Origin of the sequence: Acinetobacter sp. P1332 (genome assembly GCF_044057475.1) — a bacterium.
Taxonomy (GTDB): Bacteria; Pseudomonadota; Gammaproteobacteria; order Pseudomonadales; family Moraxellaceae; genus Acinetobacter; species Acinetobacter johnsonii.
Genome location: NZ_CP171157.1, coordinates 2,132,197 through 2,246,205 on the forward strand (window position 1 = coordinate 2,132,197; position 114,009 = coordinate 2,246,205).

Annotated in this window: 119 protein-coding genes, 2 tRNA genes and 6 pseudogenes (2 of these 127 cut by a window edge); 66 read left to right on the forward strand and 61 right to left on the reverse strand. The window is 41.0% G+C overall.

The window, feature by feature from the left end; all coding sequences use genetic code 11:
* From ACFN7Z_RS10435 to ACFN7Z_RS10525, 19 genes are all read right to left on the reverse strand, one after another.
* Positions 1–1,124, reverse strand: the 5' portion of a protein-coding gene (locus ACFN7Z_RS10435; protein ID WP_159151743.1) for a terminase. It extends 556 nt beyond the left edge of the window; 1,124 of the gene's 1,680 nt are visible here — the first part of the coding sequence; it begins with the start codon at positions 1,122–1,124; its stop codon lies beyond the left edge, outside the window.
* On the reverse strand, positions 1,121–1,627 hold the full coding sequence (locus ACFN7Z_RS10440) for a DUF2280 domain-containing protein (protein ID WP_004693735.1): 507 nt from the start codon (positions 1,625–1,627) through the stop codon (positions 1,121–1,123). The genes ACFN7Z_RS10435 and ACFN7Z_RS10440 overlap by 4 nt, the downstream gene beginning before the upstream one ends.
* A 52-nt stretch (positions 1,628–1,679) precedes the next feature.
* Positions 1,680–2,321, reverse strand: a complete 642-nt coding sequence (locus ACFN7Z_RS10445; protein WP_159151744.1) for a putative metallopeptidase — start codon at positions 2,319–2,321, stop codon at positions 1,680–1,682.
* Positions 2,281–2,718, reverse strand: a complete 438-nt coding sequence (locus ACFN7Z_RS10450; protein ID WP_159151745.1) for a hypothetical protein — start codon at positions 2,716–2,718, stop codon at positions 2,281–2,283. The genes ACFN7Z_RS10445 and ACFN7Z_RS10450 overlap by 41 nt, the downstream gene beginning before the upstream one ends.
* 349 nt (positions 2,719–3,067) lie before the next feature.
* Positions 3,068–3,409 carry a hypothetical protein gene (locus tag ACFN7Z_RS10455; protein WP_159151746.1) on the reverse strand — a complete coding sequence of 114 codons (342 nt, stop codon included), beginning with the start codon at positions 3,407–3,409 and terminating at the stop codon, positions 3,068–3,070.
* Positions 3,410–4,142: 733 nt separating this feature from the next.
* The gene (locus ACFN7Z_RS10460; protein ID WP_159151747.1) at positions 4,143–4,292 is read right to left on the reverse strand and encodes a hypothetical protein; all 150 of its coding nucleotides are present in this window, start codon (positions 4,290–4,292) and stop codon (positions 4,143–4,145) included.
* 212 nt (positions 4,293–4,504) lie between these two features.
* A tRNA-Met gene (locus tag ACFN7Z_RS10465) sits at positions 4,505–4,581 on the reverse strand.
* A gap of 98 nt (positions 4,582–4,679) precedes the next feature.
* Positions 4,680–4,967: a hypothetical protein gene (locus tag ACFN7Z_RS10470; RefSeq protein ID WP_078425834.1), complete on the reverse strand. Its 288-nt coding sequence runs from the start codon at positions 4,965–4,967 to the stop codon at positions 4,680–4,682.
* 380 nt (positions 4,968–5,347) lie between these two features.
* Positions 5,348–5,587, reverse strand: coding sequence for a hypothetical protein (locus ACFN7Z_RS10475; protein ID WP_004693409.1), 240 nt, complete (start codon positions 5,585–5,587; stop codon positions 5,348–5,350).
* A 164-nt stretch (positions 5,588–5,751) separates the two neighbouring features.
* Entirely contained in the window at positions 5,752–6,306 is a 555-nt protein-coding gene (locus ACFN7Z_RS10480; protein ID WP_159151748.1) for a hypothetical protein, read from the reverse strand.
* Positions 6,303–6,680 carry a DUF559 domain-containing protein gene (locus ACFN7Z_RS10485; RefSeq protein ID WP_159151763.1) on the reverse strand — a complete coding sequence of 126 codons (378 nt, stop codon included), beginning with the start codon at positions 6,678–6,680 and terminating at the stop codon, positions 6,303–6,305. Before ACFN7Z_RS10485 ends, ACFN7Z_RS10480 begins: the two co-directional genes overlap by 4 nt.
* A gap of 32 nt (positions 6,681–6,712) precedes the next feature.
* The gene (locus tag ACFN7Z_RS10490) at positions 6,713–6,970 is read right to left on the reverse strand and encodes a hypothetical protein (protein ID WP_148826320.1); all 258 of its coding nucleotides are present in this window, start codon (positions 6,968–6,970) and stop codon (positions 6,713–6,715) included.
* Complete coding sequence (locus ACFN7Z_RS10495; RefSeq protein WP_159151749.1) at positions 6,967–7,713, reverse strand: ATP-binding protein; 747 nt, start codon at positions 7,711–7,713, stop codon at positions 6,967–6,969. The genes ACFN7Z_RS10490 and ACFN7Z_RS10495 overlap by 4 nt, the downstream gene beginning before the upstream one ends.
* Positions 7,710–8,633, reverse strand: coding sequence for a hypothetical protein (locus ACFN7Z_RS10500; protein ID WP_395441734.1), 924 nt, complete (start codon positions 8,631–8,633; stop codon positions 7,710–7,712). The genes ACFN7Z_RS10495 and ACFN7Z_RS10500 overlap by 4 nt, the downstream gene beginning before the upstream one ends.
* On the reverse strand, positions 8,630–8,986 hold the full coding sequence (locus tag ACFN7Z_RS10505) for a hypothetical protein (protein ID WP_395441736.1): 357 nt from the start codon (positions 8,984–8,986) through the stop codon (positions 8,630–8,632). Before ACFN7Z_RS10505 ends, ACFN7Z_RS10500 begins: the two co-directional genes overlap by 4 nt.
* Positions 8,983–9,291, reverse strand: coding sequence for a hypothetical protein (locus ACFN7Z_RS10510; RefSeq protein WP_159151752.1), 309 nt, complete (start codon positions 9,289–9,291; stop codon positions 8,983–8,985). The genes ACFN7Z_RS10505 and ACFN7Z_RS10510 overlap by 4 nt, the downstream gene beginning before the upstream one ends.
* A complete protein-coding gene (locus tag ACFN7Z_RS10515; protein WP_159151753.1) occupies positions 9,288–9,551 on the reverse strand; it encodes a hypothetical protein in 264 nt (87 codons plus the stop codon). The genes ACFN7Z_RS10510 and ACFN7Z_RS10515 overlap by 4 nt, the downstream gene beginning before the upstream one ends.
* A gap of 48 nt (positions 9,552–9,599) precedes the next feature.
* Positions 9,600–10,100 (reverse strand): phage regulatory CII family protein, encoded by a 501-nt coding sequence (locus ACFN7Z_RS10520; RefSeq protein WP_159151754.1) that lies wholly within the window; start codon positions 10,098–10,100, stop codon positions 9,600–9,602.
* A gap of 58 nt (positions 10,101–10,158) precedes the next feature.
* Positions 10,159–10,389 (reverse strand): Cro/CI family transcriptional regulator, encoded by a 231-nt coding sequence (locus ACFN7Z_RS10525; RefSeq protein ID WP_004980513.1) that lies wholly within the window; start codon positions 10,387–10,389, stop codon positions 10,159–10,161.
* 125 nt (positions 10,390–10,514) lie between these two features.
* On the opposite strand from ACFN7Z_RS10525, the gene ACFN7Z_RS10530 reads away from it, so the two are divergent.
* From ACFN7Z_RS10530 to ACFN7Z_RS10590, 13 genes are all read left to right on the forward strand, one after another.
* Positions 10,515–11,240 carry a S24 family peptidase gene (locus tag ACFN7Z_RS10530; protein ID WP_004980515.1) on the forward strand — a complete coding sequence of 242 codons (726 nt, stop codon included), beginning with the start codon at positions 10,515–10,517 and terminating at the stop codon, positions 11,238–11,240.
* Positions 11,241–11,300: 60 nt separating this feature from the next.
* Positions 11,301–11,603, forward strand: coding sequence for a hypothetical protein (locus ACFN7Z_RS10535; protein WP_159151755.1), 303 nt, complete (start codon positions 11,301–11,303; stop codon positions 11,601–11,603).
* 142 nt (positions 11,604–11,745) lie between these two features.
* Positions 11,746–12,699 carry an ABC-three component system protein gene (locus ACFN7Z_RS10540; protein ID WP_228275919.1) on the forward strand — a complete coding sequence of 318 codons (954 nt, stop codon included), beginning with the start codon at positions 11,746–11,748 and terminating at the stop codon, positions 12,697–12,699.
* Complete coding sequence (locus ACFN7Z_RS10545) at positions 12,668–12,931, forward strand: ABC-three component system middle component 6 (RefSeq protein ID WP_228275920.1); 264 nt, start codon at positions 12,668–12,670, stop codon at positions 12,929–12,931. Before ACFN7Z_RS10540 ends, ACFN7Z_RS10545 begins: the two co-directional genes overlap by 32 nt.
* Positions 12,904–14,655: a DUF2326 domain-containing protein gene (locus tag ACFN7Z_RS10550; protein ID WP_228275921.1), complete on the forward strand. Its 1,752-nt coding sequence runs from the start codon at positions 12,904–12,906 to the stop codon at positions 14,653–14,655. The genes ACFN7Z_RS10545 and ACFN7Z_RS10550 overlap by 28 nt, the downstream gene beginning before the upstream one ends.
* Positions 14,656–14,876: 221 nt before the next feature.
* Positions 14,877–15,305: a hypothetical protein gene (locus tag ACFN7Z_RS10555; protein ID WP_159151757.1), complete on the forward strand. Its 429-nt coding sequence runs from the start codon at positions 14,877–14,879 to the stop codon at positions 15,303–15,305.
* Complete coding sequence (locus ACFN7Z_RS10560) at positions 15,305–15,613, forward strand: hypothetical protein (protein WP_159151758.1); 309 nt, start codon at positions 15,305–15,307, stop codon at positions 15,611–15,613. The genes ACFN7Z_RS10555 and ACFN7Z_RS10560 overlap by 1 nt, the downstream gene beginning before the upstream one ends.
* 44 nt (positions 15,614–15,657) lie before the next feature.
* The gene (locus tag ACFN7Z_RS10565) at positions 15,658–16,332 is read left to right on the forward strand and encodes a hypothetical protein (protein WP_058869364.1); all 675 of its coding nucleotides are present in this window, start codon (positions 15,658–15,660) and stop codon (positions 16,330–16,332) included.
* A 30-nt stretch (positions 16,333–16,362) separates the two neighbouring features.
* On the forward strand, positions 16,363–17,100 hold the full coding sequence (locus ACFN7Z_RS10570) for a hypothetical protein (RefSeq protein WP_130234750.1): 738 nt from the start codon (positions 16,363–16,365) through the stop codon (positions 17,098–17,100).
* A gap of 12 nt (positions 17,101–17,112) precedes the next feature.
* A complete protein-coding gene (locus ACFN7Z_RS10575) occupies positions 17,113–17,790 on the forward strand; it encodes a 3'-5' exonuclease (RefSeq protein ID WP_159151759.1) in 678 nt (225 codons plus the stop codon).
* 109 nt (positions 17,791–17,899) lie between these two features.
* Complete coding sequence (locus ACFN7Z_RS10580; protein WP_159151760.1) at positions 17,900–18,292, forward strand: hypothetical protein; 393 nt, start codon at positions 17,900–17,902, stop codon at positions 18,290–18,292.
* Positions 18,285–18,494, forward strand: coding sequence for a hypothetical protein (locus ACFN7Z_RS10585; RefSeq protein WP_004693794.1), 210 nt, complete (start codon positions 18,285–18,287; stop codon positions 18,492–18,494). The genes ACFN7Z_RS10580 and ACFN7Z_RS10585 overlap by 8 nt, the downstream gene beginning before the upstream one ends.
* Positions 18,491–18,742: a hypothetical protein gene (locus ACFN7Z_RS10590; protein ID WP_004693796.1), complete on the forward strand. Its 252-nt coding sequence runs from the start codon at positions 18,491–18,493 to the stop codon at positions 18,740–18,742. Before ACFN7Z_RS10585 ends, ACFN7Z_RS10590 begins: the two co-directional genes overlap by 4 nt.
* Here ACFN7Z_RS10590 and ACFN7Z_RS10595 read toward each other — a convergent pair.
* The 4 genes and pseudogenes from ACFN7Z_RS10595 to ACFN7Z_RS10610 all read right to left on the reverse strand — a co-directional run bounded on the left by ACFN7Z_RS10595 (position 18,731) and on the right by ACFN7Z_RS10610 (position 22,346).
* Positions 18,731–19,954: a tyrosine-type recombinase/integrase gene (locus ACFN7Z_RS10595; RefSeq protein ID WP_395441742.1), complete on the reverse strand. Its 1,224-nt coding sequence runs from the start codon at positions 19,952–19,954 to the stop codon at positions 18,731–18,733. The two genes, ACFN7Z_RS10590 and ACFN7Z_RS10595, sit on opposite strands and share 12 nt — an antisense overlap.
* Before the next feature lie 212 nt (positions 19,955–20,166).
* Positions 20,167–20,232 (reverse strand): annotated as a pseudogene (locus ACFN7Z_RS10600) (hypothetical protein); the annotation flags it as partial.
* A gap of 145 nt (positions 20,233–20,377) precedes the next feature.
* On the reverse strand, positions 20,378–20,854 hold the full coding sequence (locus ACFN7Z_RS10605; protein WP_010326440.1) for a thioesterase family protein: 477 nt from the start codon (positions 20,852–20,854) through the stop codon (positions 20,378–20,380).
* A gap of 112 nt (positions 20,855–20,966) precedes the next feature.
* Positions 20,967–22,346, reverse strand: a complete 1,380-nt coding sequence (locus ACFN7Z_RS10610) for a Do family serine endopeptidase (RefSeq protein WP_010326439.1) — start codon at positions 22,344–22,346, stop codon at positions 20,967–20,969.
* A 230-nt stretch (positions 22,347–22,576) separates the two neighbouring features.
* Between ACFN7Z_RS10610 and nadB the strand changes: the two genes are divergently transcribed.
* Entirely contained in the window at positions 22,577–24,211 is a 1,635-nt protein-coding gene (gene nadB, locus ACFN7Z_RS10615) for an L-aspartate oxidase (RefSeq protein WP_035330439.1), read from the forward strand.
* A 45-nt stretch (positions 24,212–24,256) separates the two neighbouring features.
* Here the strand turns inward: nadB and ACFN7Z_RS10620 are convergent, their stop codons facing one another.
* The 4 genes from ACFN7Z_RS10620 to pabC all read right to left on the reverse strand — a co-directional run bounded on the left by ACFN7Z_RS10620 (position 24,257) and on the right by pabC (position 27,231).
* A complete protein-coding gene (locus ACFN7Z_RS10620) occupies positions 24,257–24,673 on the reverse strand; it encodes a PaaI family thioesterase (protein ID WP_010326437.1) in 417 nt (138 codons plus the stop codon).
* Positions 24,674–24,761: 88 nt separating this feature from the next.
* On the reverse strand, positions 24,762–25,361 hold the full coding sequence (tmk, locus tag ACFN7Z_RS10625) for a dTMP kinase (RefSeq protein ID WP_010326436.1): 600 nt from the start codon (positions 25,359–25,361) through the stop codon (positions 24,762–24,764).
* Positions 25,362–26,363 carry an endolytic transglycosylase MltG gene (mltG, locus tag ACFN7Z_RS10630; protein WP_371746436.1) on the reverse strand — a complete coding sequence of 334 codons (1,002 nt, stop codon included), beginning with the start codon at positions 26,361–26,363 and terminating at the stop codon, positions 25,362–25,364.
* A 55-nt stretch (positions 26,364–26,418) separates the two neighbouring features.
* Complete coding sequence (gene pabC, locus ACFN7Z_RS10635; RefSeq protein WP_010326434.1) at positions 26,419–27,231, reverse strand: aminodeoxychorismate lyase; 813 nt, start codon at positions 27,229–27,231, stop codon at positions 26,419–26,421.
* Between the two features lie 164 nt (positions 27,232–27,395).
* On the opposite strand from pabC, the gene ACFN7Z_RS10640 reads away from it, so the two are divergent.
* The 7 genes from ACFN7Z_RS10640 to ACFN7Z_RS10670 all read left to right on the forward strand — a co-directional run bounded on the left by ACFN7Z_RS10640 (position 27,396) and on the right by ACFN7Z_RS10670 (position 34,228).
* Entirely contained in the window at positions 27,396–28,406 is a 1,011-nt protein-coding gene (locus ACFN7Z_RS10640; RefSeq protein ID WP_010326433.1) for a sulfate ABC transporter substrate-binding protein, read from the forward strand.
* A gap of 37 nt (positions 28,407–28,443) precedes the next feature.
* Positions 28,444–29,049, forward strand: a complete 606-nt coding sequence (locus ACFN7Z_RS10645; RefSeq protein WP_010326432.1) for an alpha/beta hydrolase — start codon at positions 28,444–28,446, stop codon at positions 29,047–29,049.
* 84 nt (positions 29,050–29,133) lie between these two features.
* Entirely contained in the window at positions 29,134–29,967 is an 834-nt protein-coding gene (gene cysT / locus ACFN7Z_RS10650; RefSeq protein WP_395441746.1) for a sulfate ABC transporter permease subunit CysT, read from the forward strand.
* Positions 29,964–30,845, forward strand: a complete 882-nt coding sequence (cysW, locus tag ACFN7Z_RS10655) for a sulfate ABC transporter permease subunit CysW (RefSeq protein WP_004693818.1) — start codon at positions 29,964–29,966, stop codon at positions 30,843–30,845. Before cysT ends, cysW begins: the two co-directional genes overlap by 4 nt.
* Positions 30,846–30,857: 12 nt before the next feature.
* A complete protein-coding gene (locus tag ACFN7Z_RS10660) occupies positions 30,858–31,919 on the forward strand; it encodes a sulfate/molybdate ABC transporter ATP-binding protein (protein WP_010326431.1) in 1,062 nt (353 codons plus the stop codon).
* Between the two features lie 57 nt (positions 31,920–31,976).
* On the forward strand, positions 31,977–32,900 hold the full coding sequence (locus tag ACFN7Z_RS10665) for a CysB family HTH-type transcriptional regulator (RefSeq protein WP_010326430.1): 924 nt from the start codon (positions 31,977–31,979) through the stop codon (positions 32,898–32,900).
* A gap of 119 nt (positions 32,901–33,019) precedes the next feature.
* Positions 33,020–34,228 carry an OmpP1/FadL family transporter gene (locus tag ACFN7Z_RS10670; RefSeq protein WP_130234746.1) on the forward strand — a complete coding sequence of 403 codons (1,209 nt, stop codon included), beginning with the start codon at positions 33,020–33,022 and terminating at the stop codon, positions 34,226–34,228.
* A gap of 60 nt (positions 34,229–34,288) precedes the next feature.
* Here the strand turns inward: ACFN7Z_RS10670 and carO are convergent, their stop codons facing one another.
* Positions 34,289–35,035, reverse strand: coding sequence for an ornithine uptake porin CarO (carO, locus tag ACFN7Z_RS10675; RefSeq protein WP_130234745.1), 747 nt, complete (start codon positions 35,033–35,035; stop codon positions 34,289–34,291).
* 302 nt (positions 35,036–35,337) lie between these two features.
* On the opposite strand from carO, the gene dapD reads away from it, so the two are divergent.
* The 6 genes from dapD to ACFN7Z_RS10705 all read left to right on the forward strand — a co-directional run bounded on the left by dapD (position 35,338) and on the right by ACFN7Z_RS10705 (position 39,333).
* Entirely contained in the window at positions 35,338–36,159 is an 822-nt protein-coding gene (gene dapD / locus ACFN7Z_RS10680; RefSeq protein ID WP_004693827.1) for a 2,3,4,5-tetrahydropyridine-2,6-dicarboxylate N-succinyltransferase, read from the forward strand.
* Between the two features lie 95 nt (positions 36,160–36,254).
* The gene (gene queE, locus ACFN7Z_RS10685) at positions 36,255–36,965 is read left to right on the forward strand and encodes a 7-carboxy-7-deazaguanine synthase QueE (protein ID WP_005399705.1); all 711 of its coding nucleotides are present in this window, start codon (positions 36,255–36,257) and stop codon (positions 36,963–36,965) included.
* A 42-nt stretch (positions 36,966–37,007) separates the two neighbouring features.
* Complete coding sequence (gene queC, locus ACFN7Z_RS10690; protein WP_004693831.1) at positions 37,008–37,676, forward strand: 7-cyano-7-deazaguanine synthase QueC; 669 nt, start codon at positions 37,008–37,010, stop codon at positions 37,674–37,676.
* 16 nt (positions 37,677–37,692) lie between these two features.
* Positions 37,693–38,100, forward strand: a complete 408-nt coding sequence (locus ACFN7Z_RS10695; protein WP_004980581.1) for a hypothetical protein — start codon at positions 37,693–37,695, stop codon at positions 38,098–38,100.
* A gap of 72 nt (positions 38,101–38,172) precedes the next feature.
* On the forward strand, positions 38,173–38,865 hold the full coding sequence (locus ACFN7Z_RS10700; protein ID WP_130234744.1) for a diphthine--ammonia ligase: 693 nt from the start codon (positions 38,173–38,175) through the stop codon (positions 38,863–38,865).
* Between the two features lie 9 nt (positions 38,866–38,874).
* The gene (locus ACFN7Z_RS10705; protein WP_130234743.1) at positions 38,875–39,333 is read left to right on the forward strand and encodes a peroxiredoxin; all 459 of its coding nucleotides are present in this window, start codon (positions 38,875–38,877) and stop codon (positions 39,331–39,333) included.
* 74 nt (positions 39,334–39,407) lie between these two features.
* On the opposite strand, the gene ACFN7Z_RS10710 is transcribed toward ACFN7Z_RS10705, so the two are convergent.
* Positions 39,408–40,007, reverse strand: a complete 600-nt coding sequence (locus ACFN7Z_RS10710; protein ID WP_159151762.1) for a LysE/ArgO family amino acid transporter — start codon at positions 40,005–40,007, stop codon at positions 39,408–39,410.
* A 118-nt stretch (positions 40,008–40,125) separates the two neighbouring features.
* Between ACFN7Z_RS10710 and ACFN7Z_RS10715 the strand changes: the two genes are divergently transcribed.
* Entirely contained in the window at positions 40,126–41,016 is an 891-nt protein-coding gene (locus ACFN7Z_RS10715; protein ID WP_130234741.1) for a LysR family transcriptional regulator ArgP, read from the forward strand.
* Between the two features lie 37 nt (positions 41,017–41,053).
* Here ACFN7Z_RS10715 and ACFN7Z_RS10720 read toward each other — a convergent pair whose 3' ends face one another.
* Both ACFN7Z_RS10720 and ACFN7Z_RS10725 read right to left on the reverse strand, forming a co-directional pair.
* Entirely contained in the window at positions 41,054–41,650 is a 597-nt protein-coding gene (locus ACFN7Z_RS10720; protein ID WP_130234740.1) for a YceI family protein, read from the reverse strand.
* Positions 41,651–41,693: 43 nt separating this feature from the next.
* Complete coding sequence (locus ACFN7Z_RS10725; RefSeq protein ID WP_010326421.1) at positions 41,694–42,263, reverse strand: nicotinate-nicotinamide nucleotide adenylyltransferase; 570 nt, start codon at positions 42,261–42,263, stop codon at positions 41,694–41,696.
* Positions 42,264–42,367: 104 nt separating this feature from the next.
* Between ACFN7Z_RS10725 and ACFN7Z_RS10730 the strand changes: the two genes are divergently transcribed.
* Both ACFN7Z_RS10730 and ACFN7Z_RS10735 read left to right on the forward strand, forming a co-directional pair.
* The gene (locus ACFN7Z_RS10730) at positions 42,368–43,168 is read left to right on the forward strand and encodes an enoyl-CoA hydratase-related protein (protein WP_004693847.1); all 801 of its coding nucleotides are present in this window, start codon (positions 42,368–42,370) and stop codon (positions 43,166–43,168) included.
* 104 nt (positions 43,169–43,272) lie between these two features.
* Positions 43,273–44,028 (forward strand): nitroreductase family protein, encoded by a 756-nt coding sequence (locus ACFN7Z_RS10735; protein WP_062034674.1) that lies wholly within the window; start codon positions 43,273–43,275, stop codon positions 44,026–44,028.
* A gap of 247 nt (positions 44,029–44,275) precedes the next feature.
* Here ACFN7Z_RS10735 and ACFN7Z_RS10740 read toward each other — a convergent pair whose 3' ends face one another.
* On the reverse strand, positions 44,276–44,587 hold the full coding sequence (locus tag ACFN7Z_RS10740) for an NIF3 1 (protein WP_010326419.1): 312 nt from the start codon (positions 44,585–44,587) through the stop codon (positions 44,276–44,278).
* A 57-nt stretch (positions 44,588–44,644) separates the two neighbouring features.
* Between ACFN7Z_RS10740 and ACFN7Z_RS10745 the strand changes: the two genes are divergently transcribed.
* Positions 44,645–45,277: a hypothetical protein gene (locus ACFN7Z_RS10745; RefSeq protein ID WP_010326418.1), complete on the forward strand. Its 633-nt coding sequence runs from the start codon at positions 44,645–44,647 to the stop codon at positions 45,275–45,277.
* A gap of 224 nt (positions 45,278–45,501) precedes the next feature.
* Here ACFN7Z_RS10745 and ACFN7Z_RS10750 read toward each other — a convergent pair whose 3' ends face one another.
* From ACFN7Z_RS10750 to ACFN7Z_RS10760, 3 genes are all read right to left on the reverse strand, one after another.
* Positions 45,502–45,630 carry a KGW motif small protein gene (locus ACFN7Z_RS10750; RefSeq protein WP_252716368.1) on the reverse strand — a complete coding sequence of 43 codons (129 nt, stop codon included), beginning with the start codon at positions 45,628–45,630 and terminating at the stop codon, positions 45,502–45,504.
* A 224-nt stretch (positions 45,631–45,854) separates the two neighbouring features.
* A complete protein-coding gene (purL, locus tag ACFN7Z_RS10755; protein ID WP_010326417.1) occupies positions 45,855–49,691 on the reverse strand; it encodes a phosphoribosylformylglycinamidine synthase in 3,837 nt (1,278 codons plus the stop codon).
* A gap of 185 nt (positions 49,692–49,876) precedes the next feature.
* Entirely contained in the window at positions 49,877–50,602 is a 726-nt protein-coding gene (locus tag ACFN7Z_RS10760) for a hypothetical protein (RefSeq protein WP_010326416.1), read from the reverse strand.
* Positions 50,603–50,787: 185 nt separating this feature from the next.
* Between ACFN7Z_RS10760 and ACFN7Z_RS10765 the strand changes: the two genes are divergently transcribed.
* The 4 genes from ACFN7Z_RS10765 (at position 50,788) to ruvB (ending at position 55,296) form a co-directional block, all read left to right on the forward strand.
* A complete protein-coding gene (locus ACFN7Z_RS10765; protein ID WP_029574991.1) occupies positions 50,788–51,534 on the forward strand; it encodes an IS5-like element ISAba31 family transposase in 747 nt (248 codons plus the stop codon).
* Positions 51,535–51,995: 461 nt separating this feature from the next.
* A complete protein-coding gene (locus ACFN7Z_RS10770) occupies positions 51,996–53,336 on the forward strand; it encodes a deoxyguanosinetriphosphate triphosphohydrolase (RefSeq protein WP_029574990.1) in 1,341 nt (446 codons plus the stop codon).
* 126 nt (positions 53,337–53,462) lie between these two features.
* Positions 53,463–54,065 (forward strand): Holliday junction branch migration protein RuvA, encoded by a 603-nt coding sequence (gene ruvA, locus ACFN7Z_RS10775; RefSeq protein WP_010326413.1) that lies wholly within the window; start codon positions 53,463–53,465, stop codon positions 54,063–54,065.
* A 220-nt stretch (positions 54,066–54,285) separates the two neighbouring features.
* Positions 54,286–55,296 (forward strand): Holliday junction branch migration DNA helicase RuvB, encoded by a 1,011-nt coding sequence (ruvB, locus tag ACFN7Z_RS10780; protein ID WP_005399718.1) that lies wholly within the window; start codon positions 54,286–54,288, stop codon positions 55,294–55,296.
* 54 nt (positions 55,297–55,350) lie between these two features.
* Here ruvB and ACFN7Z_RS10785 read toward each other — a convergent pair.
* From ACFN7Z_RS10785 to ACFN7Z_RS10805, 5 genes and pseudogenes are all read right to left on the reverse strand, one after another.
* Positions 55,351–56,076, reverse strand: a pseudogene (locus tag ACFN7Z_RS10785) (acetamidase/formamidase family protein); the annotation flags it as partial.
* Positions 56,077–56,089: 13 nt separating this feature from the next.
* A pseudogene (locus ACFN7Z_RS10790) lies at positions 56,090–56,563 on the reverse strand (IS630 family transposase); the annotation flags it as partial.
* 17 nt (positions 56,564–56,580) lie between these two features.
* Complete coding sequence (locus ACFN7Z_RS10795) at positions 56,581–56,928, reverse strand: IS630 transposase-related protein (RefSeq protein ID WP_039890557.1); 348 nt, start codon at positions 56,926–56,928, stop codon at positions 56,581–56,583.
* Positions 56,929–56,964: 36 nt separating this feature from the next.
* Positions 56,965–57,471, reverse strand: a pseudogene (locus ACFN7Z_RS10800) (acetamidase); the annotation flags it as partial.
* Positions 57,472–57,688: 217 nt separating this feature from the next.
* Positions 57,689–58,270, reverse strand: a complete 582-nt coding sequence (locus tag ACFN7Z_RS10805; protein WP_010326411.1) for a hypothetical protein — start codon at positions 58,268–58,270, stop codon at positions 57,689–57,691.
* A 221-nt stretch (positions 58,271–58,491) separates the two neighbouring features.
* Between ACFN7Z_RS10805 and ybgC the strand changes: the two genes are divergently transcribed.
* From ybgC to pal, 6 genes are all read left to right on the forward strand, one after another.
* Entirely contained in the window at positions 58,492–58,899 is a 408-nt protein-coding gene (gene ybgC / locus ACFN7Z_RS10810) for a tol-pal system-associated acyl-CoA thioesterase (RefSeq protein ID WP_004693869.1), read from the forward strand.
* Positions 58,900–58,925: 26 nt separating this feature from the next.
* The gene (tolQ, locus tag ACFN7Z_RS10815; protein WP_004980607.1) at positions 58,926–59,624 is read left to right on the forward strand and encodes a protein TolQ; all 699 of its coding nucleotides are present in this window, start codon (positions 58,926–58,928) and stop codon (positions 59,622–59,624) included.
* Positions 59,624–60,076 (forward strand): protein TolR, encoded by a 453-nt coding sequence (gene tolR / locus ACFN7Z_RS10820; protein ID WP_004693872.1) that lies wholly within the window; start codon positions 59,624–59,626, stop codon positions 60,074–60,076. Before tolQ ends, tolR begins: the two co-directional genes overlap by 1 nt.
* Before the next feature lie 3 nt (positions 60,077–60,079).
* A complete protein-coding gene (tolA, locus tag ACFN7Z_RS10825) occupies positions 60,080–61,387 on the forward strand; it encodes a cell envelope integrity protein TolA (RefSeq protein WP_010326410.1) in 1,308 nt (435 codons plus the stop codon).
* Positions 61,388–61,744: 357 nt separating this feature from the next.
* Positions 61,745–63,028 (forward strand): Tol-Pal system beta propeller repeat protein TolB, encoded by a 1,284-nt coding sequence (gene tolB / locus ACFN7Z_RS10830; protein WP_010326409.1) that lies wholly within the window; start codon positions 61,745–61,747, stop codon positions 63,026–63,028.
* Between the two features lie 52 nt (positions 63,029–63,080).
* On the forward strand, positions 63,081–63,650 hold the full coding sequence (pal, locus tag ACFN7Z_RS10835; protein ID WP_004693879.1) for a peptidoglycan-associated lipoprotein Pal: 570 nt from the start codon (positions 63,081–63,083) through the stop codon (positions 63,648–63,650).
* A 60-nt stretch (positions 63,651–63,710) separates the two neighbouring features.
* Here pal and ACFN7Z_RS10840 read toward each other — a convergent pair whose 3' ends face one another.
* Positions 63,711–63,911: an NF038105 family protein gene (locus tag ACFN7Z_RS10840; protein WP_004980614.1), complete on the reverse strand. Its 201-nt coding sequence runs from the start codon at positions 63,909–63,911 to the stop codon at positions 63,711–63,713.
* 181 nt (positions 63,912–64,092) lie between these two features.
* On the opposite strand from ACFN7Z_RS10840, the gene ACFN7Z_RS10845 reads away from it, so the two are divergent.
* From ACFN7Z_RS10845 to ACFN7Z_RS10865, 5 genes are all read left to right on the forward strand, one after another.
* Positions 64,093–65,067: a class 1 fructose-bisphosphatase gene (locus ACFN7Z_RS10845; protein ID WP_058952079.1), complete on the forward strand. Its 975-nt coding sequence runs from the start codon at positions 64,093–64,095 to the stop codon at positions 65,065–65,067.
* 53 nt (positions 65,068–65,120) lie between these two features.
* Positions 65,121–65,897: an RNA methyltransferase gene (locus tag ACFN7Z_RS10850; RefSeq protein ID WP_159151782.1), complete on the forward strand. Its 777-nt coding sequence runs from the start codon at positions 65,121–65,123 to the stop codon at positions 65,895–65,897.
* Positions 65,898–66,058: 161 nt separating this feature from the next.
* The gene (locus ACFN7Z_RS10855) at positions 66,059–66,673 is read left to right on the forward strand and encodes an RNA polymerase sigma factor (RefSeq protein ID WP_010326406.1); all 615 of its coding nucleotides are present in this window, start codon (positions 66,059–66,061) and stop codon (positions 66,671–66,673) included.
* A complete protein-coding gene (locus tag ACFN7Z_RS10860) occupies positions 66,670–66,987 on the forward strand; it encodes a hypothetical protein (protein WP_010326405.1) in 318 nt (105 codons plus the stop codon). Before ACFN7Z_RS10855 ends, ACFN7Z_RS10860 begins: the two co-directional genes overlap by 4 nt.
* A complete protein-coding gene (locus ACFN7Z_RS10865; RefSeq protein ID WP_010326404.1) occupies positions 66,977–67,381 on the forward strand; it encodes a DUF3106 domain-containing protein in 405 nt (134 codons plus the stop codon). Before ACFN7Z_RS10860 ends, ACFN7Z_RS10865 begins: the two co-directional genes overlap by 11 nt.
* A gap of 76 nt (positions 67,382–67,457) precedes the next feature.
* Here ACFN7Z_RS10865 and ACFN7Z_RS10870 read toward each other — a convergent pair whose 3' ends face one another.
* From ACFN7Z_RS10870 to cxpE, 4 genes are all read right to left on the reverse strand, one after another.
* Complete coding sequence (locus tag ACFN7Z_RS10870) at positions 67,458–69,878, reverse strand: CSLREA domain-containing protein (protein ID WP_010326403.1); 2,421 nt, start codon at positions 69,876–69,878, stop codon at positions 67,458–67,460.
* Between the two features lie 16 nt (positions 69,879–69,894).
* Positions 69,895–71,700 (reverse strand): rhombotarget A, encoded by a 1,806-nt coding sequence (gene rbtA / locus ACFN7Z_RS10875; RefSeq protein ID WP_010326402.1) that lies wholly within the window; start codon positions 71,698–71,700, stop codon positions 69,895–69,897.
* A gap of 122 nt (positions 71,701–71,822) precedes the next feature.
* Positions 71,823–72,527, reverse strand: coding sequence for a DnaA regulatory inactivator Hda (hda, locus tag ACFN7Z_RS10880; RefSeq protein ID WP_010326401.1), 705 nt, complete (start codon positions 72,525–72,527; stop codon positions 71,823–71,825).
* 15 nt (positions 72,528–72,542) lie between these two features.
* A complete protein-coding gene (gene cxpE, locus ACFN7Z_RS10885) occupies positions 72,543–73,763 on the reverse strand; it encodes a chloramphenicol efflux transporter CxpE (protein ID WP_010326400.1) in 1,221 nt (406 codons plus the stop codon).
* 132 nt (positions 73,764–73,895) lie between these two features.
* Between cxpE and purM the strand changes: the two genes are divergently transcribed.
* Positions 73,896–74,966, forward strand: coding sequence for a phosphoribosylformylglycinamidine cyclo-ligase (gene purM / locus ACFN7Z_RS10890; RefSeq protein ID WP_010326399.1), 1,071 nt, complete (start codon positions 73,896–73,898; stop codon positions 74,964–74,966).
* 5 nt (positions 74,967–74,971) lie between these two features.
* A complete protein-coding gene (purN, locus tag ACFN7Z_RS10895; RefSeq protein WP_010326398.1) occupies positions 74,972–75,601 on the forward strand; it encodes a phosphoribosylglycinamide formyltransferase in 630 nt (209 codons plus the stop codon).
* A 53-nt stretch (positions 75,602–75,654) separates the two neighbouring features.
* On the opposite strand, the gene ACFN7Z_RS10900 is transcribed toward purN, so the two are convergent.
* Together ACFN7Z_RS10900 and sppA are read right to left on the reverse strand one after the other, a co-directional pair.
* Positions 75,655–76,455, reverse strand: coding sequence for an alpha/beta fold hydrolase (locus tag ACFN7Z_RS10900; RefSeq protein ID WP_010326397.1), 801 nt, complete (start codon positions 76,453–76,455; stop codon positions 75,655–75,657).
* Positions 76,452–77,471 carry a signal peptide peptidase SppA gene (sppA, locus tag ACFN7Z_RS10905; RefSeq protein ID WP_010326396.1) on the reverse strand — a complete coding sequence of 340 codons (1,020 nt, stop codon included), beginning with the start codon at positions 77,469–77,471 and terminating at the stop codon, positions 76,452–76,454. Before sppA ends, ACFN7Z_RS10900 begins: the two co-directional genes overlap by 4 nt.
* A 127-nt stretch (positions 77,472–77,598) precedes the next feature.
* Between sppA and ACFN7Z_RS10910 the strand changes: the two genes are divergently transcribed.
* Positions 77,599–78,588, forward strand: a complete 990-nt coding sequence (locus ACFN7Z_RS10910) for a lysophospholipid acyltransferase family protein (RefSeq protein WP_010326395.1) — start codon at positions 77,599–77,601, stop codon at positions 78,586–78,588.
* On the opposite strand, the gene ACFN7Z_RS10915 is transcribed toward ACFN7Z_RS10910, so the two are convergent.
* From ACFN7Z_RS10915 to ACFN7Z_RS10925, 3 genes are all read right to left on the reverse strand, one after another.
* Positions 78,488–80,959: a DNA internalization-related competence protein ComEC/Rec2 gene (locus ACFN7Z_RS10915; RefSeq protein ID WP_010326394.1), complete on the reverse strand. Its 2,472-nt coding sequence runs from the start codon at positions 80,957–80,959 to the stop codon at positions 78,488–78,490. The genes ACFN7Z_RS10910 and ACFN7Z_RS10915 overlap by 101 nt on opposite strands.
* A 100-nt stretch (positions 80,960–81,059) precedes the next feature.
* Positions 81,060–81,743: a lipoprotein-releasing ABC transporter ATP-binding protein LolD gene (gene lolD / locus ACFN7Z_RS10920; protein WP_004693913.1), complete on the reverse strand. Its 684-nt coding sequence runs from the start codon at positions 81,741–81,743 to the stop codon at positions 81,060–81,062.
* Positions 81,736–82,971: a lipoprotein-releasing ABC transporter permease subunit gene (locus tag ACFN7Z_RS10925; protein WP_004980646.1), complete on the reverse strand. Its 1,236-nt coding sequence runs from the start codon at positions 82,969–82,971 to the stop codon at positions 81,736–81,738. Before ACFN7Z_RS10925 ends, lolD begins: the two co-directional genes overlap by 8 nt.
* A 24-nt stretch (positions 82,972–82,995) precedes the next feature.
* Between ACFN7Z_RS10925 and ACFN7Z_RS10930 the strand changes: the two genes are divergently transcribed.
* The gene (locus ACFN7Z_RS10930) at positions 82,996–83,565 is read left to right on the forward strand and encodes a PilZ domain-containing protein (protein ID WP_004980648.1); all 570 of its coding nucleotides are present in this window, start codon (positions 82,996–82,998) and stop codon (positions 83,563–83,565) included.
* A gap of 15 nt (positions 83,566–83,580) precedes the next feature.
* Here ACFN7Z_RS10930 and ACFN7Z_RS10935 read toward each other — a convergent pair whose 3' ends face one another.
* Both ACFN7Z_RS10935 and ACFN7Z_RS10940 read right to left on the reverse strand, forming a co-directional pair.
* On the reverse strand, positions 83,581–84,492 hold the full coding sequence (locus tag ACFN7Z_RS10935; protein WP_159151781.1) for a DMT family transporter: 912 nt from the start codon (positions 84,490–84,492) through the stop codon (positions 83,581–83,583).
* 13 nt (positions 84,493–84,505) lie between these two features.
* The gene (locus tag ACFN7Z_RS10940; RefSeq protein ID WP_004693920.1) at positions 84,506–84,976 is read right to left on the reverse strand and encodes a YaiI/YqxD family protein; all 471 of its coding nucleotides are present in this window, start codon (positions 84,974–84,976) and stop codon (positions 84,506–84,508) included.
* 265 nt (positions 84,977–85,241) lie between these two features.
* Between ACFN7Z_RS10940 and ACFN7Z_RS10945 the strand changes: the two genes are divergently transcribed.
* Both ACFN7Z_RS10945 and ACFN7Z_RS10950 read left to right on the forward strand, forming a co-directional pair.
* Positions 85,242–86,174 carry a hypothetical protein gene (locus ACFN7Z_RS10945; RefSeq protein WP_010326391.1) on the forward strand — a complete coding sequence of 311 codons (933 nt, stop codon included), beginning with the start codon at positions 85,242–85,244 and terminating at the stop codon, positions 86,172–86,174.
* A 420-nt stretch (positions 86,175–86,594) separates the two neighbouring features.
* Positions 86,595–86,735, forward strand: a complete 141-nt coding sequence (locus tag ACFN7Z_RS10950; protein WP_004693924.1) for a hypothetical protein — start codon at positions 86,595–86,597, stop codon at positions 86,733–86,735.
* Between the two features lie 313 nt (positions 86,736–87,048).
* Here the strand turns inward: ACFN7Z_RS10950 and sthA are convergent, their stop codons facing one another.
* Entirely contained in the window at positions 87,049–88,464 is a 1,416-nt protein-coding gene (gene sthA, locus ACFN7Z_RS10955; RefSeq protein ID WP_004693926.1) for a Si-specific NAD(P)(+) transhydrogenase, read from the reverse strand.
* A 208-nt stretch (positions 88,465–88,672) separates the two neighbouring features.
* On the opposite strand from sthA, the gene lipA reads away from it, so the two are divergent.
* The 3 genes from lipA to ACFN7Z_RS10970 all read left to right on the forward strand — a co-directional run bounded on the left by lipA (position 88,673) and on the right by ACFN7Z_RS10970 (position 93,851).
* Entirely contained in the window at positions 88,673–89,686 is a 1,014-nt protein-coding gene (lipA, locus tag ACFN7Z_RS10960) for a lipoyl synthase (RefSeq protein WP_004693928.1), read from the forward strand.
* A 126-nt stretch (positions 89,687–89,812) separates the two neighbouring features.
* Positions 89,813–91,114 carry an IS4 family transposase gene (locus ACFN7Z_RS10965; protein ID WP_395442672.1) on the forward strand — a complete coding sequence of 434 codons (1,302 nt, stop codon included), beginning with the start codon at positions 89,813–89,815 and terminating at the stop codon, positions 91,112–91,114.
* A gap of 262 nt (positions 91,115–91,376) precedes the next feature.
* Positions 91,377–93,851, forward strand: coding sequence for an acyl-CoA dehydrogenase (locus ACFN7Z_RS10970; protein WP_010326390.1), 2,475 nt, complete (start codon positions 91,377–91,379; stop codon positions 93,849–93,851).
* Between the two features lie 94 nt (positions 93,852–93,945).
* Here ACFN7Z_RS10970 and ACFN7Z_RS10975 read toward each other — a convergent pair whose 3' ends face one another.
* Positions 93,946–94,206, reverse strand: coding sequence for a hypothetical protein (locus tag ACFN7Z_RS10975; RefSeq protein WP_010326389.1), 261 nt, complete (start codon positions 94,204–94,206; stop codon positions 93,946–93,948).
* Positions 94,207–94,479: 273 nt separating this feature from the next.
* Between ACFN7Z_RS10975 and ACFN7Z_RS10980 the strand changes: the two genes are divergently transcribed.
* The 4 genes from ACFN7Z_RS10980 (at position 94,480) to ACFN7Z_RS10995 (ending at position 97,480) form a co-directional block, all read left to right on the forward strand.
* Entirely contained in the window at positions 94,480–94,830 is a 351-nt protein-coding gene (locus ACFN7Z_RS10980; RefSeq protein WP_010326388.1) for a hypothetical protein, read from the forward strand.
* A gap of 7 nt (positions 94,831–94,837) precedes the next feature.
* Positions 94,838–96,547 carry a PepSY domain-containing protein gene (locus ACFN7Z_RS10985; RefSeq protein ID WP_010326387.1) on the forward strand — a complete coding sequence of 570 codons (1,710 nt, stop codon included), beginning with the start codon at positions 94,838–94,840 and terminating at the stop codon, positions 96,545–96,547.
* Positions 96,544–96,882 (forward strand): DUF3325 domain-containing protein, encoded by a 339-nt coding sequence (locus tag ACFN7Z_RS10990; protein ID WP_010326386.1) that lies wholly within the window; start codon positions 96,544–96,546, stop codon positions 96,880–96,882. The genes ACFN7Z_RS10985 and ACFN7Z_RS10990 overlap by 4 nt, the downstream gene beginning before the upstream one ends.
* Positions 96,883–96,961: 79 nt before the next feature.
* Positions 96,962–97,480 carry a tetratricopeptide repeat protein gene (locus tag ACFN7Z_RS10995; RefSeq protein ID WP_029574988.1) on the forward strand — a complete coding sequence of 173 codons (519 nt, stop codon included), beginning with the start codon at positions 96,962–96,964 and terminating at the stop codon, positions 97,478–97,480.
* Positions 97,481–97,514: 34 nt separating this feature from the next.
* Here the strand turns inward: ACFN7Z_RS10995 and ACFN7Z_RS11000 are convergent.
* Positions 97,515–98,465: pseudogene (locus ACFN7Z_RS11000) on the reverse strand (DUF4424 family protein).
* Positions 98,466–98,485: 20 nt separating this feature from the next.
* Positions 98,486–99,019: a cysteine peptidase family C39 domain-containing protein gene (locus ACFN7Z_RS11005; protein ID WP_395441768.1), complete on the reverse strand. Its 534-nt coding sequence runs from the start codon at positions 99,017–99,019 to the stop codon at positions 98,486–98,488.
* A 226-nt stretch (positions 99,020–99,245) separates the two neighbouring features.
* Between ACFN7Z_RS11005 and ahcY the strand changes: the two genes are divergently transcribed.
* The 6 genes from ahcY to ACFN7Z_RS11035 all read left to right on the forward strand — a co-directional run bounded on the left by ahcY (position 99,246) and on the right by ACFN7Z_RS11035 (position 109,202).
* The gene (gene ahcY / locus ACFN7Z_RS11010; protein WP_010326383.1) at positions 99,246–100,628 is read left to right on the forward strand and encodes an adenosylhomocysteinase; all 1,383 of its coding nucleotides are present in this window, start codon (positions 99,246–99,248) and stop codon (positions 100,626–100,628) included.
* Between the two features lie 195 nt (positions 100,629–100,823).
* Entirely contained in the window at positions 100,824–101,660 is an 837-nt protein-coding gene (gene metF, locus ACFN7Z_RS11015; protein ID WP_010326382.1) for a methylenetetrahydrofolate reductase [NAD(P)H], read from the forward strand.
* Between the two features lie 40 nt (positions 101,661–101,700).
* Positions 101,701–102,417 carry a 16S rRNA (uracil(1498)-N(3))-methyltransferase gene (locus ACFN7Z_RS11020; RefSeq protein ID WP_010326381.1) on the forward strand — a complete coding sequence of 239 codons (717 nt, stop codon included), beginning with the start codon at positions 101,701–101,703 and terminating at the stop codon, positions 102,415–102,417.
* Positions 102,418–102,598: 181 nt separating this feature from the next.
* Positions 102,599–105,475 carry an EAL domain-containing protein gene (locus ACFN7Z_RS11025; RefSeq protein ID WP_010326380.1) on the forward strand — a complete coding sequence of 959 codons (2,877 nt, stop codon included), beginning with the start codon at positions 102,599–102,601 and terminating at the stop codon, positions 105,473–105,475.
* Between the two features lie 140 nt (positions 105,476–105,615).
* The gene (locus tag ACFN7Z_RS11030; RefSeq protein WP_010326379.1) at positions 105,616–107,895 is read left to right on the forward strand and encodes an NADP-dependent malic enzyme; all 2,280 of its coding nucleotides are present in this window, start codon (positions 105,616–105,618) and stop codon (positions 107,893–107,895) included.
* Positions 107,896–107,978: 83 nt separating this feature from the next.
* A complete protein-coding gene (locus tag ACFN7Z_RS11035; RefSeq protein ID WP_010326378.1) occupies positions 107,979–109,202 on the forward strand; it encodes a multifunctional CCA addition/repair protein in 1,224 nt (407 codons plus the stop codon).
* A 52-nt stretch (positions 109,203–109,254) separates the two neighbouring features.
* Here the strand turns inward: ACFN7Z_RS11035 and epmA are convergent, their stop codons facing one another.
* The 3 genes from epmA to ACFN7Z_RS11050 all read right to left on the reverse strand — a co-directional run bounded on the left by epmA (position 109,255) and on the right by ACFN7Z_RS11050 (position 111,992).
* Complete coding sequence (gene epmA / locus ACFN7Z_RS11040) at positions 109,255–110,238, reverse strand: EF-P lysine aminoacylase EpmA (protein ID WP_010326377.1); 984 nt, start codon at positions 110,236–110,238, stop codon at positions 109,255–109,257.
* Positions 110,235–111,302 (reverse strand): 4-phosphoerythronate dehydrogenase, encoded by a 1,068-nt coding sequence (locus tag ACFN7Z_RS11045; RefSeq protein ID WP_010326376.1) that lies wholly within the window; start codon positions 111,300–111,302, stop codon positions 110,235–110,237. Before ACFN7Z_RS11045 ends, epmA begins: the two co-directional genes overlap by 4 nt.
* Positions 111,303–111,605: 303 nt before the next feature.
* The gene (locus tag ACFN7Z_RS11050) at positions 111,606–111,992 is read right to left on the reverse strand and encodes an aromatic hydrocarbon degradation membrane protein (protein WP_010326375.1); all 387 of its coding nucleotides are present in this window, start codon (positions 111,990–111,992) and stop codon (positions 111,606–111,608) included.
* Positions 111,993–112,033: 41 nt separating this feature from the next.
* On the opposite strand from ACFN7Z_RS11050, the pseudogene ACFN7Z_RS11055 reads away from it, so the two are divergent.
* Positions 112,034–112,966 (forward strand): annotated as a pseudogene (locus tag ACFN7Z_RS11055) (IS5-like element ISAha1 family transposase).
* Positions 112,967–113,467: 501 nt separating this feature from the next.
* On the opposite strand, the gene ACFN7Z_RS11060 reads toward ACFN7Z_RS11055, so the two are convergent.
* Positions 113,468–113,558: transfer RNA gene (locus ACFN7Z_RS11060), tRNA-Ser, on the reverse strand.
* Positions 113,559–113,645: 87 nt separating this feature from the next.
* Positions 113,646–114,009, reverse strand: the 3' portion of a protein-coding gene (locus ACFN7Z_RS11065; protein WP_010326374.1) for an NADPH-dependent 2,4-dienoyl-CoA reductase. The gene runs 1,673 nt beyond the window's last position; 364 of the gene's 2,037 nt are visible here — the last part of the coding sequence; its start codon lies off the right edge, out of view — the gene reads right to left on this strand; the stop codon is at positions 113,646–113,648.

Below are 114,009 nucleotides of genomic sequence, written 5' to 3' on the forward strand. Positions count from 1 at the left end.
ATGTCATCACCGATGCCTGACCACGTATCCAAATACTGCAGAACAATGCCATGACGTGAGGCAAAGGAGTTTTTATCCTTACCCTCATCTGCCACATCAAGTGCACCATTACGCTCACCCGATGGCTGTATATCGAGTTTTAGGTGTAAATCTACCGCAGCCTCAACCCATGCCGATGGAATCAATACACCCTCAACTGAAGCGGCATAATCAATATCAACCTCTTGGGCTAAGACAATGTCGTCAAGCGTCGCAATTTGCTTTTCATACCACGGATGAATCAACTTTCCATGGAGTGAGACAGTCCAGTTTTTATCTGGGTTGTCCCGCCACGCCATCGTAAACACGGCGTAACGTCCGCTGAATCGATCTTGATGAAACTTGTCCCCGATACCGTTTGGCGTTGATCCCTTGATATGAACGTTGGTGTTCTGCGATATAGCTGCATCTACAGCTTCTTGACGCTCTACGAATGCCCATTCATCAAGAAAGTACATTGTGGTACGCCCACCACGGCCAATGTTGTCTCCAGCCTCACCCGTAACCGTTGCGCCATTATCAGGATTGATAATACGCATGTAGTTATCGTGGACCTTTTCGACAAAACTTTTCGGCTTCATCCAATCAGGAAGTTTTGAGAACATATCTCGGAACTTATGCAACAGGGTTTTAGGATCGCCCTTCTTATCAACCAGATCCTCTTTACGACTACCCACGCCGCCAGCAAAGCCCTCTACAAATAACCATCTATGTAAGTAGAAGCCCAGCACAACATAGCTCATACCTTCATCACGACTCTTCTCAATGAGGCCATGAGTTTGAGTGCTTTCCCGCTCAAGTAACCAGTCGACCAATTCAACTTGACCAGGGCGAAGTACAAACGGAATATTTGCCGGCAATCCAAAAGGCATCCCCCTTGGATCGTAGGTCCACACCCAATGATTAAACCAATGTGCTGGATCATTCTTGCACTTGTATATCTCAGCCTGAATACTGAGTTCGCTTTGCTCTATTACAGTTCGGTAATAGTATCGTCTGGTCATCTCAGCAATGACTTCAGGCAAACGTGTGCTAATCGTCCACTCTTTGATGAGGGGCGCTATTTCTTCAATTGCGTAACTCATAATTTGCCATTAATTGCTAAGCGAGATAGCTCTTGTGCTGACATCCCTGCAAGCTGCTCAGGGGTATACATAGCGGGGCGCTGGCTGTGCTCTGTTTCAGTTTTAATCGCTCCACCATCTTTGCCCGTAATTTCCAACTTGCGCTCGTAGTGGCCTTTCACGATCTTCTGAATTTGATCAATCAGCTTAATCGACATCACCACATTGCCTTTCTTGGAAACCAAAAGGTCACTCAAGATTTGCAATTGAATAATGTCGTTTGCACCGATGATGTTGTAGATCGGCTGATCAATATATTTCTTCCGTGCTTCATGGAATAAATCCACTAACTCTTGCGATAGATCCGCACCTGCAGTCTTTGTTGGGTCATATGATTCCACCTGTTGCGGGGAAACATCTATCTTAAAGTTTTCCTTGATGGCCACTACCACCTCAGTAGGTGTCATAAACTGCGCAAGTGACCGAACAATAAAGACTTTTTCTGCTTTTTTAAGCCTTGCCATAACTCACCATCCATCAAGGTACATCAAGGTAAGTGGGCAAAAAAATTTGAAACTAACCTATTACACAGTTCCCACAACACGCAGACACATTAAAATCAGATACAAACGGCGCATTCTTTGTGATTTCGACCAATCGCTTGACACTCTCGTTTGCACCCCAACGTTTGACTACACCATAGAACTCTTCAACGTCATGACCAGCTAGGTAATGCTTTGGTAAGCCAGTATTGTCGCTGTAAATGATCTCGTCATCTTGATCACGTTCTACGCCAATATGGTAGAGTTCATGTTCTATCAGGGCACAAAAATCATGATCTGAAGCTTGTTCACAGAATGATGCGTCTATAGTGATGAGATAAACAGGTACACAACCAAACCAGTCCCGCATCTGCTGTTCCTGCCGAGCTTTCTTCCATCCACCTTGGTTGAACATCACCTTTTCACATTGGCCTAATACCATACGCTTTTTTGACTGGCATGCAGATGATGCCCAAGCAAATGCTAAAAAGGTTTCATCGTCGTGTAGAAGCTCGGCAATATGGTCATGATCTGGATTGTGGAGCTGGCCACCAATGGTTAGAAAGTTTTTAATCACCCATTCTTTTAATTCCACGGCGGGCGCAAGGCGAATTGCTTCTTCTTCCTCAGCCTGATCAATGAGATCCGTCGGTGGGAATGGTCTGATCTGTTCCATCTTCTAATCTCTCTAACTGCGACTTAATCCAACGAATCACACTACCCGACTCAATTGCATGTGGCTCAAAACGTTGAATCTTGTAACCCATATCTTCAGCCAAATCATATTTATTAAATGCATTCGCTATCTTTCTTCCACCACGCCCGACAGCCCAAGGACTACCCGCTATTTCAATCAGAAGTCGTAACTTCACAATATAAAAATCAAATCGCCAGTTTTTAGTGGATTCAAATTGAAATTTACGCTCATAGCCAATCAGGTGTTCTTCTAACTCTTGAAATAGGGTTTCTTCGGCTTCTAAGTATTTTTCTTTAGCCTTTGGTAACGGTTTAGAACGTGGTTTCGTTTTAGGTGGGCGCTTTTTGGTTTTCCAGAAGTAGTCGTTTGCATTCATATATTGCGCCCATTAAAAAACCACCCGAAGGTGGTTTGCTTAAAACAACATCGACATCTGCCCAAACTCATAAATCGTTAATGCAAGGACAAAGGCCGAAACCGAGATTACAAGCACATCTTGTGAAGTCATACTTATCTCCCTTTATTGTTCTTTTTTTATACTCTCACAACTAGAAATATTTTCAACACTAAAAGAATACATTTCTCACAATTTACAGTGATAGATATGTAAGGAATTATACAAAGATGGAGTATTAGTTAATTTTTGCATAGGGTTGTTCTTATATTCTTAACCCGATCTTTCAAGTTAATCATGATGCTATCAATCACCAGCAACTCATTACGAGTCAAGCTAGAACATCTAAAGATTCAAATTTCCTCTTATGCCCCAAGATATCTGATTTGCACCAATATTCATCTAACTGAGTGTTAATTAAATCTTCTTCCATAGATTCGAGAACATAAAAAAGCCTTAACTCTTCATTTCTTTCTAGAATCTTAAGTCTATATTTTTCTATTTCAGCCACTCCAGGCTTGGCAATAACTTTCTGAAACCCAGCGCTAAATATTATTGGTGCGGCTGGTTTTTCGTATTCACATTGCCACTCTATTTCGTCAGCAACTCCCCCTACAGCTAAAATTTCCCTAACCTTACCTGCAGCTACCCCACCAATGACCGCGATTTTCATAAAAATCTCGATATATAATGTAAAGGTTGATTGATAACACATTAAAATATTTAAACAAGCACAATATTTTAACAAATATTTTCTAAGCTTCAGTTTATATCTAATTACCTACATCCCATATAATGAAGCTATAGGTTATGTATATTTTAGAAATAAGAAAAAACCCCGCCAATAATGCATATTGAGCAGGGTTTTATGTGCCGTAATCCGTTCGGCAAAAAGGAAATGTAAATTACTCAATAAAAAACCCGCTTACCTCTCCCAAAGTAAGCGGGTTAAATTTGCGCTTTATTACTAATTCTTTAATTCATCTTTATTTTTCACAGAATATAATCCCATTGTTTCACTATGATGAATAAATCACTCAATTTCTTAAATATCACTTAACTTCTTTCAAACAATCCCGACACACTTTGATTTCTTCATCATCAACCGTGTAGTCGATCTCAGTCGCACCATGCAGGCCGAATAAGCACATCAGTAATCTAAGCATGATTTTACTCCTGGACAATCAAGCAATCATGTCGCAAGAAATGTCAGTTACTTTTACTTATAAAACATAAATTTATGATATTTATTTCCAAAATAATGTCAGTAATTTTGTCGAACGTCGAACTAAACAAGATCCCTTCCTAGCTAATCAAGCAATGATCAACCATTTTAACTTGGTGTGATTACACTAATATTTCTCAGGGCAATAAAAAAAGGATGTGGTGATCTGCCACACCCTTGCCTATAATTCGATATTAATCAGCTCGGCAACTGAACTACCGCTACTCACAATCACATCAACCTTACATGCACGGTCAATTTCACTTGCTTTCGTTCTCTTTAAGGTCGGGTTGCCAAGCCCTAGCTGGAATTGCCTAAATGATCTAGGCATTTACTCAAGGCATGTACTGCAAGCTGGCACACTCACAGGATATGATTGCCATATTTCAGGCAACAAAAAAGCCCGATTATTTGACAGGGCTTCGATGTATGTAAATATCTGGGTGGCGGCATTAAAATTTAACAACTACGAATAAAGTCAAGCCGCCATAAAAAAAGCCTAATCCACGGGGACTAGGCTATAAACTTTGAATCTTTTTTCGTTGGTAGCGGGAGCTGGATTTGAACCAACGACCTTCGGGTTATGAGCCCGACGAGCTACCAGACTGCTCCATCCCGCATCAACGAGTTAGCTTTATACGCCCTAAGCAACCACAAAGCAAACTTTATTTGAAATATAAGCACTTATAGTATTAACGAAATTCAAAATATCTTAAGCCTACCCTAAAATTGCTTCAGTTATAAATGCTGGATGAGATGCTCGATAGAGGCTCAATCTTCTCTTTTCACCCTCTAAAAACAACTTGGGTTCTTCTGACCATATTGATTTTCTCGAATCAAGCCCGGATAGACCTAATGCCCAATCAGAAACAGCCCCATAAACAAAAGTATTATCAGCGAAAATTAATTTGGTCTTGTTATGTGTAATATTTATAAGAACTTTATGTGTTGGTAATGAACCGAATACACTAAACTGAGTGTAAATGTATTTATAGATTTCAGGCATATAAAGGAGCACTTAAAAGAGAGCGTCACTATACCATCTTAGTTGTTTAAAAAGCCCATCAAAGCCCATGCAATTTGTATACAGCAATAAAAAAGCCCTACATCTCTGTAAGGCTTTTCCCCTTGGTCATTTGCGCTGATACAAGGAATCGTTGTTTTTATTTACAACAAAATAATTAAATCATTAATCGAATAAAAAATGAAGCAAAAAAAACCTGCAACTTGGGGAAGGTGCAGGTATAAACTGATATTAACTATCATGGAGAACTTAATACCACTAATATACTTGGTTTATATTGAGATCTCATTCACATTTTATTCCAAATTATTTAGGAATAAAAAAAAGCCCACCATTTGGCGAGCGTTCCTTGATGCTTAAACCTATTCTTTTGAACACTTCACTTCAAACTGGTATTCGTCTTGGGTAACCTTAATTTTAATATTTTTATATTTTCGTTTGTTTGGATCCATTGCCGACCCTGCTACTTCCTCAAAAAAGCTACGATCATTCATTAGCTCGCCATACGCTTTATAACCCAACAAAATCTTTTCAGGTTTTTTGCCGTTAACTACTAATTCACTAAGAGTATCATCTAATTTCTTGACAGTTAGAATTGCCATTTCAGTTAAAGCTCAAAACAAAAATTCATTATTGCTTATTTTCATGAACAAACTATGTCAAAAAAAGCCCATCGTTTGATGAGCTTTTAAAGCTTGGTCTCGGATAAACCGTAATACGACCAGTATAGTGAAACTATAGCTTAGTCTTCGCAAAAACGAAATACCTATGCCTTTAATTCTTTGTAAGTATTTTTCTTATACAACTCTATTGATTTTGATGCTTCATTAATTGCTGACTCGATCGCCATGACCATTAGCTTTTCGTATTGCTTCCATGTCATCCGATAATTATCAACATTCATTTGCATGGTATTAATCCCCGCATAGTACAAACGTCCTTGAGCAGTGAAGTTATTCTCAAGCTGGGGATCTAAAGAGAAATCTATAACCATGCGTGCAATTAAGTAAGCCAAGTGATTCATAGTAATTTGCTCAGGCTCTCGCTTCTTATCAGCCACGGCGTTTTGAAGCATGATATTTACTAGGTGCATACGCACATATTCATAATCACTTTCACACTTACCATCAAAGACAATTAATGAAGTAACCGACTTCGCCAACTGCGTATCCATTGTAGCAATGGCACCTAAACGATCTTCGTAGTTCAAAGGCTTCTCTCCAGTGCCATGAGCTTGTGGCTCAAAGTTTGGTGACTTCGCAGTAATGCCATGAGTCAACCATTCAAATTGTTCAAATTTATCTGCCGTAACTGCCGTCATCCCAAATCCCCCACCATCTTCTCTATTTGCTCAATCGCTTTGCCGCTTTTCACTTGCTCGGTGCTAAACCGTATTACCTGATAACCCATCATTGTTGCTGCGTTATATTTCTCTAAGTCTCCTAAATACCCTTTACCCCTTGTATGCCTGCCATTACTCCAGATCCCACCTTCAACTTCGACCAATATCTTTTTGCCTTTCAAATGGAAATCAGCTCTCCATTTACGTGTCGGGTGAAACTTAAACTCCTGCTCAAACTCAATCTTTAAAGCTCTCAGAGCATTCGCCAATATCACCTCACCCTCACTCTGTACCTTTTCACCTTTAACCTTTGGTCGCTTAGATCCTCTTTTGGGTTTCTTCGCACCGATCATCTTTTTGTATTCAGCAATGGAGTAGCTGCTTGTCACCCCTTTACCTCAAATAACTGTTTAGCCTTTTCTGTAGCCTTAAGGCTCATAGGGCTCTTGCTGTTTGTCTCCAAATACCCTTCTGCTAAAAGCTGATTTACAAAAACATTGGCATTACGTGGTGATATTTCCATCCATTCGGTAACTTCTTTCAAACTGGTTCGTCCAGACTTCTGAATGATTTTCTTTAAAACCAGCACCATGCGTTCGCCCTGTTTCACGGCTTGTTTTGTGCTGAAGTTCTGCTGCTTCACACTTCACCCCCAACACGTTCATCCGCCCAATTACACTCAACCACATCCAACCCATCATGCTGAAAACGAGACCAGAGACGATCTCCAAGGTCTTGTTCCAGTTCATGTGCTGTCATGTTTGAAATCAACATGGTTGGTTTGCCAGCGTCATATCGTGAGTAGAGAACTTTGTGCACCAGCTGGAGACGGTTTTCATGACGGTCATGCAATCCATATTCATCAAGAATTAATAAATCGTATTCAGTGAAGCGATGAACAGCGTTTACCTCACTGTCATCAGCTTTGGTCCATGCATTCGCAATTTCATTCGCCATGTCTTCAGAAGTCACATAGCGGGCATACTTTTGGGTCTCAAGAATGTTTCGAGCCACGGCGCAAGCTAAGTGTGTTTTCCCAGTACCGGTGCGACCAATCATGATCAAATTGCGCTTGATCCCCTTCGTGAAATCTTTCACAAACGTGACGCATTGAGTTTTTGCATTTTGCTGACCGCTATTCGCGACCAAGTATTCTCTGAACCCACTGTTCGCATGACGGGTTGGAAGTTTTGCGCCTTGAAAGTGTTTTTCACGAACCATCGCAATCACGGCGTTGTGATGTTCTGCTTGAGCTTTGTTAAGCGCTTCTGTTGAGCATTGCTTGCAGAACGATTTACCACGGAAAGAAACCATTTGTGCCTGGTGCAACTGGCAAAATTCTGTTGATTGCTGAATATCAAAACTAAGCGGTGCGATTGCGTTCATAGGAGCCCTCTTGTATCCACATCACCTGTTGCTGGTTCATAGTTCTGAACTTCACCCCAAGGATCGTTCACATTGCAGTTGTTTGGTTTTTCAGAAGATTGTTTGCGTGTTGGTTTTCTTCCTTCGCGTTCTGCCTTGGTCACTTGTTTCTCAAACTCCTGCACCAACCAAGCTGCGAACTTTCTCGTTTTTTGGTTTTCGGTGAGATGGATTTTGTTTTCCCAGTGCGCATTGAAACTACCCAAGTGAAACTGGAAATCAGGCATGGTTAAAATTTCATTTACGCGATGGCTGAATTTCGTTTGAAGCAAAATTGTGCTTAGGAAATTTTGATCAGGTTTCCATGAATCATCCTGAGCTGAATTTTCAGGCAATTCCTGTTGTGTGTTTATATCTGTAGTAATCTCTGTAGTAATCTCTGTATTTGTCCCCTTTTTGAAATGGGGAGGGTCTGCCTTTTCAAATGGGGAGCCTCCCCCTTTTGAAAGTGGGAGGGTGGTCATTTCAAAAAGCACAGGTGTAATGAGCTCAATAAACAAAACATTGTTGTATTTCTGATTGTTAGCTTCAATTGTTCGGAAGTGACGTTTTAGCACCCCATATTTCTCGAGACGATCAAATGCCTCTTTGACTTGCTGTTTTGAGAAGCCATATTGATCAGAAAAACTCTGGTAAGAACGCTGCAAAAGATCAGATTTAAACTTCTTTTTAACGCGCACAACTTGGCCAGAATATTCATCACGCACCACTGTAGGTCGATGCCAATAAACGATTTCTGAAAGCACAACGATAGCGTTTAAATCGGGTTTTCCACTCTCTAAAACGAAGGTACTAAACCAACTGGTTGGTAAGATGTTACCCTCAAGGTGAACACTACCAACCTGATCCACGACATCATGGCCAGTGCTGAATAAACTCATTTAGCACACTCCAATTTGACTAAGCCACGTTTTTCCAACTGACGAATAATTCGAGGTTCGACAAATTGATTGTTGATCTTGTACCTGGTGCGTGACTTTTCTTTCACCTGGATAAGTTGGGTACCTTCTTGCATTTGGCGACGTATCGCTATGGCTTGCCCCCCCATTTGGGTTGTACGCTCAAGAATGAAATAAGCTTCCTGCGCCTCAATAGCTTGGTTCATGACTGATAAAGGCATTGCGGCAAGTTCTTTAGGTGTGTATATCTTCACTGGATCAAGCAAAGGGATCATCACCTCGATAGGTGCAGGAGCTTGAACATCTTTCTGCCCACGTTTAGCTGAATATCTCACTGAGCACCCCCTTTTTCGATATTTTTAATAAAGCGGCCAAACATAAAAATATGACCTGCTCGATGTAGGCTTGAAATAATTTCACCTGCATACCAAACTGAAACATGATGTTCATTGATCAGCGTTTCCATAAACTCGTCACGGGTGACGGCAGCATTCTTTTCATCTCCCTTGATCTTGCGAAGATTTGCCATGCGGATCTCCAGCAATCCATCTAATGTACGAAGCGCTGGCTCGTACCATGATTGAAGCTGCATCATCTGCTTATGCTCAGGCTTCTTTTGAACGGCCTTATTGGTAATCATGGAACCTCCGCTAAGGCTTGTTCGGCCTTGGTGAGACGGCGTTTGGCATTGAGCTCAATAGTTGAAGCACTACGAACAAACTTTTTGTTTAGGGTTAAGATGCCAATACCGATATATACATCCACGGTGTTTTCATAGACTTCCACGACGTTATATATTTCATCGAAGTTGCCTATGACTTCATTAAGTACAACAGCATCGCCGATTAAGAAGTCCGCATTGTCTTCAATGACTTGTTGTGTTAAATTTGTGTTATTCATTAAGATTTACCCTCTGAATTGAATATTTGAAAAGCCTGATCCCCAAGATCAGGCTTTTTCTTTTTGTGCATTTGCTGTGTACTTCTGCATTTGCTTAAGTGCTGCCTGATCCACGGCGGTAATCAACTCGATCAAGCCCTGGGTAATCTGGTGGATCTCTTCGTATTCCGCTGGTGTAATCACCCCATCCTCGTAAGCCTCATACACAACGCGGTTTGCTTTTCCGCTCTTAATGTTGTGCTGCATCATTGCTTCAAAGATCGATAGCTCATGATGTTTGCTTGAGTCACAATCCACTGGCACAAGTGCATAGCCCATCTGATGCGCCCACACCTTTAAAATTTCAGGGTTCTGCGTATACATCATGATGGTTTCAAGCTTCTTTAAGCTCGGTAAATGGTTTGGCATCCCTACGTTGCCGTAGTTGCAAATCGTGTTATGCGAATCACCAGTGACCTGAGCAATTTCCTTTGGTGAAATTCCCTTTGTCTGGTTAATCATTTTAAAAATTGCCGTTTGAGCTTCACGGCTTAGTGTTATTTCTTGCATTTGTGAAATCCTTTATTTGTTTCACGTTTCTTTGAAGGTTTGACAAAGTGATAATTGGTTATATTGCCAATTGCTTGAAATCATTAAGAGATGGACATAACTCAACCGCTTTGAATTTTCCATCTGTCGCCGCCTGGGCTCTCATCGCAACGATCTCAGACATTCTTTTTGAGCCTCGCACCCAGCCAGACACTGCTGGTTGTTTGACCCCAAGGGCTTTTGCTGTATTTTCCTGCCCACCAAAATGGGTTACGAGCAACTGGAAAATATTATTTGTGTTGTTACTCATAGTTATATCCTCACTAGATATAACCAATATTATAACTATAGTTATTTTTAGTCAATAACTATAACTATTTGAACTCATATAACCAAGGTTATATATTTGTTATTAAGATTTTGAGGTTCTGAAAGATGGAATTAAAAGACAGGCTTAAGCAGTCAAGAAAGCGTGCGGGGAAAACCCAAGCAGAAGTAGCGGAAGCTGTGAAAATGTCTCAGCCTGCATATCAGGCCTTAGAATCTGGTCGAAATCTGAAATCATCTTTCCTTCCACTGATTGCTAATTTTTTAAATGTTGACCCTCTATGGTTAACAACTGGTAGTGAATCAACTCCAGAAAAAAGCAATGCCGATATATCTGCGATGGAGGTTAGTATCTATCAATCTGGCGATCCCGTTCCAGATGGATACGTAGCTATTGATTATTATGATGATGTATTTGTGAGTGCTGGCAATGGCTACTTAAATTTAGAAAAGCCAAGCAACAATAAGATGCTTTTCCCTGTTGATCTAATTAAAGAATGTAATGTTCAACCATCCGCAACCAAGGTAATCCATGTCCGCGGAGAGAGTATGTTTCCTAAATTAAAAGATGGACAGGCCATATCAATTGATATGTCTGCTAGAACCATTTACGACGGGGAAATTTATGCTTTTCAGGTTGGGGATGATACAAAAATTAAATACTTGTTTAATTGGAGTGATGAAGGTAAGGGTGGCTTTAAGGCTGTCTCAGCAAACCCTGATAAAAATCAATTTCCTGACGAATACTACTCCCCTAGCAAAATAGAATCAGAAGGTATAACTATATTAGGGCAGTACTGGTGGAAACAGGTTGTAAAGCGAGTTAGACGCTAGGGCTAGGCTAGTGTAAGACCGCTTTCCCAGGCAATGATAATTCTAAAAGAGGAAAGCATAATGATAGCAACACTTAATAAATCCAAAACTGCGCTAACAATTAATCGTCAAGAATTCAAATTGGCATTAGAAAAAATTGGTGCAGGAATTGATAAACAAATAGCCTCGCTTAAAAAAGCTAAACAAAGCTATGAGGCTGCTGAAATAGCACGTGAGGTCATTAGTGAAGCAAATATCTTTGAAGCTATTATTGAGGGCTTTAACGAAGCAGAAGAGACTAATCTAAAGTTGGCGGACATAACCAATCTTGAAGTGGCACAAGGATGGATAGATGAGTTTTTAGAAAAGTATTCTGCCCTCTAAACCCCCTATCATTTTTTGTTGGCTGGATGAATAAAAAAGCCGCTATATGCGGCTTAGTCTAAATTGTGCTGGCATATTTAAATTTACTCAATATAACCACCAATCCTTATAGAACTTTTAAAATGAATTTGGAATTAAACGTATGTCAAACTCTATCGCTATATTACGTCTTTTTTTTAAACTAAAAGTTTATCAAACATCGGGAATGGACTTCCAAGTCTTTTTCTCAACAATCATGAGTAACTTGGATCCTGATTTTGTGGGAATTAAACCTCATGGGAATTGGGGAGATGGAGGAAATGATGGGTGTAATCCAAGAACTAAGCATTATTATCAAATTTACGCTCCTTTAGCCTCAACAACTACAAACCCTATAGCTGAGTTCAACAAAGCAGTTACCGACTATGGAAAGTTAATTCAAAAATGGGGTGAAGTTAAGGGTTATAGTTTTGTTATCAATGATAAATTTACCCAGATACCAGCCCCACTACAAAGTAATTTTCAAAATTTCATTGAAGAGCAGGTTATACCCGACGGGAGGATTATTTGTTCTTTCCAACTACAAAAATTATTCATGAAATTAGAGGAGGATATGAAGTTAGATGTTTTAGGAATGTATTGCGTTGATGAAAGCTTGAGTTCTGACTTTGAACCCACCCTTGTAGGGGAATTGATTGATTATCTAATTGAGAATGCTGACAACTCTTTTAATTTTCTAACAGGTGAGGCGCCAAATTTTGATGAAAAAATCACTTTCAACAACTTATCAGATCTTTTGGCAGCCCGATTAATCTCTAACTACGCAGAAGTATATAAAATAAATGATTTTTTAGATGTACAGGGTGATGATTTATCTCAAAGTTTATCTTTAAGCATAAATAAAATTTACAAAGAAATAAGCTCTTCAATCCCCTTAGAGGACGAAGAAAGAAGCTCCTTGATCTACCTCGCTTTGAGAGAAGCATTAATTCCAAAATTTGCAAAGAAAGATAAACTTTCAAAAAGAAGCTATACTTCTATAGCTGAAATTATTATTGCTAAATTTTTTTCAACATGTGATGTCTATGAAGATCCAAACAGCCTTAATGCCACATAAGCATGTCAGATTTTCTGGTTCCTTAATTGGAATCGCGGGTTACGTTCGTCAGTTTTTGGATGTTCCGATTTCTATTGATGGTTTGTGGGCTAGAATTGAAGCAGAAAAAAATCCTTTATTTAAAATAGACTTCACTCAATTGATTTTTTCTTTAGATATTCTGATGTTTATTCAAGAGATTTACCTGAATGAGCATGGCATGCTATGCACCAAACACTTGGTAAAACAATGAAACTAATAAAGCTATCTTGTAATCAACCCGAGTTTCGAACGATTAATTTTAATCCAGAAGGCTTAACAATTATTTTGGGAACCAAGGGTGACGATAAAGAGTCTTCGGTTAATGGAGTGGGTAAAACTCAATCCCTACGTTTAATCAATTTTTGCTTAGGGGCAAAGAGCACGAATTCTTTAGCAAAAACTCTTGCACATGCAGTACCTACTTGGATCTTCAAATTAGAAATCGAAGTCAATAAGGTTGCCCATGTTATAGAGCGATCAGGTAACTCAAAATTAATACGACTCAACAACCAAGATATAAAGCTTACAAAGCTTCAAGAATGGCTTGATTTATCAGGTATTTTTCCAAAAACGAATGAGTATAAATATTTATCATTTAGGTCTCTTTTTAAGAGATTTACACGAACTGAAAAATCTGACTGCTTGAATCCTTTGTTTATAGAAAAAGAAAGTGATTACTCATCATTGATTAACAATGCTTATTTGTTAGGCTTAGATTTAAATTTAATTAATGAAAAATTTAATTTAAAAGAAAAGGTTAAGGCAAATACAGCTACTCAAAAGCTCTTAAAACAAGATTCTTATCTTAGTGAAGTTGTAAAAACCGGGGCAAATCCAACAGCTAGAAAGGAATTTCTAGAAAAAACAATACCTAATCTTGAAAAAAATTTACAAAACTACTCTATTGCTGAGGATTACCATCAAATTGAGAAAGATATTGAATCCCTTACTGAGCAATCACGAGGTATTCAAAGAAATATTTCCGCTTTAAATTTCAAAATTATTAGCATCAATAAAAGCATTGAACAAACACCAGATATTAGCAATCAAGATTTATTAGATCTATATACAGGGCTTCAACACTTATTTAAACCTGAAGCCCTTGCCCATTTTTCAACTGTACAAAAGTTTCATGATGATTTAACCATCAATAGAAAGACCAAACTTGAAAAGGAAAAACTGGGGATTATTGCCGAAATAGAAGAGCTAAAGAATACACATAATGTTATTTCCCATAAGAGGGATAAAAAGCTAGCCTTCCTAAAGGATAAGCACGCCCTTGATGAGTATATAGCGATTGCGAAAGAATTGTCTTCACTTCAGGAGGAGCTGGAGCATCTAAAAAAATACTTATCGATTAATGATGATATAAAACAGCAGAACTTATCAATTAAAGGACAAATTATTAAGTCGATTTCGCTCGCTTTAGAGTATCTGAAGTCAGATCCATTAGGGATCCTTAGCTTGAAATTCCAAGAAATAACTTCAAAGCTTTACCCTAAATATAGTTCTGGCGTTTATATCACTTTAAATGATAGTGAAAATAATATGCTTATGTATGATCTAGCTGTAGAGCTTCAAACTGATAGTTCTGATGGTGTAGCCAACGCAAAGATCATCTCATACGATTGGTTAATTTTCATGCATGGATTTCATAATATGAACTTACTTTGGCATGATAATCGTTTTTTTGCAGATATAGATTCGGGAGAATTAGCTAAATGGTTTGAATACACTGCTAGCGAACTTATAAATACTAAAAAGCAATATGTTACAACTATAAATATCAATAACTACGAAGATATGAAGCGCTATTTAAGTGATGAACAAAAGATAGAGTTTGATAACAAGGTGGTAATCAAGCTTTTAAGTGACGAATCTAAGAATAAACTTTTAGGAATAGATTTTGACAAGCAAAGAAAATTAAGCAGCTAAGATTAAAAACTCCAAACAACCCACCCCAGCGGTGGGTTTTCTTTTGTCTATTAAAACATAAAAATTCTTACAACTATAATTTTATATAACTTTAGATATATTTTACTTGCTTTTCTATTGACTATAAAAATAACTATAGTTATATTTATCTCACAGACATTAAAAAAGCACTCAAGACTTCGAACCCTTTGAGTGCTTTTACAGAAACTGCGAGATCAATTATGAACAAAACCTTATCCCCTTTCAATACCATCAAGATATCTCTTGGTGTAGCTGCTGTAACAATAGGCGTGCTTAGCTGTGGGTTTAAAACTGCACCACAGGCTGCTCAACCAATAGTTGCCAATGTAGCACCTTCTGAATATCAGCTTCTTGCATTACGTATGACTGGTGATAACCACGGCGAAGCGGTTATTCGCTTAGATGGTTTCCGCGTTACTGCACGTTTTGAAGTTGAAGCATTTGAAGACAGCTACGGCGTACCAGGTAGTGAATTCACCGCTGTAGACGTAACCAGCCTTGATGAAGTGACCGTTTCAGATGCCCTAGGCAATCCATACAACGACTTCACAAACCACATCGATCATCAGAACTTCAATGCCCTCATCAAAGGCTATATCGAAAAACATCGTTTAGTGGAGGCAGGCTAATGACTACTTCTACTCAAAAGTTTTCCGAGTTCATCAGCCAAGATGACGAAGGCAACATTCGTATGCGTCTAGGCCATTCAACCTACTTTGAAAAAGGTCGCCATATTTATGTAGTGAATAAGGATGGTACCGAACAGTTAATCACTCTTGAGGTCCATGTTTCCAAGCCTTGGATCCGTGAAAACTTTGAACGTGAACGCACATTCCAACGTAAGAAGAACTTAGCAATCGCCCTACAACGTACACATATTCCACTTCGTGAACGGCGTGAGTACAAGCGTCGCGCAGGTTGGGTTGGTGCTCGATAGCAACCAATCCTCCCCTTTAAATAATGAATAGTGAGTAATGAATAATGAGTATTGCAACTTTAATCCTTGGTCAGTCTGGTACTGGTAAATCTACAAGCTTAAGAAACTTGGACCCGCGAAATGTGCTGTTAATTCAAGTAATCAAAAAGCCGTTACCGTTTCGTTCACCTAATTGGAAATACATCACACCCGAAAATAAACAGGGTTCGATTTTGGTCTCTGATAACCCTCAATTCATCATTAATGTAATTAATGGATCTAAGCGCCCAATCATTATTATTGATGACTTTCAGTATGTTATGGCGAATGAGTTCATGCGTCGCAGTTCTGAAAAGAGCTTTGATAAGTTCACCGAGATCGGCCGCAATGCATGGGATGTGTTCAACGCAGCAATTAATGCCCATGACCATAAGCGCGTATACCTTTTAAGTCATACCGAAGAAGACGCTCAAGGTAAAACCAAGATCAAAACTATTGGGAAGATGCTAGACGAGAAAATCACTCTTGAGGGCATGGTAACCACTTGCCTTCAGACTGCGGTGATTAATGGTCAATACGTATTCCAGACTAAAAACAATGGCAATTCGACTGTTAAGTCCCCTGATGGCTTGTTTGAAACTGACCATATTGAAAACGATTTAAACCATGTGGATGTGGCGATTTGCGAATTCTATGGCATCCCGAACCCTCAAATTCAAACACAAGACCAATCTGCTTAATAACCTAAATTTAAACTTGGAGTAATTTTCATGAATCAGCAATACAAACAATTTGGCTTTAACCCTGACTCAGCAAAGCAAGCAGACAGCAGTCTACGTATTGAAGAAGCTGGTAAATATGTTGGTGTGATTAAGCATATGGAATTTATCACAGCGAAATCAGGTACAACTGGTTTTGAAATTGAATTTGAAACAGACAATAAAGAATCTGCTTCATTTTCTATTTGGACCGAGAAAAAAGACGGTACTCCATTGGGTGGAGTTCACAAAATTAATGCACTGCTTGCTTGTGTTGGTGCTCGTGGTCTAACACCAACAAATGCACCTTTAGAGAAATATGACTTTGACGCTAAAGAGCGTATTACTAAAAATTGTGTAGTAGCCCCTGAAGTGGCTAACCAGCGTATTGGTTTTCTTCTGCAGCGAGAAAATTACCAAAATGACAACGGTGAATGGAAACACCAGATGAATTTCTTCTCTTGTTTTCACGCTCAAAGTGAGCTGATGGCCAAGGAAATTATTGAACGTAAAACTACACCTGAGGCACTACCAAAATCACTTGCTTCGCTTATGTCTAACCCTATTACGACACGTAAGCCTAAAAACAACAATGGTGGTGGCTACCAACAAAATAATGGTGGTGGTTATGGTGGAAGTAACCAGGGTTTTAACCAGAACAATGGTTACAACCAAGGCGGGTTTGATGGTTATTACGATGATGTGCCACCAGTGTTAGGTGCCAACCAGCAAGATGATTTTCCGTACTGAGGTTAATTGGCTATGAATGCATTGATTTTAGACACTGAAACTCACGACCTGAATGGTTACCCGATTGAGATTGCTTACGCACCTTGCTCTTTTGAGCAAGGGGTGTTGGTAATCAACCAAGGGGACGTTTTTGATGAGTACTTCTCATGCCCTGAGCCTATCGCTCTGGGTGCTTTAGCAACGCACCACATTCTTGAAGCTGATATTGCTGAAAAGCCAAGCTTTGACACATTCAAGATGCCTCAAGATGTCCAATACCTAATTGGACACAATATTGATTATGACATTAAAGCTATTCAGAAATGCCAGCCAGACTTCACTGTCAAAGGTATTTGCACGTTGGCTTTATGTCGCATGGTATGGCCTGAATTGCCACACACATTAAGCGCAATGTACTACCACGTTATGGATGATTTGGAGCTTGCACGAAAACACCTTCGACATGCCCACAATGCTAAAGCTGACATCTATTTCACTGGTGTAATTCTAAAAACATTAGTAGAGCAGCTGGGCATTAAAGACATGAACTCTCTGTACATCATGTCAGAAACTGCCCGTATACCGAAGTACATAACTTTTGGAAAGCATAAAGGTGCTGCCATTAAAGACCTTGATCCAAGTTATGTGACTTGGTTGCTACGTCAAGATGATTTAGATCCTTACCTGCGTAAAGCAATTGAGGTGGCGTGATGGAAATTCGCAATACTTAAAACGCGATAAATAAATATTTCGAGCAATTATTTGCGCAATTTAAACAATAAATCAGGTTTTTGCGCAGATGTTTGCTCAGGAGAGTGTGATGGATATTAAAAAATTAAAAGCTGAATTTGAGAAGCTTAAATATGTTGAGGAGAAGCTCGAGTATCTTAGCTTTGACGAGCACTTAGGTTGTTATGTTGAGAAGAATAACGGCATGCCTGTTGGATTGGCGGCATGGGTAAATGGCGCGCTTTATGGGTTTAATCAAGCCAAAGCAGTGCCTGAAGGGTTTGTAGTTGTGGCTAAAGAATTACCTGAGAAAATTGCTGAAAAAATGGCTATTGATCGCATTGATAAGCCAATACATGAAAATAATCCTGTTTGGAGCGAAATTGCAGAAGAATCATATAAGAATCAGGTCAAATTAAAAAAGTGGGGATTTTGGCGTGATTACAAAGCTATGATCGAAGCACAGGAGCCAACCAATGACTAACCTCCAACACATCGCCCAAGACCTTGCCGAAGAATTCGCACCACTCGTTATAGGTCAATCAGGCACAACCAAAACATTCACGGCGGAGCAAGCCTCTGCCCTTTATCACATCCTTGTAAGTTTTGGATATAAGGATGAATGCAAGGGCTTGGATACCAAATTACCGTTTGAGTTAATTGATATTAAGAAGGAGGTATTATGAATAAGTTTGAAGGAATGACTATTAAAGAGGCGCTTTGTTCACGCCCAGTACTAAAAACCCCCGACTTAGAGGAAATTTTTGGTAGGTCGTCACGAACTCTAAACCGTTGGCAGAATGGTGAGCTTTATGAAAACCCAATGCCTAAACCCTTTTCTGAATGCAGAGGCGCAGGAAATAACTATGACTCTGGCAAACTTTTGGGTTGGTATGAGTCATGGCCACTACAAAAAAAAGCGCTAGTTATCTAGCGCTTCATTCTTCCAAATTGATTCCAGTCTCTCCATCCACTTCTCGTAGGCTTCTTTCTGCTCAGATAGATAATCATGCTTATCGTATGTACCCCATATCTTTGGAAGCGCATGCCCCAACATGATTTCACATACGTGAGGCTGTGCAATTGTTGACATATTGGTACGCATAGTTCTACGAAGATCGTGTACAGACCAGTGCTCCAGATCAACACCTTTATGCCTCTTAAGCCATTGCAAAATGTTGTTTGGCATTGTGAGATGGGATGTCTCACCTAGCGGCCTTGTAGTCCCATCAATTGTAAACAAGTACTCAGAACCTTGGCTGAATTCCATTGCTTCAAGCAAGTAAGGTTTAATGTTTTCCGTAATTGGCCTTAAGATCGGCTTTTTACTCTTCTTCCCTGTTTTGTGATTTTCAGGAGGAACAGTCCATATCATCTCTTTTAAATCAAAATGAGATTTTTTAGCAAGCTTAAGCTCACCCACACGGCAGCCGTAGATAATCAAGAGTGTTAGAAACAGCTTATTTTTATAAGTCATCTTGGTTCGCTTTAGGGCATACCAAGTTAAATAGATTTCCTTGTCACTCAGCGCTCGTTCTTTTACGCCTTTTTCAATACGCAGGTCATGTTTGGCTGAAACATTCATTAGGTGATTGACTGAGATTAAACCGCGCTTCTGCCCCCACTTGAGGCACTGGTTTGCATTAATCAAAAGACGGGCAGAAATAGAAGGTGATTTCTTTGCTACATCCTCCAGTAATGAAAGCCACTGATATGCGCTTATATCATCACTATTCTGCTTTCCAATAGCTGGAAGCACGTATATCTCAAAAGAGCGCTTTATCTCATTATGACTAGATTTATTGGGTACACAGAATTTCTCATACCATTCATAAAACAAAGTCTCTAGTGTGTATGCATCTCTAATGCTCACCTTCTCTTTCAATCTTACCTGTTTTGGATCAAGCCCTTTTTCAAGTTCTGCTCTAAGACGATCTGATTCTAAGCGTGCATTTTTCAATGTTAAATTTGGATATGAGCCAAGATCTAGTCGATGCTGCTTGCCGTTATACCTGTAGCGTAGCTGAAAAACGATTTTACCTTTCGGAGTAATACGAACGCTCATAGCATCGCGATCGGCGAACTCTTCTATTTTTTCTCTATCTTTACCAAGTTGAGCTTTTAGCCAAGCCTCTGAAATCGCCATATATCACCATGTACACACTAGATCCGCAAAACTTGTGCCATATTGCTAAATATGTACACGGTTGTGTACATATTTAGGTTGGCTCATAGTTTCCATTAGTGTTTCATTGTGTCTTATAGTGACGCATAAAAAAAGCCTAATTAAAGGCTTTTATTGAGTTTCATGGCTTAATGCGTCGAGTTGTGTCTTATAGCTTCTTAATGTCAGTCATAAATGTGAGCAATAATACTGAAATTACGGATATTTTTAATATCAACAGATTTTTTAGCTTGCGCCATGGGCTACCTTGAACAAAATGAAGCGTTATGCAGACAAATTTCGATGCACAACAAAAGCCGAATAGAAATTGCGAAGGATTATAACAGATGGTTTTTTTAAAGTATCCATATTAATACGCTTCCTTTTCACAACTCTGACGCTTTTTTACGTGTTTTCGCTTTTCACTGGGCTTTTTGAATAATCCATTGAAAAATCTAGGGCATTCACATCTTTTGCAAGCGGTTGGTAAGCTTGAGTAAAACTGGGTGACATACGTTTCGCACGTCCTGTTTCAATCTCTACGCAAGCCCACTTGGTTTGAGCAACAAATAAAATGCTATTGTCTTTGGGTCTATAAAACACATATTGGCGTGATGAATATAATGCGTTTATATCGTCAAACCATGTGCGTAAGATTATTTCATCCTCTTTAAATGCAGCTTTTCGGTACTGCACATGATGCTCAACCGCGACCATGGCATGTTTTAACTCGATATATTCTTTTAAGCCTAAACCCAATGCATCAATATGTGCTGTTGCGACATCCTGCATCCAATGCATATAAACCACATTATTCACATGGCCTAACTGGTCGATATGTTCTGCTTGTACCTGAAGTCTTAAGTCAAAAATACTACTCATAAACACTCTATTGAATCTAAATATCCTTATGAAGATGGAAGTGTACGCAAATAACAGACATCATCAAATTGCAAAAAATAAAAAACCACTCCAAAGAGTGGTTTTTTTTCGCTTATTGGATGCGCATCCCTAAAATGGCTGGTGTGCCTTGTCGGATGATTCCAACGCGGGCAACCTGACCTTTTTTCAATTCAGATGCCGCTTGGACAAAATCATTGGTGTCGTTTACGACTTTACTATTAATGTGAGTGACCACATCACCAGCCGCCATACCTGACTGTGCTGCTGCGCCGCCACGTTTCACTTCTTGAATTAACACACCACCTTTCACATTGAGTTGTGACAATTCAGCAGGTGCTAAATTTCGGATAGCAATACCTAAGACAGGTCCTTTACTTTGTGTGACTGTGTCTGATTTTGCAGGTGTATCATCTGGTGCAGTAGTTAATGTTGCCGATATATTCCGCTTTTTATCATCACGCAGTACTTCAAGCTGTACCGTTTGATTTGGCATGGTACGATTTAAATAGTTCAATAACTCAGAGGTACGTGAAATCGGCGTTCCATTGAATTTTAAAATAATATCGCCTGCTTTTAGTCCCGCTTTCTGCGCAGGTGAATTTGGCTGAACATTAGTAATCAGTGAACCTTCAGGTTTTGGCAAATTATAAGACTCTGCCAAATTTCGATCTAGATCTTGTAGATTGAAGCCTAAATAAGAGCGCGTAACTTTACCTGTTTTCTTAAGTTGGTCAGCAATATCCATTGCGACATCAATGGGAATCGAGAAAGACAGCCCCATATAACCGCCCGTACCACTGAAGATACGCGAGTTCACTCCAACCACTTCACCCTGCTGGTTAAATAACGGACCACCTGAGTTTCCTGGGTTGAGAGCCACATCGGTTTGAATGAAGGGTACCGATGTCTCCCCCATCATATTACGCATTTTCGCACTCACGATTCCCGCTGAAGCCGAGTAATCAAAACCAAACGGTGAACCGATCGCAAGCACAGGTTCGCCTACGCGCAGTTGATCAACATTGCCTGCGCGGAGTGATGGAAAATTCGTACCATTCACCTTAAGCAAGGCCACATCAGTTCGTTCATCACTACCTACCACAGTCGCATCCAGTTCACGACGGTCATTAAACATAATCGTGACTTTCGATGCATCTTCTACGACGTGGTGGTTTGTCAGTAAATACCCATCTTTACTAATAAAAAATGCGCTGCCATAAGCCGTTTTTTCTTGCGGCGCTTGCTGCTGCGGAATAATGACTTGATTACCAAAAAAACGCTTCAAAATCTCAGGTATTTGCTGCTGCAATAACTCTTCTTGAGTCATCTTTTTAACCACATTTACACTCACTACCGCAGGGCTGACTTGCTCAACCAAGTTTGAGAAATCAACAGGTGCTGCTTGTGTTTGCACCGTAGCCATTGTGCATGCAACAGCAAAAAAACCAGTTTGTATCGCGCGACTTTTCATATCAAGTATTGACCTATATGCTTGTTATCAGTTTATGTATTAGCGTTTTTAGCATAATCTTTGTCTATCTTGGGTAATAATATGTTCTATTATGTTTGTATAAACAAGAGCTTAAAATTTGCTTAAAAAATACGTTCTTTATTTATATTTCCCATCAATTGTAGAGATTTTACTCTTGCCTTTTCGTGAAAAAAGCGCTGTCATTAGCGAACTTTTTTCCAAATTAGCTGATGGACATGTCTAATTTAAACACAACACATCATTTTGATGTGATTATTGTGGGAAGTGGCGGTGCAGGCCTGAGCTTAGCCTTATCGTTGCCTCAACATTTCAATATTGCTGTTCTTGCAAAATCAAACCTGACCGATGCAAGTACCTTCTATGCGCAAGGTGGCGTTGCCGCTGTTTTAGATGAAACGGATTCCATCGAACAGCACATTGATGACACCATGATTGCGGGCGCTCACTTGTGCGAGACCGAAGCCGTAAAGCAAACCGTTGAAGGTGGTAAACCTTCTGTTGATTTTCTATTGAAACACGGCGTGCAGTTTACCCTTGATGATCAAGAACAGTTGCATCTAACACGTGAAGGTGGACACTCTCAACGCCGTATTATTCATGCCGCAGATGCTACAGGTCGAGCCATTTCAACTACCTTAGTGGAACGTGCGATTGAAAAAGATAACATCACCATTTTTGAGAATTACATTGCCATCGATTTAATTACCTCTCAAAAACTGGGCTTAGAAGAACAAAATCGTGCATTAGGCCTCTATGCACTCGATGAAAAGACTGAAAAAGTCCATACCTTTTTAGCACCCTTTACCGCGCTGGCGTGTGGCGGTGCCATGAAAGCCTATCTGTATACCTCGAACCCAGACATTGCAACGGGCGATGGTATTGCCATGGCGTTTCGTGCGGGTTGCCGCGTGGCCAATATGGAATTTAACCAATTCCACCCGACCTGTTTATACCACCCGCAAGCACGCTCTTTCCTCATTACCGAAGCAATGCGTGGTGAAGGTGCTTATTTACGTTTACCCGATGGCGAACGCTTTATGTTGCGCTTTGATGAACGTGCAGAACTTGCTCCACGTGACATTGTGGCGCGAGCGATTGACTATGAAATTAAACGTTTAGGTATTCGTCACGTTTGGCTCGACATTAGCCATAAGCCCGAAAGTTTCATTAAAGAACATTTCCCAACCCTGTACGCACGCTTACTTGAACTCAGCATCGACATTACCAAGGAAATGATTCCTGTTGTTCCTGCTGCGCACTATACCTGTGGCGGTGTGGTGGTTGATGAACATAGTCAAACTGACATTGCAGGCCTCTATGCGATTGGGGAAACCTCATATACTGGCTTGCATGGCGCCAACCGTATGGCCAGTAACTCACTATTAGAGTGTTTTGTGTATGGCATGAGTGCAGCAGAACACATCGAAAAAAGTTTTGATATAACTTACCAATCTCCTACTGCCCCATCTTGGGATGACTCACAAGTGATGAATCCTGATGAAGATGTGGTGATTTTGCAAAACTGGGATGAACTCCGTCAAACCATGTGGAACTACGTCGGCATTGTGCGTACTACGAAACGTCTTGAACGTGCGCTACACCGCATTGAAATGTTGAAGCGGGAAATTACCGAGTATTACCAAGATTACCAAGTCAGCAAAAATCTGATTGAACTGCGCAATTTAGTTTTAGTCTCTGAAATGATCGTGCGCTGTGCCATGGAGCGTAAAGAATCGCGTGGTCTACACTACACTTTAGATTACCCTGAACTGTCGAATGAACTGCGTAAAACCGTACTCACCCCTTTCAATTTTAAAGTTGAAACCCCTTTAGTGAATAACTAATTTAAAAAAAGCCTGATTCGTCAGGCTTTTTTATTCAGACATTTTTTAGGATTTGGGTGGAATAGAATAAGTTCCTACCACATGTGCAATGGGTTCATCCTTACCCACTGAATACAACCACACATCCCCAACCACCAATGCTTTGCCAACTTTCATTAACTTACATTCACCGCGGATATTTGTTGAAGCTGCGGGTTTACTTAGAAAGTTGACCGATAAATTGGTGGTCACGGTTAAACCGACCAGCCCAATTTCCCCTAAAATGGCGATATACAATGCATAGTCTGCAAGAGTCATCATGGTTGGGCCTGAAACCGTCCCACCCGGTCTCAAATCGCGCTCATCTACCTGATACACGACTGTTGCTGCGCGCTCAGTGACAGATTCGATACGACATTTTTCTAAACTTTGCGGGAATTCCTTTTCTAAAAAAGCCACAATCTCAGTTAAGTTACTTTTCATTTTTCCTTCAACATTCAGTCCTTTGTCACTGACTATAAAAGAAAAATGCATTTCACTACAGCATGAAATAACATTTCTGGCTTATTTTTTAGTTTAAATATTGCAACGCTTGTGCAAAAACCTGCTCTGGTGACTGGGTCGCATCCAAACGTTTAACCCGCTCAGGATATTGTTCCCATAACTGCTGATAACCTGCTCTAACTTTTTCAAAGAAAGTGGCTTTTTCTTGTTCAAAACGGTCCAAAGCCCCCCTTTCCCGCGCACGAGACATGCCTGTCTCAATCGGGGCATCGAGCCAAAATGTAATATTTGGCATATGGCTGACAAAGTTTTCATTCAGAAGTTGCAGCTTCGACTGGCTTAAACCACGTCCTGCACATTGGTAAGCAAAGCTGGCATCGGTAAAACGGTCACACAATACGGTTTTATGTTTCGTTAAAGCAGGCACGATCAGTTGTTGTAAGTGCTGTGCACGAGCCGCGTACATCAGCAGCAGTTCGGTATCATTCGACATCGACTCTTCATGATTGACTGACAATAATAGCGAGCGAATTTGCTCAGCCATTGGTGTACCACCTGGCTCACGCGTTAAAACAACCTGCTGACCTTGTTGTTCTAGATGCTCATAAATTTTGCGAATCAGTGTGGTTTTACCGACACCTTCTGTGCCCTCAAAACTAATAAACATCTATTCATCCTTCTTGGTTTTTAAAACGCTGAGATATTCTTTTACAGCTTGATTGTGCTGCTCTAAAGTCTCACTAAATGTGTGTCCACCATTGCCCGTTGCAACAAAGTAGATGTTTTTACTGTTATCTGGGTGCATGGTAGCTTCAATGGCTTTTTTACTTGGTAAAGCAATTGGCGTAGGAGGTAAACCATTGATGGTATAAGTATTATAGGCTGTTGGAGTACGCAAGTCTTGGCGGGTAATATTGCCTGTATATTTATCGCCCATGCCATAAATCACGGTCGGATCCGTTTGCAAACGCATGCCGAGTTGAAGACGACGCGCAAACACACCTGAAACTTGCTCCAGTTCGCGGTCAACATTGGTTTCTTTTTCAATGATAGAGGCCATGATCAGGGCTTCGTATTTGTCTTTATACGGCAAATTTGCCGCACGGTTTGCCCACGCTTCATCTAAAGCTTTCATTTGGCGTTTGTATAAATCCGTTAAGATTTTTTTGTCTGACTCACCTTTGGCGAAGAAGTAAGTATCGGGAGCAAAAAGCCCTTCAGCATGCGTATACGGAATATCTAATGCTTTTAAAAGCTGATCCATGGGTAAATTGGAGACTTCCTTTTTAACCAATGCATCCTTTTTCAACGCCTCGATCAGCTGTTTAAAGGTCGTCCCCTCAATCACCAATATACGATTCATCTCGGCATTATCGACATTGGAAATCATATCCAAAACTTGGCGAATACTCATACCTTCACGCACTTCATAAACACCGGCTTTCAAGGTGTCATGAATAAATATTTTTTGGTAAAGCTTTAAAATAATAGGAAAACTAGCCATGTCTTCTTTGGCTAAGCGGTCAATAAAACCGGAATAGGTATCGCCAGAGTTAATTGCCAATAACTGCTTTTTACCCTCAACAGGATAGGACTTAAATAAACTCGACCACAGTACAATCATCAATAAAACAATGATGCTCACAGCAATCAATAACACCCCTTTCATTTTTCGTTGGGGTGGTTGCGTTTTCTTTTTCGATTTGGTTTTGGCTGCGGACATACTACTGCATCTGATTAAGTTGAAGACGATGGAACAAATCTATACACGGCTGAACATCTAAGTGCTGATGATTCAGACTTTTGGCTATTTTCATAGGACTCAAGGCATTGCAGAAAAATAAACTTTGAAAGCGTGGAATTTCTTCCATATCAATCATTCTCAGCTCACAGCTCATTCCTTGTTGCTGCATCCGTGCCAATATTTCGGCACGCATGACACCATGTACGCCATTATAACGAAGTTCGGGACTAATCCATCGATCATTTAGCAGAATGAAACAATTACTACTCACACCTTCAACGACAGAACCTTGCACATCTGTGACCAAAGCTTCCAACCAACCGTGCTGTTCTGCTTCATGCTTGAGTAAGACTTGCTCTAAACGGTTTAAGCTTTTCACACCCACCATTTGCGGCATACTTAACCCCATCGCATGTTGCAGTACCCCTGAATCAATTTCGCTGTATGTCAAAACCTCTGATGCTTGCGGATAGAAAAATACCCAAACGTCAGCAGGATGTGCTGGCAAACTATAACCGCGCTGCCCTTCACCCCGACTAATAATAATTTTCAGCGTTCCGTTTAAGTGTTCATAGGTTTGTTTTAATTGCACGATGCTGCGCTGAATAAAGGCTAAATCTGCTGACAACAACAGTCTTTCACAGGCCAATTTCAAGCGTGCTATGTGTAGAGACTCTAGCTCAATCACACCCTCACGGATACGCGCTGTACTAAAACAGCCATCTCCATAGTGAAATGCACGATCTAATAATTCTATTTGTTTGACTTCTTGTGCATTTTTATAGCAATGCATGCCAATCTACCCTGAAACAATTTTCTGCTTTAGTTTAATGAATTCTAAGCTGAACTCTTTTTCTTTTTTATTCATATAAAATTCATTTTTTATTATTTTTTTAGCAATAAGACTCACAGTATTCTTGCCTCATGTTTAAAAACGTTTAAAATTTGAGGTCTCACATGAGCTTATCTAAGTTAAAAATTGGGGTACTAGCGGCGCTAGTTTCAGTCACATCTTTTGGTGTTGCAGCAAAAGATTTCCTTAACGTGTCGTATGATCCAACACGCGAACTGTATGAAGATGTCAACAAACAGTTTGGCGCTTATTGGAAACAACGCACAGGACAAGACATTAACTTCAAACAATCTCACGGCGGCTCGGGTAAACAAGCCCGTTCGGTCATTGATGGTTTAGGTGCAGATGTTGTGACACTTGCTCTTGCAGCAGATATCGATGTAATTGCTGAAAAAGCGAAACTTTTACCGACAAACTGGCAAAAGAAATTACCCAATAACTCGACACCATATACTTCAACTATCGTGTTCCTCGTCCGTAAAGGAAATCCACAAGGTATTAAAGACTGGGGCGACCTCGTTAAGCCGGGTGTTGGCATTATTACACCAAATCCAAAAACATCAGGTGGTGCACGCTGGAACTACTTAGCAGCTTGGGCTTGGGCGAAACATCAACCTGCGGGTAACGATGCCAAAGCACAAGAATTCGTGCGTAAAATTTATAAAAATACCAAAGTGCTGGATTCAGGTGCACGTGGCGCAACCACAACCTTTGCTGAGCGCGGTATCGGTGATGTTCTCTTAGCATGGGAAAACGAAGCACACTTAGCAATTCGTGAACAACCGGGTAAGTTTGAGATCGTGACGCCTTCGCTATCTATTTTGGCAGAACCACCCGTTGCCATTGTTGAAAAAAATGCGGAAAAAGACGGCAATCTGAATCTGGCGAAAGCATATCTCAACTATTTGTATTCACCTGCAGGACAAGAAATTGCAGCGAAAAACTTCTATCGCCCACGTAATGCAACTGTCTTGAAAAAATATGCAGCCACATTCAAACCGTTGAAGTTGGTGACCATTGATAAAGAATTTGGTGGTTGGAGCAAGGTACAAAAACAGCACTTTGAAAATGGTGGTGTATTTGACCAAATTGTGAAAGCCAATACGACGAAATAAAACCGAGTCCAGTAAATAGCTGTAAGGGAGCATCGACATGATTCATACTGTAATTGTACCAGGCGTGGGTGGGAGTGAACATGACCACTGGCAATCATGGTTACAACGTCAGCTCAAGTCGTGCTCTCGTGTGCAGCAGCAGGATTGGAATAAACCCATACTCCATGAATGGATTGAACAATTTATCAAAACAGTTCAATCCATTCAGGAACCGATTCAAATTGTGGCGCATAGCTTTGGCTGTCTAACGACAGTCGCTGCTTTAGCACAGCATCCTGAACTAAATCAAAACATTAAAAATTTAGTTCTGGTTGCACCGGCCAACCCTGCTCGCTTTGGTGATGCTGGTTTTGCTCGTGATAGCCAAAATGACTATCAACAATATTTCCACCAACTCAAGCTACAAGTTCCTACCCAAATGATCATCAGTGAAAATGATCCTTGGCTCAATTTTCAAGATGCGCTGCAACTGGCAAAAGCATGGAAAATTAGGCCTAAGAACTTGGGCCAAGTCGGACATATTAATGTTGCGTCAGGTTTTGGGCCATTCCCTGAAATTTATGATTTTTTGATTTCAGAAAATGTGCTAAAAAACATTAGTTTTCACAATGAAAGCAAGTATTTATTTAAATTTGCAATTTAACACTGCAAATGATACTTGTGCCGAAATTCAGTTTTATTTGAGCTGACTCTTTTTAGGTCAGCTTTCTCTCTTTGAGGAGTAATCATGTCGCAGCGATCCCGAGTGCTGCCAGGATTTGGTCTTTCTCTAGGCTTTACCCTAGCATATTTGTCATTAATCGTTATTATTCCGTTGTCCGCTGTTTTTATTAAATCTTTAGGCATAGGTTGGGATGGTTTATGGGAAATTTTAAGTTCAGAACGTATTTTAAAATCTTTGCAGCTCAGTTTTAGTACAGCCCTGATCGCCGCGTTTATTAATGTGGTTTTTGGTCTCCTTCTAGCATGGTGTTTGGTTCGCTATCGTTTTCCGGGTAAACGCATTGTAGATGCCTTGGTCGACTTGCCGTTTGCCTTACCCACCGCTGTTGCAGGTATTGCACTCACCTCACTTTATGCGCCTACAGGTTGGATCGGTCAGTATCTTGAGCCTTTAGGGATTCAAGTGGCCTATACCCCAATTGGTATTACATTGGCACTGATTTTTATTGGTATTCCTTTTGTAGTGCGGACTGTGCAACCTGTTCTCAGTGACTTGGAAACAGAGTTAGAAGAAGCAGCATCAGCATTAGGTGCCAACCGTTTACAGATCGTGACCAAAGTGATTTTGCCGATTTTATTTCCAGCACTCATCACAGGTTTTGCACTTGCCTTTGCACGTGGCGTCGGTGAATACGGTTCAGTGATCTTTATTGCAGGGAACCAACCGTTTAAAACAGAAATTGCGCCGCTCATGATTATTTCACGCTTAGAAGAATATGATTATGCGGGTGCAACCACAATTGCAGTCGTCATGTTGGTGCTGTCTTTTGCCATTTTATTCCTGATTAACTTGTTACAAGCATGGGCAAGCCGTCGTACAGGGAGAACAGCACGATGAATATCAACAGTAATGCGCTTGCTGAAAAGTTACAATCGCGTGATGCAACACGTGAGCCAACTTGGGTTCGCTACACCCTGATTACGATTGCTCTACTGTTCTTTTTAAGCTGTTTGATCTTACCGCTGATTTTGGTGTTCGTTGAGGCCTTTAAACAAGGGGTTGGCGTCTATGCACAAGCCTTGGTTCATCCAGACACTCTCTCCGCAGTCAAACTCACTTTATTAACCGCGGTGATTGCAGTCCCACTGAATGTCGTATTTGGTGTTGCAGCCGCTTGGTGTGTGGCCAAATTTAACTTCCGTGGCAAATCCATCTTGACCACGATTATTGATATGCCATTTTCAGTATCCCCTGTTATCGCGGGCTTAATGCTGGTACTGATTTTTGGTACGCAAGGTTGGTTCGGTAGTTGGCTGATGGATAATGACATCAAAATTCTGTATGCCGTTCCTGCCATTGTATTAGCAACAATCTTTATCACCGTTCCTTTTGTTGCACGTGAACTTATTCCGCTCATGGAAGCCCAAGGAACTGAAGAGGAAGAAGCTGCGATTGTACTCGGTGCATCAGGCTGGCAAACCTTCTGGAAAGTAACCCTACCCAACATCAAATGGGGTTTAATTTACGGCGTCATTCTGTGTAATGCACGTGCCATGGGTGAGTTTGGTGCGGTATCGGTCGTTTCAGGTCATATTCGTGGTGAAACCAATACCTTGCCTCTGCATGTCGAAATTCTCTATAACGAATATACCTTCAGTGCGGCTTTTGCTGTCTCTTCACTCTTGGCGCTTTTAGCGATTGTGACTCTTGTTTTAAAAACATGGGTTGAGATTCGTCAAGAAAAGCAAAACAAACATAATGATTCAACAGTTTAAAGGAATGACCTCATGAGTATTCAAGTTAAAAATATTGAAAAACACTTTGGTGCATTCCATGCGCTGAACAACATTTCCCTCGATTTCCCTGATGGTCAATTGGTTGCATTACTTGGGCCATCGGGCTGTGGTAAAACCACCCTACTTCGTATCATTGCGGGTTTAGAATCGGCAGATCGTGGACAAGTCATTTTAGAAGGTCAGGACGCAACCGATGTGCATGTGCGTGAACGTCAAGTCGGTTTTGTTTTCCAGCACTATGCCCTATTCCGCCATATGACCGTATTTGACAATATCGCCTTTGGTCTCCGCGTTCGCCCACGTGCAACACGCCCATCTGAAGCTGAAATTAAAAAACGTGTCACGCGTTTACTGGACTTAGTCCAATTGGGGTTCTTGGCAGAACGTTACCCAGCGCAACTTTCTGGCGGTCAGCGTCAACGTATTGCACTGGCACGTGCTTTGGCGGTTGAACCACGTGTACTGTTACTAGATGAGCCTTTTGGTGCTTTGGATGCAAAAGTACGTAAAGAGCTCCGTCGTTGGTTACGTACTTTGCATGATGAACTTCATATCACCTCAATCTTTGTAACGCATGACCAAGAAGAAGCTTTAGAAGTCGCAGATCAAATCATTGTGATGAATAAAGGGAATGTTGAGCAAATTGGATCACCCCGCGAGGTTTATGAAAAGCCTGCAACGCCGTTTGTGTTTGACTTCTTAGGTCAAGCAAACCGTTTCGAAGGTCAAAACAACGCAGGGACAATCCAAATTGGTGAAGACCGTATTCAATTAGACTCTTTACGCAATGCACCTTCGGGTGACGTGATTGCCTTTGCCCGTCCAGATGAATTACGTATTCATGCACAGCCGCAAGACAATGCCATCCAAGCAACGTTCGTACGAGAATTATGGATCGCGGGCAAAGTGGTTGCCGAGCTCCATGATCGCCAAGGCAAACTGATTGAAATCTCACTAACTTCTGAAGAAGCAAAATTACACCAATTTAGACCGAATCAAACGGTATGGTTAAGCCCATCAAACTTGCATTTATTTGCAAAACCTGCGGCTTAAGACCAATTGAATGGGGCATGTTAAATGCCTCATTCATCATAAAAGAGATCCAAAACTATGAACTTTCAACAACTCAGAATAATTCGAGAAACGGTGAGACAAAACTTCAACCTCACCGAAGCCTCTGCTGCACTATATACCTCTCAGTCGGGGGTGAGTAAGCACATCAAAGACCTAGAAGATGAATTAGGTGTACAGCTTTTTATTCGTAAAGGGAAACGCTTACTAGGTTTAACTGAACCTGGCCAAGCACTATTGGGTATTGTTGAACGCATGTTGGTCGATGCAGACAATATTAAACGTCTTGCAGATGATTTTAACCGTGTCGATGAAGGTACTTTGACGATTGCAACTACACATACGCAAGCGCGTTACGTGCTACCCCCGATTGTCAATCAATTCAAAAAAGAGTTTCCAAAAGTTCATCTTATTTTGCAACAAGCTAGCCCTGTTGAAATTACCGAAATGCTTCTACAAGGTGAAGCTGATATTGGTATTGCAACTGAGTCACTCACCACTGAGGACAATCTGGCCAGTGTACCGTTCTATAATTGGCAACACAGCATTATTACCCCACAAAGCCACCCACTGGCGAGCAAGCAAAATATTAGCATTGTAGACTTGGCGGAATATCCACTGATTACCTACCACGGCGGTTTCACAGGTCGCTCAAAAATTGACAAAGCCTTTGAAGATGCCGGTGTGGATTTCGACATCGTAATGTCTGCTTTAGATGCCGATGTGATTAAAACCTATGTTGAACTGAATATGGGTGTTGGTATTGTCAATAATGTGGCCTATGACGTTGAACGTGACTATCGCTTAAAACAAATTCCAACTGATATTTTTGGTCTCAATACCACATGGATTGCAGTGCGTAAAGGTCACCTCCTACGTGGCTATGGCTATGAATTTATCTCGCTGTGCTCACCAGATGCAGATATTAAAGCACTGAAAAGAGTAGCTTATCCTGAAGACTAAAACGCTTTTATTCTAAAAAGAGACCTCAGAGTCTCTTTTTTTATTTTTAAAATCATATACTTTAAATGAGTATAGTGTATTATTTGATCAACTGATATAAACAATAGTGAGCAATAACAGTGAGTAAAAATCTGTTGGGCTCTCCATTACTTTGTTTATGTTTCTATTCGTCGGGATCAAGTTTTGCTGCTGCTTTTGAACTGTCAGGTCAAACAATACAACCCTTTTTTGAACATGGAAATTATGCAGAAATTTCTCTGGCTTATATTGATCCAGATGTTTCTGGCCAAGTTCAACATACAGAGATACTGCAACAGTTTGGCATCACTGACTTTTCAACAGGCAATTTAAGCAATAAACAAGTAATGCTGGGAGCTGCGTTAAAACTGCAACTAAATCCTCAATTCAACTTTGCTGTCATTTATGACCAGCCTTTTGCTGTAGACATCGATTATCGCTATCGCCCAAAAATTTACGGTGAAAGTTATGAGGTTGAATCTGCCGATATCGACTTTGAAAGTCATAATCTCAGTTCGCTTTTAGGCTACAAAATCAACCCACAATGGGAAATCTATGGTGGTTTAAGCTATCAAAGTTTTGCAGGCTCTTTAAAAGCGAAAGGTCAGGCCTATTCTGTGTTTGATGGCTATGATGCCGAGTTTAAACAAGATGAAAGCTTGGGCTGGTTAGCAGGTATTAGTTATCAAATCCCTGAATATTATTTTAGAACGTCTTTGACTTATCGCTCAGCGATTAAACATGAAATCACCACAACAGAGTCTATCGAAGTCGGCATAGATACACCCAATGTGATGGAAGTGAAAACACCACAATCTGTAAACCTTGATTTCATGACAGGACTTCCCAATCAAAATATCTTGTACGGGACAATACGCTGGGTAAATTGGCAAGACTTTGTCATTCAACCACCCAAATTTAAAGCTGTGATCGATTATGTTGCGATATTTTACCCTGAAGCCACAGAAGTCAAACTTATTCAGTACAATGAAGATCAATGGTCTGCAAAACTCGGCTTAGCACACGTATGGAACAAAAAGTGGCTGAGTACTATGGAACTACTCTGGGACTCTGGGATTAATAATCCTGCATCTACCCTTAACCCAAGTGATGGGTACCAAGGCATTGGGCTAGGCAGCATGTACACATATAACACTGAGTTTGATATTGCGGCTGGTCTATATTATTTGCATTTTAAGAAGTCCAAAACATCTTCCGACTCAAATCCACTGGCAAACATTACAGGACTTTCAGCGCTGAATGATAATGATGCATGGATCTTAGGACTCAAGTTAGCCCATCATTTTTAAAGACTTTAGCTAAAATCACACATAAAAAAACGAGCCGAAGCTCGTTTTTTTATGTGTTGATTACCAGTGGTAACTTACACCCAATTTTGCAACTGGCATCCACTCGTATTTATCGTCATTCGCAATTTTACGCGCTTCATTATCAGCAGCAGTTTGACCTGAAGTTGAACCACCGACTTCTTGTAATCCTGTCGCTGTTAAATTCACAGAAGGGTTACCAGTGTAGTAAGCACCTACTTCACCAAATACACCCCAGTTTTGATTAATCTTAGGCGCTAAACCAAAACCTACATATGGAGCAATATCATTTTTATATGCTAAAGAACCATCGACAGAACCACTACCTGATGGAGCATTGAAGTTCTTACCATCAATTTTGATTGTGTCATTTGAATTATTCAAACGTTTGCTCAATGCATAATCGTTATCAATGTAACCTACACCAGCTGCAACGTATAAACCTTGAGCCCATCGATTTGTACTTGTACCCCATGGACGAATCTCAGCATTTAAATAAGCAAGGCTGTTGTCCATATCCATGTCGTATTTGGTGCCATCGATAGACAAATCATCAGACCATGAAATGTCACCACCGTTGTAACCTAAAGCTAAACCAACATATGGGTTAGCTGTCCACAACAAAGCACCGCCATAACCTGTTGTACCGACTTCAGCACGAACACCTGTAGGAATTAATTTATTTTGGTCAAAAGCATAACCATCTTTTACGACTGCATCATCAGCAAAAGCTGTACCTGCGACTGCTGACATTGCTGCTGCGATTGCAACGAAACGTAATGATTTCATGTTTTTTCTCCTCCAATTAAAGATTTTTTTACATCATTTACAATTTTTTGATGAGGTCATCTTAGAACAGTCTCGGACTATTTTTTATTCAAGATTTGGGCTGTTTTTGTTATTTTTTGATACATTTTAGATTTTATTGTTGTTGTATATCGCAATTCTTTACTTAACGCCTCTACTCAAACAGCTCTAAAAGTCTTATTTCCAATCATTCATTATTATTTCCGATCCTATGCTGTTTTTTCATCTATTCTCTGCACAATATAGTGTAAAATCAGGAAAATTTTTTTTCTGGAAGGAAGATCATGTCTCAGCTTTCAACAATTATTGAACAAGCGTTTGAAGACCGTGCGAATTTTACAGCAGCGGACTGTCCTGCTGAAGTTCGTGCAGCAGTTGAAGAAGTCATTGCTGGTTTAGATAACGGGACATTACGTGTTGCTGAAAAAATTGATGGTGAGTGGGTTGTTCATCAATGGGTGAAAAAAGCTGTGCTTTTATCATTCAAACTAAATGACAACAAACCAATTGAGTCATGTGACCTTCAATTCTACGACAAAGTAGATACCAAATTTACAGGTTGGACTGAAGAACAGTTTAAAGCGGCTGGCGTACGTGTTGTTCCTCCTGCGGTTGCACGTAAAGGCTCTTTCCAAGCGAAAAACGTGGTGTTAATGCCTTCTTATGTCAACATTGGTGCATATGTTGACGAAGGCACCATGGTTGACACATGGGCAACTGTTGGTTCATGTGCTCAAATTGGTAAAAACGTTCACTTATCTGGTGGTGTAGGAATTGGTGGTGTTCTTGAGCCACTTCAAGCAAACCCAACGATTATTGAAGACAACTGCTTCATCGGTGCACGTTCTGAAATCGTAGAAGGCGTGATCGTAGAAGAAGGTTCTGTGATTTCGATGGGCGTGTTCATTGGTCAATCGACTAAGATTTTTGACCGTGCAACTGGCGAAATTCACTATGGTCGTGTACCAGCAGGTTCTGTTGTAGTTGCAGGTAGCTTACCTTCTAAATGCGGTACTTACAGCCTGTATGCTGCAATCATCGTGAAAAAAGTAGATGCACAAACACGTTCTAAAACGAGCTTGAACGATTTACTACGCGACGAATAATTTTTAGTTGTCGTACGGAACTCAAGTTCCTCATCTCTACGGTTAAGACTAGCCGTAGAGATTTTTGTTTTTCTAACCTGTGGTTTAATTTTGCTATGAATACGCTTCGATCTTCTGCTATCCCTGTTTCTGATCCTTCTGCGGGTCTACGTATCACGGAGATCTTTTATTCTTTGCAAGGAGAAGCCAACACCTCAGGACTGCCAACAGTTTTTATTCGTTTAACGGGTTGTCCACTACGTTGTACATACTGCGATACGACCTATTCGTTTGAAGGTGGCGAACGCCAATCTTTAGATCAGATTATTCAAACCACGCTTGATTTTAAAACCCCTTATGTCTGCGTGACAGGTGGTGAACCCCTTGCACAGCCCAATGCATTACCTCTAATGCAACGTCTTGCTGACCTCGGCTGTGAAGTCTCTTTAGAAACCAGTGGTGCTTTAGATGTGTCTAAGGTTGACCCACGTGTTTCAAAAGTATTAGATTTGAAGACTCCAACTTCAGGTGAAGTTGCACGAAATTTGCTTTCGAATCTCGACCATTTAACCCAGCACGACCAAATCAAATTTGTAATTTGTAACCGTGAGGATTATGAGTGGTCAAAACAGCAAGTTGAAGACTATAAACTCAATGAAAAAGTCAGCACAGTATGGTTCTCTCCTGCTTTTGCCGTTGAGAAAGGTGCTGCTCGTTTACCTCAACTTGCACGTGATCTTGCGCAATGGATATTAGAAGACCATCTCCCTGTTTGCTTCCAACTGCAACTCCACAAGTTGCTTTGGAATGACGAAACTGGTCGCTAATACATTGCCTATTCATCTTTAATTTATATTTGGAGAATTTGTATGCGCCCTCGTGCCATAGTTTTGTTATCTGGCGGTTTAGACTCAACAACTTGTTTAGCATGGGCGCAAGCACAGTATGACTGTACAGCGCTCAGCTTTATGTATGGTCAACGCTCAACCACTGAGCTCGATGCCGCACGCGAACTGACAAAAAAAGCAGGCGTAGAACATCGTGTCATTAATATCGACTTAGGTAATTTGGGCGGTTCTGCGTTAACAGACCATAGCATTGATGTTCCAGATCATGAACAAGTCGGTATTCCTGTAACTTATGTTCCAGCACGTAACACGATTTTCTTATCTTATGCCCTCGCAGCAGCCGAAGTTTTAGATGCTGAAGCCATTGTGATTGGTATTAATGCTGTTGATTATTCAGGGTATCCTGACTGTCGACCTGAATTTATTGAGGCATTTGCCAACATGGCTCGCCTTGCCACCAAGGTTGGCGTTGAAGGAAAACCTCTTAAATTTGAAACACCTCTGTTACATTTATCCAAAGCAAATATTATTCGCTTAGGTATAGAACATGGCGTAGACTATAGTCAAACGGTGTCTTGCTACCAAGCAGATGACCAAGGACGTGCTTGTGGGAAATGCGACAGCTGCCGTCTTCGTAAAGAAGGTTTTGCAGATGCTGGCGTAACAGACCCAACGCGTTATATACCGTAACGACAAGGTACAGTTTATGAAAAATTTAAAATCAAACATTTTGCTTTCTACATTGGTGTCTGCAGCTGCATTGTTCGCTACAGCTTCAAATGCTGCTGAATCGAACAAATTACAAGAAGCGTATAAAAGCAGCAATGTAAAATCGGCATTAATTAATGTTTGTAAAGAAGAAACTGCAAAAAGCAAAAAGCTTAGCGCAGCAGAAGTAAGCAAATACTGTACTTGTGCAGTTGAAGCTGATGGTAAGTTGACCAATGCACAAAAATGGGAAATCCAAAGTGCGATCAACCAAAAGAAAAGCCCGTCTACTTTAGCTTTTGTACAAAAGCAAAATAACGACTTACAAACATGTTTCGGTCCACAGTTAACAGGTAAATTAAAATCTTTAACTGAAGAAGCAATGAAAGCTGCTCCGAAAAAATAATTCACTGAATGTGAATGAAGCCTGCTCTATGCAGGCTTTTTTATATGTTCAAAATAGATAGAACCTGAAAATATGCTCACCCAATGGAATACACGCGCCCAAAATCGAAAATTTGTTGCGTCATATAGTGGTGGAAAAGACAGCAGCCTTGCTTTATATCAGGCGATGCAAATGGGTGAACCTGTTGCATTAATTGTCATGTTAGAAGAGCAAGGTCTGAAATCACGTTCACATGGAATGTCCCTCGATATTATTCATGCGCAGGCAAAAGCAATTGGGCTTCCCATCTACAGTGCCTCCGCAACGTGGCAAGACTATGAAAACCAGTTCATTCAACTGTTACGAAAAGCTCAAGCTCTTGGAGCAGAAAGTTTAGTCACAGGTGATATTGATTTAATGGCACATGCCGAATGGAATCAATCCGTTTGCGATAAAAGTGAGCTCAGCTTATGTATGCCACTGTGGCAACGTCCGCGTTTAGACATTGTGCATGAGTTTATTCAACTTGGATTTCAAAGCATCATCGTTACGGTCAACTTAAACTTAGGCATGACAGTTGAAGACTTAGGTCAAGTGCTTAGCCTTGAATATGTCGATGAACTGGTTGCAAGAGGCATTGACCCATGCGGCGAAGCGGGTGAATTCCACACTACGGTGATTGATGGCCCAATTTTCAAACATCCACTTTCGGTTGTTAAAGGTGATATTCTGTATCACGAAAATTATGCCTTTTTACCACTTGAATTAGAACAACGCGACATTTAAGGATAGAACATGACTGATACCATCCAACTTCCGAATCAGAATTTCCCAACCACAACAGGTGAAGTGAACTTAACTGAAGTGCCGACTGAATGGCTAATTGTGTATTTCTACCCGAAAGATTCAACGTCAGGTTGCACAACTCAAGCCGTTGGTTTTTCATGTTTAAAAGATCAGTTTGATGCCCTACAAACCACAATTATTGGTGTTTCACGTGACTCGGTTAAAGCGCACCAGAATTTTACAGAAAAGCAGGCTTTAACCATTAATTTAATCAGCGACAAAGAAGAAGTACTGTGTAAACACTTTGATGTGATTAAAGAAAAAAATATGTATGGTAAAAAAGTGATGGGCATTGAGCGCTCAACTTTTATTTTCCATAACGGTAAACTGGTTAAAGAGTATCGTAAGGTAAAAGCTGCGGGACATGCTGAACAAGTTTTAGAAGACTTAAAAGCATTACAAGCTTAATGTACATAAGCCCGCAGATGCGGGCTTTGTTTTTTGTGATTTTTTAATTTATTGTTTTTTATTGCACACACTTTTTATTTCACAAGCAGTGAAATGGCGATCCCCCACATCACCAACGCGATGATCCCATCCAGTACATTCCACGCTTTCGGATTTGCAAAAATGGGGATAAGCACACGAGCCCCATAGCCCAAAGCAAAGAAAAACAACCAAGATGCACACACAGCCCCCAAAGCAAAGTACGCAGGTTGCTCAAACTGAGTTGAAATAGAACCCAGTAAAATAACCGTATCTAAATACACATGCGGATTAAGCCAAGTCAGCGCCAAACACAGCAAAACAATATTCATTAAATGATGCTTTTCAATGGAACTTGCCTCCAAGCCCTGCTGTGATTTGAATGCCCGCAGTGCATGTTGGAATCCATAACAAAACAGGAAAAGTGCCCCCGCCCATTTGGCAAACTGAATAATTTCAGGATAGTGCTCAAGCACTTTTGAAAAACCAGAAACGCCCAAGACAATTAAAATCGAATCCGACAGTGCACAGACAAAACATACCCAAAAAACAAACTGCTTTTTGAGCCCCTGTTTAAGCACGAATGCATTTTGAGCCCCAATGGCAATAATGAGGCTCATCCCGACTGCAAGCCCTTTTACATATGTACTTAACATTTTGACTTTTCAACTTAATTGATGATGTCGGGATTATCTTTCATTTTTAATTAAATTAAGTATTATTTAGAAAATATCAATATAACTAAAATATTTTTAGTTTAAAGTGAGTCCAGATATGCTGAATCATAAACAGTGCGACGCATTTTTAGCTGTGGCAGAAACAGGAAGTTTTGACCTTGCTGCTGAACAGCTATGCATTACTGCTTCAGCCGTCACTTTACGCATACAAAGCCTAGAAAAAAGTTTGGGGCATTTATTAATTGTTCGAGAAAGACCTTGCCGCCCGACACAAGCAGGTCAATCACTGCTGCATTATTTGCAACATAGCCGACTGTTAGAGCAAAGTTTCATTCAGAACCTCACGGGTCATATGAACACCTCTGCTTTTTATCAAATCAACATTGCAACCAATGCCGACTCCTTAGCGACATGGTTGTTGCCCTTGCTACAGTCAACATTAATTGAACAAAAGATCGTGGTGCATTTTCAGGTCGATGACCAATCACAAACCCATCACTTACTTGAAGCCGGTTTGGTGAATGCCTGCGTGACAGATGAATCACAAGCCATGAAAGGCTGTGTAGCCGAATACATTGGCGATATGAACTATCGTTTTGTCGCCACCCCAACATTTGTACAGCAATGGTTTAAACAAGGCGTTAACCGGGAGTCTCTACGTGCAGCTCCTGCACTGATCTTTAACGCAAAAGATCAACTCCACACCGCGCATATCCAACAAAAGTTTGGCCTCAATCCAACTCAATATCCACATCACTTTATTCCGTCTTCCAGTGCATTTTTTGATGCGGTTACGATGGGACTCGGCTACGGTTGGTTACCCTATTACCAAGCCAAACCGCGTTTGCAGGATGGCTCATTGGTTGAGGTGGATCCTCAGCACAATATCGATTTGCCTTTGTATTGGCACCATTGGAAACAGCAGTCGCTGCAGTTAAATGTGCTGACAGATCTCTTGATTGAACAAGCTCACGCAGCGATGAATTAATAAAGCCCTGAATATAGGTCTTTAAGATATGAAGCCCCTATTGCACTTTCCACTGCCCTGACAGTTGAATATTCACTTTTTCGCCTACACCAGCAATGGCTTTTTTCATGCCAAAGTCACTTCGGTTAATCACGGCTGAGGACTGAACATCTAGCAGATTAGCATTATTAGCACTTGGTTTTAAGGTCGTGCTAAAGCTAACAGGCTTGGTAATGCCGCGAAGTGTTAAGTTTCCGAGAATATTATATTGACCGCCACCCAAATCTTTAAAACTGGTGCTTTTAAAGTTAGCGGTTTTGTACTTGGATGCATAAAACAAATCTTCACCCAAAATCATATTTTTCAATGAAGGTTTACTCAAGCTTAGGCTATTTACATCCATGACAAAATTCGTTGAGGCATGCTGTGGTGCTTTGGCATCAAACTGCATGCTGGATTGCACCCGATTAAATTTAGCTCTTACAACGGTCACGCCTAAGGATTTAATTTCAAAGCCTACATTACTCTGAGGCGTCAATGTCCATGACTGGGCCTGCACTTGAGTGCTGAATGCAAATGTAACACCTGCAATCAGCAAAGCATTTTTAATGGCCGTATGACTTGCAATCTGTTTCGTCTGTTGTCTTCTATCCATTGAACTCGATCCTCGTCGAAATATTTTTATTCGAATGAGAACCTTAGTCTAAATTGGATGGGTCCTGAGTTAAAAATTTGTGTTGTAACTGTTTATATATTTCACTTTGTTGGAATTTATGTAAAAACTCACTGGTTCCCAATGGAAACGCCTGCTCTAAAATATCACCTCGATAATAAGCCTCACGAACAGGTGTTGCAGACATCGCGTCTTGTAGACTATCGAGCTCAACCATTTGCCACTCAGGAAAAAGCTGTAAATAATACGAAGAATCATCTTTAAAATGGCCAATCAGTCCAACCTTCGCCTCAGGTGTGACTACATGATTCACTAATTTTTTTACCAATTGCACCCATTTAACATCATTATAAACATCAATTACATGTACAAAGTGAATCCGTTTTTGATGTGCTTCTGAAAAGTTCGATAAAATCATTTCTTCACGTTCAGATGCTAAAAATGGATTTTTCGTATTTCGTTCATTTTGCGCAGAGCCTAAAGCCAAAATGACATTTTGACTTTGCTCTAAAGCAATCTTGATGGTTTGCATATGTGCCAAGTGAAATGGCTGGAAGCGACCAATGAATACGAGATAATCAAATGTATATGGCATAAATCTTTTACTTTTTTATGAACTGGTCAGTTGTGTCGATCATAAAATTATGCGACATAATGAGCCCATAAAATTAAACCAAACTTTCTAGCAAGGATAGTACGATGACACTGAGCTGTATTCAACAACCTCATCAACATTTGAATGCAAAATTAGACAATGGCGTACTGACATTAGCCATTCACCGTCCTGAAGCAAAGAATGCGTTGTATGGCGAACTTTATTTATGGATCGCAAAAGCTTTAGATGAAGCAGATCTAGACAATAGCGTTCGTGCTGTCATTCTACGTGGTGAAGACGCGGACTTTACCGCAGGCAACGACATGCAAGATTTTATGAAATCTGCAGCGCAAAAAGGTCAAGCACCTGCGGCTGAAGGCCCTCCATTTATTTTACTTAAATCTGCGGCAAAATTTTCTAAACCGTTGATTGCGGCTGTACGTGGTGTGGCGATTGGTATTGGGGTAACGATCCTGTTACATTGTGACTTGGTTTATAGCGACAACACTGCCCTATTCCAGATTCCATTTGTAAGCCTTGGTTTATCTCCAGAAGGTGCTTCAAGCAAATTATTGGTAGAACAAGCAGGTTATCACAAAGCTGCTGAATTACTGCTGACCGCTCAGAAGTTTGACAGTGCAACTGCAGTTGCTGCAAACCTTGTCAACAGTATTGAAGATGATGTCTATGCAGCAGCAGCTAAAAAAGCGGCACAATTGTCTGCTTTACCTTTAGCCTCTTTAGTGCAGTCTAAAGCTTTGATGAAACACAATGTAAATGAAATTGTGGCTTGGATTGATCATGAAGCTGAAATTTTCATGGATCGTGTCGGCTCTCCAGAAATGATGGAAGCCGTATCAGCATTTATGCAAAAGCGTAAACCTGATTTCACCCAGTTCAACTAATCCTTCATCGTTGAATGACTAAAAACCACTGTGTTGCATATTACACAGTGGTTTTTTTATTTTCCGTCCCAACATATTTAAGAACCCATTCGGAAAAACTACTTATGTCGAACACTACAGAAAAAAAGCGTTACTTTGAGCCTGCACCACAAGGTATCGATGTTGAAAATTTTAAGAAAGTCATCCAAAGCCGCCGTTCGGTTCGCAAATTTACCAAGAAAGAAATTCCAACTGAAGTACTTGATGACTGTTTAGATTTGGCCCTACTTGCACCAAACTCATCTAACTTACAGCCTTGGACTTTTTATGTGGTGCAGAATCCCACTAAGAAAAAACAGCTGGTCAAAGCTTGTCTAAATCAGCTTGCGGCAAAAACTGCGTCAGAACTGATCGTGTGTGTCGCGCGTACAGACCGTAATGATGAAATGGCAAAACGCAACATTACAGAGTTCCCTTTTCCTGAAGCGCCTGCGACTGTACAGAAATATTATAAGTTCATTCCTTATAACTATAAGACAGGTTACTTAAATGCACTGGGTAACTTTAAGAAAGTGGCTTTCAAAATTGCACGTAGCTTAGACAAACAACTGCCTGTAACTGCATTTAATCAAGCCGATGCAAAACTTTGGGCAAGTAAAACCACAGCTTTAGCATGTGAGAATCTAGTGCTAGCTTTACGTGCCTATGGTTTCGATAGTTGTATGATGGAAGGTTTTGATGAGCCTTTGGTTCGTAAACTGTTAAATCTAAATGATCAGCAATACCCTGTGATGGTGATTGGTGCAGGTGAGCGTGCAGAAGACGGTGTGTTTTTCCCGCAGTATCGTTTTGATCGTGAGTTATTTATTCAGAAGGTTTAGCTGCTGTCTTAATTACAGTGATTGCAAAAGTTTGATACGCGTTAAGGTCATCAGCAACTGTTCGAGCTAACCTAAATACCTATCATAGAGTTTCTGCGACTTATTTAATCAAATGATGAAAGCAGTCGAGTTTTGCTGATGACAATGGTTTTGCCTACTTTTCCCGAAAGAAAAGTAGGTCGAACCGAAGGTTAAAGTCTCAATTAAATATTAAACCTTAAGACTCCGCCACAAACTTCTTTTAAGATTAAATATCCACGATTTGAATAAACTCAAAAGCGGGTTCTTCATAGGGATGACTTAATTTTAAAGCCTTTGTCACAGCAGAAGCTTTTTCCTCTGGAACAATGGTTTCCACCCGCCACTCTGGAATTTGCTCCAAAGCATCTAACTGACCTATAAACGGATTTGCGTCTTTTACAGGTTTAAACTGCCCTGTGCCCAAAACTTGCCATGCACAGTGTTCATAATTCCCTATACCACCTGCTCCTGCTTCAAAAATCGCAAGTTTGGTGGATTCAAGATGAGATTCGGGGACATAGTAGATGAGTTTGAGCATAGCGCTTTAATGTAGATTTTATTAATATCACATCAATCATATTGATCGACTGTACCTATGTCTAATAAAAATATTGCCCGTGAACTTGCTTTAACAACAACTGAAAATTTAGCAGATGAAATTATCTTTAAAACAGCCAATACTCTGCTAGAAGACACAATTAAATCTATCCCTTTTGCATCTTTAATTACAGGTTCAATTGAAAGCTATACTAAATTTCGTACTTTGAAAGAACAAAAACAATTATTAGCTTTTATTGAAGAAGCAGAAAATATAAATGTTGGGTTTATCGAAAAGTTTTTTAAAGACAAGGACAATTTAGAATTAAGCATTGAAATTTTAGGAATACTTGATCAAACCTACCTAGAAAAACAAGCAAAAATGATAGGCCGTGCTTCTGTACTGTTTAAAAACCTTAGTATTTCAAAGCAAATTTTTGATAAATATACATATATTATTACTAGATTAAATAGCCATTTAATTTACCTAATAGAGGAAATTTACACCATAGAAACCAATCGTGATGATCCTGAATTCGAATATGATATTAAAAATCCCAATATGGAATTAGTAAACTTTGGTTTTTTAATTGAGGTACCGTCACAACTTTATCCTGGTTCAACACAAATTTCTCAATTTAAAAAGACCAGTGACTTTTACTACTTTTATGAAAACATTTTCAAAGGCTAAATTCAATCACATGACTTGTGACATAGATGTCGCCCGTCAAACTGTGAACAAGGATGCCCCATCAGACGAACAAAGGGCTTTTGTTACTTTTCGCCCATGAAAAGTAAAGTCATATAGATATAAATTTTGTTTAAAATTACGCCAACTAAAAATGCAGTCTATTTTATATAAATAGTACATTCAATAAAAAACCGCCTCTCGGCGGTTTTTTTATATTCTCAAAATCACATCTGCAACATATACCCCAAAATCAAAAAGATCAATTGCAAGCTCAAAATCACAGCAAACAACTTCCATCCTTTTTTACGTAACGCAGACTTATCGACTGCTTCGTATGTAACTGTTTTAATCATGTCATCACCTCATACATAAGTGTTGATACTGAAATTGTTTAGTAATCCATCTTTCTTCTATTTTGCATGATATTTGTGCACTTATTACACAATATCACTTTCACATAAATATAAAAGCAAAATCTAAACCAACTTCAACGGGAGAAATAAAAATTCAAAAAACAAAAAAATTAATTCAATAAAAAAGCCACCCGAAGGTGGCTTTTCAAAACACAGACTTCAAATTAACCAATGAACTTACGTGCATTACGGAACATACGTAACCATGCACCATCTTCCGTCCACTCTTCAGGCTTCCAAGAATGCTGTACCGCACGGAAGTTACGTTCAGGGTGCGGCATCATAATCGTTGCACGACCATCTTTCGATGTGACACCTGAAATCGCTTCTGGTGAACCATTCGGGTTCATTGGATAGTGTTGAGTCGGGTTCCCTTGGCTATCGACATAACGCAAGATCACTTGATTGCCTGCATTTAATGCAGCCAAGTTATCCGCGCTTGTTACCACACGACCTTCACCATGTGCAACTGCGATCGGCAGGATTGAACCTTCCATACCTTCTAACAATACAGAGTTCGATTTTTCAACACGAACGTTTACTGCACGCGCTTCAAACATCTCAGAAGTGTTGCGGTGGAAACGCGGCCAAGCTTCAGCACCCGGAATCAGTGGCGCCAATTGCGACAACATTTGACAGCCATTACAAATACCAAGAGAGAACGTTTCGTCACGATTGAAGAATTTTTCAAATTGGTCACGAAGTTTTGGGTTGAACAAAACTGATTTCGCCCAGCCACCACCAGCACCCATTACGTCACCGTAAGAGAAACCACCACATGCCACAAGACCTTCAAAGTCATCTAGGCTGATACGACCTGCAAGCAAGTCGCTCATGTGCACGTCTACAGTATTGAAACCAACTTTGTCGAATGCCGCAGCCATTTCAACATGACCGTTTACGCCTTGTTCACGTAAGATCACCATGTTTGGACGGCGTTCGTTGATGTACGGCGCTTCGATTGGCTCGTTCAAATCAAATGTAGGTTTTGCAATAATACCTGCATGTGATTTGTCCGTGATCAATGCAAATTCTTGATCCGCTGTTTCCACGTTATCACGTAGACGTTGAATCTGATGTGACACTTCAGTCCACGCCACTTGCAAGTCTGCACGTTCAAGCACTAAGCCATTTACAGTCAATTGATCTGTATTATTTACAGTACCAATAACCGCAATTGCATCGCGTAATGTAGATGCCGCAACTTCTTCTGCAAGTGTTGCCCAATCAGACGCGCTGATTTGAAGCACTGCACCAATTTCTTCTGCAAATAGACTTTCAGTTGATTGATCTTCTAAAGCCACACCGAGACGTGCCGCAAACATCATTTCCGCAACAGTTGCAAGCAAACCACCATCACCGATGTCGTGGTAAGCCTTAATTAAGCCGCGGTTATTCCAGTCTTGAACCAATGTAAAGAAAGCTTTGAAGTCGTCAAAACTATCCACATCAGGTGTCACTGAACCAATCGCTTTATAGACCTGAGCAAGGATTGAGCCACCTAAACGGAACTGACCTTTAGAAAGATCGATACGGACAAGTACTGATTCTTCATTTTTCAATTCAGGCGTTAAGGTTTTACGTACATCAGTCACAGGAGCAAAGGCTGTGATTACACCTGACATCGGTGAAGTCACCGATTTGTCTTCGCCTTCATCATTCCAAGTCGTACGCATTGACAATGAGTCTTTACCGACTGGAATTGCAATACCGAGTGCAGGACACATTTCCATACCGATGGCTTTTACACCTTCGAATAAAGCTTGGTCTTCACCTTTTTGCCCTGCCGCCGCCATCCAGTTTGCAGACAATTTAATGTCACTGATCTGGTCGATTTTTGCAGACATAATATTTGAAATCGACTCTGCAACCGATAAACGCGCAGATGCCGCAGGATTTAACAAGGCAACAGGCGGACGTTCACCCATCGCCATTGCTTCACCTGTATAGCCTTGTAAGCTTGTTGTGGTTACTGCTGCATCTGCAACAGGAACCTGCCAACGGCCTACAAACTGATCACGTGCAACCATACCTGTAATTGAACGGTCACCAATGGTGATCAAAAATGATTTCGATGCAACCGTTGGATTTTTAAGTACACGGTAAATTGCATCTTTCAAATCTGTGACTTTAGATGCATCAAAGTCGTCACCTTGACGTTCAATCGTTTCATACGAACGACTCATACGTGGTGTGCCACCTAGCATGACCTGCATTGGCATATCCACGGCTTTGTTTTCAAACAATGGATCTTCAACAGTTAAGTGACGTGCTTCAGTCGCTTCACCCAATACTGCAAACGGACAACGTTCACGTGCACAAAGTGATTCAAACAGGCTTAAAGAACTTGGACGAATAGCTAAAACATAACGTTCTTGCGCTTCGTTTGACCAAATCTCCATTGGAGACATGCCCGGCTCAAGCGATGGAATCTTACGCAAATCAAGAATCGCACCCAGTTCGTGGTCATTCACCAACTCAGGCATTGCGTTAGAAACACCACCTGCACCCACGTCATGCACAGACACGATTGGGTTGAAGTCTTCCATACGCCAGCATGCATCAATCACTTCTTGGCAACGACGTTCCATTTCAGGGTTTTCACGTTGTACAGAAGCGAAATCTAAGTTTTCACCGAGTTTACCGCTGTCTACAGAAGATGCAGCACCGCCACCAAGACCGATCAGCATTGCAGGGCCACCAAGGACGATCAATAAATCGCCTGGTTGAATCGCATCTTTTTCCACGTGGTCTGGACGGATATTACCGTAACCACCCGCAATCATAATTGGCTTATGGAAGCCTTTCACATCGCCATTCACGTTTTGTTCAAAAGTACGGAAGTAACCGTTTAACGCAGGACGACCAAACTCGTTATTGAACGCAGCACCACCCAACGGCCCTTCAATCATAATTTGAAGTGGAGATGCCATACGAGATGGTTTACCGTAGTTTTCTTCCCAAGGCTGTTCAAAGCCCGGAATATTTAAGTTTGAAACCGTAAAGCCTGTTAAACCTGCTTTTGGTTTACCACCACGACCTGTTGCGCCTTCATCACGGATTTCACCGCCTGAACCGGTCGCAGCGCCCGCAAATGGCGCAATCGCTGTTGGGTGGTTATGCGTTTCCACTTTCATGAGGATGTGAGCGGCTTGACTCTTGTATTTATAAACGTGGTGACCAGTCGCTTCATCTTTCTTTGGATAGAAACGCTGAGTATCAAAACCAACGATCACCGAAGCATTGTCTTTATATGCTGACAATACATCTGTTGGTGATTCTTTATAAGTATTTTTAATCATTTGGAACAATGACAATGGCTGTTTTTCACCATCAATTGTCCATTCAGAACCAAAGATTTTATGACGACAGTGCTCTGAGTTTGCCTGAGCAAACATCATCAGCTCGATATCGTGCGGATTACGACCGAGCTTGTTAAAAGCAGCAACTAAATAATCAATTTCTTCATCAGAGAGTGCAAAACCAAACTCAGAGTTCGCCTTCACTAAAGCATCTTTGCCCTGACCTAAAATGTCGATTGCATTTAAAGGTTTTGGAGCCGTTTCAGAGAACAATGCAGCAGCGTCTTCAATTTGATTGAACACACTTTCAGTCATACGGTCATGTAAAACTTGTTTTACTGCATCCGATACTTCAGAAATACCTTTTAAAGTAAACAAAACACCGCGTTCTAAGCGGTGTATCGGGGTATTACAGTTAGCAAAAATATCCGTTGCCTTTGATGACCACGGCGAGATTGTACCTACACGTGGCGTCACAAGGACTTGAACTTCATCACTTGTCGCTTCGCGAACTTGGAAGGTTGCGCCATCATTTAATAGCTGCAAAGCAGATTGCTGTTGTTGCTCGTCGAGCGCTTGGTCGAAAAGGTAAACCCATTGGCTTTCTATTGATTGAACAGAACTGATAGACGATAGACGTGTTAAAAGTTGTGTTTGCTTAAAAGAAGAGTGTGCAGGTGCACCGGCAACGATAAACATGCTGTTTTTGGCTCCACGGGCAGGTCTAGACAACCTACCTCAATGTGACTTGAAGAGAGCGCATATTCTACTGTGAATGCAAGTTTTGAGCTAGTCATATCAGACTTAAAATATACTGAAATCGTGGTTTTAAATGTCCGAATTTCTTTGACTTTCGCTGCTAAACATGATTAGTAACAATTGATTTACTTGACTGAATATATGTACTCGCCTGTTTTCGGATCTTCTTTAGCAATGATGCCGTTCTTTTTATAAAACATATTCCCACATTGAAGCTCTTCATCAATTTCACCATCTATTGCATAAGGAAGTTGCACATTCACTCGCTTTAAATAAGGATGATCAAAAGCTGGTTCGATAAAAAATGCATCTAAACTTTCCATGTTATAACAAACATAGATTTGCTCAGGTGTACCGTTTTTATTCAGGTCAATGCTAAAGGTGTGATCAGAATTTTGTACTATTCGATCATTTTTCAATGATACAAAATTAACTAAATCACCTTCTCTATCAATTTCATAGGAATATTTTTGATTTTCATCCTCTGAGCCACCATTACAGTTTTTAATTGGTTTTCCAATTTTAACTTTTTCGGATTGAAGCTCTTCTTTGGTAAATTTAGATTTACCATTTATTTCATTACTGAGCAAAATCGCCCAATAATTTTTCCCCTCTGCGCGTGGAGCATCTGTCCAAATACAATTTTTAGCAATGAACTGATCGCCCTCTTGTTGAAAGGCAAAAGTAGCGATAGGTAAATCTTGGATCACTTTATTTTCAACCGATAAGTTTGGTTTAACTTGAGAAACTTTTGATTCAACTTTTTCAGATGCAGTCATCTGTTTATTTTGATTAGGTTGGCTGCAAGCGGATAATAAGATACTGATAGCTAATAATAAGCTTTTATTCATATTTTTCTCAGGCTCATAATAAATAGGTTCTGGATCCCATCCATTGTGGAAAATCAATAGTCGTTTACACTCAAGATATAAAATAACTGATTTCAAATCTTTATATAGGGTGTGTTGACACTTTTAGCTTAAAAAAATAGCGAAGTAGTAAAATCAAATCGCCAAACCCAATTTTACTATTCGCTATGCCTCGTACCATGCTGACAGATCAACACTGGCAAAAGTTGAAAGTTATTCTGCGTAATTTATCCATTCACCACAACTCAAATTTACGCAATTTTATTGAAGCTATTCTCTATAGAATTAGAACAGGCTGTCCGTGGCGAGATATTCCTTGTTGTTTTGGTCATTCAAACTCTATTTTCAAACGTTTTAATCGTTGGTCAAGCAGCGGTAAGTTACTTAGATTATTCAAATTACTAGCCTCATGCCCCGATATGGAGTGGATTTTTATTGATGGCTCTCATGTACGTGCTCATCAACATTCTGCCGGTATAGCGAATCAATCTATTTCTAAAAGTGTAGGAGGAAACTCCTCAAAAATACATTTGATTGTTGATGCACATGGCAATCCTATTGATTTCATGATTACCGATGGAACCACACATGATGTTAAAGTTGCACCTGATTTAATATCAACATTAGATTTAAAAGAGACAAAAGTGGTATGTGCAGATAAAGGCTATGATTCAGAACCACTGCGTGAACAGATCAGGAAAACAAGGACTAAAGCGAATATACCAAAAAAAACAAATAGCCAATCGAACAATGACCATATGGACTGGTGTTTATATAAAATCAGGCATTTAGTTGAAAATATGTTTTGTAGATTAAAGCAATTTAGAGGAATAGCTACTCGATATGACAAGCTCAAAAGAAATTATCAAAGTTCTGTTGCTTTAGCCTGTATATTTTTATGGCTACCTTTATAGGGTTAATTATGAACAGTAAATGTCAACAGACCCTAATTCTTCCGCATCAATTTGTGCTGAATATTGATCATAGTTTTGATCTGAAATATAAGATTATTCGTGTAGGCAAGGTATTTCCCCTAAAGAAATAATCGTATTACACTTACACAGGAGTTTTGGCATACCGCCCGTAGTTAGTTTATTTAAAAAATCAATATAGTTAGGTCTAATTAGTCATACTTGATCAAAACAGAGTGGAATTTAGAACAATCATGATTGTTTCCCCCCTTTCAGCACGAAATAAATGGCAGATGATTGAAATGAATTTATATGATTTCATCATCCATTTTTTTCAGAATAATGGTGAAAAGTATAGGGAAAACCAAAAGTCATAAATTAAAAGACAACTTATGTCGCAGCCCTCTAGAGCTCGTCACACTTTTTTGGCATGATGAAGCCAATAACTCACTGAATAACGATAAATGATGCAAATGCGTTGGTTGGAACTGCTCTCAACAGTTCGTATTGGAAGTAAAAAACAAAATACCGAATTGGCACGTAGCCCATTTCACAAAGATTATGATCGAATTATTTTTTCCCAAAGTTTTCGCCAACTGAACCGAAAAACCCAAGTCCATCCACTGACTCAACACGATGGCATTCACACCCGTTTAACTCATTCGCTCGAAGTCTCCTGCATTGGACGCTCTCTTGGCATGCTCGCAGCGGAAAAAATCAAAGATGAACTACCAATGTGGATTTCCCCTGCCGATGTTGGAGCCATTATTCAAGCGGCTTGTTTAGCACATGATATTGGGAACCCACCGTTTGGTCATGCGGGTGAATATGCTATTCGTGAATGGTTTGACGATGCGTCACATGGAAACTTTTTAGAGAAACTTTCCGCAGAAGAACAAGCCGATGTACGTCAATTTGAAGGTAATGCCCAAGGTCTACGCTTACTGACTAAAATTGACTATCACCCTAATGATGGTGGCATGCGTCTGACTTATGCAACACTTGGGGCTTACTTAAAATATCCATGGTTGTCTAAAACCATCGAGTCACAAGGTAATACTCCTGCCAGTAAACGTGCCAAATTTGGTTGCTATCAGGCAGAAAAAGAAATCCTTCAACAAATTGCAGAGCAACTTGGACTGATTCAACTGGGTGAATATCATTATTGCCGTCATCCGCTGACTTATTTACTTGAAGCAGCAGATGATATTTGCTACGCCCTGATTGATCTTGAAGATGGCATTATTTTAAATATGTTGTCTTATGAAGAAGTCGAACCGACTTTTTTAAGCTTACTAGGTGAATATAGCGCACCAACTGAACTGTCGATGCCAGATACAACTTGGCAGCAAAAAATTGCAGCCCTACGTGGACGAGTGATGAAACGTCTGGTTGAAGAAGTCACATCGGCATTTGCTAAGCATCATTTTGAAATTTTAAACGGACAACTGGCTGGCAGCTTACTGCAATACTGCGCTGCTGATATTGAGTTAGGCATTAACCGTGCAAAGGATTTAGCTCGCGATAAAATATTTGAACACCCACAAAAAGCGGGTTTGGAAATTATTGCCCATCAAAGCTTACAAAACATTTTAGATGCCTTTATTCCGCTCACTACACCGCATAAAACATTGAGCTTTAAAGAACAACGCTTAATGGCTATTTTATGTCGTTCTGGTGCGCACTTTGGTAGCAACCACTATGAAAATATCATGCAGGTCTTAGATATTATTTCTAAATTTTCGGACCACCAAGCGTACAACTTGTCTCAAGAGTTACAAGGCAATAAGGCAGGATTGATTTAAATAAGTCATCAACATCCAGTTTGATGATAAAGCCATCAATCCGAACTCAATTTTCCATGAGTCTTTTGCCTTTCTGCGCAATGCTCACTACTATGCAACCATAGATAAAAAAGTGAATCACACAACATGATCGGATGTCTTATTGGTGAAGTCTTCGCACTAGAAGCACCCACCGTACTTTTAAATGTAAATGGTGTCGGTTATGAAATTGATACACCACTGACGACCTTCTGCCAACTACAAAAAGGCCAGAACATTACCTTATGGACGCACCTTGCCGTGCGTGAAGATGCTCAACTGCTCTATGGTTTTCTACATCAACAAGAAAAAATCATTTTTCGCACCCTATTAAAGGTCAACGGTGTCGGCCCTAAAATGGCTTTAGGTATCTTATCCACGCTCAGCGTCGATATGCTGATTCATACTGTCGAACATGAAGATATAAATACACTGGTTAAAGTACCGGGCGTGGGTAAAAAAACTGCTGAACGTTTGATGATTGAGTTACGTGATCGCTTTAAAGCGATGTCTTCAGGCACTGTGCCAAGCAACTCAACCGTTGAACAAATTCAGTTCACAGGCAACTCTGCCGTGGCAGAAGCTGAAGCGGCCTTACAATCTTTAGGTTACAAACCTTTAGAAGCACAGAAATTGGTCAATGCTGCAAAAGGTGATTTTACTGAAGCGAGCGACATCATCCGTGCTGCACTCAAATCGATGAATAAATAATCCAAAATAGACACACCAATACACCTAAATTGGATACATGAAGGCGACATGGATGTCGCCATGTTGGATTGGGATATAAGGACATATCCTCAATCCAACATAAGATTTTTGTTACTTTTGATCTTTCAAAAGTAAGGCAATGCCTACACAATGGTACCTAAACACAAATCATAATTTGAGGCTGTGCCTCGAAAGTTCAGCCAGAGATTGATTTAACTATATGCAAGACCGTCTCATCGGTGGTTCCGAAAAACCCGAAGATCATATCGACCGCGCTATCCGCCCGACCTCACTCGATGACTACATCGGTCAGCCCGTAGTTCGTGAGCAAATGGAAATCTTTATTGGCGCAGCACGTGGTCGAGGTGAAGCCCTCGATCACACCTTAATTTTTGGTCCACCGGGACTAGGTAAAACCACACTTGCCAATATTATTGCCCGTGAAATGGGTGGAAACCTCAAGTCGACTTCAGGCCCCGTACTAGAACGGGCTGGGGATTTGGCAGCCATGCTGACCAACCTTGAAGAAGGTGATGTGCTGTTCATCGACGAAATTCACCGTCTTTCCCCCGTGATTGAAGAAATTCTTTACCCAGCCATGGAAGACTACCAACTCGACATTATGATTGGCGAAGGTCCTGCGGCGCGTTCAATTAAGCTCGACTTACCCCCTTTTACTTTAGTTGCCGCAACCACACGTGCTGGACTCCTCACCTCTCCTTTACGTGACCGTTTTGGTATTGTGCAACGCCTTGAATTCTATTCAGTCACTGACTTGACACATATTGTGACTCGTTCTGCCAATTTGATGGATGTACCTATTACACGTGAAGGTTCAGCAGAAATTGCACGTCGTTCACGTGGTACACCACGTATTGCAAACCGTTTACTGCGTCGTGTCCGTGACTATGCGCAAGTCAAAGGTACTGGTGAAGTGACACAAGATATGGCTCAGCGTGCACTCGATATGCTCAATGTCGATAAAGATGGTTTAGACACTTTAGACCGTCGTTATTTGAGTATGTTACTTGAACGTTTTGATGGCGGCCCTGGTGGTGTAGAAGCTTTGGCAGCTGCAATGGCTGAAGACTCAGGTACTTTAGAAGATGTGATTGAACCATATTTGATTCAACAAGGTTATGTCATGCGGACAGCCCGTGGCCGTATTGCCACCAATATGGCGTATTTGCAGTTTGGTATGACACCGCCTGAACCGAAGGATAAACCCTAAAATACCTGTTTAATGCAAAAGAAGGAGGCTTAATGCCGCCTTCTTTTTGGTTCACTATCTATTCTTTGTTTCTTTAAACTCATTAAAGTCTGCTTTACGGATCATGGCATGAATACCTTTGGTACGATCAACCACTTGGGATACCTCAAAGTCTGTAGCGGCACTTAAATAAGCATATGCAATTTCTTCTGAAATACCATATTCATCAACCAAAAAGCGAATCGCTTCACGTGTTGATTTACGCATTGCTTCGTCCAAATCTTCGTCTAAACCAGGCGTAATCCAAAACTCCGCATTCTCTGCTAGAGGTTGTCTAATGGTTTTACCAGGTACTTTATCCTTGCCCGCTTTTAACAATGTAATTTTAAACGTTGCCCGTGCTGATCCCTCAAGAGCAGTCAAGGAAACTTCACCATCTCCTTGAACAAAATGACTATCACCTGTATAGAACAGTGCACCTGGCACTTGTACAGGATAGTACACCGTTGCCCCAGCACTTAACTCATTAATATCAATATTTCCTCCATAAAATGATGGGGGTACTGAATGCACAGGTTCGCTTGTATTTGCAGCCACCCCCATAGTTCCCATAAATGGGTTTAAAGGAAAGCGGATTGATGGGCCTGTATCAGTTTTTAAAACACCTTCCCAAACTCCATTTTTATTTTTTTCAATTGGCGTAAAGATAGAAACATTACCATATGCATCTGGATTATTTGCTGAAGCTCCATCCATCTTTTTACGCTTTGGAAACTCAGGTAATGTACCCTTTCCATGTCTATAGTCAAACCGCTTAATTACCCATACACTCGTTAAAGAAACGACTAAAAAGCTTATCTATTGAGTTAACCAACCATTTTTTCCTTTTTGCTTTCACCCATGCCCACATTTTTTCAATAGGATTAAGGTCAGGACTATAAGGTGGTAACCAAAGTATTTGATGCCCATGTTGGCTTAATAGATCTTGTATATCTGGTCGTTTATGGAAGGCTGCATTGTCCATGACAATTACACTATTCGAGGGTAGTTCTGGTAATAAAAACTGATCTACCCAAAAATAAAATACATCCGAATTTACTTTGCTATCAAATAAACCCACTGCAAATAACTTACCCTCATGGATTGCTCCTATTGCATTGGTTTGATTTTTTAATTGCCAATTATATGTTCCATAACAAGGAGTTCCCTGTTTTGAATAACCATGAGGTCTATGTTCATGAGATTTAAATCCACTTTCATCAAGATAGATGATCGGGTGTTGATACCTTAATCGGTTTAAATCTTTTAAATACTGCTCTCTGAGTTCTGTTTTTGCTTTCGGGTGCCGTAAGGTCTTTTTTTAACTGTAATATTTAGACGCTTGAGCGCATCTCCAATTGTAGAAGTAGCACAACCAAAACGAGCAGCGCGTTCATATTGATAATCATCGGGATATTGCTCAACATCTGCACGTAAGGCATCATCATCAACTTTAGATGGTTTTCTTGGTCGAGTTCTTTTTATTTCGATTCGCTTTTTCCATTCGACAATTGTATTTTTATTAATTTCGAAGTGCTGAGCAACCGCTCGGATAGATTGACCTTCTTCAAGCTTGGCTAATATTTTCTTTCTAAAATGTATTGGATAACTCATATCGGTATTGTATTGGTTTTTTGGCGTGCGGACTATATTTGAAATCACACCATAAGGAACTCGTGGTTCAACTTTTAAGATTTCAACTTTTAAAATATCCCCAGGCATTGCACCATCAATTGCAATTGGACCTGTGATGATGTGTGGACCATCTTTATGAAAATCATGCTTTAAATTGGAGCGCGTAATTAATTTTGCTTCATCTAGAACATTTTCAGATTCAACCCCATGCGATGAAAAATACTTTTCAGCATCTCTCCCCTGATCTTCAAGCAATCCTTCATGTGAAACAGTATCAAAGGTCACTGTACTTTCCGATGGAACTGTTAATACTGGTTTAGCATTCTTATTTGGTAAATAGCCCCATGTAATTGTTTTTAATGTACTTGGAACATAATAATTCCCTTGATATTCACCTTTTTTTAATAACATTGGCTTATTTTCTAGTTGTTTTAAAACCTGAAAGTCATCAGCAAAAGTGAAAGATGAAAGTGCTAAAAGACCAGATGTGACAGCTATAGATAATGCTAAACGCGTTGACATATGTAAATTTCCCTAATTTAATTACATAACGCTAAAAGCAAATTTAATGCCATTTTAAGTTATTATTCACGTTTTAATAAAGTTATACCTAGTCGCTCTATTAGTCAGCTTCTTAATACAATACTGGGTATGCATTTATAAAATATTTAAATAACATTATCTTTTTTTTAAACGAGAATCCATCACAAGCCTTGGCTATACATCCCCTCTCGACAATTTATAAAGAGGAAATTTCTCTCACCTCTTCGACCAGCATTAACTCACACGCCCCATTCCCTGTGTCTGTCCGACTCAGTGAACTGCGCCACGTCCAACCATCAGCCGATTTAACTTCAACCAGTTGCCCTTTTAAATAAACCATGTCGTCTACATCAATATCTGCAAGTTTTTGTGCAACAACTTTATTGGCTGGGATCAAATGCGTATTGGCACTACTCGAGGCAATATCATTTACTGGAATGGGTGGATTGTTCTCATAACGCCGATAATACCAACGATTACTTTGTGTAATAGATAGTTGCTTGTAGACTTCAGGCTTCGCCATCTCGTTCCAACCCAAAGCAAAATCCACAGGACTTAGCTCTGCTTCACGACCCATCCTATAGTTTTCACGCGCCAACACACGAAACTCTCCCGCATATGGTTCTAAGGAAGTAATTGTGTAGCCTTCAACTTGCTGTACATTTTCAATCGGTGAATATAACTCTAAACTTCTGCTTCCTTGCTCAGGCTTAAGCCAATATGTCCACAGCGCAAATGCCACAGCCAAAATAAGCAGCAGTTTAAAATAACCATTCATTCCCTTATCCTTATATTTTTATAGCCATACAGCGTTCAACTCCCCCAACAGTCATGAATCACAATATTTGACATCTTGTGCCATTGGAGTGAAATCTCATAATGCTAAACTGCGACGCATTAGTACTTTGACGTGCATCAATTTTAAGACCCTGTCCTTAAATATAAAAGCGCCAAGTCAATCTAAATCGACTCGTACAACTGGAAAAACGGAATACTCTCATGGCGAATAAATTTGAATTCAACATTCGTGTCTATATTGAAGATACTGATGCAGGTGGCATTGTTTACCACGCCAATCATATTCGCTTTATGGAGCGTACCCGTACTGAGTGGTTACGTGCTTCTGGTGTAGATCATTACTGGCATCAAAAAGACTATAACTTCGTTGTACACAAAATTAATGTGAAATATTCACGTCCAATTTTAATGGATGATTTAATTACTGTTACAGCAAGTGTTGTTTCGTGTAAGGCTACGTCATTTGTGTTGCAACAAAATATTTATCGTGGTGAAATCATGCTTGCATCTGGTGAGGTCGAATTGGCATGTATCAGTTCAGAAATGAAACCACGTCGACTTCCCGATGAAATCCGCGAACTGATTCTAAAAGAATTAGGACAAGACTAAAAAAATTATTGGCACATGTAGTAACTATGGCAACTCAACTCGAATCATCTCTTCAAGTTTCAGATCTAATATTACAAGCAAGCCCAGTCGTACAACTGGTAATGCTGGCTTTACTTTTGGCCTCGCTGTTTAGCTGGTATCTGATTGCCAAGTTACACATGAGTTATAAAAAAGCACAGGCAGACGATGACCATTTCCAAAAAATTTTTTGGTCAGGTGCTGAACTGAATACGCTGTATAACAATGCGCAACTTAACTCCAAACGTGTCGGCCTTGAGGATATTTTTTATCAAGGTTTAGGCGAGTTTTTAAAACTAAAAAAACGCAATGCTGCTACAGCTCAAACCATTGAAGGCACAGAACGTATTTTACGCGTCGGTCTAAGTCGTGACCAAAGCCAACTTGAACAAGGCTTAGGTGCTTTGGCCAGCATTGGTTCTGTTGCCCCGTATGTTGGCTTATTTGGTACCGTTTGGGGCATCATGAATGCATTCATCGGTTTAGCAGACGTAGATCAAGTCACCCTTGCAACGGTTGCACCCGGTATTGCTGAAGCCCTCATTGCTACAGCGATTGGTTTATTTGCAGCGATTCCTGCAGTATTGGCATTTAACCATTACACAGGAAAAGGCGAAACGGTTTACTCCGATCGTGCTTTATTTGCAGAAGAAATGGTTGCGTTATTACAACGTCAGTCTTTGGGTGAAACTAAGGAACATGACTAATGGCAATTCAACGTTCAGGACGCTTCGAGCGCATTAAAAAACCACTAAAAAGTGAGATGAACGTCGTCCCATATATTGACGTCATGCTCGTATTATTAGTGATTTTTATGGTCACCGCACCCATGATTACTAGCGGCATCAATGTCGATCTTCCTCAGGCCAATGGCAACCCCATTGAATCAAAAGATGCACCTGCAATGGTCAGCTTAGATAAAGAAGGTCGCTATTTCCTTAAATATAAAACACACAGTTCAGCTGAACCTTTGGCTTTATCTGAATTGACGTCTATTTTAAGTGAAGCACAGCAACAAGCTCAGGCTGAAAATAAAACTTTAACCGTTGTTGTGGAAGGTGAACAGTCACGCTCTTATGGCGAAGTCATGTCGCTCATGAACAGCCTACAAGAAGCGGGCCTCAGCCAAGTTGGATTACTCACAGAGCCATTAAAGTAATTTATGAAAGATTTTAAAAAGCCACCTTTTAAACAAAAAGCCATCGCGCTTGGATTTACCTTTGGTGTCCATGTGATTGCTGTTGTTGGCTTACTTTATCTTGGTATGAGTAAACCACCAGAGCCACCGAAGCAAATTAGAACTGTGCTCATCAAACCTGAGGACTTAAAGCCTGTTACGCTTGAAGAAACAGAGTTTACGGAAACAGCACATGAAAATGTAGCCAAAGAAATCACACAAACTGCTCCACCAGTTGTAGAGCCTGCACCTGTTATCCCAACTGCACCACCTATAACACCCGTTGTGCCAAAGGTCGACGCTCAAAAGGCAGCAGCGGATGCTAAAGCTGCTGAAGCGGCAGCGCGTAAAGCTGAACTACAGCAGCAGATTCAGGCACGTGCAAAGGCTGAAGCTGAAAAACTACAAGCTCAGCAAGAACGTGCTGCTGCCCGTGCAGCGGAGCAAGCTAAAAATGCTGAGAAAGCCAAAGCAGATGCAGCGGCGAAAGCCGAAGCAGATGCCAAACGCCGAGCAAACTTAGAAGCATTGAAAAAAGCAGAGGCAGTACAAAAAGCGAAGCTAGAGGCACAAAAGAAAGCAGATCTCGCTAAAAAGCAGCAACAAATTACTGACGCCAATAAAGCTAAAGTTGCGGCTGATGCAAAAGCCAAAACCGATGCCGATAAAGCCAAGGCTGCCGCTGATGCAAAACGTAAAGCCGATGCGGACAAAGCAAAAGCCACCGCTGATGCAAAAGCCAAAGCAGACGCCGATAAAGCCAAGGCAAATGCCGATGCTAAAGCTAAAGCAGATGCAGCGAAGGCCAAAGCTGACGCTGATGCGAAACGTAAGGCTGATGCGGATAAAGCTAAGGCAAATGCTGACGCAAAAGCCAAAGCTGATGCCGAAAGAGCCAAAGCTGCCGCTGATGCCAAACGTAAAGCCGATGCCGATGCCAAAGAGCGTGCGGCTGAAGAAGCACGTGCTTCATCTGCAAAACAAGCTGCCGAAGAAGCCGCACAAAAGAAAGCTGAAGCAAAGCAAATTGCTTCAACGGCAAAGCGCGACTTTGAAAATAAAATTAAGCGTGCTTGGGATACCCCAGCAGGTTCAACGGGTAAAACCGCGACTGCACGTGTCACGCTTTCGGATAGTGGCGCTGTACGTTCTGTGATCGTGAGCTCCAGTGACCCGGACATGAAAGCCAGCGTCGAAGCAGCTGTTCGTTCTGCTGCACCCTATCCAATGCCTTCAGATCCAGAAGCGCGCCGGCAAGCACAAAGCTTTACCTCATCCTTTACTGCAAAATAATCCAAATCCCTCTGAACAGTCAGGGGGATTTTTAGCCTAAATCTCAGTACTTTTATATACTCAAATAACTTATTTTAAATACGTTTAATCTGTATCCATGTTCAATAGTAATCGATGTGAAGTCTTTAATTTCAGTCGATATTTCACTCCATATAAGCAAACCGCCACTCTCCCTTATCACACATATCTACCTATGTGTTTTTGCATTTACGCTTAAACGACTTAATTCTTACTCATTTTTCACAGTGTTATAACAGATCAGTCATAATTTCATGCTTTTAATATTAGAAAATCATGCCATTATGTAGAACAATTAAACCCACAATAAAAGCCGTTTGTTTGAGTAAATAACGAATGATGGAAATGACGCGTAAACACCTTCTTAGCCTAGCCATTTTAACTGCTTTCAGCCCAGTCTTAGTGACTCAAGTGCATGCTCAGCTTCATTTAGAAATTGCAAAAGCACCTGAAGAAGCGCCTAAAATTGCAATCGTACCTTTTAGCAATGACAGTAGCCTCTATCCTATTATTGAAACAGATTTAAACCGCTCAGGGAAATTTACCAGCGCTTCAAAAAATTTACCTGCAACCGCCAGCATGAATAATCCGAACGCAGCCAACTGGCAGGCTGCAGGTGTTCCATATGTCGTTACAGGAACAGTAAAAACCACTGAAAATGGCAGTTACGAAGTTCATTACCAACTTTATGATGTCCAAAAACAACAATATCTTTTAAATGAATTATTAACTGTTCCAGCATCACGCGTTCGTTCTGCTGCACACATGATTAGTGATGCTATTTATCAAGCATTAACTGGTATTCCAGGAGACTTTAGCGGTCGTATTGCTTATGTACTACGCAATCCTGCTACACCAGAGCAACGCTATACACTACAAATCGCGGATACTGATGGTGAGCAACCACGTACAATTTTAACGTCACGCGACCCCATTCTATCGCCTGCTTGGACTCCAGATGCCAAGAAAATCGCTTATGTGTCGTTTGAAACCAAACGCCCTGCAATTTATGTCCAAGACCTTTCCACAGGTGCGCGTGAAAAGCTTGCTAGCTTCCGGGGTCTAAATGGCGCACCAAGCTTCTCTCCAGACGGGAAAAGTATGCTGTTCACCGCTTCTATGCATGGCAACCCGGAAATCTATCAAATGAACTTGGAAACCCGTCAGCTGCAACGTATGACCAACGACAGTGCCATTGATACTGAAGCGCGTTATGCACCAGATGGTAAGTCATTTATCTTTACTTCTGACCGTGGTGGTTCTGCACAAATTTACCGTTATGACTTGGCAAATAGTAATTATAACCGCCTGACCTTCCGTGGCGCATTCAATGCACGTGGTACGCTCAGTGCCGATGGCAAAAAGCTGGCACTGGTTCACCGTCCAAGTGGTAGTAACTATAAAGTCGCTATTCAAGATTTAAACTCAAGTGTCACCAATATTTTAACGCCAACCAGTTTGGATGAATCACCAAGTTTCTCGCCAAATGGGCAGATGGTGGTCTATGCAACGCGTGAAGGTTCACGTGGTTTGTTGTCGATCATGTCACTGGATGGCCGTTTCCGTATGAATTTACCAAGTGAACAAGGTGAAGTCCGTGAACCCGCTTGGGCACCCAAATAACTTTTTTAATGACTAGTCATTTAATAATCATCAATTTTCATGGAGATGAAGAATGAAATCGATCAAACTTTTAGCCCTTCCAATCTTAGCGACTGCTCTTGTAGTTACAGGATGTGCGAGCCGCAAACCCGCTGCGACAATTGAAGCGGGTCAAAACCCAAATGGTTCAACCACAGTCAATACTCAAGGTCTAAGTGAAGATGCTGCTTTAAATGCACAAAATCTTGCAGGTGCATCGGCAAAAGGCGTAACTGAAGCCAACAAAGCATTTTTAGCAAAACGCGTTGTGCATTTTGACTATGACAGTAGCGACCTCAGCAATGATGATTACCAAACGCTACAAGCTCATGCGCAGTTCTTAATGGCAAATGCAAATTCGCGTGTGGCGTTAACAGGTCATACCGATGAGCGCGGTACACGTGAATACAATATGGCATTGGGTGAACGTCGTGCCAAAGCGGTTGAAAGTTTCTTAATCACCACAGGTGTGAGTCCGAACCAGCTTGAAGCAGTTAGTTACGGTAAAGAAATGCCAATCAATGCAGGCCATGACGAAAATGCATGGAAAGAAAACCGTCGCGTAGAAATTAACTACGAAGCAGTGCCACCACTTTTAAAATAATGCTGGTATTACAACTGAAATAAAAAAAGCGCTCCTTTCGATGAGCGCTTTTTTTATGACTTAAACTTGTTCAGGCTTGGGATTTTCATCAGATTCTTCAGCATGTTGCATAGATTCAATCATGTCATGTTTATTGAACTTTTTATACTCAGCCTTTGCTTCGTAATCTTGCCACGCTTTTTTCACGCTATCGTCTGAAATATCATCTAAGTTAATCCCTTCGCTCGGCGTTGGAGTCGCATCAAATTTTTGCGTTGTCATTGTTGTGCTCCTATTTTTACCTGATATTCCTTCCATCAACATAGCACTTTCCACAAGACTTGCAAGGGTAAAATCGAAGCAAATAGTCGAGTTTAATTGTTCTTTTGTCTCGTTCTCGACTAAAATATAGCGCAATGTTGATTTTGTTACGTATTCAAGTTTTAGTGGAGTCCTCCCCCTTATGTCATATCTCAATCTGTCCCAATTTTTAGAACAACAAACGGGAAATCTTACGCCTGAATTGGCACAAGTGATTAGCACCATTGCTGCTACTTGCCAAACCATCGATCAAGCTTTACAAAAAGGTGCTTTAGCTGGTGTCTTAGGTAGCGCGCAGCATGAAAACGTGCAAGGTGAAGAACAGAAAAAACTGGATGTAATTTCAAATGATTATTTGATTGATGCTCTAAAAATCCACCCACAAGTTGGTGGTTTAGCGTCTGAAGAATTGGATGAATTCACGCCAGCTCAAGAAAATGGCAAATATTTAGTTTTATTTGACCCACTTGATGGTTCAAGCAACATCGACATCAATATGTGTGTGGGGACTATTTTCTCAATCTTGCCTGCAAAAAATGCAGTGACACAAGCTGAAGACTTTATGCAAGCAGGCAACCAACAAGTTGCTGCGGGTTATGTACTTTATGGCCCATCAACCATGTTGGCACTAACAGTCGGCGCAGGTACGGTGTTCTTTACCTTTGACCCAGAAACTCAACAATTCTTGCTCACCTCTGAAAATATTCAAGTGGCAGCAGATACCAAAGAATATGCCATTAACTCATCAAACCAACGCCACTGGGAAAACCCAGTAAAACGTTATATTGAAGAACTTCTTGCAGGTAAAACAGGTCCACGTGAGAAAGACTTCAATATGCGTTGGGTGGCTTGTATGGTGGGCGACATTCACCGTATTCTTTGCCGTAGCGGGATTTTCATGTATCCATACGACCTCAAAGATCCGAAAAAAGCAGGTCGCCTGCGTTTAATGTATGAAGCAAACCCTATGAGTATGCTAATTGAACAAGCTGGCGGTGCATCAACAACGGGTCGCGTTCGTATTTTAGACATCGAACCAACTGACCTACACCAACGTGTCCCAGTGATTATTGGTTCTAAAAACGAAGTCGATTTAGTGACCGGCTACCACAACTAATTTTTTTTAAATGCGCATAGCCATCTGAAGCGTTATGCGCATGAGTCTCTCCCATGTCAATCGTTTTTCTTGAATCAAAAGACAACCCAAAGATTAAACATCTGCGCGGTTTAATAGAGCAAAGTAGCTACCGTAAAAAGCAAGGTCAAACTGTGCTTGAAGGGACACACTTAGGCTTAGCTTGGGTTGAAAAAAAGAAGAAACTCAATTCTATTTTCACCACTGAAAATGCACTCGAACACCCTGATATTTGCGATATTTTAGATGAATATGAGGGTGCTGTTTTTGTCATTGCTGAAAGCCTATATCGTGACTTAAGCACATTAGGGACCACTTTGCCCTTCCTGGCAGTTGTAGACTTACCAAGTTCATGCCAAAGTGTAGACTTTAGCTTCGATACCTTGATTTTGGAAAACATTCAAGATCCAGGCAATGTAGGTACACTGCTCCGCTCTGCTGCAGCAGCGGGTATTAAGCAAGTTATTTGTACCAAAGGTTCTGCTGCACTCTGGTCACCACGTGTATTACGCGCAGGCATGGGTGCACACTTCTCACTCAACACCTATGAAAACGTTGCCATCGAAGATGTACTCGAACGCTTTGAAATTCCAGTGTATGTGACCAGCTCACATCAGGCCGAAAGTTTATATCAAAAAGATTTAACACAAGCTTGTGTCTGGATCTTAGGCAATGAAGGCCAAGGAGTTTCTGACTTTGCTTTGGCACATGCTCAAGCACTAAGCATCCCACAGCCTGGTGGCCAAGAATCTCTCAATGTCGCTATTGCGGGTTCAATCTGCTTTTTTGAAATGGTGCGTCAACGACTTTAAAATCGTTAAGTTATATTAACTAAAGTCGGCTCAGTAGAAAAAATAGATTACACTAGAAAAAATAATTACTTGTGTTGTCAACCAAACCATTATTTCCAACGTTATAGGCACATGATCGAGGAAATAATGGTGGGTATCCGATGACAGGATTTTCCATCTCTATGGATTTAGCACCCAAACAGTCTAAAACGCAGGATTCTAGTACTCTAAAGAGTACCGCCGAGTCTCGCCTAAAAAACTTCATGCAAGAAGTGACTGGTCGTGCGTTAGTAATGATGGAAACTGCCACCCAAAACCAGCAGGGTATCGCCATGGATTTGGTGCAAGAAGCTTTTATTTCATTACACAAATCTTATTCAGATCGATCTACGGAAGAATGGTATCCCCTGTTCTATACCATTTTAACCAATAAATTACAGGATTGGCGTCGTAAAGAAGCACGTCGAGCACAACCGTTTTCTTTCTTCAAAAAAGTCAGTCTTGATGATGACGATTTTGAAGTCAATGAGGTGGTCGATGAAAGAGCGCTGAATCCTTCAGACTTCTTAAGTCAAGCTGTCACTGCGGATGAAATTCAAGAAGCCATTGCTGGTCTTCCGGTTCGTCAGCAGCAAGCATTTATGTTACGTGCATGGGAAGGTTTTGATACTGCAACCACTGCGCAAATCATGAATTGCTCTGAAGGCAGCGTTAAAACTCATTACCACCGTGCGATTCAAGGCTTACGCAATGCTCTCGCACATTTGAATCCACATCTAGGAGGATCATCCGAATGAAAGATGATTTCTTAAAGCAAGTAACCTCCAAACTTGATGGGCTCGCGCAACACCACAAGAACAAACCCGTGGTGATGCAACATGTTCTTGATGACATTCAAGATCAAAAGTCCTCACGTTATGGCCTTTGGAAAATGTCTGGTTTTGCTTTAGCTGCGGCTATTGCTGGCTTTGTCGTACTTCCGAACTCTATAACCCTTGATGAAAAGCCACATAACCAAGTGGTTTCGACTCCTAAACTTTCACCTCAAATGGTTGAAGATTTAGAAATGTTATTGGTTTTAGGTGAGGACACTGTTCCACATGGCAGCTAAACGTGTCGCTTTCGCACTTTGCACGCTAGGTTTTTTACAAACCAGTTTTGCAGGTTTTGATCGTTTTTGGATTTTTTCTAAAGATGCAGATACCCAAGTGTCTGAAACATGGGAGTCGTTGTCTGAAGAAGAACAACGAGCGTTGATTCAACGTTACCAATCCCTTAAAGAACTGCCCGATGCGCAAAGTGCAGCCCTGCAACAACGTATGGACTGGTTTACTCAGTTACCTGAACAAGAAAAGCAAAAAATGCGTGACACTTGGCAACAGATGAGCACCCAAGAACGACGTGATTTACGTGTACGCATGCAAAAAGCAGATGCAGATGAACGTGTGAATATTCGAAATGAATATATCAACAAGTACATCCATAGCAACACTGCTACACATTAAGATGCCTAGTTGAATGTAAATACTTTAGAAACAGCCATAAAAAATGCCTCATGTGAGGCATTTTTTATGGCTACATTTATATTTTTCGTCGTTGTCTAAACCACGCTAATGACAACAATCCAAGCACCCCAAGGCCACTGATTGAGCCACCACCACCGCCACTCGCTTCCGTATTGGTATTTTTAGCGGTGTTCGTAAAATACATCATCGCAGATTTAGACTCTTCAGCCTCTGCATCATAGATCACATATTCAATTTCATAAGGGAATGGACTGAAATTATTGCGGACTTCGACTTCAATATTGCCGCCATAACATACATATTTTTCATATTCTCCCGGACAAGAACCTGTACGTTCTGGCTTAATATTAATGCCTGCATCCTGACGTACAATACGAATAGCAAGATCCTTTCCATTCGCATCACGGTGAAATGCTGGACGCTGATGTTCTGCCGCGACTGTACTAATCGGTCCATCACCATCATCACTATCATTTGCAAGTGGATTTACATTGAGTTTTAAAGTGCCACCATAATTCAGGGTGTATTCATCCGTTTTGGCAATAGGTTGTATATTGCTAAACTCCGCTTTTAGAATCCCCGAAGAACTTGCCTGCGTAGCCTTACTCTTTACACTATATTGGCAATACACATATTCCGTGCTTGTTGTAGGCTTACCATCGGTGCGATAAATCATGATTTGTTTTAAATCATCCTTCCACTCACAGCGTAAAGTTGGATCCGCTCTGAGTTTTGAGGTATCCAACACACCATCTTTGGCGCTGAGAACACCTACACCTAATACCTGAGTTTCAGTAATGGTATAATTCTCAGTGTTCATTTCTTTTAAAGCCGACGTTCCATCAGCAGTGTTGACCACAGCCTCATCTTGCAAGACAAACTGAAAGGGATCGACATAAATCGCTCGGTATTTTTGATGTAGTTTGGTTGCCGCTAAAAGCTCTTTATAACGCTTTAACTCTTCATTAAACTCGATCAAAAAGTCTGGATTGGTGTTTTTATCGGCGATTAATTCTTCCAATTCCTTAATATTATTCTCATACGCCTGAAGACGTTCTGCCTGCGAGGTATTTTTCAAATCAGCAATATCCGCTGCTGCTAAACGACGCAACTCAACCGATCCAATATCACAGCTGTTAGCTTCCGCAGGTGCTAACATCAATGTTCCGTCGACAATACGGTCTAGACCACGCTGGTCACTATCATTGCAGCTCAATTTACTGTTGGTATCTAGTAAATCAACTCCTCCACTATTCACTTTCGGAAAATACATTGGGCGGAATAAATTATATTTTGATGGCGAAGTTAAGGAACTGAGTAGACTTCCTATAGCCACATTTTTCACATCAATATTGGTATCTGTCGTACCATCGAGTATTCGTGCACTTGCTGCCAGTTCACACTGACTGGTTGCAGTATCAAACGCATTGTAACCTGCCGTCACACCGGCATCATATTTGTCGGATAGTGTCTGAGAACCGACATAGCGGCATGATGTATTTCCATTATATGCAAGTACATTGTAATACAACGACTTCGTACCGAAATCATCATAATCCAAAACGCTCGCGGCACTGTTTTCTACAATGGTGTTATTTGAAAATAAGAAACTACTTTCAAGACTCAGATTATGCTCTCGGGTATTAACGGCATACAAGATGCTCCCGTTTAGAGTATTCACAGTATTTTTTGCGATCGTATTATTCGCCATAGCAACTTTTGGGTTACCACAAAAATCGAATGTATTTAGATTCGATATCTGACCATTTGAAATAATACTATTCGCTCTAAACTCTATATTCGTTTTTACATCCAACAGCCCTGCATAACATTGCATTGCAAGCACACTACCTACAGTCGCTTGGTTACCTTGTAATACACTATTATTTACAGTCACCTGATGCTCACCAGAACCAACGAGATAGAGTGCTCCACCTTTTTTATCCGACTTTGAGTTTAGAATTTGTACATTATTTAAGGTTAATGCTCCACCGACCAGTAAAGCACCGCCTTCATCTGCCGAATAACCATTTTCTAGAATGACATTCTCTAGCGTCAAACTGGTCTTGGTAATGGTATTAAATAAACGTGACTTTCCACCCGCATCAATCCGTGAAGTCAGCTCACCTAGCGCTGGATACTTAAAAGTGATGGGATTTTTTTCACGATCTAAATAAGGGCTTTTCCCAAAAACCACCACTTTAGACTCGGGAACAATTTCCTTACTCAGCTTATACGTCCCGGCTGCTAACTGAATATAATCGGTTTGACCTGAACCCGTATTCCCAGCACTACAGCCGCCATAAGCCTTATTTAAACTGGCTGTTTTGATTGCCTCACGGAGTGAACATTGATTCATGTTCACATTATCTTCATCATCAAATGTGTTGACATGAATTGTTCTATCTTCTGCAGCCATTAATGTCATAGCAGCTACCACCATGACACCCAATAGTCCTTTTTTAAAGTGTTTCATGTTCGCCCTTTTCTTTTTATTTTCGACGCAGCAAAATTAAAGCAAATAACCCCAGTAAGCTCAGAATACCCGTGCTGCCCCCAGAAGTTTTAATTTTGTCACTTTCCATATGATTTTGCGGTTCTTGTACAATTTGTACATTCACTTCGACGAACGGAATATGTTCATCAAAACGTGTCGTGGTTGTGACCAGCTGTAACCTGAAAATATCAGCACCATGCCATGCTCCATTTGGCGTGTAAGTAATATTTCCTAGTTCATCAATCACCACTTTACCTTTCGATACCGTTTGAGTCTGCTGCACCCGCATACAACCGGGTTGCCACTCTTCACCATTTGGCGCTTTAGCCGATTTGAACAAGCTTGCACATTCGGTTTTGGACAGTAGATCACTATCTCCAAGCAGATCTGCAACAGAAAGTTTAGCTACTTGCCCCGCTATCAGATCTTCACCAATTAAGCTAATGGTCGTTGGGACCTCAATCTCAATTGCACCACGGTCACAAAAGGTATTATTCGTATTTCGATTCACACCACGTTGATCTGAATTTTCACAGCCAATTAAAGAATCCGTTGTGTTTACAACCACTTTACCCTTGTTCACAATTGGAGAATCTAACCAATGCGTCTGACTCATTAAAATGCGTGGACGGATATAGCCTAAAAATTTTTGGTTGGGAACAATATAAGGACACAATAAACTGTCAGCATCTGCAGACATGGTTTTACACTCACCCACCACATCACTGCCTGCAATCAAAGCGCCAGACCAAAACTCATTCGGATAATAGCTCGCACCACTGCCACAGTCACTTTGCGTGACTAAGTTGTTCTGAAGAACTGCTTTACTTAAATCCCCAGCACAGTTTTGTGTGATGGTATTTTCAGCATTCCCTAAAACGATACTATTGGCCAGATAAGCCAAGTTTGTAGATGGATTGAAATAAATCCCTTTACTGTTTCCCACCACCGTTAAGTTATTCAAAGCCATGCCATCTCGAACATTGACGACATAACCTGTATTTTTCACAAAGGTACTACTGACCAGACGTGATGCTAAACTGGATAAGGTTGTATCTTCTTTAACAGCTGCATTATTGACAGAGTAAATATTGGCACTGCTTGCATCTGTTGTTTTATTTTCTTTGAAAACTGAATTATAAATCCGAAAAGAAGGCGCGTCCCCATACAAAATAGCACCTTGTGCCGCTTGGTTTTGCTCAACCAGAGTAGAGCGAATTTCAACTAGACTACGACTAGTACCATCTTTGAGCAAGGTTGCGACATTGTAAATCGCACCCCCTTGCCCTGCAAAACCACCTGTTAATTTGACGTATTCAAGACCTAAATATTCATTGTTATAAATTAAACCACCTTGATTCACACCGCAGTCTTTCGCACAGCCCTGTAGAGTAACCTCTTTTACTAACACACGAATTAAAGCATTCTCAGCATTATCAACCCTTAATAAGTTGTCAGAACCATTCATTTTTAAGATGGCATTACTTAAACCCTGAACAGTTTCTTCCCCCACAGAACTGTCATAACTTGTTCTGAGTGTTAAATCTTTTTTGATCGCAAGATGGGTATTTAGCAAATAGGTTTTATTTTTCTCAAGCATGACGGTGGAAATCGCATCTTTGCCCCCGCAACCATAATAACCCGCCTCAGGCATACCTTGATTAATATAGTCGATAGCTTCGCGAAGTGAACATTCCGTGTCATTTTTGACAATATCGTCAGTGATGGTCACTTTAATATTATCCGAATAGGCATGACTCGCCACCAATAGCGTAGCTACACCTATGCTCTTCTTGAGCATAACGATCTCCTTGCTTTTATTTTATCTTTTCTTTTTATTCTTAGATTGCAAAATCCCTGCAATATCTAACAATTTTTTGTACTCTGTCACAGCTCGGACAATTTCTCAAGTAATATTATGATTTACCGATATTCGTCAATTAGCGCATAAATTTGTCTGAGATTTGCATTACTCAGTTTGGTTTTCTCACCTTTTAGTAGTTGAATTAGTTGTTCTAAACTTTGCAATAATACCGAGGTTTGATGCGGCCCATGCGCGAGTAAATAATCAATAATCTGTTGATCGATATGAATCCCACGACGCGATAAAACCGACATCACTAATGTAGAACGATCGGCATACAAACTTCCGTTTGGTACTTTCACACTTACAGCTTGCGTCAGGCGAGATTGTAAATCAGGTAGTTCAAGTTTTAATTCAATCGGTGCAACACGAGAAGAGAACACCAATTGGCCGCCTTCTTCGTTATTGTAGTTGATCAGGTGAAAAACCGCTTTCTGCCAATGCGGCACACCGCTTATGGCTTCGATGTCATCTAAAGCGACAAGGTCAAAACGCTCTAAAGAAGTAATTGCTTCTGTTGGCGCATCCAACAGTTCAAGTAATGAAACCTGAATCGCTGTTTTACCCACATCCAAATAAGAATCACAAATTGCTGAAAGTAAATGACTTTTCCCAGAACCTGCACTACCATACACATAAAAACGATTCATTAAACCCGCATGTAACTGACGAATCGCATCGATAACATGCCCCCATCCCGGCCCAGAAAAATCACTGATTCGGGCATCGAGTTGGGGTTCAATATCTAGTTGCAATTGACGCATGCTGGTTTGTGTATCCTAAATTTCTTTATGGTCTATCTGATCAATCTTACTTGAATTTTCAGATGCTTGCTGAGCTTTTACCGCTTGATTTTTTAGTTCAATATCAACATCGACCTGATCAGTTTCAATCGTAATTGAACCCGCTGATGAATCTTGCACAACATAAGTAGATGTACTATACATTGGGCTGTTTTCATAAAACTCACGTGCATGTCTTAATAAGACCACAATCACAGCAGCGACAGGCAATGCAATTAACATTCCTAAAATACCGCCCAATTGCGCACCAGCCAGCACTGCAAATACCACAGCAACTGGAGACAAGCCAATTTTATCGCCCAACAAAAACGGTTGTAATATATAGCCTTCCACTGCCTGACCAATCATAAAGACCACGCCAACCAAGAGTAGTTGCATCCAATCAATACCAAACTGGAATAAACTTGCAATCACTGCAGCAATAATTCCGACAGCAAAACCTAAGTACGGAATGATACTGCATAGCCCAGCCACCATCCCAATAATCAAACCGACTTCAAGTCCAATTAACTGTAAGCCCATTGCATAGACCACGCCCAAGAGCACCATGACCAAGAACTGACCTTTAACAAATGCACCAAGTACACTATGACATTCTTTAACAATGACTAAGGTCTGTTCTTCATATCGCCGTGGAATAAGACGACGGAAACTGTCCAGCATGCGATCCCAATCTAATAAAAAATAGAATGCAATAATTGGGATCAGCACAACAGTACCACCAATCTGAATGAAGTTCAGTCCAGACTGAGCCAATTTGGCAATCATAGCCTGAATACTGTCTGCACTATAGTTGGTCTGTACATATTCCATAATTGCGGCTGAAATCTGATCAACATCTAATTCCATTGGGACCAGATTAAAACTGTCAGATAACCAAGGGAGGAATTTATAATTTGCCCAATGTATACCTGAAGGAATGCTGTTCTTTGCATACATCAACTGTTCCCATACCAGTGGAACTAAATACCAAAATGCCAATGTAATGACAACGCCAATACCGATAAAAACAGCACTAATAGATAACCAACGTGGTAAGCCAATTTTATGCAGTTTATCGACCAGTGGACTAAACAGATAAGCGACTAAAAATGCACCAATAAAAGGTAAAACAACAGGCTTGAGTAGATACAACACCCAGAGTATGAGCGCGATTCCTGCCAAAATAAAAATACGTTTAAGTGTACGATCTTGCATGCAATCTCGCCTTTGTCAGATTTAATCGTTATTGAGAAAAATATTTTAGTAAAGATAACATTTTAGCGCAGAAATAACATATGTGTTTCGTATATTCAGGTATAATCGCCCCGCGAATGCGGAGACTTCATTATGAGCAACTCAACTTCTACCCCAAACACTGGTTTAAGCTACAAAGATGCAGGTGTCGACATTGAAGCGGGCGACGCGTTAGTCGATCGTATCAAATCTGTCGCGAAGCGTACTACTCGTCCTGAAGTAATGGGCGGATTAGGTGGCTTCGGTGCACTTTGTAAAATCCCTAAAGGTTATGAAGAACCTGTTCTCGTATCTGGCACGGACGGTGTTGGTACAAAATTACGTTTAGCATTGAATTTGAACCGTCATGACACGATTGGTCAAGACTTGGTTGCAATGTGTGTAAACGATCTTCTTGTATGTGGCGCTGAGCCATTATTCTTCCTTGACTACTATGCAACTGGCCATCTTAATGTAGATGTGGCTGCAAACGTAGTTACTGGTATCGGTACAGGCTGTGAACTTGCTGGTTGTGCATTGGTTGGTGGTGAAACTGCCGAAATGCCTGGCATGTATGAAGGCGAAGATTACGACTTGGCAGGTTTCTGTGTAGGCGTAGTTGAGCAAAGCAAAATTATTGATGGCTCTAAAGTCAAAGCGGGTGACGTTTTAATTGGTGTTGCATCAAGTGGTGCTCACTCAAACGGTTACTCTCTACTTCGTAAAATTTTAGACGTGAAAAACGTTGACTTGGCGCAAATCGTTGATGGTCGTCCACTTGCCGATGTTGCAATGGAACCAACACGTATTTACGTGAAGCCTATTCTTCAACTTTTAAAAGAAGTTGATGTACACGCAATGGCGCACATTACTGGTGGTGGTTTACCAGGTAACTTACCACGCGTATTGCCGAATGGTGCTCAAGCTGTTGTGAATGAAGCATCTTGGGAATGGCCAGAATTGTTTAAACTTCTTCAACGTGAAGGTGGTGTTGAACAGTTCGAAATGTATCGCACATTCAACTGTGGCGTAGGCATGGTCTTAGTTGTTGATGCAGCTGATGCGGATAAAACAGTTGAACGACTCAATAGCCTTGGTGAAAAAGCTTTCACTATGGGGCATATCGCAGACAATGCTGAGTCAGTTGAAGGCGCAGACGAAAAAATCCGTGTGGTATTCGCTTAAGTCATATGATTAAAATTGCTGTTCTGGTTTCGGGAAGTGGATCAAACCTTCAAGCCTTGATTGATGCCAATCTGTCAGGGCAAATTGTGGGTGTCATTTCCAACAAACCTGAAGCCTATGCGCTACAGCGTGCTGAAAATGCAGGTATTGCGACAGCGGTCATTGAGCACAAACAGTATCCTCATCGTGAAGCTTTTGATGATGTCATGCATCAACAATTGCTCGATTGGGATGTGGACTTGGTGGTTCTTGCTGGCTTTATGCGTATTTTAAGTGAGAAATTTGTCAGTGCTTGGGAAGGGAAAATGATCAACATTCACCCTTCTCTTCTACCGCATTACAAAGGTATGCATACCCATCAGCGCGTCTTGAATACTGGCGATCAACTGCATGGCTGTACCGTGCACTATGTGACGGCTGAACTCGATGCAGGTCAAGCTTTAGCACAAGGTGTACTGCAAGTTGGTTCACATGATGGTGTGAATAGTTTGGCCCAGCGTGTACATACGCTTGAGCATATCATCTACCCGCAAGTGGTAGAGTGGATTTGTACACAAACGATTCAGCATACAGACCAAGGCGTTCTCTACCGCGACACCTTGATGCACGAGCCAATTCAGTTTTGCAAATTTTGAAAATAGAAAACGCCTCCAAGGAGGCGTTTTTTTATGGTTGCTAAAAAGTACTATTAAACATTTTCTTGAATCAGCGCCTTAATCAGAGCAACCGTTTCTTCTGGTCGCTCCAAAGGAAACATATGGCTTCCCTCAACGATTTGATAAGGAATGCCAAATTTCTTTTTCACTATTTGTGGAAAACCTGGACCAATAAAAGGACCTTTTTTAGCAATCATTAAATGCATCGGCACTTGTGGTTTGCACTGAGGTAGCCACCATAAAGAAGGATTGGTTCTGAAGATATGAACTTCATCCATTTTTGCAATCGTAAGTTCAACACCGCCACGGACACGATCTTCCGTTAAAGCATATTCAATATAAGCTTGAAAGCAGTCTGGATCAAAGTCTTTATAAAAACCTTTTGGACGTAAAAGTTCAGCTGCTTGCTCACGGCTTTCCCAATGGTCACGACGCCGTAAAGATAGCGCTGCTGGTGACATGGTATCAACCATTTTTAACTTCAACATTTTCGCAAAGTGTAATGCAAACGAGGCTTTGCCCATGATCAAAGGCGGGTCTATCATGATGACTTGTTGAAATAACTCAGGACGCTGTAACGCCGCCTGAAACGTCAGCACTGATCCTAATGAATGTCCTAAACCAATCACTTTACGACCCTGTGCCTGACGAACAATACTGTCAATCACTTGCTGAGTTAAGCTTTTCCAATGGTTATCAATCGGGTAGTTTTTATCTGGTCCTAGTAAAGGGACATAGATCACATCATACTGATCTGACAATAAATCAAATAATTTCTGATAGACCTTAGAAGGCACGCCATTGGCGTGCGCAAAATGAATTAAAGGTTTCATTGCAGTTTCGTGGTCTGTTCAGATTGCATTTGATTTGAAAGTGAAGATGCAAAACCAGCTCCCATAGATGCACCTAAACGGCCTAATACAGCATCTAGTGGGCTATGTACCACCGTATAATCCATCGCTTTATCGGTATTTAGTTCACGTTTTAAAGTATGTAAATTACCAATACGATCAGCAATACCCAGTTTGACCGCCTGATCCCCTGTCCAGAAAAGACCTGAGAAAAGTGCAGGATCGTTCGACTTTAACTTTTTGCCACGACCTTGTTTCACAGCATTAATAAAATGCTCGTGTACATTATCAAGTACACCTTGAACATGTGCGCGCTGCGCAGGGTTAACGGGTTGTGTCATTGATAATAAAGCTTTGTTTTGACCAGAGGTCATAGTGCGGTCTTCAACACCTAGTTTTTGCATGAGGCCATTCACCCCATAGTTCGGCATAATCACACCGATTGAACCCACTAAACTCGAAGGATTCACCAAGATTTCGTCCGCAGCAGATGCGATATAGTAAGCACCTGATGCACCTGTATCACCAATCACCGCATACAATTTTTTATCGCTATGCGCTTTTTTCAAATATTGAATTTCTTGCCAGATTTCATCCGACTGAACCGGAGAACCGCCCGGTGAATTAATATTGAGCACCACCGCTTGGCTTTGTTTATTTTCAAAAGCTTTCTTTAATGACTTAATCGTGTCATCACTGTTTACGCTTTGCTCATCAGCGGCAATGGTACCAACAATATCAACTACAGCTATGTGTTTAGATGCGGTTGCATCCGTACCACTAGTCGAACAGCTCTTGGTCATGGCAAATAGAATAAACAAAAGATAGGCGAAAGTTAGACATTTGAAAAAGATGCCCCAACGACGTGCACGACGTTGTTCCTCGACGGAAGCTAAAACTGCTTTCTCTAAAAGTTTCCATTCGTTTCCTGTCGGTTGTTCATGTACAGGCTGTTGTTTCGGCGTTTCATTTTCTGGTTTTGGTGGCCAATCGGACATATAACAATCCAAACTTGAATAAAATTGCCCTCATTATATACACTGATTTGTAGAAAACTGTCGAAACAGTTTATTTTAGCCTATAATATTTTATGTTTTTATCCACATGCACCATTGACTCTAAAGAATGACTAAAGCACAAGAGCAAAACTCGACTTATCGTTTACTGCGTTTTGTAAGCAAACAACCTATTAAATTTGCACGTTTTTTTGCTAAAGGTTTAGCAGGCTTAGTCAATCTTTTAAAAATCAGTAAAAACAATGACGCCCTCAGACTCAACTTAAAAATTGCACTGCCTGAGCTGAGTGATGAGCGACGTGAAATGATTGCGAAGCAAGCAGTGCGTAATGAACTGACCACCTATTTTGAGTTTTTTAGTATCTGGGGTTCAAGCAACCAAAAAAATATTGAACGCGTCCAAAAAGTACATGGCGAACATTTGCTACATCAGGCGCTTGCCGCTCAGAAAGGTTTAGTCTTAATCGTACCTCATTTTGGGACTTGGGAAATTATGAATAGTTATGTCGCCCAATTTACTGAAATGACTATTATGTATAAACCGGTCAAAGATCCTGGTGCTGACTTATTTGTTCGTGAGGCGCGCAGTCGTGAAGGCGCTCAGCTTGTGCCGACCGATGAATCAGGGGTACGCCAAATTTTTAAGGCGCTCAAACAAGGGGGAACAACCGTAATTCTGCCCGATCATACCCCAAAACAAGGCGGTGAAATGATTCCTTATTTTGGCTTTCCTTTGGCTTCAAGTAACCTGAGCGCCAAACTGATTCAAAAAACCAAAGCCAAGGCTTTACTGCTCTATGCTATTCGTAATGACGATGGCTTTGATATGTACATTGAAGAAATGAGCGAAAGTATTTATCAAGGTACAGCCAATGATGGCACCTTCGTCATTCACCAAGCTATTGAGGACTTGGTCCACCGTTATCCTGAGCATTATCATTGGACCTATAAGCGCTTTAAAGCCAACCCTAAACTTCGAGCACTGTATAACCTTCCCTTTAATGAGGCTGTGACCCGTTTAGAGCAATTGCGTTTGGAACAACAGAATCAGTCGACTGCAACCACTGTCGAGTCTGACGTTGTATCGTCAGTTCAATAATCCCTGTAGGCTGCACAATAAAACCGATACTGCCTTGCTCTACTGTTGTTAAGAGTGGGATATTTAAAGCTTTCAAACGAGTTTGCGTTACTGTACTTGGATGTCCATAACGGTTATTGAACCCTGCTGAGGCAATTGCTAATTTCGGTTGATAATGTTTTAAAAACGCATAGGCTGAACTATGTCGACTGCCATGATGACCCAAGACCAATACATCAACTTTTAAGTCTGGATAATCCTGTAATAATTGAAACTCGGTTTGCCAGCCTGCATCCCCCATAATCAAAAAATACTGATAAGGCTGTACACCCTTCACTTGTATATAGACTACACAAGATAACTCATTTTGCTGATATGGCACTTGTGCCAATTGATTGGCTTTCGGTGACAAAATTTTGATTTCCACTTGTTCAGACCATTGCCAGATCTGACCTTGTTGGCAATAGTTAAAGTTTGACGTAGTCGCCACATCCAATTGCTGATTAGAGTAAACTTGATTGATCGACAACTCATTTTTTAATGTGGCATAACTTCCACTATGATCTTGATCCAAATGTGTAAGTATCAGCTGATCTAATTGGCTCACGCCTTGCTTCGATAAAAATGGCTGAATAATCTGCTTAGCAACGCTAAACTTCGATTCATCATAGGAGCCACCAACATCAATCATGGCATGCTGTTGCCCATCTTGCATATACACCGCTTGTCCCTGACCGACATCCAATACGACCAACTCAAAAGGACGGTTTTGGCTGCTAAACCCCAACAAAGGAATCAAACCTAACACCAGCCATGATTTTGGTAGACTCGGTTTGGGCATAAAAATAATGATTAAGAGCACAATCAATAAAATGACTTGCCAAGTATTGAGCGCAATCGGGTATAACTTAATCGGTAGTAGCGCATCCAATCCATTGAGTATGCCCAATAAAAATACCAGCACCCAATCTGCCAACTGAAACAAAAGGCTGCTCAGCGGTTCAAAAAGATAAAAAGTAAATGCTGCCAAAACCTCCAGTGGTACAACCAGTAAACTGATCAGTGGAATAGCGACAAGGTTACTGATTGGACTCACCCATGAGACTTGCTTGAAGAAAATAATCACCAAAGGCATCAGAGCCACAAATATTTTCCACTGCGACTCAACCAAAAGTTTTAAGCTAAAAACGAGTTTTTTCTGCCAAGACTGCGGGCGACTCAAATCCAGCCGAATAGTCGTTTGATAAATGCGTAAAAGCACAAAGCATGCACCATAGGACAGCCAAAAGGCAGCTGATAGAATTGAAAAAGGGTCTAACAGTAAAAGGAGTGATGCACTCAATAAGAGTAACGTCAAAGCTGAAATTTTCTGCCTGAGCCAAATCAACACACTTAAACAGAAACAACTGAGTAAAGTACGAAGTGCAGGAATTTCAAAACCAACAAAGGCACAATACAGCAATACGCAGCAACAAAATGGCAGTAACAATGCATAAGGTCGTGGGATTTTTAGAAAAATCTGTGGCCAATAACGATTCAGCACCTTTTGTAACAGCCAACACAGCATCACGGCAAAGATCAGCACATGTGGCCCAGAAATCGCTAATAAATGGCTAATGCCAAAGCGTTGAAAAAGTGCTGTCGTCTCCTTATCTAAAAAACTTTCATCCCCAGTCAGGAGTGCTAGAATTAAGCCCTTATGGCTTAAAGGCTGGCTATAAATAAAATGACGAATGTTTAAGCGCTGTTGTTCTATACCCAGTTGAATTTTATTGAGTACACCCTGCTGTTTTCTTAAATAATGGGTATAGCCTAATGCAGAAATTTCTGACTCAGACAAGGGGTGTATGTGCTTGAGTTTAAAACCCGACATGAGATTACGTTGCAGATACCACTGCTCAACATCGAATACACCTTGCACCGCATAACTATGCGCAGGACGTATTTCCCCTATCAGTCGGTAGTATTTCCCAAGTTCCAAGACCACTTGCTCATCCGAGATCCTTTTTTGAAAACCCAACCACTGCACTGGTTGCACATGTCGGTTCAAGACCTGTATTTCTTGCTGAATGGTCTCAGCACCCAGTTGGTTAACTTTTGCGATATAAACAATAATTTCAGCATCTTCAACTTTTGTTTCTTTATAGGCTAGACGCTGTTGCAAAGCTGATTGTGCATAATGATATCCTGCAGTTAAAAACAACATTGAATAAATCAGTCCACATAAAAACTGCAAAATAAGGACGTGTTTGTGCTTAAAGAGAAAAAGCTGTAACGGCAAAAGTACAGTGACCAAAATCAATGCTGGGTAAAAAAGGTGATTTAGGATGGGGACGGTCTGCCCCATCAGTGCAATTCCTACAATCCAAGCAGCAGCATATAAAAACTTCATTCTTTTAATCAGTTATTTTTTTATTGGCGCCATAATAAAGCCCACCGAAGTGGGCTTCAATAGATAGTGGCTTTATCTCATATTTTTATCGGCACTCAGCCTAGTCATTGACCCAAAGACCATCTTGCATATGCAAAATCGAATCGGCGGACTGAGCCAGTTGTTCATCATGCGTCACGATCAACATCGCCATATTGAATTCCTGACGTAAATCCATCAGCAGCTCAAAAATTTTACTTGCTGTTTTACGATCTAGGTTGCCTGTCGGTTCATCTGCCATCATCAACGCAGGCTTGGCCACCAATGCACGCGCTAATGCAACACGTTGCCGTTCCCCGCCCGAAAGCTCACCCGGTTTATGGGTTAAACGATGCGTCAATCCTACACGTTCAAGTAAATATTCGGCTTGCTTTTGTACATCTTTAAAGTTGGTGCCTTGACGTAACATCAGTGGCATTGCCACATTTTCCAAAGCCGTAAACTCAGGCAACAGATGATGGAACTGGTAAACAAAACCTAAGTGTTGGTTACGTAAATAACCACGCTCAGCTTCATTCAAACTGTCAAAACGACTGCCCTGCAAAAACACTTGGCCCGAACTCGGACGGTCTAAACCACCCAAGACATGCAACAAAGTACTTTTACCCGAACCACTCGACCCCACAATCGAGACAAATTCACCTGCTTTGACTTGTAGAGAGAGGCCTTTAATCACCTCAACGGTCGACTTACCGTCAGTAAAATGCTTTTCAATATTTTGCGCTTCTAAAACAATTTTACTCATAACGTAATGCCTCCGCAGGTTGGATTTTTGCGGCACGCATTGCAGGATAAATTGTTGCAAGGAAACTTAAAACTAAAGACAGTGACACAATGGTTAATACATCTTGCCATCTTAAATACGATGGTAAGTAATTGATAAAGTAGGCATCAAACAGATGAAGTCCCATCACATTGTTTAACCAACCCACAAAACCACTAATTCCAGAAGCGAAAACAATGCCGAGAATCGCACCCGATACCGTACCAATCACACCAATAATCGTGCCCTGAACCATAAAAATACGGGTAATGGTTGCAGGTGAGGCGCCAAGGGTACGTAATATGGCAATATCCGATTTTTTATCGGTCACGACCATCACTAAGGATGACACAATATTAAATGCAGCCACCAAGACAATCAGGAAGAGCAATAAGCTCACCATGGCTTTTTCCATTTGGATCGCACTAAATAAATTGCCGTGAGTATAGGTCCAATTCGAGGCATAAAAACCGCTTGGCAGATCCATCACAATTTCATCAGCCACTTTAGGTGCTGCAAAAATATCATCCAATTTCAAGCGAATGCCTTGCGCGCCATCAGGTAGGCGTAACAACGTTGATGCATCATTCAAGGCAATGTAGCCCATCATCGAATCAACCTCAGCACCAATGCTGAAAATGCCCACAATTTTGAAACGTTTAAAACGCGGTACCACACCCGCTGGTGATGGTGTTGCCTCTGGTAAAACCAAAGTCACACTATCATTTAAACCTAAACCTAAGGCATCGGTCATTTGTTTACCTAAAACAATACCAAACTCACCTTTTTTTAAGTTATCAATACCACCTTCAACCATGTGGTCTTGGATAATCGAAACCTTTTTTTCATATTGAGGTTCGATCCCCGTGACCATAATTCCAGCCACTTGGCCTTGTGCCGTAAGCATCCCCTGCAATTGAGTAAACGGTGCTACGCCTGTGACGTGTTCCTTTGTCTCAATTTTTTTTGCAAGTTCAGGCCAATCTGTTAAAATTTGTGTTGAAGAAACAGTGGCTTGAGGTATCATTCCAAGTACACGTGTTTTCAGCTCTCGGTCGAAACCATTCATTACAGATAAGACTGTAATAAGTACAGCCACACCCAGTGTCAGACCGATCATCGAAACCAGTGCAATAAAAGAAATAAAGTGGTTGCTACGCCGTGCGCGAGTATATCTCAACCCTATATACAGCGAGATTGGTTTAAACATACCATCTAGTCCGAGGTCATAATTATGGAAAATTTACAGCATCAAAACGTTCAAGCAGAACGTCGTGTGATGTCACGAATCGATGCGGCCTTGAGAATTAACTATCAGATCATTTCTGATGATGTTGCCCTGAATGACCCTTACGATCCTAATTTTGTTTTACCGCGCTATTTTCTACTACTCGCAGAATTAGATCAATTTGATCATGCACTAAACTACGAATTAGAACAATTATCTGAAAAAGATCAACAAATTGCTCGAATCTTATCCCTATTTAACCAGAAATTAAACCTGATCACGGGGTCTTTGTACGACACAATTGTACAAACCATGTTACCTACGCCTGAACATGTGAATTTTTCTGAAAGTGGTTTGAGTTTCTATAGCGAAAAACAAATTCAAGATGGTACCTATATCCACTTAACCTTGAGCCACCCTGAAAACTTCTTCCATATTGCCGCGATTGCACAAGTGGTGTACAGCAATGAAGAGGAAAATGGCAAGTGCCGCACGGGAGCATACTTTATTACCTTGCACCCGCAAGATCGTGTCAAATTGGCCGACTGTATTTCTTTGACGGTCGAAGATCATTAAAGCCAGAACCTTGGACTAGTTTTGGCTTTTTAACTTTTGGGCAAGTTTCCGACTTGCCTGAAGATCTTTATAAAAGTAAACGAATAAACCTGACAGTAAAACCACTGCACCCAACATCCCCATCATCGAAAGTTTTTCCTGATTCAGTACCGCACCTATAAATAGAGCAATCATCGGCGTCATGACGGTAGTCAGCGATAAAGTCGTAGGTTGAATTTTCTGTACCAATTTAAAATAACAGAACATCGCAATCAATGACGCCATGACGACCGTATATAGCAGCGCCAAGCAAGTTTTCAAATCGGGCATTTGCTGCGGTGCATGCTGCCAAATAAAAGGCACAATACATATAGCCGCCAATGTCGACACCAAAATTGAACCTGTCGCTTGTGCAACGGGTTCAATATTCGCATTGACTTTTTTCACCCAGAAAATAGAGGCTGCATAAGAAAATACACTAAGTAACATCAGTCCAATCCCAAACGGATGGACATGCTGTGCTGTACCTGCAAGGCAAATTATCGCAAGTCCTAGCAGTGCAATACACATTCCAAACCACTGCATTGCACTCAAATAGCTCTTAAAGTAAAAACGTCCGATCAGCCCTGCCATAATCGGTGCTAAGCCAAACATCAATGCAATCATGCCTGAACTAATATAATTGGTGGCAACATAGGTAAAAAACTGCGAACCAATCAAGCTAAAAGAACCAGCCAAATAACTATGCCAAGCGACTTTATCGGTGGGGAACTGTCGTTTTAAAACCAATAACAAACAAATCGCCAAAGGCAAAGCAATGAAAAAACGTAATACCAATGCCCACAGCATATGTAAATCGGTCACACTCCACACAATCGCTAAAGGCGTTGTGGACCAAATAAAAACCAATAATCCATAGGTTGCCATCAGATTGGCTTTAGAAGACATAATCAGCTCGATGCTAAATGGCAGTTTTGCGTTTTTGCTTTTGAATGGTTTGGTCTAAAGAACTAGAAAATTCGCGTTTATCACGCTCAGAAATAGGTGGTGGCCCACCCGTGTTTACACCTGCTCCACGTAATGAATCCATAAAATCACGTAAATGTAGGCGGGCTTTGACATTAGCGGTAGTATAGATTTCACCACGTGGGTGAATTGCGATTCCACCCTTTTCAATCACCTGTGCTGCCAGCGGAATGTCTTGTGTCATCACAATATCATTCTCTTTCATGCGTTCGATGATTTCTTTATCCGCGGCATCCGCCCCACTCATCACTTGAATCGAATTAATACGAACGGAAGGCGTAATCCCGACATTTTGATTGGCCACAAAGGTCACTTCAAGTTGATAACGATCTGAAGCACGTAAAATCACTTCACGTAAAATTTTAGGCAATGCATCTGCATCGACCCAGAGCTTAAATGGCAGCACTGCACATCCATAAACAAAAGAAACTGCCTTAGTCTAACAAACTCAGTGCTTGAGCATAATAGATAAAACCGCTCAAAATCACCTATACAAAGCTCGCTTCATACTTTTTAAGTATCAGATGAAAATACTTTGTTCTTTTGTCTATCAAATAAAGTAAGGCTTTACTCTTTTTTGATGATTTTCTAGTAAAAATAAAATATAGGACTTGAAATATAGAAATAACCCTCGATTTAATAGGGATATATAACCTCATTCAATCGTGCATATGAACAATCAAAATAGTCCAGAAATAATCACCATTGATGACCAAAACTTTGGTAGCCACGTCGAGCATTGGAATTTACTCACAGATAACCCTGCACAAGATGTCCCTAAATGGTTAGGTTTAGCTTTAAATGCACCAATCATGCCGATGGGTTTATGCCAGACTGAACAAGATATGGATACGGGTTGTTGGCTCATTCAAGGTCCAAGTCAAGCGGCTGTTCAACTGACTCAAGTCATCGCGGTTGAAGACAATAAACCCAAGGCCGTTAAAACTGCATTTCCAAGTTTTAATAGCCCCTATAAAGTGTCTGCTGTGGTTGAACGCATCATTCGCGGTCAATCCAACACACAAGCCGTTTTACGTTTAAACTTAGGCAATAACAGCATCGTCTACGCTTATGACAGCTTATATAGCGTCAATCATGCTCAATACCAAAAAGACCAAACCTATATTGCACATCTCAATGCATGGGCATATGAACTAGAAGCAGTCGCAGAGCACGAGCAACTAGTGGTTGATGACCCTGCATCGATTAAACATCATCGTGCCTTGAACGATATTTTGGCAGCAAACAATGGCATTGCTCCTGCAAACTTGCAAGAACAGATTGATGCATGGGAACCAAAGTCGGATGATGACAAAGAACCTGTGACTGTCGATTTTTCAAAAATGGTCGCTTATTTGTATGGAGAAAAGATAGGTCAGGAAGATGAAGCATGGTTCCAAGGGAATATTGTTGGCAAAACCAACATGCAATTTATGGAACAAGACTACACTCTGCTTGATGTTGCCTTGATTCATGAAGACAACCAAGCTGCAACACTGATTCGTATTGCCACTAAAAATCCAGAGTACGCCAACTTTAATATCGGACAATACATTCGCGGCAATATTTGGATTCAAGCCAATATTTATGCATTAAATCAATAATTTATAAAAATAAGCCAACGCAGCCTATACCAGATCGATGTATAGGTTGCGTTGGCTTTTTTATTTATATCAGTACGATTTATTTTAATTTGAATTCATTTGTATAAAACTTATCCACATATTTTATTATCTCTTGGCATTTTAAATTCATTTAAAAGAACTTTTATCCACAGTTTTAAATTCAATTATCTTATTTTAACGATGAATAATAAAATCTTAAGTTCTATGACTTTCAGATAGTTAGTTATTGGTAGCTACTGGCTTCTGGGTTAACTCAGCATAAACTTGAATATTTAAGTGATTATGTATAGTGGAGATCTGATTATTTTTAATTAGTACTTTATTTAAGCAATTTTTTATGTTAAAAATACAAACATGCAATAGGATTTTAACGATAATTAAATCGGAATAAAAACTTCCATGAAAATTATGCAAGAAGAAAATATACAGCATGTTGAACATCAATTAGAAAAGCGTTATCAGCTTGACGCTTATTCGTGCATGTTTTTTGTGTTAGGCATGATGATTTCTGCCTACTTCTTACATCAGTTCATCCTGTAACTGATTTCACGTCGCAGCCTAATTCAAAAAAGCCAACTTTGTTGGTTTTTTTATGTCTAAAAATATCTGCTACGCCGTATCACTGGATCATTCTTTCCATGTTCTACGCTAAGAAACATGGCACCCACAAAATTACTTGCCTCTCATAAGCAAAGTTGCTCCCTCCCCCCTTACTTGTCACACTCACCTACCACCGCACAAATCGTTAAAAAGTTTTAGGCATTTAGATATGCCTACACTTACAAAATAGCAATTTTAGGTATAAAAAAACCTGCAAGTCTAAACTTACAGGCCTCTGAAAATACTATAAAAATTAGAATAAACGATTCATACCATTTAAGGTCGCTACACGATATGCTTCAGCCATCGTCGGATAGTTAAACGTCGTTTCTACGAAATAATTGATGGTATTGTTTGGACTATTCATCACCGCCTGACCAATGTGAATAATTTCCGATGCGTTATTACCGAAGCAATGAACACCCAGCACTTCCAAAGTTTCACGGTGGAATAAAATTTTCAATTCACCCACTGTGTCACCTGTAATTTGCGCACGCGCCAAATGACGGAAAGAAGCCTGACCCACTTCATACGGAATTTTTTCTTCGGTTAACTCTTGTTCAGTTTTACCAATCGAAGAAATTTCTGGAATGGTATAAATTCCTGTCGGAATATCAACCACAGGTTCCACACCCACTTCACCGCTCATGTTTGCACCTGCACAACGACCTTGGTCATATGCAGCAGAAGCCAGTGAAGGCCAACCAATCACATCACCAGCAGCGTAAATGTTTTCCACTTCGGTTTGGTATTGATCATTGACTGTAATTTGACCACGGCTGTTTGGTGTAATACCCACATTTTCTAAGCCTAAGCCATCCGTATTTCCAGAACGACCATTACACCACAAAATAGCATCTGCTTTAATTTTCTTACCGCTTTGTAAATGTAGCACCACGTGATCATCATAGGTTTCAAGATGATCAATCTGCTCATTATGGCGAATCAAGACACCTTGTTGACGTAAGTGATAAGACAAAGCATCAGAAATTTCATCGTCTAGATAACTCAGCAATTTATGCTGTGTATTAATCAGGTCAACTTTATGATCTAGTCCAATGAAAATAGACGCATATTCGCAACCAATTACACCTGCACCATAAATGATGATTTTTTGAATCGAATAATCAAGGTCTAAAATTTTGTCCGAATCAAATACACGTGGATGGTTAAAATCAAGCGCCGCAGGACGGTATGGACGGCTACCCGTTGCGATCACGATTTGTTTGCACATGATCGTTTCTTTAATACCTTCAGGGCTAAATACTAAAACTGTATTTTGGTCTTGAACGTAAGCACGACCATGGTAAATATCAATTTTATTGCGGTCATAAAAACGTGAGTGTGTATCAACCTGTTGTTGAATCACTTTATGTGCATTTTGAAGCACTTGCTTCATGGTAAACTGGCGCCAGTCGCCCATTTTTTTAAACATTGGGTCACGGCGATAACGGATAATACTCGATACCGTTTGACGTAAAGCTTTACTTGGAATGGTCCCCACGTGGGTACAGTTACCACCGAGCTGCTCACGTACATCTACAATCGCAACACGCTTTCCAGATTTGGCAAGTTTCATTGCCGCGCCTTCACCCGCAGGGCCTGAACCTAGAACGACCGCATCGTATTTAACGAAAGTTCCACCAACGACCTCTTTTTTACGTGGCATTCAACGCTCCTTCTTCAAAAACTTATTACTTATCTTGGGCATATTATGACGTAATTGCAGGCAATTTGCTGTATTTAGCTTACATATATTAAGTGATAACCACATTTAGTAAATGAATAGTATTTCCGCCCTATCAATTCGCATTTCCGCTATACTAATACTGCTATTTTTAGCATCTCCCCCGTCAAAAACAGTGGAATAGTTGAATATGTCTGAAAACCGTAAACCTGAGCAGGGTATCAAACTTCGTGGCGCAGAAAAGGTCGCGCGTATACCTGTAAAAGTTATTCCTACGGTTGAAACGCCACGCAAGCCGGATTGGATTCGCGTGAAAATGGCAGCACCCGAAGAAGTGCAACGCATTAAATCAACCCTACGTGAACAAAAACTGCATACCGTTTGTGAAGAAGCTGCGTGTCCAAACCTCCCCGAATGTTTTGGTGGCGGTACTGCAACCTTTATGATTATGGGTGACATTTGTACACGTCGTTGTCCTTTCTGCGACGTGGCACATGGCCGTCCAAATGCACTTGACGCAGACGAACCACGTCACATGGCTGAAACAATTTCAAACTTAGGTTTAAAATATGCCGTGATTACGTCTGTAGACCGTGATGACTTACTTGACGGTGGCGCACAACACTTTGTTGACTGTATTAAAGAAGCACGTGCATTAAGCCCGAATACTTTACTTGAGATTTTGGTACCTGACTTCCGTGGTCGTATGGACATTGCGCTTCGCATTATGACTGAGTGTCCACCTGATGTATTTAACCACAACATTGAAACTGTGCCGCGTTTATACAAAGCGATGCGTCCAGGTTCAGACTACCAACACTCTTTAAATCTGTTGAAAATGTTTAAAGAATATTGCCCTGACGTTCCAACCAAATGTGGTTTGATGGTCGGTATTGGTGAAACTGAAGAAGAAGTCATTTCACTTTTAGATGATTTGCATGCACACGGCGTTGACTATGTAACAATTGGTCAGTATTTACAGCCTTCAAAAGAGCATGCGCCGATTGACCGCTTCGTTACACCAGAAGAATTTGAACGCTACACTGCGCACGGTCAAAAGTTGGGTTTTAGAAATATTTGGGCAGCACCGATGGTTCGGTCAAGCTACTTCGCTGACCGCCAATACTATGGTGAACCTGTACCAGCAGTACGTCGCAAAGCAGATCCTGCGAAAAAGATTGCTGTTCAAACGATTGAAGCTTAATTTACTGTGGCGTTAAACAGTTAAAACGCAAAAATTAAAAGCCCTCATATGAGTAATGCTGATCAGTTAAGACAAAATAGCTGAAATGCGGTAAAAATGAGCGTATCCAGATACGCTCATTTTTTTATGACTTTTTCTCAGAATTTAAGTTCAGCATTTCAGCAGACAGCTCCTTCACTTTCTAATTTTAGCGAATTAATTGATTTAAACTGGATTGAAGACTGTTTAAAACGGACCGGGAAAGCATCGGTCAGAAAAAGAAAACTCCCCGCAGAGCATGCTGTATGGCTAGTTATTGGACTTGCATTGTTCCGCGACCAGCCCATCTGGTATGTTGTTCAGCAGCTGCAGCTGGTTTTTGGCACGGCTGAAAGCTGCGCCCCAAGCGCATCAGTGCAGGCCAGACAGCGCTTGGGTCTGGAGCCTTTAAATGTCCTGTTCAATACACTGAGTCAGACATGGTTTGAAGATTCTCAGCCGCAATATTCCGCCTTTCATGGCCTAAGCATCTGCGCTGTAGATGGAGCCATCTGGTCCATGCCCCACACAGATGAGAACTTCAGGCACTTCGGTTCTTCCAAAGGCAAAACGATAGCAGCACCTTGGCCGCAAGCCAGAGCGGTTTGCCTGATCAACACCAATACTCATGAAGTGATTGATGCCGGGATTGGAAGTATGGATCAAGGCGAGCTGACTTTAGCGAAGAAATTGAAAGTGCCTGCAAATAGCCTGACTTTATTTGACCGGGCCTACTTCTCTGCTGATTTCTTATCAGGGTGGCAGTCTCGGGAAAACTGCCATTGGCTTATGCGGGCTAAAGACAATCTGCGCTATGAAATTATCAGGAAAAACTCAGCGCATGACTTTCAAATCAGAATGCCTGTTTCTCCAAGAGCGAAGAAACTGAATCCGGATTTAGGTGACTATTGGGAAGCCCGCCTGATTGAAACTGAACAGTCTGGAAGGGTTAGACGATACGTTACATCATTATTAGATTCAAAGGCTTATCCTCTGGAAGACGTCAGTACGCTGTATGCTCAGCGCTGGGAAATCGAGATGTGCTACCGTGAAATCAAGAGCGACCTGCAAGATGGGATGCATTTAAGAAGCAAGCAGCCTGAATTGGTGTATCAGGAATTATGGGGTGTATTGATTGCTTATAATATTCTTAGAAGGCAAATGAAATTTATGGCTCAACGGGCGAAAGTCAGCCCTTTGCGTATCAGTTTCCATATTGCTTCAATCAGCATTATCAATATATTAAGGCATACTCCGCTGGAATCGGCAGGGAATTTGCCCAAGCATTTAGAGCGTTTGCTGGAACAGTCTAAAATGTTTGTTTTGCCTGAAAGAAGATCAAGGCAATGCCCTAGAGTCGTCAAAATAAAGCCTCAAAAGTACCCAAGAAAATGCCAGTCAATTTCTTAACTGACTGGCATTACTCATATGAGGGCTTTTTTTATTACGATCTTCGTTCTTTATATTTTTCAATTACGTATTCATACATTTCTAACACAGTCATTGTTCAATAAACATCCTAATCTAATTCAAAGTCTAAAATAATCGTGATGCTACACATCACATCAAATTCATTTTATTACACCTTTTTAGTCTACGTTTTTGCCTTATTTTCCGTGGAATTCTATAAAACGTATGACTGACCTCACGGTGTAAACAACGGGAGGTTTCAATGGGTTTCATTTTCGCCATTCTGTTTTTAATCTGTATCCTCTGGGCTATTTTTTATTTTGAACTCAGTCGCTTAATGGCAACTGCAATCATTATTTTTACGTCCCTCTTCGCTGCTATTTTTATCAGTCCGTGGTCATTACTTCTAGGTCTGCCCTTAATTATTCTCAGCCTGATTGTGGTTATTGATCCATTACGAAAGTCTTTAATCACTCAACCTGCCTATAAAGCTTTAGCCAAAGCCATGCCGAGTATGAGCAGTACCGAGCGTGAAGCATTGGATGCAGGCACCAGTTGGTGGGAAAAAGAATTATTTATGGGTGCGCCTGACTGGAAAAAATTTGATGGTTATGTCTACCCAACTCTGTCTGCTGAAGAGCAATCCTTCTTAGATCATGAAGTTGAACACCTTTGTGGTTTACTCAATGAATGGGAAATTCATCACCACTTAAAAGATCTTCCTGTTGAAGCATGGCAATACATCAAAGAACAAAGCTTTTTAGGTTTAATTATTCCCAAAGAATACGGAGGTCGTGCCTTTAGCTCCTTTGCCCAAAGCCGCATCATGAGCAAAATTTCTTCACGTTCACTGACCACTGCCGTCAGTTGTATGGTGCCCAACTCTCTAGGCCCAGGTGAGTTGCTTTTACATTATGGAACTGAGGAACAAAAACAACGCTACCTACCAAGACTAGCCAAAGGCGAAGAAATCCCCTGCTTTGGTTTAACCAGTCCTGAGGCGGGTTCAGACGCTGGTGCGATACCTGATACAGGTGTGGTCTGCTATGGTGTGTTTGAAGGCCAAGAAGTACTCGGTTTACGTATGAACTTTTCAAAACGCTGGATTACACTGGCACCTATTGCGACTGTGATTGGTCTCGCTTTTAAACTCTATGACCCTGATGGACTATTAGGCGATGCAAGCAAAACTGAATACGGCATCACCTGTGCCTTATTACCGGCCAGTCATGACGGCGTCCAAGTCGGCGCGCGACATAATCCTGGTTCCCCCTTTATGAATGGCACGGTCGATGGACAAGATGTTTTTATCCCACTCGATTGGATTATTGGTGGGGTGGAAAATGCAGGTAAAGGTTGGCGCATGCTGATGGAGTGCTTAGCCGTAGGTCGTGGGATTTCACTGCCAGCGCTCTCCACTGCTTCAGCTGAAATGGCTTATTTAAGTGTCGGTGCTTTTGCCAAAGTACGCCAACAATTTAAAATTTCTGTAGGACATTTTGAAGGCGTGCAAGAAGCCACCAGTGATATTGCCAGTGGTACATATATGCTCGAAGCTTTCCGCTATATGGTCACTTGTGGTTTAAACGAAGGCGGCAAGCCCGCAGTGATGACAGCTATGGCCAAATACTATGCCACCGAAACCATGCGTAAAATTGTCAATCATGGGATGGATGTCGTTGGCGGACGGGCAGTACAAATGGGGCCGCGCAATTTTTTAGCATTGAATTATCAAGCCATCCCCATTTCAATTACCGTTGAAGGGGCCAATATTTTAAGCCGTTCTTTAATGATCTTTGGTCAAGGCTCAATGCGCTGTCATCCTTATTTATATGAAGAACTCCAACTCCTTCAAGCAGAAGATACAAAGTCAGCTTTAGCGCCTTTCGACACGCTACTTTTTAAACATTTGGCTTATACTTTTAACCGAACAGCCCGTTCATTCAGTTATGGCATATTCGGTGGCCCTTCAGATGCTTCCGCACAGACAGATGCTTTCTCACGCCCTTTTTACAAAACCATTAACCGTTTCAGTTCAAACTTTGCCTTAACAGCAGACCTGTGTTTAGGCTTACTTGCAGGCGATATTAAACGCAAAGAAATGCTTTCAGGACGTTTGGCTGACATTCATGCCCATCTATTTATAGCAACCGCTATTTTGAAGTTTTATGAAAAAGGACAACGTAGTGAGGCTGAACAACAGCATGCTCAACTGGCTTTAGAAAAAGCATTTGTCCAAATTCAGGATGCATTTGATGGACTATTCGCAAACTTTCCTATGCGAGCCGCTGCTTGTGTAGTCAAGTTCATCTGTTTCCCTTTTGGTCGTGTTGCTCAGCAACCAAGCGATCAGCTAAAAACGCAATTAGGACGTGCGATCATGGAAAATAATCCTTTCCGTGAACAACTGAAGCAGCATGTTTTTTACAATACCGATCCCAATGACGTCTTTGGGCGTATGGAAAATGCCTTCCAAGCTGCATTGAAAATTGATCCACTATGGACGAAGTTTAAAAAAGCGGAAGCCAAAGGACAATTTGAAGGCTTAGATTTTGAATCGCATATTCAACATGCACTTGAAACAGGATTCATAAGCCCTGAAGAAGCAGATCAGTTGATTCATTACAATGCTCAACGCTTCGATAGTATGCTCACCGATATTTTTGATCATGAGCTTGAACAGACACTAGATTTAAAGAATCCTTACAATACTAAGGCTTCCGATATTCAACTATAACCTTTCATCGGTTTTCGAAACTCCTAAAAAATAAAAGTCCGTTTACGGGCTTTTATTTATCCACACAATATAAACCAGACATCAAAGCGAAGTTTTAAATCCAATACACGTTTAAACGATAATAGAACTCTTCCACTTCCAAACGAACTTGATATCCCAGTTGGGTCAGTTCTGCTGAAAAATGACGAATATCTTCTAGGGGTAAATGTTTTGGCAGAACTGTAAATACCGCAGTATTTCCCTGTTTCGCACTCTCCTCAATGAGTGAAGCTAAACGTAATTTATAGACTTCAATATCTAAATACGCTTGGTTGGACATAATTTTTGCCTGTTCGGCATTAATAAAAGCAGCCATCTTTTCCTCCAAATTCGCCCAAGTATTGACTATGAAACTAACGCAGATCAAAACAGCGTATAACGTGATTTGGTAACACTGTGTAGCCATTCCTTAGAGAAATAACAATAAGAATCAAATCTATTTAAAAAGGCAGCGACTACAATCCAAATTTTTCTGTTCACCAAACTCACTTACCGTTACAGAAAAAATAAATAAAGTTACCATCTATTTTATTTAAATAATAATTGTTATCATTTGCAATATTGTTTACTAATACACCAACTCTCTTCCATGAATAGCACCACTCAAATTGATGCCTTGGTTCATTCGGAAAAAGTCCATCCGAAGCCTGCCAAAAAGAAGAAAGTCGACACACCACTTAGCTACCGTCTGATGGTGTTGTATCGATTTGCACTTGCATTGCTCGGAGGTTATCTCCTTGCTGCACTCTCTGCATTAACCATTGCTAAAGTCTTTATTGCAAATCCTGTGAATGCGGCCATGAGCGCCACACTCATTGCATTTTGTCTTAACTGTGCTGCCTTTATTTGGGTCTTTATGGTTCAAAAAACCTTAAAAGCAACACTCGGCATTGCTGTGCCATGTATTGCACTGTATGCCCTACTCAAATTTTTAGGATAGTTTTTCAATGCGTGTTGATCAAAAAGCGGAAGGACCGCGCCAATCCATGTCATGGTTGCATACATGGGCCAGTCTCATTTTAGGGTGGCTGCTGTATGCAATTTTTGTGACTGGAACCCTCAGTTTTTTCCAAAATGAAATTTCTACTTGGATGAAACCCGAAACACATCAATCTATCCCTGCGCAGTCTCAAGTGCAACAAATGCAGGTCGCGCTCAACTATTTACAGAAAAACCACCCAGATGCAGGCAGTTGGAATATTCAACTACCCAACTCACGCCAAACCACAACTGAAGTGACTATTCGTGCCGTTGGTGAAGACCCGAAAGCACGTCGTGGTGGAACACGCATCACCTTAGACAGTGCGACTGGTGAAGTGATTGAACCACGGGATACGCGTGGTGGTGGATTCCTATATCGTTTCCATTTTGAGTTGTACGGTTTACCCCGCCTGTGGACGCGTTGGTTAGTCGGGATTGCCACCATGTTCATGTTGGTCGCAATTGTCAGCGGCATCATTGCCCATAAAAAAATCTTTAAAGATTTCTTTACCTTTCGCTCAGGCAAAGGTCAGCGCTCATGGCTGGATGCACACAATGCAACCGCTGTTTTTGCACTGCCTTTTCATCTAATGATTACCTTTAGTGGCTTACTACTGCTCATGTTTATGTTCATGCCTTGGGGAATTAACCAAGCGTATGAAAATCGACAACAGTTTTTACGTGACCAACAGGCCAGCATGATTGAGCAGCCCCAAAAGGCTGAAGATGTGCCACGCGAAGGCGAAAGAGCGGCTCGTGGAGAACGCGGACAGCAACGCGGTGAACATACAGAAGGTCGTGGTGAGGAACATCCAAAACCCGAACTCCGCCCTGCTCCACTGACAGACTTAGCCCCAATTATGGCAGCGGTACAACAACAGTGGAAAGACAATCCAATTGCTTCAATTAACATTATTTCACCCAATACAGACCAAGCCAAAATTGAATTGCGTGCTTTACGTGCTGAAAGTGTCGCGCATCGCAATGTGTATGCAACCCTCAACTACAATGGGGTCACGGGTCAAGACGAAACGGATAAAAATATACGAATCAAAAATCCATCGATTCCAAGTGCCATCTATAACGTGGTCACCGTCTTACACGAAGCGCGTGGCCTCGACTTAGCGCTGCGTTGGTTATTATTCTGCTCAGGTATTTTAGGTACGCTCATGGTGGCTACGGGTCTTATCCTTTGGTGTTTAAAACGTGCTCCCCAACAGCAGAAACAAGGCTATAAATCGTTTGGTTTCCGACTGGTTGAAGTCTTAAATATTACAGCCATTATTGGTTTGCCTTTGGCCTGCGCGGCATATTTTTATGCCAACCGTTTCATTCCTGCAGATGTAGAAATGCGCCTGAACTGGGAAATTCGTAGCTTCTTTACCGTATGGTTACTCACGCTAATTTATGCCATTTTCCGTACCCACCGCCAAGCATGGTTAGACTTACTTTTATTGGCAACACTCGCTTTCGTCCTGCTGCCAGTGGTCAACTTGATGACAGGCGGTCAAGCTTTGTGGAACAGCATCGCGCAGGGCCAATGGATGATTGCATCGGTTGATTTAGCCATGTGGGTAATGGCAGTGATTTTCTATTTCGCTTATGACAAAGTTAAAAAACATCAAGGTTTGCCGAACAAAAAAGTGAAAGTAGCTGTTCAGGAGGCCGAAGCATGATTTGGTTTCTGATCATTTGGACTTTAGCGACCTTAGGTTTTTTTTCACTTGCCAGCAGTATGTCTAAGCACCAAAAGCAAATCTTTGCTAAAGAACTGACACTTCAGCAAACACGCTTAGCAACCACTGTGGGTTGGTTACTGTTAATTGTTTCTTTGCTCATTTGCTTAACGCAAGGACATTGGAGCACTGAAATCAGTTATTGGATCGGCGTGATTAGCTTCGCAGCACTGTTTGTTGGACTTTGCTTAAGTTATTTTGAGCAAAAAATTAAGAATATCGCTGTTTCAGTTTTACTCTTATTTATATTCAGCCTAACTTTGCACCTGATCTGAACCTAAAAGCCAATCTTCGGATTGGCTTTTTCACTTGAAAGCATTAGGCTATCCACAGTTTAAATCTTTGGTTATTTGTATGCCTAAATCTCCTAAAATTCCTGCTGAATTGGTCAACCTTGCAACAACAGGCAATAGTGACGCTCAATTTGAACTCGCTGAACTATATATGCAAAGTGAAAATGAAGATGACATTACGCTTGCAGAAGAATGGGCGCTCAAAGCAGCAGCATTGGGTCATGTAGAAGCCATGTATTGGCTGGGTGAAGGTTATGCTTTTTATGCCAAAGAACTTCGAGAAGAAGATCCAAGCGAAGCTGAAACCTACTTTGGACATGCACATCACTGGTTAAAACAAGCCGCTGAACTGAAACACCCTACTGCAATATTAGAGTTAGCTGGTTTTTACCGTCGTGGTGATGTGGTTGAAAAAGATGTCGCTAAGTCAATTGAACTGGTACAACAAGCAGCGGAACTGGGTGAGGCTCAAGCCATGCGTGATTTGGCATTCATTTATGAAAATGCGCTAGGTGTCGATACAGATGAAGCAAAAGCCAAATACTGGCACGACAAGACAGATGCCGCAGAGCAAGAATAAGCAAAAGCCCATCCTTTGATGGGCTTTTTACTACTTAAAACTTATGCACAAAAATAATATCTAAATCCTGCTTCGGCACAAAATTCTTTTCTGTCATTTGAAATTGTGTCGAACTGATCTTTTTCACCTGACCCTTCCAACAAAATGAAACCAACTCATTCGGGTCACGCTCAATGGTCAGTTTAAAACTTTGAATAGGTTTCGCCCAATTTGCACCCGTTTTTAAGATATAGCCCAAAGCTTGATAAGGTGGATATTGCGACTTGGCCTTTTTCAAACCCGCTTTGAAGTTTTGATCCATACAATAGGTTTTTTCATCCTCTTCAGGATATAAAGAGACCGAACCACCGACCAATGGCATGTACTCATGTTGTACATAGGTCAGCGCATTGGCCTTAAACGTCTACTGCCAACTATAAATAATTTGCGATTCCCAATAAATTTCATCATCCGCCTGATAGGGCTTTAAAAGCTGCTGTACCGTTTTGTCCTCACAACGATACAAACGCTGATTAAGCGTAGAGTCTTGTTGCAATAACCACGGATGCATCAAATCTCGATCTGAAAAACCACATTTTTTCAAACCTGCAGTCACATCGACGACGTCACCATTGGAACTGAAGTCTCCAGTTGCTGTTAAAGCAGGTAAAAATGCACGCACATGTGTTTCTGGCTGAATCTTTTGTGCATTGGCTTGTACTTTAAAGCTTTGAATCAATTGTTCGGTATGCGCAAAATCGCTTTCACGCGAACTGCCCACACGCGGCAAGGGAAATAAAACAGTTTCCGTAATATCTTGAGCGGTAAGATTTTTAAATTGGTAATTCACCCGAATGATGTTTTTACTGATAAACAAATCTTCACTTTGCATACTGATTTTTGGATTTTTCAGATATTGCACACCGCCCGTTGCCACATAACCCGTGCTGTCATTCGCGCTGATCTGCATAGAGATGAACACGCATAGTCCGAGGATCTTTTTCATTTAACATCTTCTTTTCATGTTTATTGTGCTGTTTCCATGCGAGCGTTTGAATGATCAAGCACGATCACTTGTCGGCAGATGCCCTCGACTTGACGTTGCTGCTCAAATACAGATGCAGGCATCGCATCAAAACTGTCAAAGAAACAGATTTCCTGCTCATCTATAGAATAAACCAGTGAATGGTTTCCGACGCCTTCTAAAGTATCGTAATAGACAATGATAAATTTATTTTGCTCAAATGCCTGTTGAATTTGTTGGTAATTGATGGCCACTAAAACTGGCAGCTTTAGTTGCTCAGCTTCTGCATAACTCAATTTTTCTTGTGCTTGAAGCTCTGGGTCTTCATCAGTATAAAATTGAACATCAAAGCCAAATTTCTTTAATCCGACTGCCAAGCCAATGGTTGTCGTTCCGTTTTCTGCATCATAACCGCAGACCTCTATCAACTGTTCAATATCCGCATCGATATATAAATGCTGGAGTAGCATCCATACCGCATAAATACCACCATTAGCTTCAAGGTTCATTAAGGATTCAGGGATATTCAAGGCCATAACACAATTAAAAAAAGATGATTGTGTTGATAATAAACAAAACATCGTTGGAACTGAATCAATTTCCAAGTACAATACTTCGCTAGTCGAGGGATGCTGCGACTTTTTCACAGGTACATAAATGTGGAATCGCTAGGCTCGACGATTCGGTTAGACACTCGTTCCAATCAACAACGGCATCCGCGAACATAATGATCAATTTTTATTTTAAATTAAGGAGATCGTAATGAACGCGGTTACTGCTTCATTTACAGATTACAAAGTTGCTGATATTTCACTTGCTGATTACGGCCGTAAAGAAATCAAACTTGCTGAAGCAGAAATGCCAGCACTTATGGGCCTACGTAAGCGTTATGCTGCTGCAAAACCACTTGCAGGTGCGAAAATCCTTGGCTGTATCCACATGACCATTCAAACTGCTGTTTTAATTGAAACATTAGTTGAATTAGGCGCAGAAGTTCGTTGGACTTCATGCAACATCTTCTCGACTCAAGACCACGCTGCTGCTGCAATTGCAGCTTCTGGTGTTCCTGTATTTGCTTGGAAAGGCGAAACAGAAGAAGAATACATGTGGTGTTTAGAACAACAAATCAATGTGAATGGTACCCCTTGGGATGCCAACATGATTTTGGATGATGGCGGTGATTTAACCCTACTTGTTCATGAAAAATATCCTGAAGTGATTGCAAAAATCCACGGCGTAACTGAAGAAACGACGACAGGTGTTCAACGTCTGTATGAAATGCTTCGTGACGGTACTTTGAAAGTTCCTGCAATCAACGTGAATGACTCTGTAACTAAGTCTAAAAATGACAACAAATATGGTTGCCGCCACTCACTGAATGATGCCATCAAACGCGGTACAGATATGCTTTTATCTGGTCGTCGTGCACTTGTGATTGGTTACGGTGACGTAGGTAAAGGTTCTGCACAATCACTTCGTCAAGAAGGCATGATTGTACGTGTGACTGAAGTTGACCCAATATGTGCGATGCAAGCATGCATGGACGGTTACGAAGTTGTATCTCCATACAAAAATGGCGTACAAACAGGCAAGAAAGAAGACATCAATGTTGACCTTCTTCAAAATACTGATCTAATCGTAACAACAACAGGTAACTACCACGTATGTGACGCTGCAATGCTTGATTCATTAAAAGCAGGTGCAGTGGTGTGTAACATCGGTCACTTCGACACTGAAATCGACACCAACTACTTACGTGGTTACAAATGGGTTGAAGTGAAGCCACAAGTTCACCAAGTGTATCGTTCAGAAAATGACAGCGACTACCTCATTCTTCTTTCTGAAGGTCGTTTAGTTAACCTAGGTAATGCAACGGGTCACCCATCACGTATTATGGATGGTTCTTTTGCCAACCAAGTACTAGGTCAAATGCACTTGTTCGCTGAAAAATTTGCTGATCTCGCTGAAGATCAAAAACAAGCAGCGATTCGTGTAGAACTGCTTCCTAAGAAATTAGATGAAGAAGTTGCTGCGGCAATGGTTGCTGGTTTTGGTGGTGTCTTGACTCAATTGACTCAAGAACAAGCAGACTACTTAGGTGTAGCTGTTGAAGGTCCGTTCAAATCTGACGCTTATAAATACTAAGTTGCAAACCTCTCTTGCGCTGAACTTTAAAGCAGTGCTTAAAGTCTGCTCAGGAGAGGGACTTTCATTACCGAATGATGTTAGCAGTGAAATCTTGTTATCTCTATTCAATGTAATGAATCCCCTTCTCCCTCTGGGAGAAGGATGGGATGAGAGCAAACACAAAAAATAGCATTTATAAAAAAGGATTTGATGATGAGCAAAAAAGTTCCAATTTCTTTTGAGTTTTTCCCAACCAAAACCGATGCTGGTGCAGAAAAACTTAAAGTCGTACACCAAGAACTTCAGTTATTAAACCCAGAGTTCTTCTCAATTACTTACGGTGCTGGTGGTTCTACCCGTGAACGTACCCTTGCTGCCATTGCTGAATTCAATGGTAAAGGTACGCCTGTTGCACCGCACTTATCTTGTATTGGCGATGACAAAGCACGTATTGCTGAATTACTCGACATTTATAAAGATCAAGGCATTGACCGTATTGTGGCGCTGCGTGGTGACTTACCTTCAGGTCAAGTCGGTCTAGGGGAACTACCTTATGCCACGGATTTGGTTCGCTTTATTCGTGAACATTCGGGCGATCATTTCAAAATTGAGGTTGCCGCTTATCCAGAAATGCACCCTCAAGCAGATAGTTTTGACCTAGACATTCAACGCTTTTGCGACAAAGCCAATGCAGGTGCGAATGCCGCACTGACTCAGTTCTTCTTTAATCCAGATGCCTACTTCTACTTTGTCGATCGCATTCAAAAAGAAGGCGTGAACATTCCTGTAGCACCAGGCATTATGCCAATTACCAATGCCAGCAACTTGATTCGCTTTGCAGATGGTACAGGCGCTGAGATTCCACGTTGGATTCGTAAGCAACTGGCAACTTATGGTGATGACACTGCCAGCATCAAAGCATTTGGTCATGAAGTGATTGTGAAACTTTGCGAACGCCTGATTGCAGGTGGCGCACCGAGTTTGCACTTCTACACCATGAACACCACTGATCCTACCCGTCAGCTTGTACTAGACCTCGGTTTAGCATAAGCATTTAAACTAGATTCACCCTATTTGAGAGTAAAACCGAATGCCTCGTTTTTTTATGGAAGCAGAACTCAATGTTGATCACACTGTCGAACTGACTGAAACTGTGTTTCACCACTGGGTAAAAGTTTTGCGTGCTCAAGTCGGTGAAACGGCTACTTTGTTTAATGGACAAGGCGGCGAATATGAAGTGACCTTAAGTGACGTTGCTAAAAAGTCAGCATTAGTTCAGGTCACTGCTTTTAACCCAACCAATCGTACGCCTGCGTTTAAAACTTTACTCGGTCAAGTCATGAGTAAAGGTGATCGTATGGACTATGTCATTCAAAAGGCAGTTGAATTAGGCGTTTCGGAGATTCAACTATTAACGTCTGAACGCTGTGAAATGCGTTTGAAATATGACCGCGATCAAAAGAAAATTGATCACTGGCAAGGCATCGCCATCGCAGCTTGTGAACAATGCGGCATGAATATTGTTCCAAAAATCCTTGCACCACTCAGTTTAGAGAAATGGCTCGCATCCGAATTACCTGCGACTCGACTTGTACTCGCCCCGAATAAAGAAAAAATCGATGTTTTGGCACATGCGACACCAAACATTGCACTACTCATTGGGCCTGAAGGTGGTTTAAGTGAGGCTGAAATTACAACAGCCAATGAGAACGGTTTTATTAACTGGTGTATTGGTGAGCGTGTATTGCGTACAGAGACAGCACCAGTCGTAGCTTTGTCAATCCTCAACTACAATTTAGTGATTTAAATCACATAAACAGCAGAGTCACCCTTTTGTTCTGTTAATATATTGATTATGATGTACAACAATATTACCCTTGACTTATATCAAAATATAAATTGATTGTGTTTTACACAATGTATTTAAATTTGAAAAAAGACACAACACAATGCCATTGGGTCATAAAAAAAATAAGGTTTCGCGATTCATGCCAGATATTTCTACAGAAAATCTTGATCGGCACTTGCAGACTGCGCAAATATCGCATTCCATTAGCCATCTTCGTTTCCTCATCAGTAGTTTACTGATTCTAAATTTTTATATTTTCTGCGCATATCACTATAATTTTTCTCAAGATTCTTTTTATTTTAACCTGTGGTTTTTTGTTTCTGAGTTTATTCTCAGCATTTTTTGGCTCGTGAACACCGTGTATTTCAACCCGAAAAATCACTCTGCCAAACATGCACACCGCTGGATTCAAGGCATCTGTTTAAGTATTGGTCTTTTGGTTGCAGCAGGCGTCGTCTGTATCTATTACTATTTACCCAGCCTATCTGGCAATTTTAACTATACAAATGCCCTACTCTTGTCTGCACTTTTAGTGATTGTCACACAGACCGTTTGCCTTACCTATTTAACGCAGCGCATTAGTTATTTTTGTTTGGTTTTTATTCCGTCCATCACCCCTTATGTCCTCTCGCAATTTATCAACTTCGATGCCAATCACACTCTTTTTCACCTTGCTGTGAACTTTATTCTGATTGTGATTTTGCTCTGTGCCAATGCCACCAACCGTATTAATCAGCACTTATCTCGTCTCTCAATTAAAAATCGAGAGCTCAAAAAAGAAGCTGAAAAACAAGTCTCTTGGACCGATGATTTATGCAAACAGCTACAAAACGAAGTGAATAAATCCAAAGAAATTGAACAACAGTTACAACTGAATAATCAATTGCTTGAGCAAAAAGTACGTGAACGAACCTTTGATGTAAATCAAATCAATAAAGACTTAAAAAATAAGCAAGAAAACCTATCGCTTGCCCATGAAATTTCAGGTATTCGTCCTTGGGATTGGAATATTAAAGATCGGCTCATTTCCCTGACCAATCACAAACAAGAAAAAGTACTTAAAAATTCCACAGAGCATCAACTTCAGCTTCAGTATCTAATTCATCCAAATGATATTGCCCCGTTTAAATCTGCAATGAAAAGTCATTTACGGGGTCATTCAGACCGCTATGAAGCCACTTACCGTGTGCAACACAATAACGGGAAATGGTACTGGGTACATGACACTGGGCGTGTCATTGCTCGCGATCCAATCAATCAAAAACCGTTACAAATGGTCGGTATTCGACGTGACATTCAACATGAAAAAAGCAACCAAGAACGTCTGCGACTAGCAGCGAGCGTACTTGAACAAGCTGAACAAGGGATTTTCATCTTAGATGAAGACCTGCGTTATATCGACGTAAATCCGTTCTTTGAACGTTTGGCTGGCTTTGAAGCTGCACAAATTAATGGCAAACATCTGTTTGATATTGTTGCGAACTATAAGTCGCATCAACGCAGCACACATAACCAAATCATTGGACAGCTCCTAAAAAAAGGCGAATACGACGGTGAACTTAATGAAAAGTTCCTATCAGGCAAAGAGCTGTGTATTTGGATGCATCTGAATGCTATTACCGATGAGCAAGATCGTGTCACACATTATATTGGTATCGTGTCCGATTTAACCGAACGCAAACTGCAAGAACAGCGTTTATCCTATTTAGAAAACTACGATACGCTGACCGACCTACCCAACCGTTTTTACTATAACTATCAGCTTCATCAATATTTGGTTTCTCAACAAGACAGCATTAAACAACTGGCGATTATTCGACTCAATATTGACCGTTTCCGTCCATTGAATGAATTCTTAAGCAATAATGGCGGCGATGAACTGCTGCGCCAAGTTGCCCAGCGCCTTCGTTTAACCAATGCTGAAGCCCTTATGGTGGCTCACTTAAATGGTGACGATTTTGCAATTGTATATGAGGTCTCTCATATTCGCCCCTCCGTTCAGGAACATATCGATCGCATTAACAAAGCCTTTAGTCTACCTTTTGATATTTTTGGTCAAGAGCACATTATTACGCTTTCAATGGGGATTTCGCAGTACCCTGAACATGGTCGTCAACTTGACTACTTAAACAACTGTGCAGAACAAGCACTGAGTGAAGCAAAACGTTTAGGTGGAAATGCGACCAAGTTCTACAGCCTGAGTAATACCGTTGCATTAGAAGAAGGGATTTATTTAGAGCGCGATTTAAGACTAGCGATACAAAACAATGAGTTGGTGGTTTACTACCAACCCAAAATCAACTTTCACGATCAGAAAATTTATGGTTTTGAGGCGTTGGTACGTTGGAACCACCCAAGCAAAGGCATTGTGCCGCCAGGTCTCTTCATTCCGATGGCAGAAAAAACCAGCTTAATTTCAGACATTGGCCGCATTGTAATTTTACAAACCGCAAAGCAAATCAAAGAATGGAATAAATTGGGTTTTGATAATATCTGCGTCTCGGTCAATGTGGTTGCTCAACAATTACAACGTGGACAGCTTTTAAAAGACTTAGATGAGGCTCTTGATCGATACAAAATCAGTGGTAGTAGTCTCGAATTAGAAATTACAGAATCCACTTTGGTTGAAAACTCAGAAGCGGTGAAGAACCTCCTTGAAACCATCAAATCGCGTGGCATTCACATTTCTTTAGATGATTTTGGCACAGGTTATTCATCGCTGTCTTACCTCACTGACTTCCCAATCGATACTTTAAAAATTGATCGAAGCTTCATTTCAAAAATTGGGCACTGCAAACAAGAAGCTATTGTGAGTGCCATGATTGCCATGGGGAAAGCCATGGGTATGACCGTGGTGGCGGAAGGAATTGAGACCGAACAACAACTGAGTTACCTGCAAAACTTAGAATGTGATATCGCGCAAGGTTATTTATTTTCAAAACCTCTTCCACAGCTCGATGCTACCCAATACTTAAGAGATCATCTAGATACGCCCTCTTATACATACTTAATATAAATCAGACTGTTTTAGCTCTAAGTTTGCCTTAAAAAGCACCAGCTATCACTGGGATATACCAGCAACTAATGGTATATTCGGTCTTGTCTACTAAAAAACCACCAGCTCCGCTGGCTAACCCACGCTACAAAGAGATTCAGATGGACGATCAATCATTAAAACAGCAAGCTTTGTATTATCACGAATTTCCAACTCCAGGGAAAATCAGCGTTACACCAAGCAAGCAGCTGGTCAACCAACGTGACTTAGCTTTAGCTTATTCACCAGGTGTTGCTGCACCATGTTTAGAGATTGAACGCGACCCGTCTACTGCGGCGCTTTACACAGCGCGTGGTAACTTAGTTGCTGTGGTCAGTAACGGTACAGCCGTTCTTGGCCTTGGTAACATTGGTCCTTTAGCGTCTAAACCTGTTATGGAAGGTAAAGGCGTACTGTTTAAAAAATTCGCTGGTGTTGACGTTTTTGACATCGAAATTGCAGAAAATGATCCTGACAAAATCGTGGACATTGTCGCTGCATTAGAACCGACTTTTGGTGGTATCAACCTTGAGGACATCAAGGCACCAGAGTGTTTCTATATCGAGCAAAAACTACGTGAACGCATGAACATTCCTGTGTTCCACGACGACCAACATGGTACTTCTATTATTGTCGGTTCTGCTTTGCTAAACGCTTTGCAGTTAAATGGCAAAAAAATTGATGAAATCAAGATTGTTGCTTCAGGCGCAGGTGCTGCAGCATTATCTTGTTTAGATCTTCTTTGTGCAATTGGTGCGAAGAAAGAAAATATCGTTGTGGCTGACTCTCGCGGTCTGCTCACCACGAAACGTGAAGGCTTAGATGAGTCTAAAAAACGTTATGTGCAAGATATCGAAGGCACTCAACTGGCTGACGTGATTGCAGGCGCAGACATGTTCCTTGGTTTATCTGCTGCGGGTATCTTAACCAAAGAAATGGTTAAGGTCATGGCGAAAGATCCGATTATCTTCGCACTTGCTAACCCAGATCCTGAAATTCTTCCTGAACATGCACATGAAGTTCGTGATGACGTGATCATGGCGACAGGTCGTTCAGACTATCCAAACCAAGTGAACAACGCACTTTGCTTCCCTTACATTTTCCGTGGTGCTCTTGATGTAGGTGCAACAACGATCAATGAAGAGATGAAAATCGCATGTGTCTATGCAATTGCGCGTATGGCACACATTGAAGCAGATGCAGCATCTTATGGTGAAAAATCAGCATCTTTTGGTCGTGACTACCTTATTCCACGTCCACTCGATCAACGTCTGATTTTAGAAATTGCACCTGCTGTCGCACAAGCAGCAATGGACTCTGGTGTAGCTGATCGACCAATTCAAGACTTCTCTGCTTATCGTCAGCGTCTGTCTGAGTTTGTCTACAACTCTGCATTTATGATGAAGCCTATTTTTGCTCAAGCAAAATCCGACCCAAAACGTATTGCCTATGCTGAAGGTGAAGACCTACGCGTACTTCGTGCAGTACAAATTGCGGTCGATGAAGATCTTGCAAAACCAATTTTAGTCGGTCGAACTGCGGTTATTGAAGCGAACATTAAAAAGTTAGGCTTACGTCTTGAACATGGTGTGAACATCACGATTGTCGATCAAGAAAAAAATCCTGACTACGAATTGTTTGCAGATGACTACTACACGCTTATGCAGCGTAAAGGTGTAACACCTGAATATGCACAACGTGAAGCACGTCGTCGTTCGACCTTGATCGCGTCGATGTTAGTGAAACATGGTAAAGCAGACGGGATGCTATGTGGTACGTATTCAAGCTACGATATCCACTTAGACTTCGTTAAAAACATCATTGGTAAAAAAGAAGGTCACAACTCTTTCTTTACATTGAATGCTTTAATGCTTGAAGACCGCAACCTGTTTATTGCTGACACTTACATCAACCGTAATCCAACGGCTGAACAACTGGCTGAAATGACTATTTTAGCCGCTGAAGAAGTGCGTCGTTTTGGTATGACACCACGTGTTGCGCTACTATCTCACTCAAGCTTCGGTTCAGACCAGACCGACCCAAGCGCACAAAAAATGCGTAAAGTGTTTGAGATTTTGTCGCAAATCGCGCCAGAACTTGAAGTTGAAGGTGAAATGCATGCGGATGCAGCATTGGATGAAAACATTCGTAGCTTTGCATACTCAAACTCACGCTTCAAAGGTTCTGCGAACCTATTGATCATGCCGAACTTGGATGCAGCCAACATTTCATTTAACCTGTTGAAATCAACGTCAGGTAATAATGTCACCATTGGCCCTATCCTACTGGGTGCAGCAAAGCCAGTTCATATTTTGACACCGACAACCACAACACGTCGTTTAGTGAATATGACTGCACTAACTGTAGCTGAAATTCAAGAAGCGGAGAAAAACGGCGAATAATTGTTTGTCGTTGTACTCGCATCTTGTGACTTGAGAAAACCTCTATTCTGTAGCATGATGGCTGTAAGAGTAGAGGTTTTTTCATGCAAGTTTATTTAGTAGGCGGTGCGGTCCGAGATCAGCTTCTGGGTCACCCCTATCACGAAAAAGATTATGTAGTTGTCGGTGCAATGCCTGAACAACTGCTTGCCCAAGGTTTCCAACCTGTAGGTAAAGATTTTCCTGTTTTTTTACATCCTGAAACCAAAGATGAATATGCGCTGGCACGCACCGAACGTAAGTCAGGGCATGGTTATCATGGCTTTGAGTTTTATACCGACAGTACCGTTACCCTAGAACAAGATTTAATTCGACGCGACCTCACCATCAATGCCATCGCCATGGATGATGAAGGCACACTGTATGACCCCTATGGTGGCCAGCGCGACTTAGAGCTGCGTGTTTTAAGGCATGTTTCTGATGCTTTCGTAGAAGACCCTCTACGCGTCCTCCGTGTTGCACGATTTGCTGCACGTTATAAAACCCTAGGATTTACGGTAGCCGAAGAAACGTTGGCACTGATGCAGCAACTCGCAGACTCGGGTGAACTGGAGGCACTAACTCCTGAACGCATTTGGAAAGAAACCTCTCGTGCTCTGATGGAAGATCATGCCGATGAATACTTTGAAGTGCTACGTCGCTGTGGTGCTTTAAAAGTACTTTTTCCAGAAATCGCGGCACTTTACGGTATTCCACAGCGCCCTGAGTATCACCCTGAAATTGACTGCGGTATTCATACCATGATGTCATTGCAGCAAGCATGTCGTGCCAACTACGCATTGGATGTTCGTTTTGCTGTTTTAGTGCATGACTTAGGCAAAGCTTTGACACCTGTGGACGAGCTACCGCGTCATATCATGCATGAAGAACGTGGGGTCAAACCTGTGACAGAAGTGTGTGAACGTCTAAAAGTTCCAACGCAGATGAAACAGCTCGCAATTACGGTCTGTAAAGAACATTTGAAATGTCATCAAGCTCTAACCTTAAAACCAGGCACTTTATGGCGCTTACTGCAACGCTTAGATGTACTACGTCGTCCAGAACGGGTTGAAGCCTTTGTGCAGGCCTGTGAATGTGACTCACGTGGTCGTTTAGGGCTTGAAGATCGTGAATACCCACAGTCGGCATATATTTTAAAGGTGATGGATGTTGTGCGAAATATCAAAGCACAAGACCTACCTGCGGATATTAAAGGCCCGGATATCGGTGAAATGCTGATTGAACGTCGAATACACGCAATTGGAGAACTGAAGGCTCAATACAGTTAAACCTTGATCGACTCAAATAAAGCGCCACAATCGGCGCTTTATTTAATTTCACTTAAGAAATGGATGCGGGAAAGGTAATCACCTTTTCCAACTGCATGTGTTCTGTTGCAATCATTAACAAACGATCCACACCTAAAGCAATACCTGCACATGCGGTCATTTGAGGCAAAGCAGTCAATAAAAACTCATCAATTGGCATCACATGTAAGCCTAATTTTTCACGTTCAGCATTATCGGCTTCAAAACGCGAACGCAACACCTCTGCGTCGATCAACTCATCATAAGCATTGGCGAGTTCCAAACCTTCAATATACAGCTCAAAACGTGCTGCAACCAATTCACCGTCTTCATCCGTTTTAGTTTTGGCAAGCGAGGCTAGCTCTGGTGGAAAATCGGTTAGAAATACGGGCGTATCAAAACCTAGACTTGGTTCTACAAAATGTGAAAAGAGCAAATCGATATAGCCAAGTCGGTCATCGCCCAAGTCCAAATTTAAACCTACGCGATTACAACAGTCTTTTAACTCTTTCAAACTGGCTTGCAGTGGGTTCAAATCCAAACGATCCATAAACGCATGCTTATAGCTCAAAATGGTAGGGCGAACCTCACCAAAACGCTGCTTTAATGTGACATTCAATAAATCTGTCACTTCAAACATCAAATCCTTCAAACTGAAATTCGGTCTATACCATTCCAGCATGGTAAATTCACTATTGTGTTTACGACCATGTTCATCATCACGGAAAACTTTACAGATTTGATAAATCGGCCCACTACCACTGGCCAATAAACGCTTCATGGCAAACTCAGGTGAGGTCTGCAAATAATGCGTTTGTTGTTTGCCTTGTACATGGCGCTGCGCTTGAACCGAAGCCAAATGCACATCGGTCACACCAGCTTGAGATAAAACCGGGGTTTCAACCTCAAGCACTTCACGTTCAGCAAAAAACTGACGAATTTGGCTATACATTTGCGCACGCGCTCGCATGGCTTTTAAGTCACAGGTTGGCTGATAATGGATCACGTCCTGACTCATGCCTTCGGCCCTCCATGTGCAGCCCATTCACGGCGTAATGGATAGGTCTTTCTTAAATGATCAAAGGCTTTTTGGTCAATCATTCCCTCTTTTAAGCAAGCACGTAAGGCTTGGTCATCTCGTGCAATCGGGTAGATTTCCCTTAAATGCTGTTGAAGTGCAGATTTCAAATCTTGCCCTTCAAAATATTGAGCACATACAGGCAACTGCGACTCGAAGCTTTTATCTGCTTCAAATTGGAAAGTTTTACAGAAAGCCTCATAGATCATTTGTGTACCACGCGCTTTGCCTTCTAAGCTATAACCTGCGATATGTGGTGTCACCAGACTCACAGCATTCAACACTTGTTCAGAAATCACAGGCTCATGCTCAAAGACATCTAGTACCACTTTGCGCTGCGTTTTTTCGATGTCGGCCAATAAAGCTTGCTCTTCAATCACAGGCCCACGTGCAGAATTAATCAATATTGCTGTCGCTTTCATCGCAGCGAAAGCTTCGGCGTTGAATAAATGATAGGTTGGATGTGGTCCTGTTTTGGTTAAAGGTACATGCAATGAAATTGCATCGGCAGTGCTTAATAGGGTATTTAAATTGACCTGCTGAATCGTATCTTGCTGTACAAAAGGATCATGACCGATCACATTCCAGCCCAATAGTTTGGCCATATAAGCTAAGCGAGAACCGACATTTCCTAGACCAATGATCCCTAAAGTAAAACTTTCTTCAGCATTCAGCAATGCTGGCTTGAGATGGAGCAAAGCCGTAATCACATATTCAGCCACCGCCTGTGCATTACAACCTGCAGCATTCGCCCATTGAATATTCTGCTTTTCAATAGCGTTAATATCTAAGTGGTCTGTACCAATCGTTGCACTACCCACATATTGAAGTGTGGTGTTATTGATTAATGCTGGATTGACTTGAGTTACGGAACGCACCAACAGTGCTTTGGCATCTACAACATCGGCATGCGTTAAAGTACGCCCTGCTTTGTGCTCAACTTCACCAAATTCGGCAAAAAAATAATCGGTAAATGCGAGATTTTCATCTGCCACGATTTTCATAATGTCTTCCAACGCTTTGTTGACTCTATGATAACCGTTGCACAAGCTCAACACTATGTTGCTCTGCAATACATCTGAATAAACAGTCACGATGTTTCATCTTCATGGTAAAAAACCGAATACTTTAAAGAATTGTTTAATATAGATTTACTTCGTTCAAAATACTGAAAAATATAAAGTCAACTCCGTAAACGCTATGATAGTACAAACAACTAGACAAATAATTTAATACTGTTATAAAAAAACCTTCTCCCAACATTTCAGAGAGAAGGCAAAACCTCAAGCAAGTAATAAGCGAGATAATTATTTAGATTTATAAGAGAGTTTCATCCCCACGATATAGCCTGTATTGTCCTCAAACTCGCCAACAATACGACGATCCGAAGTTTCACCTTCCGCATCACCAAACCACATATAGCGACCACCTACGCTGAAAGCCATTTTTTGACTAATATTGTATTTAGCAGCCAAACCAGCACCCCAATAACCCTTCACAGGACCTAAAGTTGGTGCGGGGTCACCTGCACCTGAGTCCCATAAACCAGAGACTGCAATTGCTAAATTTGGCGACAATTGTTTGCCTAATCCAATTTCGACTGCCATTTGATCTTCAGAATAATCAACTAAAGGTAAACCTTTACCTAAAGCTTCTGTCGTTGCTGCTTTCAGTACTGGTGGGCTTTGTTGCACAAACCTATCTCTAAAGGCTTATTCCACAATATAATTCTCAAATGAATAAGCCCACACCTAAAATCTATCGTACAACCAATTGGTCTTCTTATAACAGTGCATTAATAAATCGAGGAAATCTCTCAATTTGGTTTGATCCCAAGACTCAATGGTACGCTCAACCCAAAGGTAAACATGGTCGAAATCAAACTTATTCAGATACAGCCATCCAATGCTGTTTAATGATCAAATCCTTATTTCGTCTTTCTTTACGCATGGTCACTGGCTTTGTGCAAAGTCTCATTCATCTTTGTAGATTAGATTGGACAGCACCAGACTATTCCACCATCTGCAGAAGACAAAAGCATATTGATATTGCAATTAACTATCAAAAAAGCAGTAATGGTCTCCAGCTACTCGTCGATTCTACTGGCTTAAAGTTTCTAGGCGAAGGTGAATGGAAGCGTAAGAAACACCAACCTGAATATCGTCGCCAATGGCGTAAACTTCATATTGGTATAGATGCTGAAACCCTTCAAATACGCGCTATTCAACTCACTACAAATAATGTGAGTGATTCACAAGTGCTTGGTGATTTACTCGATCAGATTCCACAAGATGAGCAGATTGACTCTGTCTATACTGATGGGGCTTATGACACCAAGCAATGCCGTCAAGTAATTGCAGACCGACAAGCACATGCGGTGATTCCGCCAAGAAAAAATGCGAAACCTTGGAAAGATACAAAGACCAGCTCGCTAGAGCGAAATGAATTACTTCGAACAGTTAAACGTTTAGGAAGAACAATATGGAAAAATTGGTCAGGCTATCATCGCAGAAGTCTGATAGAAACCAAGATGCATTGCATCAAATTATTAGGCGATAAACTCCGTGCGAGAAACTTTCAAAGCTAAGTCAATGAGATTCATGCACGTGTGGCCGTATTAAATAAATTTACAGATTTAGGTCGACCTCACACCCAAGTTGCCACTTAAATTTAGATAACTTGGAAGAAGTTTAGCTTTTGAATGTTTGTGCAACAAAGCCCATTTGATCTCATAGCTACACCTCATCCTCTGCGATCTCATAAACATTATTATGATCATATCAAAAATATAAAAACCTAATTTTTACCCTACACTGACATCTGAGTACTTCCGACACCATTACATATGTACGTTTCCACAAGACTCCAAAACTCCATCATTTTCACAATTACTCTTAAAATGACGTTGAAAAATTCATTCACTTTGAAGAAAAGTTTCATGGATTAGAATATAGGACTATGTAAAATTTGTCCTTTTTGATGCCCATAGACGAGAGCCATTTGGATCTAAATACTCAGAGCCAATTAATATTAATCATCGAGGATGCCCCTAACTCCTAAAAGTTGAGACTTTCAATCACACGGCTATTTTTTATCAGTAATATGGATTAATTTGTGAGAAAAATATGAAAAAAAAAGCCCCCTGTAACTACAGAGGGCTTTTTAAATTTGGCGGAAGCGGTGAGATTCGAACTCACGGAGGGGTATAAGCCCTCGTCGGTTTTCAAGACCGGTGCATTAAACCGCTCTGCCACGCTTCCATGTGCGCCATCATACGGAGCTTTTGTTTTGATGACAAGTAAAACTTACCGTCAAAGCAATCAACTGCATATTGTTTCATCAAAAGTTTATAATTTCGAAGCGATTTCAGCACCTTCACGAATCGCACGCTTCGCATCTAGCTCAGCAGCCAGTTTAGCACCACCAATAATGTGATAATTCGCTAGTGTATTTTGCTCAGCACTTGGCATCAGATCCTTTACAGACTCCTGCCCTGCACACACAACGATAGTATCGACACGTAGCAATTGATCTTGTCCTGCCATATCCACCCAAAGCCCTTCATCAGTCACAGCTTTGTACTGAACCCCACGTAACATACGTACTGCATGCTTTTTCAACTGTGCACGGTGTACCCAGCCCGAAGTTTTGCCCAAACCTGCTCCAAGTGCAGAGGTTTTACGCTGTAATAAATAAATCTCACGAACAGGC

Excerpts from the sequence above, each read along its gene's own strand:
- ACFN7Z_RS10930 (WP_004980648.1), top strand. The coding sequence starts at position 82,996 with ATGGAAAATTTACAGCATCAAAACGTTCAAGCAGAACGTCGTGTGATG.
- purL (WP_010326417.1), bottom strand. The coding sequence starts at position 49,691 with ATGTTTATCGTTGCCGGTGCACCTGCACACTCTTCTTTTAAGCAAACA.
- ACFN7Z_RS10475 (WP_004693409.1), bottom strand. The coding sequence starts at position 5,587 with ATGGCAATTCTAACTGTCAAGAAATTAGATGATACTCTTAGTGAATTA.
- ACFN7Z_RS10585 (WP_004693794.1), top strand. The coding sequence starts at position 18,285 with ATGACTAACCTCCAACACATCGCCCAAGACCTTGCCGAAGAATTCGCA.
- ACFN7Z_RS10515 (WP_159151753.1), bottom strand. The coding sequence starts at position 9,551 with ATGAATAACACAAATTTAACACAACAAGTCATTGAAGACAATGCGGAC.
- cxpE (WP_010326400.1), bottom strand. The coding sequence starts at position 73,763 with ATGCAAGATCGTACACTTAAACGTATTTTTATTTTGGCAGGAATCGCG.
- ACFN7Z_RS11005 (WP_395441768.1), bottom strand. The coding sequence starts at position 99,019 with ATGGCCTTGAATATCCCTGAATCCTTAATGAACCTTGAAGCTAATGGT.
- ACFN7Z_RS10845 (WP_058952079.1), top strand. The coding sequence starts at position 64,093 with ATGTCATATCTCAATCTGTCCCAATTTTTAGAACAACAAACGGGAAAT.
- ACFN7Z_RS10975 (WP_010326389.1), bottom strand. The coding sequence starts at position 94,206 with ATGGCTGCTTTTATTAATGCCGAACAGGCAAAAATTATGTCCAACCAA.
- ACFN7Z_RS10500 (WP_395441734.1), bottom strand. The coding sequence starts at position 8,633 with ATGAGTTTATTCAGCACTGGCCATGATGTCGTGGATCAGGTTGGTAGT.
- ACFN7Z_RS10450 (WP_159151745.1), bottom strand. The coding sequence starts at position 2,718 with ATGAATGCAAACGACTACTTCTGGAAAACCAAAAAGCGCCCACCTAAA.
- hda (WP_010326401.1), bottom strand. The coding sequence starts at position 72,527 with ATGCGTCAATTGCAACTAGATATTGAACCCCAACTCGATGCCCGAATC.
- epmA (WP_010326377.1), bottom strand. The coding sequence starts at position 110,238 with ATGAGTCAGGACGTGATCCATTATCAGCCAACCTGTGACTTAAAAGCC.
- ACFN7Z_RS10915 (WP_010326394.1), bottom strand. The coding sequence starts at position 80,959 with ATGAAGTTTTTATATGCTGCTGCTTGGATTGTAGGAATTGCACTGATG.
- ACFN7Z_RS10620 (WP_010326437.1), bottom strand. The coding sequence starts at position 24,673 with ATGAAAAGTAACTTAACTGAGATTGTGGCTTTTTTAGAAAAGGAATTC.
- ACFN7Z_RS10925 (WP_004980646.1), bottom strand. The coding sequence starts at position 82,971 with ATGTTTAAACCAATCTCGCTGTATATAGGGTTGAGATATACTCGCGCA.
- ACFN7Z_RS10520 (WP_159151754.1), bottom strand. The coding sequence starts at position 10,100 with ATGCAAGAAATAACACTAAGCCGTGAAGCTCAAACGGCAATTTTTAAA.
- rbtA (WP_010326402.1), bottom strand. The coding sequence starts at position 71,700 with ATGCTCAAGAAGAGCATAGGTGTAGCTACGCTATTGGTGGCGAGTCAT.
- ACFN7Z_RS10550 (WP_228275921.1), top strand. The coding sequence starts at position 12,904 with ATGCACCAAACACTTGGTAAAACAATGAAACTAATAAAGCTATCTTGT.
- ACFN7Z_RS10665 (WP_010326430.1), top strand. The coding sequence starts at position 31,977 with ATGAACTTTCAACAACTCAGAATAATTCGAGAAACGGTGAGACAAAAC.
- ACFN7Z_RS10545 (WP_228275920.1), top strand. The coding sequence starts at position 12,668 with ATGAAGATCCAAACAGCCTTAATGCCACATAAGCATGTCAGATTTTCT.
- pal (WP_004693879.1), top strand. The coding sequence starts at position 63,081 with ATGAAATCGATCAAACTTTTAGCCCTTCCAATCTTAGCGACTGCTCTT.
- ACFN7Z_RS10910 (WP_010326395.1), top strand. The coding sequence starts at position 77,599 with ATGACTAAAGCACAAGAGCAAAACTCGACTTATCGTTTACTGCGTTTT.
- ACFN7Z_RS10745 (WP_010326418.1), top strand. The coding sequence starts at position 44,645 with ATGTCTAATAAAAATATTGCCCGTGAACTTGCTTTAACAACAACTGAA.
- cysT (WP_395441746.1), top strand. The coding sequence starts at position 29,134 with ATGTCGCAGCGATCCCGAGTGCTGCCAGGATTTGGTCTTTCTCTAGGC.
- sthA (WP_004693926.1), bottom strand. The coding sequence starts at position 88,464 with ATGCCACGTAAAAAAGAGGTCGTTGGTGGAACTTTCGTTAAATACGAT.
- ACFN7Z_RS10980 (WP_010326388.1), top strand. The coding sequence starts at position 94,480 with ATGAATAGCACCACTCAAATTGATGCCTTGGTTCATTCGGAAAAAGTC.
- ACFN7Z_RS11045 (WP_010326376.1), bottom strand. The coding sequence starts at position 111,302 with ATGAAAATCGTGGCAGATGAAAATCTCGCATTTACCGATTATTTTTTT.
- ACFN7Z_RS10440 (WP_004693735.1), bottom strand. The coding sequence starts at position 1,627 with ATGGCAAGGCTTAAAAAAGCAGAAAAAGTCTTTATTGTTCGGTCACTT.
- cysW (WP_004693818.1), top strand. The coding sequence starts at position 29,964 with ATGAATATCAACAGTAATGCGCTTGCTGAAAAGTTACAATCGCGTGAT.
- ACFN7Z_RS10455 (WP_159151746.1), bottom strand. The coding sequence starts at position 3,409 with ATGAAAATCGCGGTCATTGGTGGGGTAGCTGCAGGTAAGGTTAGGGAA.
- ACFN7Z_RS10985 (WP_010326387.1), top strand. The coding sequence starts at position 94,838 with ATGCGTGTTGATCAAAAAGCGGAAGGACCGCGCCAATCCATGTCATGG.
- ACFN7Z_RS10770 (WP_029574990.1), top strand. The coding sequence starts at position 51,996 with ATGATGCAAATGCGTTGGTTGGAACTGCTCTCAACAGTTCGTATTGGA.
- ACFN7Z_RS11035 (WP_010326378.1), top strand. The coding sequence starts at position 107,979 with ATGCAAGTTTATTTAGTAGGCGGTGCGGTCCGAGATCAGCTTCTGGGT.
- ACFN7Z_RS10965 (WP_395442672.1), top strand. The coding sequence starts at position 89,813 with ATGACTTTTTCTCAGAATTTAAGTTCAGCATTTCAGCAGACAGCTCCT.
- ACFN7Z_RS10700 (WP_130234744.1), top strand. The coding sequence starts at position 38,173 with ATGCTCACCCAATGGAATACACGCGCCCAAAATCGAAAATTTGTTGCG.
- ACFN7Z_RS10605 (WP_010326440.1), bottom strand. The coding sequence starts at position 20,854 with ATGAGTAGTATTTTTGACTTAAGACTTCAGGTACAAGCAGAACATATC.
- tolA (WP_010326410.1), top strand. The coding sequence starts at position 60,080 with ATGAAAGATTTTAAAAAGCCACCTTTTAAACAAAAAGCCATCGCGCTT.
- ACFN7Z_RS10720 (WP_130234740.1), bottom strand. The coding sequence starts at position 41,650 with ATGGATAGAAGACAACAGACGAAACAGATTGCAAGTCATACGGCCATT.
- queC (WP_004693831.1), top strand. The coding sequence starts at position 37,008 with ATGCGCCCTCGTGCCATAGTTTTGTTATCTGGCGGTTTAGACTCAACA.
- ACFN7Z_RS10935 (WP_159151781.1), bottom strand. The coding sequence starts at position 84,492 with ATGTCTTCTAAAGCCAATCTGATGGCAACCTATGGATTATTGGTTTTT.
- ACFN7Z_RS10950 (WP_004693924.1), top strand. The coding sequence starts at position 86,595 with ATGAAAATTATGCAAGAAGAAAATATACAGCATGTTGAACATCAATTA.
- ACFN7Z_RS10660 (WP_010326431.1), top strand. The coding sequence starts at position 30,858 with ATGAGTATTCAAGTTAAAAATATTGAAAAACACTTTGGTGCATTCCAT.
- ACFN7Z_RS11020 (WP_010326381.1), top strand. The coding sequence starts at position 101,701 with ATGCCTCGTTTTTTTATGGAAGCAGAACTCAATGTTGATCACACTGTC.
- ACFN7Z_RS10565 (WP_058869364.1), top strand. The coding sequence starts at position 15,658 with ATGAGTATTGCAACTTTAATCCTTGGTCAGTCTGGTACTGGTAAATCT.
- tmk (WP_010326436.1), bottom strand. The coding sequence starts at position 25,361 with ATGTTTATTAGTTTTGAGGGCACAGAAGGTGTCGGTAAAACCACACTG.
- ACFN7Z_RS10470 (WP_078425834.1), bottom strand. The coding sequence starts at position 4,967 with ATGCCTGAAATCTATAAATACATTTACACTCAGTTTAGTGTATTCGGT.
- ACFN7Z_RS10725 (WP_010326421.1), bottom strand. The coding sequence starts at position 42,263 with ATGCCATATACATTTGATTATCTCGTATTCATTGGTCGCTTCCAGCCA.
- ACFN7Z_RS10590 (WP_004693796.1), top strand. The coding sequence starts at position 18,491 with ATGAATAAGTTTGAAGGAATGACTATTAAAGAGGCGCTTTGTTCACGC.
- purM (WP_010326399.1), top strand. The coding sequence starts at position 73,896 with ATGAGCAACTCAACTTCTACCCCAAACACTGGTTTAAGCTACAAAGAT.
- ACFN7Z_RS10525 (WP_004980513.1), bottom strand. The coding sequence starts at position 10,389 with ATGAGTAACAACACAAATAATATTTTCCAGTTGCTCGTAACCCATTTT.
- ruvB (WP_005399718.1), top strand. The coding sequence starts at position 54,286 with ATGCAAGACCGTCTCATCGGTGGTTCCGAAAAACCCGAAGATCATATC.
- ACFN7Z_RS10530 (WP_004980515.1), top strand. The coding sequence starts at position 10,515 with ATGGAATTAAAAGACAGGCTTAAGCAGTCAAGAAAGCGTGCGGGGAAA.
- nadB (WP_035330439.1), top strand. The coding sequence starts at position 22,577 with ATGGACATGTCTAATTTAAACACAACACATCATTTTGATGTGATTATT.
- ahcY (WP_010326383.1), top strand. The coding sequence starts at position 99,246 with ATGAACGCGGTTACTGCTTCATTTACAGATTACAAAGTTGCTGATATT.
- ACFN7Z_RS10695 (WP_004980581.1), top strand. The coding sequence starts at position 37,693 with ATGAAAAATTTAAAATCAAACATTTTGCTTTCTACATTGGTGTCTGCA.
- ACFN7Z_RS10535 (WP_159151755.1), top strand. The coding sequence starts at position 11,301 with ATGATAGCAACACTTAATAAATCCAAAACTGCGCTAACAATTAATCGT.
- ACFN7Z_RS10645 (WP_010326432.1), top strand. The coding sequence starts at position 28,444 with ATGATTCATACTGTAATTGTACCAGGCGTGGGTGGGAGTGAACATGAC.
- ACFN7Z_RS10850 (WP_159151782.1), top strand. The coding sequence starts at position 65,121 with ATGTCAATCGTTTTTCTTGAATCAAAAGACAACCCAAAGATTAAACAT.
- ACFN7Z_RS10640 (WP_010326433.1), top strand. The coding sequence starts at position 27,396 with ATGAGCTTATCTAAGTTAAAAATTGGGGTACTAGCGGCGCTAGTTTCA.
- ACFN7Z_RS10750 (WP_252716368.1), bottom strand. The coding sequence starts at position 45,630 with ATGATTAAAACAGTTACATACGAAGCAGTCGATAAGTCTGCGTTACGT.
- ACFN7Z_RS10710 (WP_159151762.1), bottom strand. The coding sequence starts at position 40,007 with ATGTTAAGTACATATGTAAAAGGGCTTGCAGTCGGGATGAGCCTCATT.
- ACFN7Z_RS10970 (WP_010326390.1), top strand. The coding sequence starts at position 91,377 with ATGGGTTTCATTTTCGCCATTCTGTTTTTAATCTGTATCCTCTGGGCT.
- dapD (WP_004693827.1), top strand. The coding sequence starts at position 35,338 with ATGTCTCAGCTTTCAACAATTATTGAACAAGCGTTTGAAGACCGTGCG.
- ACFN7Z_RS10570 (WP_130234750.1), top strand. The coding sequence starts at position 16,363 with ATGAATCAGCAATACAAACAATTTGGCTTTAACCCTGACTCAGCAAAG.
- ACFN7Z_RS10740 (WP_010326419.1), bottom strand. The coding sequence starts at position 44,587 with ATGCTCAAACTCATCTACTATGTCCCCGAATCTCATCTTGAATCCACC.
- ACFN7Z_RS10610 (WP_010326439.1), bottom strand. The coding sequence starts at position 22,346 with ATGAAAAGTCGCGCGATACAAACTGGTTTTTTTGCTGTTGCATGCACA.
- ACFN7Z_RS10760 (WP_010326416.1), bottom strand. The coding sequence starts at position 50,602 with ATGAATAAAAGCTTATTATTAGCTATCAGTATCTTATTATCCGCTTGC.
- ACFN7Z_RS10485 (WP_159151763.1), bottom strand. The coding sequence starts at position 6,680 with ATGATCGGTGCGAAGAAACCCAAAAGAGGATCTAAGCGACCAAAGGTT.
- ACFN7Z_RS10445 (WP_159151744.1), bottom strand. The coding sequence starts at position 2,321 with ATGGAACAGATCAGACCATTCCCACCGACGGATCTCATTGATCAGGCT.
- carO (WP_130234745.1), bottom strand. The coding sequence starts at position 35,035 with ATGAAATCATTACGTTTCGTTGCAATCGCAGCAGCAATGTCAGCAGTC.
- ACFN7Z_RS10715 (WP_130234741.1), top strand. The coding sequence starts at position 40,126 with ATGCTGAATCATAAACAGTGCGACGCATTTTTAGCTGTGGCAGAAACA.
- ACFN7Z_RS10865 (WP_010326404.1), top strand. The coding sequence starts at position 66,977 with ATGGCAGCTAAACGTGTCGCTTTCGCACTTTGCACGCTAGGTTTTTTA.
- tolR (WP_004693872.1), top strand. The coding sequence starts at position 59,624 with ATGGCAATTCAACGTTCAGGACGCTTCGAGCGCATTAAAAAACCACTA.
- pabC (WP_010326434.1), bottom strand. The coding sequence starts at position 27,231 with ATGCATTGCTATAAAAATGCACAAGAAGTCAAACAAATAGAATTATTA.
- metF (WP_010326382.1), top strand. The coding sequence starts at position 100,824 with ATGAGCAAAAAAGTTCCAATTTCTTTTGAGTTTTTCCCAACCAAAACC.
- ACFN7Z_RS10990 (WP_010326386.1), top strand. The coding sequence starts at position 96,544 with ATGATTTGGTTTCTGATCATTTGGACTTTAGCGACCTTAGGTTTTTTT.
- ACFN7Z_RS10560 (WP_159151758.1), top strand. The coding sequence starts at position 15,305 with ATGACTACTTCTACTCAAAAGTTTTCCGAGTTCATCAGCCAAGATGAC.
- tolQ (WP_004980607.1), top strand. The coding sequence starts at position 58,926 with ATGGCAACTCAACTCGAATCATCTCTTCAAGTTTCAGATCTAATATTA.
- ACFN7Z_RS10595 (WP_395441742.1), bottom strand. The coding sequence starts at position 19,954 with ATGGCGATTTCAGAGGCTTGGCTAAAAGCTCAACTTGGTAAAGATAGA.
- ACFN7Z_RS10870 (WP_010326403.1), bottom strand. The coding sequence starts at position 69,878 with ATGAAACACTTTAAAAAAGGACTATTGGGTGTCATGGTGGTAGCTGCT.
- ACFN7Z_RS10860 (WP_010326405.1), top strand. The coding sequence starts at position 66,670 with ATGAAAGATGATTTCTTAAAGCAAGTAACCTCCAAACTTGATGGGCTC.
- ACFN7Z_RS11030 (WP_010326379.1), top strand. The coding sequence starts at position 105,616 with ATGGACGATCAATCATTAAAACAGCAAGCTTTGTATTATCACGAATTT.
- mltG (WP_371746436.1), bottom strand. The coding sequence starts at position 26,363 with ATGAAAGGGGTGTTATTGATTGCTGTGAGCATCATTGTTTTATTGATG.
- lolD (WP_004693913.1), bottom strand. The coding sequence starts at position 81,743 with ATGAGTAAAATTGTTTTAGAAGCGCAAAATATTGAAAAGCATTTTACT.
- ACFN7Z_RS10765 (WP_029574991.1), top strand. The coding sequence starts at position 50,788 with ATGCCTCGTACCATGCTGACAGATCAACACTGGCAAAAGTTGAAAGTT.
- ACFN7Z_RS10580 (WP_159151760.1), top strand. The coding sequence starts at position 17,900 with ATGGATATTAAAAAATTAAAAGCTGAATTTGAGAAGCTTAAATATGTT.
- ACFN7Z_RS10805 (WP_010326411.1), bottom strand. The coding sequence starts at position 58,270 with ATGAATGGTTATTTTAAACTGCTGCTTATTTTGGCTGTGGCATTTGCG.
- purN (WP_010326398.1), top strand. The coding sequence starts at position 74,972 with ATGATTAAAATTGCTGTTCTGGTTTCGGGAAGTGGATCAAACCTTCAA.
- tolB (WP_010326409.1), top strand. The coding sequence starts at position 61,745 with ATGGAAATGACGCGTAAACACCTTCTTAGCCTAGCCATTTTAACTGCT.
- ACFN7Z_RS10510 (WP_159151752.1), bottom strand. The coding sequence starts at position 9,291 with ATGATTACCAATAAGGCCGTTCAAAAGAAGCCTGAGCATAAGCAGATG.
- ybgC (WP_004693869.1), top strand. The coding sequence starts at position 58,492 with ATGGCGAATAAATTTGAATTCAACATTCGTGTCTATATTGAAGATACT.
- ACFN7Z_RS10495 (WP_159151749.1), bottom strand. The coding sequence starts at position 7,713 with ATGAACGCAATCGCACCGCTTAGTTTTGATATTCAGCAATCAACAGAA.
- ACFN7Z_RS10705 (WP_130234743.1), top strand. The coding sequence starts at position 38,875 with ATGACTGATACCATCCAACTTCCGAATCAGAATTTCCCAACCACAACA.
- ACFN7Z_RS10995 (WP_029574988.1), top strand. The coding sequence starts at position 96,962 with ATGCCTAAATCTCCTAAAATTCCTGCTGAATTGGTCAACCTTGCAACA.
- ACFN7Z_RS10795 (WP_039890557.1), bottom strand. The coding sequence starts at position 56,928 with ATGAGTTATCCAATACATTTTAGAAAGAAAATATTAGCCAAGCTTGAA.
- ACFN7Z_RS10730 (WP_004693847.1), top strand. The coding sequence starts at position 42,368 with ATGACACTGAGCTGTATTCAACAACCTCATCAACATTTGAATGCAAAA.
- ACFN7Z_RS10840 (WP_004980614.1), bottom strand. The coding sequence starts at position 63,911 with ATGACAACGCAAAAATTTGATGCGACTCCAACGCCGAGCGAAGGGATT.
- ACFN7Z_RS10540 (WP_228275919.1), top strand. The coding sequence starts at position 11,746 with ATGTCAAACTCTATCGCTATATTACGTCTTTTTTTTAAACTAAAAGTT.
- ACFN7Z_RS10575 (WP_159151759.1), top strand. The coding sequence starts at position 17,113 with ATGAATGCATTGATTTTAGACACTGAAACTCACGACCTGAATGGTTAC.
- ACFN7Z_RS10855 (WP_010326406.1), top strand. The coding sequence starts at position 66,059 with ATGGATTTAGCACCCAAACAGTCTAAAACGCAGGATTCTAGTACTCTA.
- ACFN7Z_RS10735 (WP_062034674.1), top strand. The coding sequence starts at position 43,273 with ATGTCGAACACTACAGAAAAAAAGCGTTACTTTGAGCCTGCACCACAA.
- ACFN7Z_RS10945 (WP_010326391.1), top strand. The coding sequence starts at position 85,242 with ATGAACAATCAAAATAGTCCAGAAATAATCACCATTGATGACCAAAAC.
- ACFN7Z_RS10480 (WP_159151748.1), bottom strand. The coding sequence starts at position 6,306 with ATGACGGCAGTTACGGCAGATAAATTTGAACAATTTGAATGGTTGACT.
- lipA (WP_004693928.1), top strand. The coding sequence starts at position 88,673 with ATGTCTGAAAACCGTAAACCTGAGCAGGGTATCAAACTTCGTGGCGCA.
- ACFN7Z_RS10460 (WP_159151747.1), bottom strand. The coding sequence starts at position 4,292 with ATGCCTAGATCATTTAGGCAATTCCAGCTAGGGCTTGGCAACCCGACC.
- ACFN7Z_RS11025 (WP_010326380.1), top strand. The coding sequence starts at position 102,599 with ATGCCAGATATTTCTACAGAAAATCTTGATCGGCACTTGCAGACTGCG.
- sppA (WP_010326396.1), bottom strand. The coding sequence starts at position 77,471 with ATGTCCGATTGGCCACCAAAACCAGAAAATGAAACGCCGAAACAACAG.
- queE (WP_005399705.1), top strand. The coding sequence starts at position 36,255 with ATGAATACGCTTCGATCTTCTGCTATCCCTGTTTCTGATCCTTCTGCG.
- ruvA (WP_010326413.1), top strand. The coding sequence starts at position 53,463 with ATGATCGGATGTCTTATTGGTGAAGTCTTCGCACTAGAAGCACCCACC.
- ACFN7Z_RS10900 (WP_010326397.1), bottom strand. The coding sequence starts at position 76,455 with ATGAAACCTTTAATTCATTTTGCGCACGCCAATGGCGTGCCTTCTAAG.
- ACFN7Z_RS10555 (WP_159151757.1), top strand. The coding sequence starts at position 14,877 with ATGAACAAAACCTTATCCCCTTTCAATACCATCAAGATATCTCTTGGT.